We start from the raw sequence: 97781 nt of genomic DNA on the forward strand, positions 1-97781 counted from the left end.
CCTTTCATCCTCTCTGTCATACCATTTGTATATGTGCTTAAAAGTGAACCTGCTAAAGCATTAAAGGAGTAAAAATGATGAGAATAAAAAGTGCGTTCATAGCATTAAAAAAGAGATTTCTATTTTCCGTACTTCTTCTAATACAAATTACATTTGGATTAGCAACTCTAACAAGTTCAATTAATGTATTTTATAATTTACACCATCTAAACGATAAATCCAGCTCGGTATTAAATGTGGATAAAACATATTTAGTTACTTTTGAAATGACGACAGATAGATTACAAAGCAATCAATTCAATAAAGAGGAAATTCAAGCGGTTTATAATACAATTCATCAAAATAAAGATGTGATTTCGTATGGTACATACGAGGAGCGAATTATTGAAATAGAGTCAAGTAATAGACCATTTCAAAACAGTATGATTACTGATTTGAAACATAAAACGTTTCACGATGAAAGACCTACTATTAAAACAATTTTTGTAGATGAAAACTACTATAAAATGTTACGTTTACCTTTAAAACCTGAAGAAGGTTTCTCGCATGATGACTTTCAAAAAAATAGTGAAGAAAAAACAAAAGTTTTAATGGGTTCTTACTTTAAGAAATATTTTCAAGTTGGGGATACAATTAATAATCAATATACAATTACAGGCTTTTTGCCAGAAAATAAATTTATCGTAAATAATAATACGACGAACACATATTTGAAGTTGGATTACGCAATGATACTACCTATGTCATTTGATAGATTTCAAAAATATGAAGCAATGTTTTTAAGACTACATCAAAGTACAGCTTTATATTTACAAAAAGGTGCAGATGTAAAGAAACTAGAAGAATCAATTCAACTTAAAGGAAACGGCGGTACGTTTCATTTAAAAAGTTTAGGTGATGAAATAAATGAAGATGTTACTCTTAACGGCTATTCGGAAATACCTCAACTTATAGTAGGAATCTTATTCATTGTATTCTCGATCGTCGGAATTGTAGTAACGACCATTGTTTCTATCTTGATGAGAAAGCGGGAATTTGGTATAAAAATAGCTTTTGGCGAAAGTAAATTTGGTATGTTTATTCAAATTGTTTTAGAGAACATTATTGTAGCAATAACTGGCTTAGGAATGTCAATAGCTTACTTTTCATGGAGGTATGGGGTTCTATTACAAATGTCGAAGGATTTAAAGGAAGCAACGGTATTAGACTTTAAATTGGATATGCCTATATTGTTTTTAGTATTCCTATTCTTATTATTGATCATTGTTGTCTCGAATGTAATTGTCTTTTTATTTATTAGAAAGCTTGAACCGAAAACATTAATAGGTGGGATGGAATAATGAGTTTAATTGAATTGAAAGACATTAAGAAGGTGTATAGTAACAAGAACCATAACACGTTCGCGTTAAACGGTATAAATTTAACGATAAATAAGGGCGAAATTATAGCGATAATGGGTCGATCAGGCTCGGGGAAAAGTACGCTATTAAATGTTATTGGGTTAATTGATATGCCAAATGAGGGTGAATATACGTTAAATGAAAAAACATTAACTGAAATTAGAGCAAATAAAGTTCATAAAACAAGAAATGAAATGATTGGATTTATATTTCAATATTTTGCATTGTTAAAGGAACATACTGTACTAGATAATGTAGCACTACCACTCACATATAGAAAGCTAAAGCAACGGGAAAGAGAAAATAAGGCGAAGTTCTATTTAGAAAAAGTAGGTTTAAAAGAACATATGCATAAAACTCCGGACGAGCTATCTGGTGGACAACAGCAGCGAGTCGCAATTGCTAGAGCATTAGTAGGTGAACCAGAAATAATTTTGGCTGATGAACCGACAGGGAATTTAGATAGAAAAACAGGAGAAGAAATTATGGATCTACTATTACAACTGAATGAAGAAGGACGAACGATTATTATTGTAACGCATGATATTGAAGTAGCGAATAAGTGTAATAGAATTATTGAGTTAGTTGATGGGGAGATTGTGTAAAGGTAAAGAATGAGCGGTAATAATTACTTATTATTTTAGAAACCATGATGATTAACTTTTCAAAATGGTTTCTTTTTATTTTATAGAACTAAAATTATAGTGAAAATCTGCATTCCACCCGTAACTTTCCGCAGCAAAAAATCGTTTAACAAAAGAAAGGATTTTTAATCACGAATGGGGGAGAACCATGAAGATTTTAATTCTAGGTGGTACACGATTTTTAGGAAGAGCTTTTGTAGAAGAGGCATTAAAAAGAGGGCATGAAGTTACATTATTTAATCGCGGAACAAACAAAGAAATTTTTCCTGAAGTAGAGCAGTTAATCGGTGACAGAAATGATGATGTTTCAAGTTTAGAAAATCGAAAATGGGACGTTGTCGTAGATACGTGTGGATTTTCTCCGCATCAAATTAGAAATGTTGGAGAAGTACTGAAAGATAATATTGAACACTATATATTCATCTCAAGCCTTTCCGTATATAAAGATTGGATTCCGCATGCCATAAAAGAAGATTATATATTACAACCCGAACCTTCGGGTGATCAAATAAAGGCTGTGGAGGATGGTGAAGTTTCTCCTTATGAGTATTACGGTGCGCTGAAAGTATTGTGTGAAAAAGAAGCAGAGAAGTATTGGTCGGGGCGTGTTTTACACGTAAGAGCAGGACTTCTTTCAGGAATATTTGATTATACAGATCGGCTTCCATACTGGATTGGGCGTGTAGCAAAGGGAGGAGAAGTTTTAGTTCCAGGAAGAAAGGAACGTCCAGTGCAGATAGTTGATATAAAAGACGTCGCAAACTGGGGATTAAATATGGCAGAAAACAATAAAACAGGTATATACAATGTGACAGGTCCGAACTATGAATTGACAATGGAAGAGCTATTAAGTACGTGTAAAAAAGTTACAAATAGTGATGCTGCATTCGTTTGGGTAGAGGAATCGTTTATGAATGAACATAAAGTGCAGCCTTGGACAGAGATGCCTTTATGGCTTCCTGAAACTTTTTCATTAGAAGGTGAGACGAAGCCGTGGAAAGGTGGTTTTTCTATTAATATTGAAAGTGCTGTGAAAGAAGGGCTTACTTTTAGAAGGTTAGAACATACAGTTACAGATGTGTATGAGTGGATGAAGAGTGCGGATGAATGGGAATTAAAAGCAGGTATTTCAGGGGGAAGAGAGAAGAGGTTGTTAGAAAAGTGGTATCAATAAATTTAGATGAGCTTTTTGAATATACTTGATTGCACATAAGGAGGAGAAAAGCTATGTGGAAAAACACCATTCGCAGTATTTCACCAAACTTAAGTTTCAAAAATCCAGCTACAGAGGATGAACTCACTGAAGTTCAAAAAAATTTGCAGGTGGAGTTTCCAAATGATTTATATCAATTATTACAGGAAACAAACGGTGTAGAAGGTGAGTATGGGGACTTTATATGGTCTGCTTCCAAAATTAAAACTGAAAATATGAATATGAGAAATATAGTTGATTTCAAGGACTTATATATGCCTTTTGACTGTTTATTATTTATTGCTGATGGCGGAAATGGTGATTTGTTTGGTTATTCCATTTTGAACGGAATCGTTCAAAGGGATGATATATATGTATGGAATCATGAGAATGATAGTAGAACTTGGGTTGCTCCTTCGTTAGAAACGTTTATGAAGTGGTGGGAAAGCGGGAAGATAACTATTTAAACATAGTGTCATGAAAAACGCCTTGTTACGAAAGAAACAAGGCGTTTTTGGCAATTAACTAATCTAACACTCTATCGGTTCTTCCCAATACATTTTCCATAACTTAGGAAACATCTTTTTTAATCCTTCTTCGTCACTAGTCTTCTCTATATACTTCTTGTCCGAAATATAGCGTGAGTTCTTCGATTTCAGGAACATCATCCTCACTCAAATTTTCTAATACAGAAATTAATCGTTCTGGATCATTAATACATGCTTCATACGTTTCTTTTCCTTAATACAGTAACCAACCACTGTGCATTGTGATTGTAACATATGTATATATACCTGTAATGAAAAGATAAGTATAATTACCAGAATGTTCAAAATCTATTGAATGAAATAGAAAAATTTAGTAATCTTATTTGTGCAGCACATACACAATAGTTTTATAGCGATTTTTAAATAAAATATAGGAGGCAATCGGTGTGGATCTAACATTTAAAGTAGAGGAAACATGTTTTAATTATCGCGTCGGAGCAATTTGTAAACAGGATAATAAAATACTCATTCTGCAAGGTGACGGTGAAGATTTTTGGTACGTACCAGGCGGAAGAGTGAAAATGCTAGAAAATAGTGAAGAAGCGTTAAAAAGAGAACTTGCGGAAGAGTTAGCCGTTCCTATTGAGATAAGGCGATTAATATGGTCAGTAGAAAATTTCTTTACACTTTCTGAACGAAAGTTTCATGAAATTAGTTTTTACTATGAAGTAGAGCTGAAACAATTACCTGCAAATGGGGCAGAAGAATATATTTTGGAAGAAGAAGATAGAACGTATTTCTTTAAGTGGGTACCGGTAGAAGAGTTAGATACATATAACTTACAGCCAGCGTTTATTAAAGAGAAAGTAAAGGATGTATTCGTTCACACAGAACATATCGTTTTACAAAAATAAATGTATGCGGAGGGGAAAACGGTGAAGGGGACAAAAAAAGAGATTCATATAGACAGCAAAGTAATTCCATATACACATATTGAAAAAGGTTCTAATACAGTATGCTTTATGTTCTCAGGCTCAGGATACAATTACGATAAACCATTACTTTATTATACGACGATGTTAATGCTCGAAAATAAAATAGATGTAGTACATATTCATTATTCTTATGACGACCAAGTAATGAATAAACCAATGGAAGAAATAACGAAAGTAATGATGGATGATATTCATCCTATAATGAAGGAAGTATTAAAAGATAAGCAATATAATGATACGATGTTTTTAGGGAAATCACTTGGAACAATTCCGATTGCAAATGATTTAATGAAGAGAGAAGAATTTGCACAGTCAAAGGTGATACTACTTACACCTTTACTAACGTTTGATTCCATATTTGATTCGATCCTACATAGTCATCATGAAGGGCTATTAGTAATTGGAGATAAAGATCACCAATATAATGCAGATCAAATTGAGCGGTTACATAAAACGAATTTACAGATTGAAGTTGTCAAAAACGCTAACCATTCTGTAAATATTGGAGAATTTGAAACCAAAAATTCAATTGAAGCGATAGCAAATATAATGAAAAAGCTAGAAGAAACAGTGGGAAGCATTAGAGTCTAGTGGAATTACTATTGTTCAAATACATGAAAAAGAGGTGCATATTGCACCTCTTTTTTGTTGGAATTAACGGAAATCTGTAGGGCGAAATGTTTCTTTCCCTTCTAATAAAGTTAGTAAGATTTTTGTTTTATGAATATCATGTTTTGGGATTTTAAATAAGTTTTTATCTAATACAACGAGATCAGCTTTTTTGCCAACTTTAATAGAACCAGTTTCTTTCTCTAAGAAATTTGCATAGGCTCCATTTATGGTATAGCTCTTGATCATCTCTGCTACGCTCACTTTTTCTTTTGGATTCAAAACGTGTTGTGAAGTTGTATCTTGTAAATTTGTACGAGTCACTCCCATTTGAATACCGGCTAGCGGGGAGAAGTATGGGCCTTGTGTAATCGGATAGTCACTAGAAGAAGCCATTACAACGCCTTTATTCATAAAACTTTTCATAGGGTATTGCTCATTTGCACGCTCTTCTCCTAGTAAATCAACGGCTTGTGAAAAGTATTCACCGTCTTTAAGAAACCAAGATGGCTGCGGAACACCGATGACACCTAAATCTTTAAAACGATTTATATCATTTTCTTTTACTAATTGTAGATGTGTAATTTTATGGCGACTATCTCGTTTTCCATTTTGTTCTTGAGCAAACGCTAATGTATTTAACGTTTCCGTTGTTGCAGCATCACCGATAGAGTGGATATGAACTTGGAATTTCTCTTTGTCTAATGTTTGAACCATTTGTTTAAATGCTGTTTTCTCCCAAACTGGAACGCCATAATAGTCTGGCTTGTTGTTATAAGGCTCATGTAAATAGGCAGTTCCGCCTTCAAGAACACCATCCATAAATAACTTGATCGTATTCATTTTGACAAGTGGACCTTGTAATTTTGCACGTTGCTCTTTTACATAGGGAATACGCTCCAGACCTTCATTTGGTTGTATCGTTAACGCAATGTTATGTCTAATAGATAATGCTTGTTCTTTTTCAAGTGTGGTTAGTGCTTCAATGACAGTATCCTGCTGCGGGACAATGACATCATTTACTTGTGTATATCCATTACTCGCCGCTAGCTGTTGAAATGTTTTTAAGCCTTCTTTAAATTGTTCCGTATTATACTTCGGTAATTTGTCTAATACAAGATTTGTAGCGGTATCACGAAGTGTACCGGACGGTTCACCGTTTTCATTACGTTCAATTACGCCGCTGTTTGGATTGGGAGTATCTTTTGTAATGCCTGCTATTTCAAGTGCTTTAGAATTTACCCAAATGGAATGATAATCCTCTGAAAGTAAAGCAACGGGAATATCTTTTACAACAGCATCTAATAATTCTTTTGTGGGGCCTGTTGATGAGAATAGTGTATTGCTCCAACCAGCTCCGTGAATAACCTTTAAATCGGTATGTTCTTCCCTATATTTTTCTACTGCCTGAATGTATTCATCAACAGTTCTCACGTTTATTAAGTCAACAGAGTAAAGAGAATTTACAGTTTCGGAAGCGTGTAGATGGCTATCAACAAATCCTGGAAGTAACATCTTTCCCTTTAAATCAATGACTTTTGTATTCTTATTTTTATATTTTTTCGCACCTTTTGAATTACCTACATACACAATCTTTCCGTTTTTAATGGCTACCGCTTCTGCCCAAGGTTGTTGTGGTTCTACTGTATAGACATTCCCGTTAATAAAAATAGTGTCGGCTAGTTTTGAGGCATCTTTCTTTGCTTGGTCATCAAATCCTACTAACATAAACAGCATAGTGAGACAAATGAAACTAGAAATGAACTTTTTCAATGTATCAACTCCAATTTTGTATGATTTGTATTTGTTTCTCTACTTCAACTATAGAGGTTCGCTAGTGGGAATTTTAATTCCTATGAAGGAAAGTCCGCTATTTGTAGGAATATTACTTTTCTTTTTCCTATAAAAAGCGGATAACTATTTTTAATAGCAGTTATTACAATTTAAATACGGAAAATTCAGAAAAATATTTAGAAACTTAGAAAGGGGATAATTGGAAGCGTTTACTAATGTTGAAGAAAAAGATAGGGAGAATACCCATATAAGGAGGCTATTAAGATGAAATCGATTAACCCAATGAATGTAATAGACGAGAGTCGTATTCATTCCATGCATATTTGGTTAATATTTTGGTTATTTATCGTAATTGCATTTGATGGATATGATGTTGTTATTTATGGAGCAGCAGTACCATCGCTTATTAAAGAGTGGGGGATATCGGATGTTACAGCAGGGGCAATTGGTAGTTATACAGTTATAGGAACAGCAATTGGTGCTATTTTCTTCGGTTTATTAGCTGATAAAATAGGTCGTAAAAATATTATCCTATTAACTACAATCTTATTTAGTCTATTTACATTTCTATCTGGCTTTGCGAATGATCCTGTCATGTTTACGATTTTCCGTGTTATCGCTGGTGTTGGGCTTGGCGGAGTTATGCCGAATGTAATTGCTATTGCAACAGAATTTTCACCGAAACGAGTTCGGACTGCTATCGTATCTTTTATTTTTTGCGGATATTCAGTTGGGGCAATGGCAGCGGCTCTTACAAGTCGATCACTTTTAATGACAGCAGGATGGAAGCCTGTTTTTTGGTTAGCAGGAATTCCATTATTGTTTATCCCGTTTTTAATGAAAAGCATTCCTGAGTCTGTCGGTTTTCTTATAGCTAGAGGGAAAATAGAAGAAGCTAAAAAAGTAATAGCGAAAGTAAATCCGAAATTAAGTGAAGATGCGGTAATAGAATTTATAAAACCACCGACTAAAGAAGCGGGTTCTCCTGTTGTTAAATTATTTGAAGAAAAGCGTGCAGTAAGTACTGTTATGTTTTGGATTTCATGTTTTAGTGCTTTCGTACTCATTTACTCTATGAATACATGGCTGCCACGTCTGATGATGCAATCAGGATACGATCTTAAATCAAGTCTTTCATTTACAGCCGTTATGCAAATTGGAGCTATTATTGGAACACTCATATTCGGTCCGATAGTAGATAAAATCGGATTTAAAAAGGTACTTGTTCCATTGTTTTTCTGTGGAGCGATTGCGTTATCACTTATCGGATTTGCAAATAGTATGTTTGTTGGATTTTTGTTAATTTCAGTAATCGGTGCTTCTTCAGTTGGACTTCAAAATATGTCCAATGCATTTGTTTCTCAATATTATCCTAATAATATGCGCTCAACAGCAGTAGGAAGCACAATGGCCTTTGGGCGTCTTGGAGGTGTTGTAGCTCCGACATTTGTAGGGGTACTACTTTCTATGCATTTCTTACCACAATATAATTTTGCTGCAATTGCGAGTGCTGCTGTAATTGGTGGTATAGCAATGTTATTTGTGAAAGAGGAACATGGAATGTATTATAAAGAGAAAAAAGAGATTACGAGTGGAGATAACAGCGTAACTACAGCAAAATAGTAAATAATCAATCCCGTAGATACATTTCTTCGGGATTTTTATGTACTTGTTGAATAATTTAAATATTTAGTTTGTTTTATGTGATCCTTCTTATACAATAGATAGAAAAGATGAAATGGGGGATGGGACATGTCTAGTAATAAGAGAGAGCGGTTAATGAAAAGAATCGAATATCATTTGCGAAATACATCACGTCAGCTTATTAAAATCGATACGGAAGAAGAGGCGCTTCAGTATTTAACTCATTCCTTTTGTTCAGAATTACATTGTGATTTCGTGGCCGTCATTTTTAATGAAGGAGGACAGTTTTTGCCAAAAGCATGGAGTGGAAATTTAACTTCGTTAGCGTCAGCGTTTCCGCTTCATTCTGATGAATGTTCTTCTAAGCTACAGTATCAAAGTATAACGGATCAAACGGCAGATTTACGAGAGGTGTGCCTTCTAGCAGAAACATTGACAAGGGCTGGTGTGGAGACTTGGTTTACTGTCCCCTTAAAAGATGATATCCAGCATTTTGGTTTTTGTATTGTTGCCTATTTAAGTCATGTGCCGCTTTTAGATATGGAAATCTCATTTGAAGAGTTCGGAAAAGATATAGCGGTAGCAATAGCAGTAGCAAGACAAAAAGAATTACAGTTGAAAAAGATTGAAGGGTTTGGATGGATTAGCAAAAATTTATCGCTAGATGTGCCGTTAGAAAATCATATGTATGAAGTAACATCTAAAGCGGGAATGGAAACAAATTCAAATTTTGCTTGTGTTTACTTGTATAACGAAACGGAAAACTGTTTTGTTTTTCAACCACCATCGTATGGAGATATGGAAAGACCAACCAAAATTATGGTGGAGGATAAATATGAATTAAAAGAGCACTTTCCGTTTTTTGAAACGACTGGTGGTACACAAATTACTGTTCCAATTGTTATTGATATGAAACCGATTGGTGTTTTACATGTGGAGAAGAAATGCGGAAGTTTATTTACTAAGCCAGATGCAAAATCACTTGAAATGCTTGCGAATCACTTGGCTACTATATTAGATAATGCAAGATTATATAATGGTGAGAAAGAGCATAAGCAACGTCTTCATTTTCTATTAGATTATCAGCAAGCTTTATTAAAAGAAACGGTTGCAGATAATAACTTTGAAGGTATTACAACGATGCTTGGCAGTCTTTTTCAAGATACAGTATTTATTTTTGATAGATTTATGCAACCAATAGCGTTTCATGATGAAAAGGATAGTCGTTTAGCAGAACATTTAGCTGATTTGGCAAGAGAAGAGCGGAAAGACCAGCGAATTACTGATACTTTCCATATTTATGATCCGGATAATAGTAATTATTGTTTTTCGTTTTGGATTATAAATGGAGGCGGCAATTTTTTAGGATATTTAGCAGTGCGAAGATCGAGTGGGGGAATGGATGAATTTGATCAATTAACGGTTGATTTAGCACGAAATATTTGTTCCATCCAGTTTATAAAACAAAAGCTTGTTCTTGATACGAAAGAACAGATGAAAGATAGTTTTGTTAGTAAATTATTAACTGAAAAAATTGAGGACCGAGATAACATTTTGCAATATGCTAACTTGTATCAATGGAATCTTTTCAAAAAACATAGAATCGCTGTATTATCAATATCCCTCGATGAAAAAGAATTAAAAAAAGGGAACTTACTCGAACAACAGGCGAAAAAGTCACTAGTATGGGACTTAATTAAGACACGTCTTCCAGAACTAGGGACAGGCATTTTGGCAGTAACTCATAATGATGAACAACTATTAATTGTCCCAATTGAAAATGAGAAAAAGGCCACTCATCTATTTTGGGAATCGTTGTTTTTTAATATTGAAAAATGGATAAGCTCATCACCTATAGGTTGTCATGTTTTATTAGGTATTGGCGGTGTTACAAAACAATTGGAAGACTATTATATTAGTTATCAGCAAGCTATACAAACTTTAAATGTTTTAGATAACCGCTTTCGCAAGCAAGGGTTTGCACGATTTGAAGATTTAGGGTCATATGCCATATTGCATCACTTAAATCATTCAACAGCTGTAGACTTATTTATTAAAAAACAAATTGGACCGCTAATCGAATATTCAGAGGGGAAGAATATTGATTTATATCAAACATTACATGTGTTTTTACAAAACAATGGAAATGTAAAAAGTGCTGCAGAAGAACTTTTTATTCATCGAAGTTCGCTTTTATACAGACTTGAAAAAATAGAATCGCTCATTTCAGTTGATTTAAATCATGCTGAAGTGAGATTTAATTTAATGATGGCGTTAAAGCTTTATGATATGCATGGTGAAGTTGTACGGTAATAGAATTTTATCTCTTCAGTGATATTCTCTTTTTATTTTTATATAATTGTTTTTCAAAAATTGTTACACTATATAAGTATGTAAAGGAATTATACATTTGAAGGAGATATGCATGAAGAAATATAAAATAGGAGAAGTAGGGAAGGAATTTGGTGTCTCAATAGATGCTTTACGCTTTTATGAAAAGAAAGGGTTTCTAAAACCTCAAAAAGACAAAGATAACGGTTTTAGATTTTATACATATGAGGATTTCGGCGTATTTTTAGCAATTAGAAGCTTTAGACAAATGGGGTTTCATGTTAAAGAGATAGGATCTGTCTTTAACGGTTTAGAATACGATGACATCATAAAAAAATGTAATGATAAAATAGCTGAAAAGAATGAAGCGATAAAACAGTTAGAGATAGAAACAAAACAAATAAATGAATTTATAAACTTATTACAAGAATATAAACAAGAAGATAAACGATGGGTAATAAAGCAAACTGGGACATATTATTTTCTCAAACATGTTCACCTAAATGAAGGGGCATTATGTGAAAATCCACTATTAAAACAATGGTTAAATTATTTGCCAACAGTTTCCACAGCGCTGTGTATTCCACTTGAAGAATATAAAATGAAATATATAGAAAACAGTTATTGGGTAATGGCAATATCTGAATTAAAGATGAAAGAGTGCCAATTACCAATCGATGATTCAGTTTTTCAAATAGAAATGGGAGAGTGCTTGCATTATTTATATGAAAAAGATGTAAACGAACCGTTATCATCGTTAATATTAGATGAAGCATTCCAAATTATGCAGGAACAGGGATACTCACTTAATGGAGATATTTTATGTCGATACGTTTGTGAAACAAAGAGTCAAGACAAAACAGTTGAACATTATATTATTATGATACCTATTATGAAATTAAATGGTATAAAGTGATTTCGTAAATGTGAAGTCGAGAAGGAAATGAAAGAATGCATGTAATTGTTAGACACAGTCTACAGTTACATGCATTTTTTTATGAAACAAAATAAATGAATGAATTAATTAAATTAAGCTATTGACCCTAGTCTTAGACCATAGTTTATATTGAACCTATAAAGAAAGCGTTTGCAGAAATGAAACATATGCAAAGTGCTTAAAACAATTATTGGAGGTTTTTATTATGAGAAACATCGTACTTTTATGTAATGCAGGTATGTCTACAAGTATGTTAATGAATAAAATGAGAGGATATGCAGAGTCAGCGGGTTATAACTGTGAAATTAATGCTTATGCATTAACGGAAGCGAAAAATGTTGGACCGACAGCTGATGTAATCTTATTAGGACCACAAGTTCGATATGCGTTAAATACGGTGAAAAGCCAATTGCCAGAAAAGCATATTGAAGTAATTGATATGGCGGCTTACGGCATGTTAGATGGGAAAAAAGTAATGGAGCGAGTAAAAGATATTTTAGGAGACTGACAAACAACATTTTGACTGATTGAAGTGGCACTTGATGTTCAATCAGTCAAAAAACTTGATACATAATTCATTTAAGAAATGCCCCATAAGGAGATCCTACGATGAATAAAAAAATGGTATCGTTTTGCTTAGTAGCTTCTTTAACAACTTCATTAATTGGATGTTCAGCAAATGAAGACCAAAAAGTGAAAGAGAAAAAAGAAGAAAAGCCGGTTGAGTTTTATTTAGTAAGACATGGAAAAACCATGCTAAATACGACTGATAGAGTACAAGGTTGGGCTGATGCACCGCTTACAAAGGATGGCGTTGCAGTGGCAGAGTACCTTGGAAAAGGTTTGAAAGGTGTTAAGTTTGAAAAAGCATATAGTAGCGATAGTGGACGTGCTGTTGAAACAGCGAAAATTGTATTAGATCAAAGTGGAAATAAAGATAGGAATGTCAAACAAAGTAAAGATTTGCGTGAAGTGTGTTTCGGTGAGTTTGAAGGGGAGTTAAATCATACGTTCCGAGAAAAACTCGCACAAGCAAATAATATGACCTATGAACAATTTATGGATAATTTTGATATTGATATGATGCAAAAAACTGCAGCGAATATCGATCAAAGTAAACAGGCTGAAGATACTGAAACAGTCACAAAGAGAATGAAAAAAGAAGTTAATCAAATTGCAGAAGAAGTAGCAGAAGATGGCGGTGGTAAAGTTCTTGTCGTATCACATGGTATATCTTTAATGGACCTGTTATATTCCATATCACCTGAATCCTTAAATGAAGTGGAAGAAGGATTAGGAAATGCAAGTGTTTCAAAAGTTGTATATAAAGATGGGAAATATAAAGTTGAATCTGTAAATGATATGAGCTACGTAGAAAAAGGAAAAAAGTAAATCTATTAAAAGTCAGAAATATTGGAGGTAATTATGAACTTGTTAGAAGGGACTAAAAACGGACTAGAACGAATCATCACACCACTAACAAATTATCTCGGAAATAGTAAAGTAGTGAATGCTATTACATCAGGGATGATGATGACAATTCCTGTTACGATCGGTGTTACATTGTTTGCTATTTTAGGTAATCTACCATTTAAAGGGTGGAAAGAATTTTTAATTCAAATCGGTTTATATACGCATATGCAAGACATGATTAGTGCGACGCTTAGCTTGTTAGCAGTATATATGGTTGTTATTATCGCTTATTCTTACGTGAAAGAAGAAGGCATGAACGGAATGACAGCTGCTGTTATAGCATTAGGAAGTTTCTTATGCTTAATGCCGATGTCCATTAAGGTTGGAGAAGAACAAATTCCAGCTATTTTGAATCAATACCTAGGTAGTGATGGTATATTCGTTGCCATGTTTGTCGGCGTATTCACCGGTAAATTGTACTGTGCATTAAAAAGAAAAAATATTGGAGTGAAATTACCAGAATCGGTACCACCAATGGTAGCTGATGCGATTAACCCTGTATTTATTTCTATTATCATTTTCACGATCATCTTCTTTATTAGAGTAATATTTGGCTACACTCCTTATGAAAATATTTTTAACTTTGTAAGTCAAGTAATCTCGTTACCTGTAAAAGTAATTGGATCGTCTGTATGGTCAGTAATTGCGATCTTTACATTCATGAATATATGTTGGTTCTTCGGTTTACATCCAGCACCAATTATAAATGTATGGTATAGTGCGACGGCTCCATTATTTACAGCAGCAATTACAGCTTTCGCTTCAGGAACACCTTTTTCAGAAATTCCTTATTTAGCATTTACGTTAATGCATTTTGCAGTCGTTATTGGTGGAACAGGAAATACGTTAGGTTTAGCAATAAACCTGTTATTTGCGAAATCAGAGCAATATAAATCACTTGGGAAAATCGGTATTGTCCCAAATATCTTTAATATTAATGAGCCGATTGTATTTGGATTACCGCTTGTACTGAATCCAATTTACTTTATTCCATTAGTAGCATCTTCAATAGTCGGCGGGTTAATTGGTATCGTATTCCTTAAAATCACGGGGATCTTATCTAGCTTTAATCCACTTATTGAATTACCATGGGTAACACCAGCGCCATTTGCGGCTTATATTTCTGGTGGTTGGTTACTATTCATCATGACTGTTTTAATTATTATCTCTCAAATTATACTATACTATCCGTTCTTTAAAATGGGGGATAAGAAAGCTTATGAGGCAGAACAAGCTGCACAACAGCAATAATAATGTATCCCTCAAAAGTCTGGTTATTGCGGATTAGTAATCAGTGGGAATGAACAAAACTCCACTGATTGTTATTTTGATTTATAAAAATAAAATAATGTTAGGAGAATTGTAATGGAACAAAATGAATTAGTAGTATTTCAAATTATATCAGCGGTAGGTAGTGCACGATCTTCCTATATTGAAGCAATTCAAGAAGCTAAAATGGGTAACTTTGAACAAGCAAGGCAATTAATGAATGAGGGTAGTGAAACTTTCATTGAAGGCCATAGAGCACATGCTGGATTAATTAGTAGAGAAGCAGCGGGTGAAAAAGTGGAAGTAAGTTTATTGTTAGCACATGCAGAAGATCAATTAATGAGTGCAGAAGGATTTAAAATTATCGCGGAAGAGTTAATAAGTGTTTATGAAACATTTTTAGTGAAACAAGCTTAATAGAAACAAACTATAATACTATTTTTGAGAAGGAATGGTAAAAATGCTCAATAGTACATTTAAAAAAGACTTTTTATGGGGAGCTTCCACAAGTGCTTACCAAGTAGAAGGCGCCTATAATGAGGATGGAAAAGGCCTTTCTGTTCAAGATGTGAAAGTTATTCCAGAAGGTACGTCAGATTTTAAAGTTTGCAGTGATCATTATCATCATTTTAAAGAAGATGTGAAACTTTTTTCTGAATTAGGGTTAAAAGTATATCGTTTTTCAATAGCTTGGACTCGTATTCTTCCAAATGGTACAGGAGAAGTAAATGAAAAAGGGATTACATTCTATAGCAATCTTATTGATGAATTGCTGAAGCATGATATCGTACCGTTAGTAACGATGTATCATTTTGATTTACCGTATGAATTAGAGAAAAAGGGTGGATGGAGTAACCGTGCTACCATTAATGCATTTGTTACATATTGTGAAATCCTGTTTGAACGTTTTGGAGATCGAGTAAAGAATTGGTTAACAATTAATGAACAGAACATGATGATACTACATGGACAGGCTGTCGGGACATCGATAGTATCTCAAAAAGAGCTATATCAACAAAATCATCATATGCTTTTAGCAGAGGCAAAGGTAACAAACTTATGTCACGAGATGATATGTGATGCGAAAATTGGCCCAGCACCAAATATTAGTTATGTGTATCCGAAAACATGTAAGCCAAATGATATCATTGCAGCTCAAAATTGTAACGCAATTCGTAACTGGCTATATCTCGATATGGCTGTATATGGTAGATATAACACTATTGCGTGGAATTTCATGAAGAGCAAAAATATCGAGCCAGTCATTTTAGATGGAGATATGGAGATTTTAGCTAGTTCCAAACCAGATTATATTGCGTTTAACTATTATTCTTCTATTACTGTTAGCGAATACGATGAGAACTTTGTAATGGATGAAGCTGCTGATCAACAAATTGAAGTAGGTGAAGAAGGGTTCTTCATGGGTGACGATAACGAACATCTAGAATTAACTGATTTTGGTTGGGAGATTGACCCGATTGGCTTCCGAGTTACATTAAGAGAAGTGAATGATCGTTATAACTTGCCAATTATCGTTACAGAGAATGGGATAGGCGCATACGACAAAGTCAATGAAGATGGATCTGTACAAGATCATTACCGAATTGATTATTTGAAAAAACATATTGAACAGATGGAATTGGCAATTGCAGATGGAGTGGATGTAATTGGTTACTGTCCATGGGCGGCAATTGATTTAATTTCTACGCATCAAGGTTTCAGAAAAAGATATGGTTTTATTTATATAAATCGTGACGAAGACGATTTAAAAGATTTAAAAAGAATAAAAAAACAGAGCTTCTATTGGTATAAAGAAGTTATTTCATCAAATGGAAAAGAACGATAACATATAGATTCAAAATTCACATCATAGAGTGCGTACCTCAAGAAAAATTATTTACTTTGAGGTGCGCACTTTTTCTATGAAGAATAACTGTACCTTACAATAAAGCATTTGGAATCGAAATACATACCCTCAAAAAGTATGAAAGAAATATATGTATTTCCTACACTATGTATATACAAAAACTTTTTGGATATAGATATAATTTATTTACAGAATATTAAAAAAGTTACTTGAGGGGGTAGTAAAATGTCAATTCAAACAATTGGTATTGTCGGTGCAGGATCTATGGGTTCTGGCATTGCAAATTTAGCTGCATTACATGGATTTACAGTTATTTTACATGATATTGAAGAGCGTTATTTAGATCATGCCGTGCAACGTATGAATGGTTTTATGACAAAAAGTGTTACGAGAGGAAAAATGACGGACGAAGAGAAAGAAAAGGCGCTTGGCCGCATTCGACTCACTACATCATTAGAAGATATGAAAGATGCGGATGTAGTTATTGAAGCTGTGTTAGAGAAGTTAGATTTGAAGAGAGAAGTGTTTGCAGCTCTGGATCGAATCGTTCCAGAAGGGGTTATACTGGCAACAAATACTTCATCTATGTCGATAACAGAAATTGCTTCCGCAACGAATCGCCCAGAACGTGTAGCAGGTATGCATTTCTTTAATCCCGCACAACTTATGAAACTTGTAGAAGTTGTTCGTGGTTATCGAACGAGTGATGAAACAGTCGAAGAATTGAAAGCGTTATCTAAAAAACTTTTGAAAGAATCAGTTGAAGTGAAAAAAGATTCACCGGGGTTTATTGTAAATCGAATTATGATTCCGCAATTTATAGAGGCGATTAAATTGTTAGAAGATGGTGTAGCCTCAGCAGAAGATATTGATAAGGCTGTTACACTCGGTCTTAATTATCCGATGGGACCATTTGCACTCCAGGATTTTGCGGGTGTAGACATCGGATATCATGTGATGGAGTACTTCAAAGAAGAGTTAAATAATGATCAATACGCGCCGCCGCTTCTGTTAAAACAGTTAGTTAGAGCAGGTAGATATGGTAAAAAAACAGGCGCAGGTTTTTATGATTATGAATAAAGAATGGGGGATTCAGTTATGAATTATGAGTTTTTAATTTGTGAAATTGAAAATAGAGTTGCGATCGTTACGATTAATCGGCCACCTGTAAATCCGCTAAATACACAAGTGTTTCATGAACTTTCCCGACTGTTTGGTGAACTAGAGGAAAATGAAGACGTACGAGTAATCGTTCTGACAGGAAGCGGAAGGAAAGCATTTGTCGCAGGCGCTGATATTAATGAAATGGCAGCACTTGATCTTGTCGGTGTAAACAAAATGAATAAGACTTCACGAACGGTATTTAGCAAAATTGAAAATATGTCAAAACCAGTTATTGCTGCGATCAATGGATTAGCTCTTGGCGGTGGATTTGAACTCGCGCTAGCTTGTGATTTACGCATTAGTTCGGATCAAGCAAAATTCGCTTTTCCAGAAGTGGGACTTGGAATTATTCCTGGAGGCGGAGGTACACAGCGTCTACAAAAGATTGTCGGCCAAGGTATAGCGAAAGAATTACTCTATTTCGGAGATATGTTTGATGCGCAGCGTGCGTTCGATTTACATATTATCAACAAAGTAGTACCTGCAGAAGAGTTATTTGAATTTGCAAAGGAATGGGCGTATAAATTGGCTCAAAAACCACCAGTTGCACTTCAAATGTTAAAAACGGCGGTCAATGTAGGCAGTAATGCGGACCTTGAAACAGGCTTAATCATTGAAAGTACTTGTTTTGGTAATGCTTTCGCTACAGACGATCGTAAAGAAGGATTACAAGCATTCGTTGAAAAAAGAAAGCCAGTTTATTTAGGAAAGTAATGAGGTGAATGGGATATGAATGAAATTGTTTTATTAGAGGGAGCGCGGACGCCATTTGCTGAAATTTCAGGAGCATTTCGAGGAGTAAATGCAACAGAATTAGGGGCGATCGCCGCAAAGGAAGCGATACGAAAAGCTTCTATATCTGCAGAAGATATTAATCAAGTTGTATTTGGTAACGTTCAGCAGTCTAGTAAAGATGCACATTTATTAGCAAGGCATGTTGGTTTAAAAGCTGGAGCACCTATTCATGTCCCAGCTTTAACAATCAATCGTCTATGCGGAACTGGTGTTGAATCTATTTTAACAGCAGCTCGTTATATTCTTAGCGGGGAAGCAGAAGTTGCACTTGCCGGAGGGACGGAGAATATGAGCCAAGTACCACACGTAATTCCTGGCATGAGATGGGGAAGTCCACTTGGCGGTCCAGTAATAGAAGATTGGTTATGGGATGGTCTGTATGATACATATGGTAAATGTACGATGGGAGAAACGGCTGAAAACTTAGCTGCAAAATATAATGTAACGAGAGAAGAAGTAGATCAGCATGCACTATCGAGTCATGAACGAGCTCTTTTAGCAAGGGAGAAAGGGTATTTCAAAGAAGAGATTGTTCCAGTAACAGTGAAAGGAAGAAAAGGAGAACAGGTCATTGAAGAAGATGAGCATATCCGTCATACGAGCCTAGAAAAACTGGCAAAGTTAAAACCACGTTTTGTGGAAAATGGTGTTGTAACTCCTGGTAGTGCAAGCGGAATGGTGGATGGTGCAGCGGCCGTTGTGTTAGCATCAAGTAATTTTGCAAATGATAGAGGATTAAATCCGATTGCAAAGCTCGTTTCTTGGGCTGTTGTAGGAGTTGAACCGAAGTATATGGGAATTGGTCCAGTTCCAGCAATTCAAAGTGCATTAGAAAAAGCAAATTTAACATTGGCCGACTTAGATTTGATTGAAATTAATGAAGCATTTTCAGCACAATACTTAGCTTGTCAAAAAGAATTAGGGTTCGATCTTAATAAAGCGAATGTAAATGGGGGAGCAATTGCGATTGGGCACCCACTTGCTGCGAGTGGAACGAGAATTTCTCTATCTTTAGTTTACGAATTAAGAAGAAGAAATAAAAAGTATGGAGTATCCGCTGTTTGTATTGGCGGGGGACAAGGAATTGCAGCAATTTGGGAAGCGTTGTACTAGGGAGAGAAACCAGGGAGAGACCTTCCTGGTTTTCCTACATCGTTCATCCGGCTATTCATAAACGATACAAACTCAGGCTAGTTGGTAAAACGATAGAAAGTGAGTGAGAGAATGAAAAAAAATAGGAACATATTAGCGGTGTATGAACTTTTAGAGACTGTAACTTCATCTTACGGTAAAAAAGAAGCAATATACGATTTAACGAGACGAATTACATACAAACAATTGAAAAGTGAAGTAGATTGTTTGGCTACTGCATTTCAAAAGTTAGGAGTAAGTAAAGGAGACCGTATCGCTGTATCTCTTCCAAACTGGTCCGAAACAGTAGTAATCTATTTTGCAGCAGCAAAACTAGGTGCAATACTCGTTCCTTTTAATCCAAAATATAAGTCATTTGAAATTGAGTATATATTGAAAGGGGCAGCTCCAACATTATTAATAGCTTCAGGAGAATTTGATAAAAATTTTGGTTTTGAAGAAGCACTTCATATGGTGCAAAAAGTAATTACAGTGAGGTTTGCGAGAGAGAATGTTAGTACGTATGAGGTGTTAATGCGTACAGAAATAATGGATATGGAACCAGTAAATATAAATGTAAATGAAGATTTGTTTTGCATATTATACACGTCAGGAACGACGGGAACCCCAAAAGGTGTTATGGTTACGCATCGCGCTGTTGTACAATCTGCACAAACGATAGGAACAGAGCTGCATTGTACAGAAGAGGATGTATTTATTATTTCAGCACCACTGTTTCATATTTTCGGTATGGCAATTAATATGCTTTGTGCAGTAGCGATGGGGGGACGGATCATATTACAAGAAAAATTCCATCCGCGAGAAACTTTACAATTAATTGAACAAGAAAAGGTAACCATCCAAAAAGGCGTACCAACCATGTTTATAAAAGAACTTGAATTAGGGGACTTCGATCAATATGATTTATCTTCACTGCGCGCCGGATTAGTTGGTGCCGCACCTATTCCAGCAAAAACAGTGACGGAAATACGAGAACGGATGGGCATTAACCTTTGCCAATCATTTGGGATAACTGAAACGGTTTCTATTACGATGACCTCGTATGATGATACAAAGCAAAACATAACAGAAACTCTAGGAAAGGCGATTCCAGGAGTAACATTAAAAATTGTAGATGAAAATAGAGTAGCACTACCGCCCGGAGAAGTAGGAGAAATTGCGATTAAGGGATTTGGCGTAATGAAAGGTTATTATAATATGCCTGAACAGACAAAGCAGGTTTTGGATAATGAAAATTGGTATTATTCAGGGGATTTAGGCACCCTTGATTCCGAAGGGTATTTAAGGTTCGTAGGACGAAAGAAAGAGATGATCATAAGAGGTGGACTTAACGTTTATCCTCAGGAAATTGAAGCAGTCATTATGAAACATCCGAAAGTAATCGAAGCAGCAGTTATTGGCCTTCCAGATAAGGTGCTAGGGGAAGTTGCTTGTGCGGTCATCCGGTTAAAGAATGGTGAAGTAAGTACAGAAGAAGAAATAAAAATCTATCTGAAAGAGAAAATGGCAATTTATAAACTACCAGAGAAAGTGATATTTACTAATGAATTTCCTGTGACAGCAAGCGGGAAAATTCAAAAGTTGAAACTGAAAGAACAAGTATCTTCTAATATTAGTCCAACAGTTTAATAGATAGGAGGAAAGGGAAAATGGAAGAGTATTCTTTTCAAGTAAGATGGGGAGATACAGATGCGGCGGGCATTGTATATTATCCTAATTTTTATAAATGGATGGATGAAGCAACACATGAATATTTTAAAAAAATTGGTTTTCCCTCGTTCGAACTTTATGAAGAACAACAAATTGGTTTGCCATTACTAGAAGCAAAATGCCAATTTAAGTCACCTCTTCGTTTTGAAGATCAAGTAGTTGTGAAAAGCAAAGTGAACGAATTGCATAATAAAGTTTTTACAATTCAGCATGTTTTTGTAAAAGGGGAACGGGTTGTGGCAGAAGGATATGAAACTCGTGCATGGACTTCTTTTAAAGAAAAAGTAAAAGCGCAACCAATACCTGAATATATTCGGCAGAAGATGATGCCAGAGATAAAAACTGTAGAGAGTTAAAAGAGAATAACATGAAATTGTTAATAAAGGGGAGATATTTATGGGAAATGAAAAAAATTATGATGCCATTGTTGTTGGTGCTGGCCCGGTCGGACTTGTAGCAGGACTTGCATTACAAAAGAAGGGAATATCTACGTTAGTAATAGAGGCAGATCCATTCGGAAGACCACGTCCTGGAAGTAGAGCGATCTATTTGCACAGTGCATCGTTAAAACTACTGGAGGAGACATCAGAAGGTCTCGGTTTCTCGCTTGCACATAACGGAATTATTTGGCCTGTAAAACGAACGTTTTATAAAGGAAAAGAAGTGTATGTAAGAAATTATGGTAAAGATGAAAATCTTAAGTATAATCGATTACCTCATTTCACAGCGCTTCATCAAGATGAAATCGAAAAACATATGTATGAGGCGTGTATAAAAGCAGGCGTTGAATTCCAGTGGGATGCTCCAGTTAAAAAGTTACACATTACAGACTCCGGAGTAGAAATAACAATTACAAATGACGAAATTTTAAAGGCACAGTATGTAATTGGATGTGATGGAGCACGTTCAATTGTAAGAGAGCAAGCTGGATTAACGTTTGAAGGTCCACGTACAGCAGATACTTTTATCGTAGTAGATGCGAAAGAAGATGAAACAGATCCGTTACCTTTAGAAAGAATATTCCATTATCAGCATCCAGCTATGGAAGGAAGAAATGTAATGTTTGTTCCGTTTAAAGGCGGATGGCGTATCGATTTACAACTACTTGAGTCAGATAATCCAGATGATTATACAAATATTGAAAGTGTTAAGAAATGGTTGCCAAAAGTAATGGATGCTAAGTACGCTGAGAGAATTACGTGGGTGTCTTCCTATCGTTTCCATCAAGTAGTAGCAAATTCTTTTACTGATGAAAAACGTCGTGTTCTTCTAGCTGGAGAAGCAGCACACTTATTCGCTCCGTTCGGGGCTCGTGGATTAAATTCTGGAATTCCAGATGCTATTCTTGCCGCGAGAGGTATTGAGAAGGCACTACAATCACGTACTGAAGAAGAGCGAGTGGAATCAATTGAATCTGCTGCAAAAGAACGCCGAATTGCAGCGCAGTGGAACAGGGATGCTTCAACTACAGCACTTCATCATCTTCAGGGGAACTCTCCTGAAATGAACATGAAACGAGACGTTGCTGCTTCATTAGTATCTATCGTACCAAGACTAGGAAGATGGCTTGATGAAGGACCGTACGGACCGAAATTTGGACCTCCTGAACTGACAACAAAATATTAAAATGATAAAAAAACTAGATAAGTAATGTGAAAGGAGCGATAAAAAATGGCTTTGTCTCAATTCATAAATGAAGAAAAGTATGGTTCTCATACCCGTTCTACAAATGGAATGATTGAGCGGTTCATGAAGATGAACTGGTATAGCAACATTGGACAGCAAAATGTAGAGGCTGAGAAGAAAATAAATCAATTTATGAGTTCTCTAAACATTAGTGAATATGAAATCAAATGGATTTCAAGAAATCAATTATATGAGGTAATTGAACGAATTTCCTTTGAAGATAATGCTTTATGGGGGGCACTTGCAGAAGTGCCTGATAGATTGAAAGAAAAAATTGTGAGCGTCGGTAACGAAAACCTTCTAACAGATATTGTAGATAAAGTACCAGAAGCAATTTTTCATGGTGTTTATAAAGAAGCGTTCAAACATTTCGAAGAGGAAAAAGTAGTGAAATTTCTCGTTGGGCATGCAATGTACATAAGTGTTATTGCATGTGCTGCTGAATTAGCTGAAGAAAACAATCTGTTTTTACAATTAGTGGAGTTAATAGAATTGGGACATATACCAATTGGCCCAGAGGGAAATACCGTTTATCTTTTATAACAAAAATTAGGGATGAAAAGTTATGCGCTACAATCGATCAGGATAGAATTTTCATTCAATGAAAGGGAGATTACTATGAAACTTGTTACTTTTACACATAATGGAGAAACGAGAATTGCTGCTTTAGAAAACGGGACTTTGGTTGATTTGCATGCAGCTTATAAAGCGAAACTGACAAGCCAAGGAAACCTTCGGGCCACTCAAATTGCAGAGGCGTATATTCCAAAGGATATGAATGGGTTTCTACAAGGTGGAACAGAAAGTATGAATTTAGCAAAAGAGGCTATCGGTTATGCGCGTATGAAAAAACATAAAGATAAATTGGTATTTGAAGAAGGAGAAGTGAAAATAGAAGCCCCAGTACCGGCTCCAGGGAAAATAATATGTGTAGGCCACAATTATCGAGAACATATTTTGGAAATGAAACGAGAATTACCTGCATTTCCGGTGATATTTGCGAAGTTTGCGAATACAGTAGTGGGTCCACAAGATGATATTCCATATTATCCGATTTCTGAACAACTAGATTATGAAGCTGAATTTGCTTTTGTAATCGGAAAGCGTGCCCGAAATATTTCAGAAGAAGATGCCCTCCAATATGTAGCAGGTTACACAATTGTGAATGATATTACGTATCGCGATATTCAGCGCCGTACGATTCAATGGCTTCAAGGTAAGACAGTTGAAGGAAGTGCCCCAATGGGACCGTGGTTAATTACTTCAGATGAATTAACGAACCCATCGGGCTTAGACATCGTCTTAACAGTAAATGGAGAGAAACGTCAACAATCTAATACTGCTAATTTAGTATTCTCGGTACAATATCTCGTTTCGTTTTTATCCGGTCTAATGACGCTAGAGCCAGGGGATATCATTTTAACAGGCACGCCAGGTGGGGTAGGAGTTGCGCGTAATCCGCAAGTATTTCTGAAAGATGGCGATATCGTACGCATTGAGGTTGATGGAGTAGGTGTACTTGAAAATAGAGTAAGTCAAACAGTAGAGGTGCCCGTACTATGATGAAAAACTTACAAATCCATGCAGCCGAGTCTGTTAATGAATCGATCAATAAGATTAAGACGATTGTTAAATCGTTACCAGAGGAAATCATCTACTGGAAGCCTTCAGAAGATGAATGGTCAATTATGCAAATTATTACACATGTAGCAGAAGCTATTCCGTATTGGGCAAAAGAAATTAGCAATATTAAAGTAAATCATGAAAACTTATGGGGCCGCGGTTTAACAGATGAAGTGCGTCTACAAGCAGTTTCAGAAGAAAATATAAATGGAAAATCTGTAGAAGAAGTCATAGAGCAGCTCTCTACTATCCCAATTACTATAGAAAATGTACTGAACACATTAACTGACGAAGAGCTACAAATTCAAGCTCCAAGTCGCAATCCTCGTTTTAGTAATAAGTCGATTGATTTTATCGTGAATCACCTCATCGTAGAACATACAGAAAAGCATTATAACCAAATTGAACGGAATGTACTTAAATTTAATGGGCAATAAAGGAGGCGAATAAAATGGCGGAAAAAAATGCTTTTTTTGAAAGTGCACTCGTACAAGATTTCAATCGTGATATAGAACAATATCATCTCGGACCACTTTGGAACGCAATTCCAGATTTAATGAAACATACACCTGATCCTCATGCACAGGCATATCTGTGGAAATCGGAATTGCTCCAAAAAAAATTAACAGAAGCGACGCAAATCTTTACACCAGATCGCGGAGGAGAGCGCCGTGCCATATACTTACAAAATCCTGGACTTAATTATAGAAAACCTTGGGGATGGGCATCGACTACACAAACGTTATATGCAGCGGTTCAATTGATACAACCTGGAGAAACTGCTCCGTCACATCGTCACGTTCAAAATGCATTACGTTTTGTAATGGAAGGAGAAGGGGCTTACTCAATTGTGCAAGGAGAGCGTATTTTCATGGAACGTGGAGACTTCTTAACAACTCCAAACGGACTGTGGCATGGACATGGTCACACTGGTGACGAGCCCATGGTTTGGATGGATTGTCTTGATATTCCGACCATTTATTATCTTGGCGGTACGTTCTTTGAGCCATATCCAGAAAAAATTGAACAGCCAAATGTGCCGGACAATTATACTGCTCAGCGTTATGAAGGCGGAATGGTTCGACCAATTTCGGACCGATATACAAAGAAAGCGCCACTTAGTTCCTACAAATGGGCAGGGACGGAAGCAGCGCTTAACGGATTAAGTCGTTTTGAACCCGATGCATTTGATGGTTATGCGGTTGAATATATAAATCCATCGAATGGTGAAACAGCGTGTCCAACGATTGCGGCATGGATGCAAAAACTGCCGAAAGGTTTCAAAGGAAAAGCGCATCGTCATACACACGCATCGATCTATCATGTGCATGAAGGGTCAGGATATACGATAATAAATGGTGTTCGCTTCGACTGGTCTAAAGGGGACTTCTTTGTTATACCAAACTGGGCATGGCATGAACATGTTGCGCTAGAAAATAGTTATGTATTTTCAACAAATGACCTTCCGATTTTAGAGAAATTTGGATTAGAGCGGAAACAGGAATATGAGAGCAATAATGGATATCAAACGATTACTGGGGAGTTTGAACCCGCATTACCTTAATATGGTTTATAAAAAAAGCGCCCACATTTCATACTAGTGGACGCTTTTTGGTATTTTTATGATTTAATAAGCCCTCAACACATGAAGTAAATAATCCTTCCAATTCAGTGGATTATAATCAACGCGTTTTCTAATAGGAAAGGGACCCGTCAGTTTAATAAAACCAGCTGGCTTCGTTGTAAATATACCTTCTCCTTCAGTGAATGAATGTAGCATGCGTTTAAAATTCTCTGTTTTCGCAACAGGTAATGAACCTGTTAATTGATAAGAATCATTATTGAATATAGGCTCTGCAAAAGTTGCTGAAATGGCAGCGAGCTTATACATTGCAGTACTAATTGCATGCTCAGGTACAGTTAATTCAAACTTATTTACTGGTTCATATACATATGTTTCAGCTTGCTTTAAAGCATCCATTAAAACGAGCGGCGTTAAGTTTCTAAAGTCACTCGCTGTTGTAACAGGGCTAGCATAACCTGTATGTGTTAACGTGACAGAAATGTCCGTAACTTCCCATCCATATAAACCTTGTTTTAACGTTTGAAATACGGTATCTTCAATTGCTTTATGAAATGCTAATGGAAGTGATCCAAGCTCGACACCTAAAGTATATGTTATGCCAGAATTCAGTTCACCACGTTCGATTTTAAAACCAATTGTTGCGTAAAACGGATTCGCTTTTTCGCCCATTACTTCAACGCTATTACCTATGCCAATTGGTTTCTCAATACATACAACCCGCGTATTTGAAAACGTAACCTGCAAATTATATTTATCATAAAGTGTTGTTTCAATTACTTCTTTTTGTACTTCACCGAAAAGGCGAATATATAGTTCATTATGAACATCGTCTTTCCATACTTGAATGAGTGGATCTTCTTCACATAGTTCCATAAGTGCAGCGTATAAATCATGAATTCGTTCTTTAGGTACTGCATCAATGGCTGCTTCCATTTGTGGTTCGGCAAAGTGAATGTCTTTTATATAATCAGTTCGTTCACCGATAATATCACCAATTTTAATATCATTTAGTCCCCACACTTTGCAAAATTCTCCACTAGGAACGGTAGAAATTTGAATGGCATCTCCATTATGAAATATGCAGATTTTTTTAATCTTTTCCTTATGTGGTAGAGACTCATTTCGCTGTATATCCACATATTTTCTAATGTGTAAACTACCTGAAAAAAGTCTTACATATGCAATCTTTTCCCCAGAAGGTTCACGTTCAATTTTAAATACAATACCGGATAATATTTCATTTTCTGCCGACTTATTAGTTGGAAATAAGGACGGAATATTTTCGAGCAGTTCAGTTACACCTATACCCGTCATTGCTGAACCGAAAAAGATTGGGTACACATTTGCTTGCTGTATTTGTTTTTCTAGTTCGTTTCTTAATAGTGCGTTTGGTATTATTTCGTTATTTATATATGATGCAAGCAGTGATTCCTTATATGGTGCTAACAGTTCCACGTAATCGTCATATGATTTGTATTCAAGAATACGAGCTTCTTTCGTTCCTTCGTTTTGGGCAGAGTAGAAGGGGAATGCTTCATTTGAAAGCATCTCTTTTATTTGCTTTACAACTTTTTCACTATTTGCGCCACTACGGTCTATTTTATTAACAAATAGCATAGTCGGTATGTTTAGTTTCTGTAATGTCCGCATTAAAATCTTCGTTTGTGCTTGCACGCCCTCAACGGCAGAAATAACTAAAATCGCACCGTCCAAAACGCGGAATGATCGCTCCACTTCAGCGATAAAATCAGCGTGTCCAGGTGTATCAATGACATTTACTTTTACATCTTCAATAAAGAAAGAAACGACAGATGCTTTAATCGTAATGCCGCGTTGTCTTTCTAATTCCATTGAGTCAGTTTGCGTACTTCCGCTATCAACTCGGCCAACTTCTTTAATCACATTCGTTTCATAAAGAATACGCTCAGTCAAACTCGTCTTGCCAGCGTCTACGTGCGCGACAATCCCTATATTTATTGTTGTCATATATCAATATCCTCATTTCATTTTCCATTTTCATATCCTCATTTCTATTTGTGTATTGCCGCATCACAATCACTCTCCAGTCAATTAAATTATTACTATTATAATGCGATTTACATTTTTTGTAACGCTACAAAGCGCCTTAATTTGGAAAAAATAAAATAAAAACAAAAAGCTTGCATTCTAAATCGATATAGATTATATTAATTGACATATCAACTATTGATACATCAAATGTTTTTATTTTGATTGTAAAGGAGGGTTAATGTGACAAGTTCATGCTCAAAAGAAGCGATTATTTTATATAAATTACACTTTCTAAATAAAGAAGTAAGTTCGAAATTTGAAGGGTGTACGGGTATGAGCCAGTCTAGATTAGAGCTTATACTTCAGTTATTTGAAGTAGGTGAAATTAGTCAAAAAGCACTTCAGCAAGAAGTGAACATTGATAATGCTGCGATAACGAGGCATTTAAAACAGCTAGAAGCAAACGGAATGATTGTAAGACGTAAAAATCCAGACGATAACAGAATTACGTTAGTTTCTCTTACTGAAGAGGGACGAAATAAAATTCAGGCGTTTCAAGAGGAAAAAGAACGTTTTGCAGCATCGGCATTTAAAGGATTAAGTGAAGAAGAACGCGACAATCTTTTAAATATGTTAATTCATATTCAAGAAAACATAAAAGAACTTTAAAAAAGGGAGAATACAACTATGACTAACTCAGTAAAAACAAATAATTTTAACGAAATTTTAACAGGACGTCGTTCAATTCGTAAATACGACTCATCAGTGAAAATTAGCAAAGAAGAAATGACAGAAATTCTTACAGAAGCAACACTTGCACCATCTTCAGTAAACATGCAACCATGGAGATTTTTAGTAATTGAAAGTGACGAAGCGAAAGCAACACTTGCGCCACTTGCGAAATTCAATCAATCTCAAGTAGAAACATCTTCAGCGATGATCGCTTTATTTGGTGATTTAAACAACTTTGATAACGCAGAAGAAATTTACGGTACAGCAGTAGAGCGCGGTTTCATGCCAGCTGAAGTAAAAGAAGACCAAATGAAAAAACTTTCAGCTTACTTCTCAATGGTTACACCAGAAGTCATGAAAGATACAGTACTAATTGACGGTGGTCTTGTGGCAATGCAATTTATGCTAGCAGCGCGTGCTCACGGTTATGATACTTGTCCAATTGGTGGATTTGAAAAAGACCAAATCGCTGAAGCGTTCGGATTAGATAAAGAACGTTACGTACCAGTTATGTTAATTTCAATCGGAAAAGCTGCTGACAGTGGTTACCAATCAGTACGTCTTCCAATTGAAAAAGTTGCAGAGTGGAAGTAATTTCAAAGAAATAAGTGGAATATGAGAGGGGAAACACCATGATTATTATTCACGCAATATTTCAAGTAGATCCAGCAAAACAACAATCATTTTTAGAAGAAATTCAACCACTCATTCATGGTTCAAGAGAAGAAAGTGGAAATGTATCTTATGATCTTTATAAAGATACGGAAAAAGAAAATGTATATACGATGGTAGAAGTATGGAAAGATGAAGCAACAGTTGCGAGTCATAATACGAGTGAACACTTCACATCTTTCGTTAGTAAAGCATCACAGTTTTTAACTGCTCCTCTTAATATAAAAGCTTATAATGGAGAGTTAGTAAAATAATATGGTTGGAAAAGATGACTTTAGCGTATTGCTGTAGTCATCTTTTTTATATCAATGATTCGTGATACAGATCAAAGAAAAAATAAAGTTATTTCAAATGAGCAAAATGGTTATACCAGATTGTAGTGTAAGAATTGAAGGCACTAGAAAAGGAGTGCGAAAGGTGTCTAAATTCACATAATGCAGGTGTATCCAAGGAGAATGGAAGAAAGAATTTTCGCAACTATTTAACTGTTACATGACTTGATGGGAATTTTATTTTGTATAGTTTCCATCGTTTCGGATTCTTTTTATAACGTTTTAAAATTAGTATTGAAAATTGTAAGTTCTAGAAGTATCATATACATATTCAAACATTTGAAGATGTATATGATACTTTTTTAAGTTTTAGTTAAAATAAAAACTAGAGGTGTTTAAATGGGAACTGAAATGCAACAATTTAAAGCTGATTTTTTTAAAGCCTTATCGCATCCTTTACGAATAGGTATTTTAGAAGTGTTATCAGAAGGTGAAAAAAGTGTAAATGAAATTCAAAGTATTCTTAATAAGGAAGGTTCAGCTGTCTCTCAACAGTTAAGTGTGCTACGTGCTAAAAATATTGTTGTTGGCACCAAAGATGGAAAACGAGTTTTATATTCTCTTCGGGACCCTATGATAATAAATTTACTGGTAGTTGCACGGAAAATTTTTAACAACCATTTAATCGATACGATTTCAATGTTAGAAGAGCTAGATGAAACAGAAGGCGAAACGATAGTTACGGAGGTGTAGGTTGAGCATTGAAGTTCAGAAAGAAGATATTATCCAACATGGGATTGATATATTTCGCTCAATAGGAGCTTATCACGTTTGTAATGTATGTATTAACAGTGGGAATTCTTGTTGTTTTTCATGCCAGCACCTACAAGATGGCGTTGGATGTCAAAAAAGAAATACTGCTTGTACAGCTTGGTTATGTGGAATCCAAGGTTTTTTATTTGATCAAATAGGATTATTGGATGAATGGAATCATTTTTGGATTGAAATTCCAGGTAAAATGTTTCGTAGAGATACTACTCCAGATCAGATAAGGATTACATCGTTTATAGACACAAAGAAGCTAGATAGTCGAGCTGGGGAACTTCTAGCGGTAAGATTGGAATCCTATGTACAACAAGGTGGAGATATCGGTGAATTAGAGCGTCATTTAAGCAAAACGTATAGTAAATATTAGGATGGCGTTTTTTTGTGAAAATCTCTTGTATAAGGGAACGAGAAATACATTTGTAATCTAGATTTATTAAGAATAGAAAAGAAGGGTTTATAATGAGAGGGTTATTTACAGGAAGGTTTGAAGGATATTCATTGGGGCATTTGCAAAAGGATCTTCTTGCAGGAGTGATTGTTGGAGTTGTTGCGATTCCACTTGCTATGTCTTTTGCAATAGCCTCTGGTGTTAAGCCAGAGTATGGAATTTATACAACATGTATTGCAGGGATACTCATTTCTCTATTTGGTGGTTCAAAGTATCAAATTGGAGGACCTACAGGTGCTTTTGTTCCAATTCTTTTAGGAATTGTCATTACCTATGGATACGAAGATTTACTACTTGCTGGTTTATTAGCTGGGATTATTTTATGTCTTATGGGAATTTTTAAACTAGGGTCTTTAATAAAGTTTATTCCGCGTCCTGTAACAATTGGCTTTACGTCAGGAATCGCTGTCATTATCTTTACAGGACAAATTGCTAGTTTTTTAGGTCTTACAGGTATAAAAAAACATGAGGAATTTATAGCAAATCTGCAAGAAATCTTTACGCATATCAATACTACGAATTTTTACAGTGTAATAACTGCTTTGATTTGTTTTCTTGTCATACTCATAACACCAAAGATTTTGCCAAAAGTACCAGGTTCATTAGTGGGTATTATGGTTTCCACTATAATTGCAACTGTATTTTTCTCAGATCATGTACCTACTATTGGTACAGCATATGGTACGATTCCTAGTACACTTCCTCAGTTTGGTATACCAGAAATAACGGTAGAGCGTATAAAACAGTTAATTGGCCCTGCATTTGTTATTGCGATGCTTGGTGGTATTGAATCTCTTTTATCCGCCGTCGTAGCAGACGGTATGACGAATAGTAAACACAACAGTAATAAAGAACTTATCGGTCAAGGAATTGCTAATATTGTTACACCATTATTTGGAGGAATTCCGGCAACTGGAGCAATTGCCCGCACAGCAACCAATATTAGGAGTGGAGCTGTATCCCCGATGTCTGGTGTTATTCATGGGGGATTTGTATTATTCACGCTTTTATTGTTAGCCCCATATGCTTCACATATTCCGCTTGCTAGTATGTCTCCAATATTAATGGTGGTAGCATGGAATATGAGTGAACGAAAACATTTTATTCACATACTTAAAATGAAGACAGGGGATTCACTTGTATTACTTGTAACATTTCTACTGACTGTATTTACAAGTTTGACAACAGCTGTGGAAATCGGACTTATTTTAGCTGTTATTTTATTTACAAAACGTATGAGCAACATGCTTGTTATATCTAAAGTGCTTCCAGATCACACAAGAAAGAACGAGAAATTGTTGCCACATGTGGTAAATAAAGCTCACGATTGTCCACAAATCAGCATTTACACAATAGAAGGACCATTGTTCTTTGGAGCTGCTCAAACGTTTGAACAAAACATTCTAGCGACCATTCATTATAAACCAAAAGTTTTAATTTTGCGTATGGGAAAAGTTCCTTTTATTGATACAACAGGAGAATCCTATTTTAGGAATATTGTTCAGCATTTTAAAAAGCAAGGTGGCGTAATTCTCGTTTCAGGAATTCAATCAGAGCTAAAAACAACTCTAGATAAGAATGGATTATATACGGAGATTGGCGAAGAAAACTTTTTTGATCATACAGGGGAAGCAATCAACTGTGCTTTAAGACAGTTGAATACAAACAAATGTATAGGATGTAAGCACTTTGCTTTTCATGAATGCACGGAACTGGCTCAGCAATCTCAGGATATGAATGCAATAAAGAATAAAGCAAATGCATTAGATTAGTGAACTACTCGCCACTTAGCAAATCTTGAAGTGGAAGCTTCTCAGTTTCACGACGAAAGTAACCTTTCATTTCCCTGAGCGTTACTTCGGGCATTCTACCCCTAGTTGTTCAACGTTTGAAGCTCTCTTTATACGGTTGATATTTTACGTAGGAACCGAATGGCTTGGTTTTCGCACTTTATTTTCTTCCTGCAACCTTCTATATCAAGTTATCAAAGAACTTTATATAGTTAGATTATCAAAAGTTTTTGGCTATGCTGAACCGAAAGAATTCGTTAAATTTTAACTATAAAATTACTATTCTTATGAAATTATAAAAAGAAATTTTAAAAAACTATATAATGAATAATAAATGGAGGAATTTAAAATATGTCTAATTTACCTAATTGTCCAAAATGTAATTCAGAGTACACTTACGAAGATGGGAATTTTTTTGTTTGCCCAGAATGTGCCTATGAGTGGACTTTAGAATTAGAAACTGAAAATAGTGAAGATACAAAGATGATTAAAGATGCAAATGGAAATATCTTGAACGATGGTGATTCTGTAACAGTTATCAAAGATCTTAAAGTAAAAGGAACTTCATCAGTTGTAAAAATCGGTACAAAAGTGAAAAACATCCGTTTAGTTGAGGGTGACCATGATATTGATTGTAAAATTGATGGTTTTGGAGCTATGAAATTAAAATCTGAATTTGTTAAAAAGGTTTAAATGTAAGATTCGTGTCGTGTAACAGAAGTAATTTGATCTAATTGTTTAAAGTCAATGGATGTGCAATACTTTTAAGATAGTAGAAGTTAACCATTTTTATAATAGAAAGACCTCATTCAAAGATACTTATCAAGAATGAGGTCTTTTTATTTTTGGAACTTAACTTGAACATACTCGTATATTTAAAAAATGATGCGAAATAAGCTGGGAGCATAAAAATGGGAATTTCTAAACGTAAGAAAATCAGCTTTTCATTTGAGAATAATGTTTTAGCATGGGTTTTATATTATTTGGATGTTGGGATCTCAACTATAATCCTACATAAGGATGTGAATTTCCATCAGTATTCCACATCAAAACTGATGCGCAAGAAGTTCTAATACAATTATATAAAGTGGAACCTAATAGCATTATAAAATAAAAAATGTTATAATTTGGAATGAATTTATATCTGAAAATTAAGAATATTATTAAAGGGTAATATAATCTACTTTATGTTGTAAACTGGTGTCATTTACAGTCATAGGTACATAATAGGCCCTTTCGCCTCAATACCTGGGGGGGATTTAGTGAAGTAAAATATAGGATAATAGATAGGGGGAGATGTATGGGCACGTTGAAAAAGATTATTAACAACATTTCAAAGGTAATCATAGGCAAAGATGAATCGATTGAGTTGGCTGCAATAGCTCTAATAGCGAAAGGGCATATTTTATTAGAAGATGTACCGGGGACAGGAAAAACAACACTTGCGAAAACTTTGGCTAAAAGCGTGGACGCAAAATTTCAAAGAATACAATTTACAGCGGATACTTTGCCCGGAGATGTTATTGGTCTTGAATATTTTAATGTGAAGGAATCGGATTTTAAAACGAGGTTAGGTCCTATTTTTGCAAATATAGTATTAGTGGATGAAATTAATCGGGCTGTACCGAGAACGCAATCTTCATTATTGGAAGTTATGGAAGAGCGTACTGTTACGATTGCGAAACAGACGCATTCATTACCAGAACCTTTTTTAGTAATTGCAACGCAAAATCCTCTTGAATCTGCTGGTACATTTCCTTTACCTGATGCTCAATTAGACCGATTTTTACTTACGATTCGCCAAGGTTATCCTACGAGAGAAGCTGAAAAGGAAATGATGAATCGGTTTCAAATGAATGATCCGTTAGAAACATTACACTCTATTATTTCAAGTGAAGAAATTATTATGATGCAAAAGCGTGCAAGAGAAGTGTTAGTAGGAAATGATGTGCAAGATTATCTTCTTGAAATTATTGAGGCAACGCGTAAGCATGAGCTAATTGAAATTGGTGTAAGTCCGCGGGGGACGTTGGCTTTTATGAGAGCGATTCAAGCACGGGCTATATTAAATGAAAGAGATTACTGTACGCCAGATGATATAAAGATACTTGCTGCATCTATATGCGCTCATCGTTTAACGTTGACAATTGAAGGGGAGATGAAAACAACAAAAGAACAAATCATGAAAGAAATTCTTCATACGATTAATGTGCCGGTGGAGAATGTACGATGAATCAACAACTTGTGTATACACCTTTAGCGGAGCCTTTCGTAATAGGAGTTATGTCAGTTGTAGCCGTTATTTTAAGTGTATTTTCAAGTAATCTACTCATATTATCTCTCGTATTTTTATATGTAATTTTAATAGGTGCAATGCATGTTTATATACGTAAAGTATCTCGTGTTAACTGGGAATACGATCAAGGAAATTCGAATGTTTTTATCGGTGAAACGAACAGGTGCAAAATAAAAATTTCAAACAAATCAATTTTCCCTATTTTTAATGTTGTATTCCGATTTAAATGTGAAAATAAGATAACTTGGAATCATGATGAAATAAATAAAAATAATAGTACAGGTTCAAATTATTATATGAATTTTAATGTAAAAGGAAGAGAGTCAGTTTCATTTGATTTACAAGCTGTAGCGTTAAAAAGAGGCATTGCGAAATGGGAAGAGGTTGAAATTGTTATTACTGATCTCTTTGGATTTATAACGAACCATATCACATATAAACAAGTTGATACGCCCTCCTATTTAGTCTTACCAGCAGTTCCGAAAATACAAGTTCCTGAATTACAAGAATGGTCACGAGGATTTCGAAAAGCGATGTCATCACCCTTATATGATGAAACGAAAGTAATGGGAGTAAAGTCTTATGAAAATGAAGATTTTCGTTCCATCCACTGGAGTGCAACAGCGAAAACAGGGACGATAACTGCGAAAAAGTACGAGCGAACGCAATCAGATAAATACGCGATTTACCTCAACTTGCAAAATAAAAGCGGTATTTCTTTGCGAAATGATACAGAGGAACTAATTGAATTAACAGCAGGCATATGCAAACAACTTCTTATGCAAAACTGTTCATTTGAAGTATGGATCAATAGTGTAAAAGATAACGGGTTATTGCATATAAAAAATGGTGATAATCGGAAACATTTGCAAAATGTATTAAAAGTACTTGCCTCAATATCGGATCAAGATACACCTATAACTTCTTCTTATTTTTACACAGCTGGATTTCGGCGAAAAGAACTGGATGCGGTTCCTGTAATTATTGGTACTTCACCAAAGAAATACAGTAGAACGAATAAATGGATTGTAATGAAAGAATAAGAAGGAGCTTATGTCATGGTGAATAAAGCGCGGCATATGAAAGTGAAGTTGTGGAGTGTAAGAGCTTTAATCATACTTTTCTTCGCGACTAGTGCAATAACGTTTTCACAAGGTGTTTTGTATGTGCAAGACATAGTAAAAGAACGTTTTTTTAGTGAAAAGAAATCTGAAAAAAATTATAAGGAAACTATAAACTACGGTGATACTGAAGAGTATGGAACACCTATAGAAGAGAAAAAAGTAGGAGATAATGGGGAGAGAACGACAACGGGTAAAAAATTTAAAGGTTTTAAAAAGGAAAGTTCATGGGGACACATATTTTCTGTTCTTTCAAATTCATGGATTAGTATAGTTTTTTATGTAATGATTGCAGGGATAATTATATATTTTCTTTATAAATCCGTTAGGAAAAAGGTAACGGAATCCGAAATAGAACAGGATAAACAATCGATAAAAAATGAAAATACGGACAGAATCGAAAAGAATAAGAAAGTGAAGCATCAGTTAGAACAGCCGTTACCACCAAATACGATAAGAAAAACGTTAGTTGAATGGGAAAGAACTTTACCATTTCATGAACAGAGAAGGTCTTATGAAACGATTCAACAGTGGTTAAAAAGAATTTGTAGAACAAGGGATATTATCCCGTTATATGAGTCTGTTCGTTATGGGGAAAAGACGTATACGGATTTAGAGGTGGAAGAAATAATGAAGTGGGTAGAGGGAGATGGGAAGGTGGATATGTAAATATCCACCTTTACTTTTTGTAGAGAAATTTGATTATCATGAATCATTTCCCTATATGAAACCGTCTTCAAATAAGAAAACGAAATTAACTATAAATTAACTTTATTTACTTATACTTCATTACATGTTAACCTATACTTAATTTTTATAAATTATAATTAATTTTTAAGTTTTTTAAGGGTGTGAAAATGTAATGAAATCAGTATTAAAAAGCATACTTATTTCCTTTGTTTTTTCTGCAGTAGGTATGTGTTGGTTGCTGTTCTTATTATTCAAAGGGGACGGAGACTGGTTATTGTCTTGGATAGGCGTATTAATGGCATATTTATCTTTATTCACTTTAATAGATTTATATTGTAAAACTACATACGACAAAAAAATAAATAAATGGCTTATAAAAACATCGGTGACTAGCTTTAGTTTTGCTGTGTTAGGAATTTCATTTTGTATCATACACGAGCTATTAACACCATGGAGTCTCAGTTTAATGGTGTGGTATTGGTTGGTAATGTTAGTGTTATTTTTAACGACTATACTATCATTAGTCAGTCTCGTATTTGTTAATCGTAAAAATCATAATTTCACCGGTGGATATAGAATACTTATACTTCTTAATCTACTTCTTACGTTAGGACCGGTATTATGGCCACTATTACTTTCTATTATCGGAAATGGTATGAACGCTAGTGCAGGATGGTAAAGGTGAATATAGATTAGTTGCTTAAATAAAAAAGAACGTGTTTGCATAAAAAATGAAAACACGTTCTTTTTTTATTCATTCTAATACGAACATAATGAATCATCTTAAAATAATTAAGGTAAGGTGAAATAAAAACGGGGGAAGTTAAGGGACTTTCTTTCTTTTTTTATGCCCTTTTTATTTTCATACATAATTCTTTCTCAGCAGATCGTATCAAACTTTGAACGTAAGTATTTCGTAAGGAATGGATAAGAAAAAAGAGAGTTTTATCATATAGGATAAAAGTATAGCTTGAATCAATACGATATGAATAGGGGAGAGAAAACCTTATGAAAAAATGTAATTCAATGAAGTTAGCGAGTTTGACAGTTTTATTAGCGGGTACTACTCTATTTACACCTGGTTTTACTGTGAAAGCAGAGTCTACTCAAAATATTTCTAATTCGTCACAAGAACCTAATCAAAAGAATCGGAATGGATGGAAACAAGTAATGCAGGAAACAATACAAATTGGGGCACCAGGGGTATTAGCTAAGACCTCTAATAAAGGGAAAGTTAATAGTTATACTGCTGGTGTGGCGGATTTAATTACAAAGAAACCGGTGAAATCGGATTTTCGCTTTCGGATTGGTAGTGTGACGAAAACTTTTACTGCTACGACTGTTCTTCAATTAGTAGGAGAAAATCGCGTACAACTTGACGATCCAATTGAAAAGTGGCTGCCGGGTCTCGTGCAAGGAAATGGGTATGATGGAAATCAAATTACGATACGTCAACTTTTAAACCATACAAGTGGTATAGCTGAATATTTAAAGTCAAAAGACGCTGACATTATGAATTCGAAAAAAACGTATACAGCGGAAGAAATAGTGAAAATAGGGCTTGCTCTACCTCCAGATTTTTCGCCAGGTAAAGGTTGGTCGTATTCAAACACAGGATACGTAATACTAGGAATGCTTATTGAAAAAATAACTGGTAATAGTTATGCGGAAGAAATTGAAAAGCGAATTATTGAACCTTTGGACTTGTCAAATACGTTTTTACCAGGTAATTCACCAGTCATCCCAGGAAAGAATCATGCTCGAGGGTATATGAAAATTGACGAAACAAGTGAATTGAAAGACATGACGTATTATAATCCGAGTTTAGCTAATTCAGCGGGAGATATGATTTCAGATGCGGACGATTTAAATAAGTTCTTTTCATCTTTGCTCGGTGGTAAGTTATTGAAAGAACGCGAGCTAAAAGAAATGCTTACTACAGTTCCTGTAGAAGGAAAAGGGGTTGGTGACGGATATGGTCTTGGAATCTATGAGACTAAACTTCCAAATGGTGTCTCAGTATGGGGTCACGGAGGATCGATTCCTGGGTTTATGACTTTTGCAGGCGGAGTAATGGGAGGCAAGCATACATTTGTTGTCAATGCTAATTCTTTAGGTCCGGTTGAAATTCTTACACAGTTTGATAAAATGATGCAAGTTGAATTTAATAAATAGATGAAGAAAAAGCGAATAGGTTTCTGCAACAGTTGTAAATAAAAGAGATGCTTTTTAAATTTCACAAATAAGGACAGTATTAACATTCATGATATGGTATTAAGTATATGTAGAACATAAATATGATACAAGTGTATTTCAAAGTGCAATTCAATCTTATAGTTTAGTATAAAAAGGATGTCAGTTGCATGACATCCTTTTTGTTGTGGGACAAAGAGGTGTTGTTTGTTTTGAAAATTGTTATTTTTGGGAGTATTCCATATAATTAGAGGTATAGGGGCTATACAGGGGAGTTATGAATGGAAAATAGTTTAGTTGATTAATTATTTTTTATCTTAATTAATATAGAATTGGAGTTGAATACAGTGGAACAAAAGTATTTCAGATGGAGTAACAAGCAATTACGAGAACATGTTGAAATAATAGACGGTACAAGAAGTCCTCATAAATTATTAAAGAACGCAACATACTTAAATTCCTATATACGTGAATGGATGCAAGCAAATATTTGGATTTATGATGACCGTATTATATATGTAGGGGAAAAGTTGCCAGAGCAACTATATGAATGTGAAGTCATTGATTGTGATGGAAAGTATGTCGTTCCTAGTTACATAGAACCGCATGCACATCCATATCAATTATATAATCCAGAGACGTTAGCGAATCATGCGATGCAATTTGGAACAACAACTTTTATTAATGATAATTTAACGCTATTTTTCACATTAAAGCGTGAAGAATCATTTCATTTATTAGATGAATTTAAAAAGCTTCCAGCTAGTATGTATTGGTGGTGCCGTTTTGATGGACAAACTGAATTGCAAAATGGGGAATCTTTATTTAATAGTGAAGAAATAATAGAGTGGCTACAGCATGAAGCAGTTCTTCAAGGAGGAGAGTTAACAGCATGGCCAAAATTATTACATGGCGATGATGAAATGCTAACTTGGGTGCAGGAAACAAAGCGATTACAGAAAAAAGTAGAAGGACATTTCCCAGGAGCATCTGAAGCAACGTTAGTAAAATTAAAACTGTTAGGTACAGACTGTGATCATGAAGCAATGACGGGTCAAGAAGCGTTAACTCGTCTTATGCAAGGTTACACTGTTTCTCTTAGAAACTCTTCCATCCGACCAGATTTAGAAGTTTTATTAAAAGAATTACTGGAATTAGGTGTGAAGCAATTTGATAGATTCTTTTTCACAACAGATGGTTCTCATCCGTCCTTTTATGAAAACGGAATGACGAATGTAATGATTACTACTGCTATAAAGCAAGGTGTTCCAGTAATAGATGCGTATCATATGGCAAGTTATAATATTGCTCGTTATTATAATATGGAGCATATACATGGTTCAATCGCGACAGGTAGAATTGCTAATATCAATATTTTAGAAAGTAAAGAAAACCCAGTACCAGCGAGCGTTATTGCAAAGGGGAAATGGGTGAAGCGTGACGGTGTAAATACGTATGAAGGATTACATATAGACTGGGGTAAATGTAAAGTAACTCCATTATCATTAGATTGGTCCATAGAAAAAGAGGATATGATTTTCTCTAATAAAACGGGTATACACTTATTAAATAACGTTATTACAAAACCATATATTAGTGAAATCAACATAGACTGTGATGAATTGTCCACAGATCATGATGAATGTTTCCTTATGATGATTGCTCGTAATGGCAGTTGGCGAGTAAATACAGTTGTGAAAGGTTTTGCGAAAGAACTAGGTGGGCTTGCTAGCTCTTATTCTGGTACGGGTGACATCATTCTTATTGGAAAGAGTAAAGGAGATATGCTTACAGCTTTTCATAGGATAAAAGAGCTTGGCGGGGGAATGGTAATAGCTGAAAAGAATGAAGTATTACACGAAATAGCATTGCCATTACTCGGGATTATGTCTAATTTAAAAATGAGTGAATTAATACAGGAAGAGAAACAGATGGTGAAATTACTACAAGAGCGTGGCTACGCGTATGATGATCCAGCATTTACAATTTTATTCTTTTCTGCGACGCACTTGCCATTTATACGGGTAACACCTATAGGGCTATATGACGTAAAAAGTGGAAAGATAATTGCTTCACCGGTAAATTTGATAAAGCAATATTAGACGGAAAGATCCTATAAAAGATATATTTTATAGGATCTTTCTCATTTCCAGCATAAGAATATTGTAAGCCTCAAATGATACAGTATATAAATCATTTGAGGTGATATGTAAATATGAAAAAAACATTATACATTTTAAGCGTATTTATGTTATGTGTATCAATACAACACGTTGTACATTCCAAATCAGATGCACCAAGGTTATCTTCGGATTGTCTTGAAGAAAGGAAAATTCGAGATGAAAAGTATGTGAAGAATATAATACAGGACATTAAATCCACATTTAATTTAAATATTGATGAGCATAGTTTTTGGGAAGTAAGTAAAAGAGATCTGGAGGCTGCCCATTTGATGTATGGTGGAAAGGAAAATGATTCTTATTATAATTCGCTAACTAAAATTTATGATAGTGGTGGATTTAGCGAGGAGCCTAGCTTATTTGTGAGAGCGCAAGAAGCATTTTTACTTTATAAAGAAAAAGATAATATTAATGTAATGAAACGCCTAAAACTAGACGTTGAAAAAGGGGAATGGCTCGTTATAAAAACGAAAAAGAAGAAAGGGAAAAAAGTGAAATTTAAGCCGTTACAATGTGAAAAAGATTATTTGAAAAAGAGAAATGAGTACCATAATCTAAAATGAAATAACGGGAATTTTGAAGGAGAAAAATTTCGTTAATACTTGTAATTTCGCCATAAAAAAACGTCATTTTAATGATTAAAAATGACGTTTTTTTATATTCTCAAAGCTTTTGCATCGCACTTTCAATCTTTTTCACCAAATCAGCAGACACGTTATGAAAATACCCTAAAACGACCTTTCTAATATCATCGGATATAACTTTCAAATCACTAGCTAAGTTTTCAGCAAGATGTTCTTTTTCTATCGGTTTTAACTTCGCATAAAATTCACCAGCCTGTGTAAAGTCATCTTGTTTCGGTATAGAAGTTCTCTCAAGTTTACCTTCAACGTACCTTCCGTCACCGCTCGTTATTTGATTAGCAGGTGTCCAATCTTGCTGTTGGTTAATTGCTAATTTACGAAATTCAGGACCAATTCTTCTTCTTTGAGAATCACTATAAATGTTTGCACGTCCCTGCAACATTTTATCATCTGATAATTCTGCGCCGTCTAGTAAATTAGAAGGGGAGAAAGCGACTTTTTCTACTTGTTCCATATAATTTTCAGGGTTTTTATTTAATACCATTTTGCCTACTGGTATAAGAGGATACACCTTTTCATCCCATACTTTTGTATCATCTAGAGGATCATAAGAAAGATGCGCTTCATCTTTCGGGTCCATGAGCTGGACATATAAACCATATTCCACTGGTTTACCGTTTACAATTGCATCATATAAATCTTTACCGCTATAATCTGGGTTTTCGGCAGCCAGTTTATTTGCTTCCTCGCTAGTAATGAATTGTACACCTTCAAATGGGTACCAATGATACTTTACATACTTTCGATTGCCTTCTGCATTTCTCCAAACATATGTATTTACACTATGTCCTGGGATGTGGCGAAGGCTTTTGGCCGTACCATTATCAGAGTACAAACGGACAACGAAATGTATGGATTCAGGTGCTCTAGCGACAAAGCTCCAAAATCTATTAGGGTCTATTAAGTTATTTTTAGGTGAAGGTGACAACGCTTGAATGGTTTCAGGGAAACGCATCGGATCGCGTACAGAAAAGACAGGAATGTGATTACATAATAGATCGAAAATACCTTCTTTAGTATAAAATTTTGTAGAAAAACCGCGTACATTTCTAGAAGTATCAGGTGTTCCTTTCGTGCTAACAGCTAATGAAAATCTCACCATAACGAGAACTTTCTCATTAGCATTTTGTAGGAAATTTAGTTTCGTATGTTCGGGCATTGGATAGATTGTTTGAAAATAACCGAACGCACCAAATCCTTTTACATGAACAGGTCTTTCTAAAATTTTTTCGTGAATAAATTGTTGTAACGCCTCGTGAAGCACACTATCTTGCTCTAGAACAGGTCCACGTGAACCAACTGTTTGAGAGTGAAGTATAGCTTGTTCATTACGTTCTCCATTATCATTAAAGTCTTTCCTTAGTAAAGATTGTCTCTGTTTATCATAGTGTTCATTCATCAATATAGCCTCCAAATCTTTTTCGTCCATTGTTACTAAATATGATTTTATTGCCTTGATTATGTATAACACGCAAAGCTCAAAATAGTAACAGACCGCTAGATGAGAAAAACGCGTATGTAGTGGACCTGTTGAAATAGAAGAAATTATGGAAAAATGAATATCGGGAAGAACATTACTATTAAAATTTCAATCTTAAAAATGAATTTATACATGACTTTATAGAAAATGAACATAAATAAAACAGGGAAAATAACTAGGAGGAATGTAACATGTCAGATTGGTTTCAATTAGATAAAGAGTATATGATGTCAACGTACTGTCGTACAAAGCTTGCGATAGAAAGAGGAGAAGGGTGTAAGCTGTATGATGTGGATGGTAAAGAGTATATAGATTTATTTTCTGGTGTCGGAGTAAATGTATTAGGATACAATCACCCGAAAATCGTACAAACAACAATGGATCAAGTTACGAAATCGTTGCATCTACCGTTTCATTTTTTAAATCCAGTTGCGATTGAATATGCAAAGAAATTAGTTGATTGCTCTTTAAAAAATGGAAAGGTCTTTTTTACAAACTCAGGTACAGAAGCGACAGAAACAACGTTGAAATTAATTGATAAATATAGAGCTATTATGCATGAAGAACGTGAAGGAATTGTAGTGTTGAAGAATAGTTTCCACGGGCGTACGTTGGGGGCACTTCATTTTACAAGACAAGAAAGTGTATATCAAAATTTCCCGAAAACATCGATCCCAGTATATGAAGTTGAGCGCGAGAATATAGAGCAATTAGAAGAGACAATAATTCATGAAAATCCAATTGCAATTCTGTTAGAACCTGTATTAGGAAGCGGGGGAATTTATCCATTATCGGGTGAATATTTACATGGTGTTCAAAACTTATGTGAGAAATATAATGTACTACTTATCGTTGATGAAGTGCAAAGTGGTATGGGGAGAACAGGGAAACTATTTGCCTATCAAAATTGCAATATTACACCAGATATTATTCAAATTGGTAAAGGAGCAGGAGGCGGGATACCACTTGGCGGAATTATTGTAGGTGAAAGGTTATGTGATGTATTTGCGCCAGGAGATCACGGCACAACATTTGCTCATTCATCAATGGGGACGGCTTTAGGATTAACTGTATTAAATACATTACTTGATGATGGGTTAATGCAAGAAGCTTATGAAACGTCACTATATTTGAATGAAAAACTGCAAGACATTCAGAAAGAAAATTCGTATTATATTCAGGAAGTGCGTCATGCGGGGATGATGTTTGGGATAAGTGTGAATGACACGAATGAAAATGTGAAGAAATTACAGATTGAGTTAATGAATAAAGGAATGTTAGTCGATGTAACACAAGGGAATATTATTCGATTACTTCCGCCGTATATAATTACAAAAGAAGAAATTGATGCATTTATTACTCAATTTATTTCTTGTATGGATAAAGTTGCTGCTGTAGTAAGTGCTTAAAAGTTAAAAGCTAAATTTTATATAAAGTGCACTCTAATTGTTAAAAATAGTTTTGCAATTGGGGTGCATTTTTTATAGTAGAATTTTGTGAAATACAGTCGTTATTAAATGATAATGAAAAAATAGAAAAAATTTTATTAGATTTGATACATTATATATTGATATTTAGTTGGTGAGGAAAAGAGAAAGTAAATGTGTAAAGATAGTAGATAAAACGAGTGGTACTAACAACTAATGATAGAACGTTTTAAAAATAATAGCATACGAATATATAAATAATAAGAATGAGGTGATATATTGGAAAATAATGATATTCAATTTACTTCTTTACAAATGAGAACGGATAAATATGGTTGGGCTAGTATTCAATATACAAATAAAAAGCAAGCCATCTTATATACTCGAAACGGAGGAGTAGAATGGGATGTTGTTAATCCTCTAAATTCAATTGTGTTATTTGCATATCCAATAAACGCTCGAAGCTCTTGGGCATATGGTTTAACAAAAACGAATGACGATTTATTGCCAGCTATATTTTATACAGTTAATAGAGGGGAAAGATGGAGTGAGTTTATTTTACCGGTTGAAGAAGAATGGGAGAAATCGACTGATGTTCAAGTACAATTGCATGCCACGAATATGGATCGTATATGGATTGTACTATCTAGAAAGCTTGCATCAAATAAATTTGAACATAATTTATACTATTTGAAAACGAAAGGGAAAGTATGGAAAGTAATAAAAAATATAAGTATTCGTGATAGTATTTCAGGGATAACATTTATAAATGATCTAATTGGGTTTATTTCATTACAAAAACAATATGAAACATCGGTGGTATTTAAAACAATAAATGGTGGGGAAAGTTGGCATCCTATAAAAGATATTCCAAGTCTTGAAGGAATGAACAATGGGACTACTATGGCTTATAAAGCAATCTATAAAAATAATTTGTTAGTAATACCAACTAAAATGAATGATGATGTATTTTTAATGAATTATTCATTTGATAAAGGGAATTCATGGCATATTTCAAATAAAACAATAAATACGAGTAAAGTGGCTGTTTCATTTTTTAGTTCCTATTATGGCTGGGTGATAAATAGTGAAAATGGAGGTGTATATCAAATAATAAAAAAAGGAGCAAAATGGATTAAAGTATCAAGTAATCCATTATTAAAAAATGTATTTTGTTTACATTTTTTTAATCGGCGTAAAGGTTGGGCGTGTAATAAAAAAGAAATATTTACTACAAAAGATCGCGGTATAACATGGAAAAAGGTAGTATATAAAATTAATAATATTAATAAATTTATTTAAAAGAGGGCTGTCCCAAAAGGTGCTTTTTATCCAAAAATAAATAGAAAGTAAAAGGAAGAAACGTTGATTTCATAACGTTTCTTCCTTTTTGATTTCATGTGATTTTACTTCTAAAGAGACTTATGAGACAGCCTCTTTTTTGTACTTTTTATGGTGAGAGTTGTAAGAAACAATGATAAGAGGAAGGAGGTAAGTTCAGAACTTATATTTTCAAAAATAGACGATTGTTTTTACACAGTATAATTCACTTTTGAATATGTTAATAAAGTAGCAAATTCATAGGAAATGGTAATACTTAATATTTTATCCCGCTTTAATGGGCAGTAAGACCCCCACCTCAAAATTCAGCGAAAGCAAAGAATTTAGGGGGAGCGGGCTGCCCATTAAAGTCCGATTGGCGAGGGTTAATAATCAGTGGGGGACGAAGAAAACCCCACTGATTAAAGTTTCACTTTATGTCACATGATGTGTAAAGGGGGCGTGTAATGAAATCGTTAACGGTTATTATTTTGTATAGTGAAAGAGAGCAGATATTAGAAGAGTCAATTCAATCTATATGGAAGCTAAATCCTCTTGAAATTATAATTTTAGTTCCTAACGATAGAAGTAATTTGTATGAAATAGCAAAAAAAAATAAATGCCATATTGTTTTGATAGATAAATATAGTACGTATTATGAGGGGTATGAAGCTTCTGTAAAGGAAGCAAAAGGAGATGTTTTGTTATTTGTAGATAGTAATTTTTCAATATCTACAAATGAGATGAAGAAATTTATTGAACCAGTTGTTACAAATCAGGCTGATGTAGCATTAAACAAAATAGATAAATTTATAGAAGTTGGTAAATGTCCAAATATGGATATTGTATGGAGAAAAATGTTAAATGAAATTTTAAGTCGACCAGATTTAAAAAGTAATTCAATACTTTCATTACCATATGCACTTACGAAGGAAGTAGTAGTAAATATCGGCTTTGATTATATGAAAAATATCGTTCTAGCTCATATGAATATAGTGAATCAAGGCTGGCGGATTAACGATCGATATGCAATAAAAACGTTATCTAGAGATGAGACATTACAAGAAGAAGGGTATTTAGTTAAAAAAGAATTGTTAGAAAATGAAAAAGAGAAAGTGGAAAAATATTTAATCGGTATTTCTAAATGGATAGAGAAAAAGGGAAGAAGAGTAGGGTTTACTGATGCAGGAAAAAGAAGAGATATTATTCAAAGATTAGGTGAAAGCAAGCAATATCCTTTTTATCATCGAGGCTGGGGAATGCATTCTTCAATTTATGACGGGAAGCAACTTTCTGTCATTATACCAGTGCAAAATGAAGAAGAAACTATAGAACAAGTAATACTTGAGACAAGAAAAATAGAACCGCTAGAAATAATTGTCGTTGTAAATGGTTCGACAGATCAAACGGCCAGTATCGCTAAAAGACTTGGTGCTACTATTATTGAATATAACGAACGACTTGGTCATAATGTTGGACGTGCTATTGGAGCGCTTGAAGCTACAGGAGATATTCTTTTATTTATTGATGGTGATTTTAGTGTTTCAGGAAGTAATTTGCATCATTTTACAAAAGCAGTTTCAGCTGGTGTAGACATAGCATTAAATGATTTGAATCCGATGTTACATCCTCCGTTTTATGTTGTAGACGTCGTAAAGTATATGCTTAATTTAGCATATGCTCGTCCAGAATTAAGTAATGGCTCATTAGTAGCCATTCCACATGCTATGAGTAGATCATGCTTAGATGCAATAGGCTGGGAAAGTTTACTATGCCCTAGTCTTGCACAAGTAAAAGCTATATTACAAGGGTATAGAGTAGAATGTGTGCATTACGTTGATGTTGTAAAACCGAATAGAATTCGTTTAATGGAGAATGTAAGTCACAATGGACATCCTCCGGCAGTATTAAGAATAATTGGTGATCACGTTGAAGCTCTCTCTTACTTAATAAAACATCTTAAAATGGATGGAAAGGGTGATTAAACTGTTAGACCAGTACAAAAAAATTAACATTTCATATGAAGAATTATGGCAATTAGATTTTCAAACTACGGAACCATTTATACTCAAGGTTGATTGGGATAAAGTAACGTATGAATTTTTAATTCGTATTAAGCCTAATGCTTCCAACACTATTGTTTTTGGATCTGGAGCAGGTGGATTTCAAGAACAGCCAATTGGTCCGCCTATTTTTCATCGACATTCATGGATGGATGAATTTGAAGATACTGTTATATATTATAATGATCCTACATTATATCTCGGAAAATTATCTTTAGGTTGGGGACAGGGGGAGTTAGATAGATTTTACTTGCAAGATATAGCAAATATTTTAGAAATAGTATTTACAAAGTTAAAAATTGATTCGAAAAATGTGTTGTTTTATGGCAGTTCCGGGGGAGGGTTTATGTCTTTAATTTTAGCTGGATTCGTTAAGGGCTCCACAGCTTTCATTAATAATCCTCAAACAAATTTATTAAAATGGATACCTGTACCAATAAATCTAGTTTTCGATTTGTCTTATCCAGGTTTATCAAGAGAAGAAGTTGAGGAGAAATTTGGGGAAAGAATTAATGTTGTGAAATTTTTTAATCACATTAAATATGTACCGAATATTTATTTTTTGCAAAATTTCGCATGTGAATTTGATGTGCAAAATCATTTACTACCATTCATTTCTGAGTTAGAACAACTGGATAAAGATACGGAAATAAATCAAATTGTAATAGATTTATATTTCGATAAAAAAGCAGGGCATGCAGCTGTAGGAAAGTATGAAACAATTGAATATATAAAAAAAGTAAGGCCTAATCCGACTATGAAAGAAGAACAAGAAGAAGTGGATTTGTCAGTCGTTATAGTTTTAGGAGAAGAAAAATCGAAATTGAATCAAATTTTAAGCAAAGTGCAGCATATAAAACCACTAGAAATTATAATTGTAGCTGATGATAGAATGAGTGCAATACAAGCTATACCTACATTTGTTGAGAGTAATGTTGTTGTTATTGAAGAGAAAAATAAATGGAAAGCACCGGTTCATGGGGCGAAAATTGCCAGTGGAGATATAGTTTTATTTTTAGATGGAGAAGATATTATCTTTTCGGTAGAATTAGAACGATTTATAGAACCACTACTAAAAAAGGAACAGGATGTAATTTTGAATAACATAGACTCTGTCTGTTTTGAAAAGATGAGTGTAGAATGGCCAAGTATTGCTATGGTGTATAGAAAAATAGTAAACGATGTATTGGGGCGTATGGATTTAAAATATGATTCGATGTTATCTATGCCATATGCTATTACTAAAAAAGCAATTGAAGACATTGGATATGACACTTTGCAAAATCCCGTTCTATCTCAAATAACTCTTATTGAGAAAGGGTGGCGACTACATTCCTCATCAGCTATAACTAAAACCTCTTTAAATGATATACCCGCAAACAAAACCTCTTTCTATAAAAATGAATTAACTAAATTAGAAGTATGTGAAATTAAAGAGAATATAAAAGCATTGGAACGTTGGTTACACCGAAAAGATGACAGAGGTAACTATACAGATGGAGGAAGAAAAAGAGAAATTATAGAGCAATTAAAAAAACAAAAAAAATATTCGCGTTTCTATAAAGGTTGGGGGATGAACTCATCAATTTATAATGGAAAGCAGTTATCAATTATTATACCAGCACAAAATGAAGAATCAACGATTAAAGAAGTTATTCTTGAGGCAAGAAAAGTTGAACCGAAAGAAATAATTGTTGTCATTAATGGGTCAACAGATCAGACAGAAGTAATCGCTAAGCAATTAGGGGCAACAGTAATTGTTTATCAAGAAAGATTAGGGCATGATGTAGGACGGGCAATTGGTGCACAAGAAGCCACAGGGGATATACTTCTCTTTATTGATGCTGATTTTGCTATTCCAGCAAAAGACCTTCATCCGTTAACGCAGGCTGTTGCGGATGGTGTTGATATGGTTTTAAATGATTTAAATTTAAATCTTAGATTTCCTCTATATATTGTAAGTTTATATAAATATATGTTGAATATTGCTTGTAACCGTAAAGATTTAGGTGTGGGATCCACAATTGCTGTTCCCCACGCTATTAGTAGAAAATGTTTAGAGGGAATCGGGTGGGACACTCTTCACACAGCATGTGTTGCGCAAGTAAAGGCAATATTAGAAGGATATAAAGTCGAATGTGTCCATTTTGTAGATGTAATGAAACCAAATCGTATTCGTCCAAATGAGCACTTTGCAACAGTAGGACATCCACCAGCTGTATTGAGAATTACCGGCGATCATGTAGAAGGGCTTTCTTATTTACTAAAGAATAGGGATTTTAAAGATTTATTTTAATTTGGAAGATACTTTACTAATAAGCGTAGAATAGCAACGGATAGAGTATAAGTTGAGTATTGGAATGAAACAAAATTTTAAAAAAGTTACTCTTTTGGTTCAGGTATAAGTGAAAACTTCTTCAAATACATGAAGAGGTTTTTACTTTTTTTATATTTCAGTAAAAGATGACTTGAGTTTCTTAGTTGCTTTAGGTAGTTTAATCAAACGTTAATTTCCTATTAAAGGAATAGTAAAATAACATTTAATTTATAAAATTTAGTACGAGAGTCGTGTCCGAATTTAATTAATTGCATATATTGTTAAAAGAAAGGAGGGAGAGTTATGGCATGTATTACGAATAATGTTTGTTTAGATGTATGTCTTAAAATTACAATTACCCCTGGTAGTGGAATTGATGCAGAAGTAGATTGTGGGGACACATGTGGGACAAGTCCTACAATTGTAATTAATCCTAGTGGATCCATTGTTATTACTTTACCATTAGTTGCATGTTTCTCAATTGCACTAAATGATGATTTAAGTGTTGAATCTTCATTAACAAGCCTCTCTTTTCAAACTTCTTAAGAAATGAAAAGCCTACCTTCTACTTTTCTTTTGAGTTGATGTAAAAATAAAAAAGATGGTTACAAACCATCTTTTTTATTCTGTCATATATTAAAAATGAGATAACATATTACTTAGTAGGCAGGATGTAGAATTAAAAGTATTCTTTTTGTTCGATCAGGTAAGAAATTGCTTCTATATGATCACCAATGATTTGTTGTGTTGCTAATGAAAGGCAACCTTCCTTAGAGAAGTGTTTTTCAGGTCGAACACGATTCAATTTATCAACGTCGACAGAATGGACATTTTGTACATGAAAGCCTGCTAAAATTGTTTTCACTTGACTTAAAGTTGGTGAAAGAAGGGAATCAAATCCAATTGTATCAATGCATTTTCGACTAAAAGCATGAGGGACAGCAGTTGTGGATCCCATACCTAAATCTTTTCGATTACATGCTAAATTAACAGCATACTTACATGCGGTGACGATAGTATAAGGAAGGCGATACATGTAGTAGTGCTCTAGTTTATTTAAAGCTAAATCGGCTCCGTTTTGAATAGATTGTACAAATGGTAATAAATCAGAACTAGGAATTAAGAAATCACCATCGATAAATAATAATATATCACCTTTTGCAAAATATGCACCAACGGCACGTCCGGTATCAATGCCGAGTGCTTCTTCGTAACTTATAACTGTTGCACCGCAACCCTTCGCCAATTCTTCTGTTTTATCTGTTGATCCATTAACAATAACGATAATTTCAAAAGGTTTTAATTTTTGCACCTCAAAAATGATAGATTCTATCGTTTTTTCTTCATTTTGAACAGGGATAATGATGGATAATTGTTTATTTCCATAAGTATTCGAATAAAACTCTTTACCTGTAATTATTTTGGGTATAGCTCTTTGTTCGCCGTTTTGAAGTTCCAAAATAATATCCCGTCTTCGATTATTATCGGTATAGTTTCCTCGTGGATTTTGCTCTATATTGATCCAATTTGCAATAGCTTCAAGATGATAATGAATGAGTTGAGTTGAAGGAAAAGAGGGAACTTGAGGGATAGAAATGTTGAATTGATCGCAAATCCGAAATTTATGTTCAATAATTTTCATTTGAGCCAATATTGGATTTGATAAACTATTTGGAGTAATTACGTCAAGCACTTCTTTTGTCATTGCATAGGGAGGAAATAATAAGGAGTTAACATGTAAATCTGGGCGATGAAAAAAATGATTCGTAACTTGTTGCCAAATCATTGCTATATTTGGCTGTTGTTTTTGATAAAAAAAATCGTCTAAATTATTTAATACGACGTCAGTAGATCCATTTTGTAATGGTTGAAGAAATTGTATAAGTAAGGGGGGAGAAACCATGTAATTTTCATCTAAAAATAAGAGATACTGCCCCTTTGCTTTTTTTGCACCAATTACATAAAGATTAGTAGAATCTATCGGTTCTTTTAGTGTAATGATTTCAAAATTGTAGGGATCTGCACTCTCAATTGAATCCTGGATATCTCCGTTAATAGTAAGGATAATTTCTAAAGGTTGTAGTTGTTCACATGCTTCCAAAATTCTAGGTAAATTTTTTATTTTATGTCGTATAGGGATAATAATAGAAATTGAATTTTTACACATAAGCAGTCTCCTTTTTAATCAGAGGTAGTTGTTAATAAGATTAGATAAAATAGGAGATAAATTTTCTTCTTGTTATAAACATAACAATCATTTATTTTTATCAGACTCACAATTTTCATTACTTGAATTAGAACTTTTATTTATTCCAGAAGCGAGTAAATTATTGAGAACGCTAAGGTCTAATTGCATAGGGATTGAGTTTTCGGATGTAGTTTTCTCATTTTCTTTTTTTGTAGTTAATATAGTCTTTATATTTTTAATTTCTTTATATTGTTTTAAGGTAATGAAAAATCCAGAAATAATTAAGAGAAAAGAAACAGTAGCAAATAAAAGTATTATTTCCAACATAAAATAGCCTCCTTTAAACCTATAATAATATTATAGTTGAATGTCATAAGACAAAATTCGAGCTAATGAGTTCACTTTTTAAATATATGCAAATCTTTAGTAAAAGTTACTGATTTCTAGGTTAAAGGAAGCAATTATAGAAACGCTATAAATATAAATAAATTAAAGTTTTATTTGTAGTGTAAAGGTATGTATTATATAAGCTAAACGTCATTTTATAACAAGTTCAATAGGGTGTAAATTTATATAAAAAGAGCATTTAATTGGACAAATAATTAATTATATGAAATAATAATAACAGAAAAGGAGACGTTGTTTTTCCTTAAGTGCTTCGAATTAATTTTATTCAATAAGAGAAGGTGTGCTTAAAGAAGTTAAATTAAATAAGGAGCTGTTTTATTATATGCAACAAAATAATGATTTAAATTTTGAACCTCAAGACGTTAATATTGTTAATCCTAAACAAGCCAGGAAAGCAGTAGTTGCTACTGGTATTGGGAACGCAATGGAGTGGTTTGACTTCGGATTATACGCGTATTTAGCGGTAATTTTAAGTCAATTATTCTTCTCAGGTGTTGATAATAGTGGCTTGCAACTTGTACTTACATTCGGTACATTTGCAGCGGCCTTCCTCGTTCGACCAATCGGAGGTGTATTCTTTGGTAGAATAGGAGATAAGTACGGCCGAAAAATTGTGTTAAGTACTACTATTATTTTAATGGCACTTTCTACATTATTCATCGCATTACTACCAACCTATGAACAAATTGGTGTATGGGCACCAATACTACTTTTAGTTGCCCGAATGATTCAAGGCTTCTCTACAGGCGGCGAATATTCAGGAGCAATGGTTTATATCGCAGAATCTTCTCCAGATAAAAAGCGTGGTATACTCGGTAGTGGTCTTGAAATTGGAACACTCTCAGGTTACATTGCTGCATCGGTAATTGTTACCATTTTGACGTTATTGTTAACAGATGAACAAATGCTCAGCTGGGGCTGGCGTATTCCTTTCTTAATTGCTGCACCAATTGGTTTGGTCGGTTTATACTTACGCCGTCATTTAGATGAATCTCCCATCTTTGAAGAGATGGAAAAAGCACAAGAGGAATCTGAAGACAATGAACAATTTTCATTCATGGATATTATTAAGTATCACAAAAAAGACTTCTTATTAAGCACAGTAATTGTCGCCTTCTTTAATATTACAAATTATATGATTCTTTCGTATATTCCTTCTTATCTAACTCAAGTACTTAAAGTCGAAGAAACAACAGGCTTACTAATTATTTCTATTACGATGGCACTTATGATTCCACTAGCACTATATTTCGGTAAATTAAGTGATAAAATTGGTAATAAACGCGTCGTGCAAATTGGTTTACTTGGTTTAACTGTATTTGCAATTCCAGCATTTTTACTAATAGGTAACGGGCATATTGCAGCTATATTTGCAGGTATTTTCGTATTAGGTTTCTTCCTAAGTGTATATGAAGGAACATTACCTTCATTATTACCATCACTCTTTTTCACTGATGTACGTTATCGAGCACTTTCAATCTCATTTAATATTTCTGTATCGATATTTGGTGGTACAACACCACTTGTATGTTCATACTTAGTTCATGCAACCGGTAACCCGCTTGCACCGGCATTTTATTTAACAGGTGTAAGTATTATTGGATTAGTTGTATTTAGTGTACTATTCGTTACAACATCAGGACGTGCGCTAAAAGGTTCATATCCTACAGTAGAAACGAAGAAAGAAGCACACCAAATCGCTAAAGAAGACCCTGAAGAAACACTTTGGTGGCATGAAGAGTCATTAGAGATTGAAGCAGGAAAAAACGCCTCAATTTAAAAAGTAACGTAGAAGTATAAAAAGACTCCTATGAAAATAGGAGTCTTTTTGTTTTGTTATTTCTTCCTTTTCTTTAAACTCTTCTGATACATATAAAGCTTATGAATCTCTTCCTTAAATTCATACAAAAGTACGGTGTTTTCCTCATTAGAATAACGCACTGTATTATAAGCATTTATAATAATATGACTCTCAATATTTACATTTTCTTCACTATTTATTCTTCCTAACCATGCTTCAACAGTTTCTCCTCGTTTTCTATTTAAAGGAGGAATTAACTTACTTTCAAGTTTGAAAATTTCTTTTCGAATTTCGTTATGTGGCGGTTTGTTTCGTTTCAAACGTTTTTGGCGCATTCCTTCTTTATCAGTAATGATAGTAGATTCGAAGACAGGCATATTTGGTAAACTGAATTGTTTTCGTTTTTTTACTATTTTCCAAACGACGTAAATAGCGATAGCTGCACAGGCTATTATGGTTATGCTATTTATAAGGATTGGATCAAAATCAGGAGGTGTTTTCCCATCTGTAATTTGTGGTTTTAAGAGATGCCCTTTACTTGCCCAAACTCCTTCAGTATCTTTCAATTCAGCTGCTATGAGAAATGGATTTATAATATAACCGACTCCTAATGCGACTACTTCTGTGATAAAACTAAAAATGACTCGAATAAAAGGAAACACTTGAACAATTAATATACTCATTACACCAATCGTAATGATAGAAGTGAAACGTAATAACTGTTGATTCCGATTTGCCCCGGTTAACCAAAATGTAATCATAATGTGTATAACTAATAGTAACAGTTTCTCGAGCGTTGGAAAGGGAGCATAAAATATAGCCGAAACACCAAACCAAACAATGCCGCCTAACGATTTTTGAACTGGATATCCAGGCCCGACTACATGCACGATAAAGAAGAAAAGTGGTAACATAATTGTGCCAAATAAAGAGAAAGGAAGAAAGATAGAACAACCGATTATTTGAGTCATTAACAGTATGACAAATCCTATCGTTCTTTGCTTCATGAATTTATGAATTAAAAATACTCCAAAATAGCCTGTTACTAAAAATAAAGCAACAGCAACAAGTTCGTCCCTTTCTGTTAATAACGAAAGGAGGAGCAGCAGAATAAAGTCATTAACGTGATAGAGCCAAGTTTTCAAGCTTTTCCACCATCCCTTCGTTATTTATGAGAAACGTAGGTTGCGATAGAAGGGAGAGGTCATTCTTCTGCAAGCCAATGTAAATCATTGTAGACGATCGCTCTCCTTTTCTATTTGTATAATGGAGAAATCCTTGTTTCGGAATTAATGTGCTATCGTCTGAAATACGTGCCAATTCCTCTAAAGCTTTTGCGTAATGTGTTTGTCCTTCATTTAATGGTAAGTGCAGAGGACCACCTTCAGCTAATACACTAATAAATAGTTCAAACGGAATTTGATGCTTCGTTGCGTATTGACAAATGTATGTTGCAAATGAAATGAGATCTTCTATATTATCTTTCCAACCAAACCCGCGATTAGCAGCTAATGAAAGACAAATTGTCCAACTATAATTTTTAACAGGTTCATATTGCTTTGCCTGTAATTCCTGCATTTTAGCGGATGCTTTCCAATGAATGGAGCGGAAAGATTCACGTTCGTACCGTTTCACACCGATAATAGATGTTTCATCATTGTAAAAAGAAAAATTCGTTCGATAAGATCCATTTAAAAGTTGCTGTAGTTCTTGCAAACCTGCTACGTCTTTAGGCGAAGGGTACACAATAATTTCAGTCCGTAATTTATCAAAAATGGGTAAATGTACAGTTAAAAGATGAAAAGGATCTTTTAAGACACATTCAAACTGTTCAATTTGGTATACACCACGCTGTGTTGCGGTTAATGTTAAATCCCATTTTTGCGCTGAATATGCAGGTTGTGAAAACGGGAAAGAGAATAACGTTTTCGATATTCGATCAATTCCTTGATCTTTATGCGGCAGTAGGGACGGGTCTAAATGAAAATAACAAACACCATTAACGAGAGGTATATTTGCTCCGTTTTTTAAATGAATAAAAAACTTTCCAGATTCATTAGGGAATAACCGAGTTGTTTGTTTCTCATTTATCACTTGAAATTTTTTCTCTATGTAAGCGACATATTTATAAATGAAAATCGCAAATAAATAGTAGAAGAAAAAGAAAAACATAATGATTCGTTGTGGCATAAAAAACGTAAATAGTATAGCGCCTGGAACAGATAGTTGAATAATATGAAGTTGGAAAAATAAAGGTACAGTTACAACACGCTGTCCATTCATGCCTGCTCAATCTCCACTGGTACATCCACTTCTTTTAAAATCTTTTGCATCATTTCATTTTTTGTCGTACGTAATGCGCCTTCCATTGATAAGACGATACGGTGATTCCAAACAGAAGGAACTAACAATTGTATATCTTCTGGTGTGCAATATTCTCTCCTGCGTAAAAAGGCTAGGGCTTGAACTGCACGCACTAAAGCAAGTGTGGCACGCGGACTTACACCGTTAGCGATATAATCATGATTTCTTGTAGCGTGAGCAAGTTTAATAATGTAATGTTCTAACGGTTCTGATACGAAAATTTCTTTTACTCGTTTCTGTGCTTTTAAAATCTCTTCTAAAGAAATAACAGAAGTGACACTTTCTAGTGGTACATCGCTACGAAAACGTCGCATCATTTGTAGTTCATCCTCTGGAGACGGATAGCCAATTGAAATTGTCATTAAAAAACGATCAAGCTGTGCATCTGGTAGAGGAAACGTTCCTTGTGATTCAATTGGATTTTGCGTCGCAATAACAAAGAACGGTTTCGGAAGAGGAGTAGATTGCTTTTCAAGCGTTACTTGTCGTTCTTCCATCGCTTCTAATAAACTAGACTGTGTTCTCGGCATTGCACGGTTAATTTCATCTGCCAGTAAAATGTTTGCCACGACTGGTCCGAGTCTTAACTCAAATTCGCTCGTTTTCGGATTGAAATATTCAATACCTGTCACATCACTCGGAAGTACATCCGGTGTAAATTGAATGCGAGAAAAATTACCACTAATACTTTTTGAAAGTGTTTTCGCAAGTAACGTTTTCCCTGTACCAGGCACATCCTCAAGAAGCACATGTCCATCAGCAAGCAAGGAAACGATTAATAGATCGATAACATTTTCTTTACCTACAAAAACTGATCCTATATTTTCCTTCAATTTATTTATCATATATATCATTCCTTTCAAAATATAAACGGATATTTCTATATTTTAACAAATTATTCAGAAAATTTATATGGTTTTTCAATTCAAAGAAACAAATATTCAATTATTAAATTATACTCTTGCATATTTTGGAATACGAATATATAATATCGGTATACGATGTATCGCGAGACGATATATCATGAAGCGATGTATCGGAGGTGGTTATATTGAATACGAAAGCGAGAAAATATATTCCGTTAACTGAGGCGACATATTACATACTGTTATCACTAGTGAAACCAATGCACGGATATGGAATTATGCAAATGGTAGAAGAGATGACAAATAGAGAAGTAAAGCTCGGTCCTGGAACTTTATACGGGAATACGACGAAGTTATTAAAAGAGAAATTAATTGTTGAAGTTGCCTCAACAGATAGAAAGAAGTGTTATGAGTTAACGCCACTTGGTAAAGAAGTGTTAGAGCTAGAGTATAGTAGGTTGCAACGATCTGTAAGGAATGGGAATAGTATATTAGGAGAGTGAATGGAAGATGGAGACAAAAAGGGTATTCAAATTTTTCGCGGGATGGAGTTTAGAAAAAGAAGAAGCTTTTTTACGGAAAATGCACCAACAAGGCTGGGCATTACAAAAATATAATATAATGTATACGTTTAAGAAAACCGAGCCGAAAGATGTAATTTATAAAGCTGATTTTAGATTGGTTTATAGAGATTCAAAAGAAAAACAACAAGAGTATTTCGAAATATACGAAATGTCTGGTTGGAAACGCGTAACGAGTTTTACAGGATGGAATTATTTTTGTAAAGAAGTAAAAGAGGGCAATGAGTTACCTGATATATATTCAGACAAGGAAACGAGGGTACAAAAATTTACTGAGTTGTTACAAGTCATTGCAATTATGTTTGCAACATTAATTCCAGCGCTTTACTTATGTTTTCTTGGAGTATCAGAATCTGGCTTATATAAAGGTATGGTAGGATTTTTTGTTTGTTTATATTTATATATATTTATTAATTTATTTTGGAAAATTAAAAAGCTAAAAAAAGAAATTTTGTAACAAAGAGTAGGTTTATAAAGTAGTTGTGTTGTGATGGTAATCAACTACTTTAATTTCCATATTCCTTTATTTTGTTCGCTCTTTTTTACATAATAATAACTGTATATTTAAGTTGTAAAACAGTGAGAGAAGTAAAGATATCGACAGAGTTATAAATAGAGTTTCTATCTAAAGGAGGAAAATCCCCTACAAAAAATCGGTAGGGGCTAATAAAAATGTTTAAGAAAAAGACTGATTTTGCGCAGGTTTAATAAATTGTTCAGGATTTTCAACAAGTCCGCATACAGCACATTGGACACGGTAAGTAGGTCCTTGATAGGCCATATGAAAAGCATTCATCGTTTCATTTGTGTATTCTTTTTCTACTTGACCAGTTTGTGGATTTAATTTGACTGGTTTTACTTGTTGCTCAAGAATATTAAATCGAGTGCGGTTCGTTTTACAACTTGGACATAGCATTGGTTCCATATGTATACACCTCCATTTGTAGCATTTCTTAAACTCATTAATTTTATGCAAGCAAAAAACTTTCTCAATATAAATAGGTGTTTAATGTATTTAAAATTCAGAAAAAATAAAATATAATAAGAGTACGAACTGGTTATGTCCAAACCAAATCTCCTGTTTTATGCCAATAAGCTGGGAGGCCGAGAAATCGGCCTCATTTTTTTGTGCTCGTTACTATAGGAAACAAGGTTTTTATAAGGCTTTTGTCGAAATTTTAGGGATGGATATAAAGGGGGATTAATAATGGATTTGAAGATGAAGTACATCATTTTATACGTAGAAAAGTTTGAGGAATGTTTAAAATTCTATAAAGATATTTTACAGTTACCTATAAAAGCAGAGCACGGTACATATATTGAATTTAATACTGGTTCTACAATTTTAGCGATGAATACGCGGCAAGACGTGAAAGAATTAACGGGACTATCACTTACAGAAGGCAAGTTACAATCTTCCCATTTTGAATTAGGATTCGTTGTTGAAAATGTACAAGAAACGATTGAGCAATTTAGAGAACAAGGTATTACGGTTTTAGTTGAACCAATTGTAAAGCCGTGGGGACAAACAATTGCATACATTGCCGATCCTGATGGAAATTATATTGAAATTTGCAGTTCATTAGAATAAAAGGAGAAAAAGTGATGGGGTTTCCGAAACTAGAAACAGAACGTTTACAATTAAGAGAATTAACGCTGTTAGATGCAGAAACGATGTTCCGTTATTTTTCAAAAGAATCGGTTATACGTTATTTCGGAATGGATTCTTTCGAAAATATTGAGCAAGCGAAAACGACGATTCAAACGTTTAAAAATCGTTATGAAGAGGGAAGTGTATTTCGCTGGGGAATAGAGAAAAAGGGGACGGGCCAATTAATCGGAACGTGCGGTTTTCATTTAATTAACCATCATCATAAGCGAGCTGAAATTGGTTATGAATTGGATGATACATATTGGGGACAAGGATACGCCTCGGAAGCGTTACAGGCGATTTTAACTTACGGATTTGAAATGCTGCAACTTATAAGAATTGCTGCTGTTGTATATGTAGAAAATAAAGCTTCTCAAAAATTATTAAGTAAAGCAGGATTTCAAGAAGAAGGATTACTTCGAAAACATATGATTCAAAATGGAGTTGCGCATGATACCATTTTATATTCTTTATTAAAAGAAGAGTGGAAGAAGTAATGAGTACAAACGAACTTATAACTATTATGAAGAAGCATAGGGAAAATAAATTTATTTTAGGTATAGATGGTTTAAGTCGTTCGGGAAAAACAACATTCGTTGCAAATTTAAAGGAAAATATGAAACAGGAAAGCATTCCGTTTCATATTTTTCATATTGATGATCATATAGTGGAGCGTAATAAACGCTATGATACCGGATTTGAAGAATGGTATGAGTATTATTATTTGCAATGGGATATTGAGTGGCTTCGGCAGAAATTTTTTCGAAAGTTACAAAATGAAACAAAACTAAAATTACCGTTCTATAATGATAAGACAGACTCATGCGAAATGAAAAAAGTACAGATCCCCATAGTAGGTGTAATTGTAATTGAAGGCGTTTTTCTACAGCGAAAAGAATGGAGAGATTTCTTTCATTATATGGTGTACTTGGATTGTTCAAGAGAGACAAGATTTCTACGCGAGAGTAAGAAAACACAGAAAAACCTTTCAAAGTTTGAGAATAGGTATTGGAAAGCAGAGGATTATTACTTAGAAATGGAATCGCCGAAGGATAGGGCGGATTTAGTTATAAATTGATTTGAAGAAAACCTCAACTTTTTGTTTGAAAAGTTGAGGTTTCTCTATGTAATAGCAGATTAATTATTTCAATTAATGAGAAGGAGAATATTATTATAATTTGAATTATATATTTATAGATAAATTTATAGATGAAAAGATTTCAATAAAGCGAGTGATCACATGAGTATTTTTATTTTAGAAGATGATGTCATACAGGCACAGCAAATGAAGCGGCTAGTTGAAGAGATTTGTGAGAAGTATAGGTTGCCTTTTGATTTTATTGAGGTGACTAGTAAAAGTGAAAACATTATTACTAATATTCCAAAGGCGAAGTATGTCCCAATCTATTTTTTAGATATAGAGATAAAAAGAGAAGAGCGAAAAGGGTTACACGTGGCGCAAGAAATACGAAAGTATGATACGCAAGGAATTATTGTGTTTGTAACGACACATTCTGAATTTGCACCTATTTCATATCAATATATGGTATCAGCATTAACTTTTATTGATAAAGGGTTGTCATATGAGGAGAGATATAAAGTTTTTGAACAATGTTTACTTCAATATGAAGCAAGAAATAAGCATATTATTCCGTCCGATGACTTTATCGTTGAAAATAGTAATGCCACTGTGCGGGTTCCTTTTTATGAAGTTGAATATGTTATGACTGATGAACCGCACCGGTTAGCATTAGTGACATTAGATCGAATCGTTTATTTTTATGGAACCTTAAAGGAAATTGAAATAATCGATGAACGTTTATTTCGGTGTCATCAATCATATATCGTGAATACGAAGCAAATGTCTTCTTACGATGCGAAACAAAAAATGATAGTTTTAAAAAGCGGGAAACGCATTCCAGTGTCACGGCGTTTAGTGAGTAAAGTACGTAACATGTTAAAGGGTGAGATGTAATGTATATTTATGATTTATTTGCAATACTGCTTACTAGTATGTGTCACACGTTTTTATACATACAATTAATCCGATACAACAGATTGTCAGTTAGAATGTTAATAGCTTTAAGTACGGTATTCATTATTTTACTTGCTATTGTTGTAACAGTAACGAGATATCCAGAATTGAATAGTACGATTGTGTTATTTTTAATAAGTTTAGGATTAATGCAAAATGAATTGAAATTTAAGCATAATGTATATTTTGCACTGGTGAGTATGGTGATTATAACGTTAGTGAAAATGTTGCTATTAGATTTAGGGATGAAAATCTTTATGTTAACGCCATTCAATTTATATTTATGGACAGGTAGTATGATTCATCTTATCGTATCAATCCTTACTTTTATCGGTATTTTAGTAGCGCGTAAAAGAATTCAAAAAATCGCTCAATATATAGTAAGTAGTCCGTTATACTATGTAACTTATATATTATTAATGATCGGGTTTATTATTGAACTAATTTTAACTCAGCCGTCAACTGAGTTTTTAGCAAAAATAAATCAACAATACAGTGAAGTAAGTTATAATTCAGCGATTATTATTTTTTTATTATTACTAATCATCGTACTAATAAGCTCACATTTATCGAAAGAAAAGTTACGAGAAGAGCATGAAAAACGTTTAGATAAAGAGTTATTAGATTATGTGGAAAAATTAGAGGATATGCATGATGAGCTTGCTAGTTTTCGTCATGATTATATGAATGTATTACTATCGTTAGAAGAAGGAATACGTACAAAAAATGTGAAAGAAATTGAGCAAGTGTACTACGATGTTATTGCTCCCACATTAAAAACAATAAATGATCATGAACTTGATATCGCAAAATTATCTCGCATACAAATTCCTGAAGTAAGGAGTGTATTAAGAGCGAAAGTCGGTACTGCCCAGCAGCAACAAATAAAAGTAATGCTTGATATACCAGAGAACATTGAAAGTGTTTCGATGACGATTATTTCATTTATTCGTATCATTTCAGTTTTAGTAGATAATGCAATTGAGGAAGCAGTATGTAGTGAGGAAAAGATATTACAAATCGCATTCTTTGAAATGGATTCACGACAATATTTTATCGTGCGTAATAGTTCAAAGGGTGAAGCGATTGATTTACAAAAAATTTATGAGAAAAACCATTCAAGTAAAGAAGGTGCTAGAGGGTACGGGCTATTTTCGTTAAAACGAATCATAAATAAAACAAATAATGCGACGTTAGAAACAACTTATGTAAGTCCTTATTTCACACAAACATTTATATTAAATGAGATGAAATGACCATCTATGATGAAAAGGAAACCGAATAAGAAATAACTACATACTTTCTTCACTCAATTTTATACACTTTAAGTAAGAGGTGAAGCGAGATGAATGGTCTTATTTTTACAACAATGATTAGCTTTGGTTTACCGCTTATAGCACTTTTATATGCTTTTTGGAAGAAACGCTATATTCCATATATGTTAGGTATATTGGCTTTTGTTGTATCACAAATATTGATTCGCATACCAATGCTAAATTATTTAAATGGAACTAGCACAGATTTTCAAATGTTTTCTGTTATGCAGCCTATACTATTTGCAGTTTTGCTTAGTATATCAGCTGGAATTTTTGAAGAGATAGCTCGTTTTATCGCAATGCGTTATTTTATGAAGCAACGAGATTGGCAGTCTGGTTTTTTATTTGGAGCAGGGCATGGTGGTATTGAGGCGGTGTTGATAGTCGGTATCCCAGTAATATCCCTATTATTATCACAAACAGTCATTCAAAATGGTGACAGTTATTATCTCGGTGGTATTGAGCGCATCTTTGCGATGGTATTACATGTTGGGCTTTCTTTCATTGTATTGCAAGCTGTTGTCCAAAAGAAATTTCGTTATGTTGTATATGCAATTCTCATCCATGGGACTGTAAATGCATTAGCTGGCATTATATCGCTATATGTGCCAGGGAAAAGCGGGATTATTATGTCAGAAGTTTCAATAGCAATTTTTGCGTTACTCACTTTTAGTTATAGTTTTATTTTAAAAAGAAAGGGTGTATTAAAATGAGAAGAATGTTACTTATTATTATAAGTGCTATCGCGGCGTTCGCGCTCGCAGCATGTACCGGTAATAAAGTAGATGAAAATACGTCTAAAAAATTTATTTCAAAAGCGGAAGAAATTGTATCATTATTAAATGAGGCAAAGTATAAAGACGTGCGTGAAAAATTTGATAGTAAAATGAAAGCTGCATTGTCAGAAGAAAAGATGAAAGATCTTACACCTATAATTGAGAAAGCTGGTACATTTGAAAAAATTGAAAAACAATCGATTGAAGAAAAAGATGACTTATATACTGTTATTCTTGTAGCAAAATATAGTAAAGAACAACGGACATTCATTATAACTTATAATGATAAAGAAGAAATAGCAGGTTTAGTTATTAAATAAAAAACAGATACAGTGGAAGTTTCCGCTGTATCTGTTTTTTGATTTAACTAAATTATGGTTATTTGTGCTAATATGAACTTATAGCTATATAGAAGGGGTGAGTTAGTATGAAAACTGAACTAGTTCCTAAAAAGAAGTACAGTATAATAAGCTACATATGTTTACTCATCGGTATTTTATGTTTTCTGTTCGTTTTTATAACGCCAACAAGGATAGCGAATGCAGGTAATATAGTGGGAGATTATATTACAGTTGCCCTGACAGTTGCAGGTATCATACTTTCTATCATTACAATGACGAAAAAAACAGAGAAGAAGGGGATTGCTATTCTTTCATTCATACTGTCCTCATCATTCTTTATATTTTGGATCATCGCGATTATTTTAGTTTTGACTGGTCGAGTTAGTTTTGCTCCGTAATACCAAATAAAAAGAGCCCTTCTCGTGTGAAGGACTCTTTTTATTCGGTATCTTCAGGTTGATATTCTAAAATATCCCCAGGTTGGCATTCTAATGCTTTACAAATGGCTTCTAAAGTTGAAAACCGAACTGCTTTTGCTTTTCCGTTTTTCAAAATAGAAAGGTTAGCCATTGTAATTCCAACCTTCTCCGAAAGCTCTGTTACACTCATTTTTCTTTTCGCTAACATTACATCAATATTAATAATAATTGCCATATTATTCACCTCAGACCGTTAAATCATTTTCTGATTTTATATCTATCGCATCTTTTAATAGTCTTTGGAGAACGGCAGCAAAGACTGCGATTACCATTGAAGCAAAAATCATAATCATTCCAATAATAATAATGCCAGGGGCGTCATCTCTCTCTGCCACAAGATAGAAAAGTGGCATACCGAATACATATAATACACTAATGGCTAGTGCGCTGTACTTAATATTTTTTAAAGCTTTAACAGACAGCTCAGAGAATGCGTTGTTTTTATCAATATAGTTTAAAAGTTTGAATGTTTGATACAGCGCAAAATAATAAGGTATTGCTGTTGCGTATAAGTTGATAAATACAAGATATTTAATATATGCAATATCAGGATAAAGTTCTGCGGCGAAGTTTCCTATTTTAGGAACTAAAAAAATGCACATAGCAAGAACAGGGATACCCATTAGAATCACAGCTGTCTTTAGGAAGAGTGTTGATCCTTGTTTCATAAAAAGCACCTCATTTATTTAATATCTTATTAATTTACCACGAAATTTATTGTTAAACAATAAATTTTTATTTAATTCAATTGGGGATTTATTGTTTAACAAGTTAATAATGAAAAATCTTCTTTATAAGATAGATGAACTATACCGAGATGTAATGAATAAGAAAGTTACTATTGTTAGCTTTAGAAAAACTGGGAACTAATAAAACATATGTAGGCAGTCAGAATTTTGTATGTAAATGAATGTGAAACTAATGGAGGCGCAATCATGTTTGTATTGGGTTTAAAGATGAAGAAGTTACTGTTAGTAGGAACGATCACACTAAGTATGTTATGTACTGAAAGTATGATGAATGATTATACGGTGGAAGCGAAAGTGAAAAAAGTAGAACATCAACCGAAAAATGTAATCATAATGGTTATGGACGGAACGAGTTCTTCAGCAACTACATTAGCTCGCTTGTATAAAGGGAAACCACTTGCATTAGATGAAATTGTAACAGGAGGAGTTCGTACATATTCGGCGGAATCAGCTATAACAGACTCAGCTCCAGCAGCTACAGCTTTAGCGACGGGGAATAAATCGAATTCAGGATATGTAGGGGTATTACCTACTATTGTGAGTTCACCTGGCTTAAAATCAATAAAAGAAGAGGACAAGTTACGTCCAGTTGCCAACGTTTTAGAAGGTGCGAAACGTACTGGTCGCGCAACTGGAATTGTTGCTACAGCTGAAATTCAGCATGCTACTCCTGCTGGGTTCTCTGCTCACCATGTAAACCGCAAGCATTTTGACGTAATTGCAGAGCAACAAGTGTATCAAAATATAGATGTCGTATTAGGCGGGGGAAAAGCAGCACTTTTACCTGAGAGAGATAGTGGGATTCGAAAAGATGGTGAAGATTTAGTAAAAGTGATTCAAAATAAAGGCTACGACTTTATTGAAACGAAAGAGGCATTATTGAAATCCAAAGCTAATAAAATTTGGGGCTCTTTCTCACATAATGCTTTATCGTTCGATATGGATCGTGAAGCAACAACTCCAGAGCAACCAACACTCTCTCAAATGACGGAAAAAGCAATTCAAACGTTATCAAAAGATAAAGATGGCTTCTTTTTATTTGTGGAAGGAAGTAAACCAGACTGGGCAGCCCATGTGAATGATCCAATTGGGATGATTAGTGATGTGTTAGCATTTGATAATGCAGTTGCAGAAGTATTAAGATTTGCAAAAAAAGATGGTAATACGATGCTGATAGCCGTAGCGGACCATGGTAACAGCGGTATTTCTATTGGCAATATGAATACGACAAAAGGTTATAATACTACGCCAGTCTCTACATATATTGATCCATTGAAAAAAGCGAAAATGACACTTGAAGGGACTATAAATAATTTGAAATCTGATTTATCAAATGTAGAAGATGTAGCTAAGTTATACGGCTTGGATCATTTAACTTATGGTGAAAAAGAGAGGTTACAAGCGGCTAAAAAGAAAATAGATGTAGGTCCAATTTTCACTACATTATTGGCTAACCGTGCGAACATAGGCTTTACAACAGGAGGTCATACTGGTGAGGATGTATTTTTATATTCATACGGTCCTCAAAAGCCAGTTGGTTTGATTCAAAACACGGACGTTGCAAAGACAATAGCGAAAGCGATGGGCTTTAATTTAGAAGAAGTAACAAACAAATTATTTGTAGAGAGTGAATTAGCCTTTAAGCAGAATGGTGCAACTGTAACAATAGATAAAACTGATGTAGCGAATCCTGTACTCATAGTAAAACATAATAATGTAACAGCTCAATTATTTGTTAACAAAAATATAATTCGTATTAAGAATAAAGATTATGAACTAGGAAGTGTTGTTGTAGAAAGCAATGGTAAGTTCTATGTACCAGAAGAAGCAAGGCGTTTATTCATAAAGCATTCTCGTTAAAAAAATGCCAATTCCTTAGCTACTACTTAGGAATTGGCATTTTTTGTATAGATGAGATTTCATTCGAAAAAACGAGGAAAGAGAACCACAAATTCTAGAGTGAACTTCCTGTAAATTTACCTATTTTATGTTTTTCATCTTAGAAACAATATTTCTCAACATTTTAGCACTTTAAAAAGATTGAATATTCGTATTATAACGAATATTATATTGCTATCGGCAAAAATCGATAATTTGCAGACACTGGGGAGGAAATACATTGAGAAAGAAAAAGAAATTAAAACCTTTAGCGGTATTAACAACAGCAGCAGTGCTAAGTAGTACGTTTGCTTTTGGAAGTTATGCAGCGTATGCTGATACGCCACCATCTCTACCAATTGATGAGCATTTAATACCAGAGGAACGCTTGGCAGAAGCGTTGAAGCAACGGGGAGTAATCGATCAATCTGCATCACAAGCTGAGACATCAAAGGCTGTCGAAAAATATGTTGAGAAAAAGAAAGGGGAAAACCCTGGAAAAGAAATCTTGACAGGAGAAAATCTTACGCAAGAAGCTTCAGATTTTATGAAAAAAGTAAAAGATGCAAAAATGAAGGAAAATGAACAGGCGCAGCAATCCGAAGTAGGACCAGTAGCTGGGCAAAGTGCAGGATTGAACCCAGGAAAATTAAATGGAAAAGTACCGACTACACCAGCGAAGCAAGCTGAGTACAATGGGGCTGTTCGAAAAGATAAAGTACTTGTATTACTCGTAGAATTTAGCGATTTTAAGCATAATAATATCGATCAAGAACCGGGGTATATGTATTCTAAGGACTTTAATCGTGAACATTATCAAAAAATGTTATTTGGTGATGAGCCATTTACGTTATTTGATGGATCGAAGATTAATACATTTAAACAATATTATGAAGAACAATCTGGCGGAAGCTACACAGTTGATGGAACTGTAACAGAATGGCTTACTGTTCCAGGAAAAGCGTCAGATTATGGTGCTGATGCGGGAACTGGTCATGACAACAAAGGTCCTTTAGGCCCAAAAGATTTTGTGAAAGAAGCATTGAAAGCAGCAGTAGCCAAAGGTATCAATTTAGCAGATTATGACCAATTTGATCAATACGATCAAGATGGTGATGGAAATAAAAATGAGCCAGATGGAATCATCGATCATTTAATGGTAGTACATGCAGGCGTGGGTCAAGAAGCTGGCGGTGGTAAATTGAAAGACGATGCGATTTGGTCTCATCGCTCAAAACTAGGATCGAAGCCATATGCGATTGATGGTACAAAATCTTCTGTTTCGAACTGGGGCGGAAAGATGGCTGCATACGATTATACAATCGAGCCTGAAGACGGAGCGGTTGGTGTATTTGCACATGAGTATGGTCATGATTTAGGCTTGCCAGATGAATACGATACAAAGTATTCAGGACAAGGTGAACCAGTTGAATCATGGTCTCTAATGAGTGGCGGTAGCTGGGCTGGAAAAATTGCAGGTACAGAGCCAACAAGTTTCTCACCGCAAAATAAAGAGTTTTTCCAAAAAAATATGAAGGGGAACTGGGCGAATATTGTTGAGGTAGATTATGATAAACTTCGCACGGGAATCGGTACTGCAACGTATTTAGATCAAAGTGTGACAAAATCAAAACGACCAGGAATCATTCGTGTTAACTTGCCAGACAAAGATATAAAAAATATTGAGTCAGCATTTGGTAAGAAGTTTTATTACAGCACGAAAGGAAATGACATTCATACAACACTTGAGACACCAGTATTTGACTTAACGACTGCAATGGATGCTAAGTTCGATTATAAGGCATTTTACGAACTGGAAGCGAAGTATGATTTCCTTGACGTATATGCGATTGCAGAAGATGGAACGAAGACACGCATTGATCGAATGGGCGAAAAAGATGTAAAAGGCGGTATAGATACAACGGATGGTAAGTGGATTGATAAATCATATGATTTAAATCAATTCAAAGGAAAGAAAGTAAAACTGCAATTTGAGTATGTAACAGATATTGCAGTAGCATATAAAGGGTTTGCGTTAGACAATGCAGCATTAACTGTAGATGGAAAAGTTGTTTTCTCTGATGACGCAGAAGGCCAGCCAGCAATGACATTAAAAGGATTTACTGTGTCTAACGGATTTGAACAGAAGAAACATAACTACTATATCGAGTGGCGTAATTACGCTGGGTCTGATACTGCATTACAATATGCACGTGGTCCAGTATTTAATACAGGAATGGTTGTATGGTATGCGGATCAAAGCTTTACAGATAACTGGGTAGGCGTGCATCCAGGTGAAGGGTTCCTTGGAGTAGTAGATTCTCATCCAGAGGCAATCGTAGGAACATTAAACGGACAACCTACTGTGAAGAGCAGTACACGTTATCAAATTGCCGATGCGGCATTCTCATTTGATCAAACGCCAGCATGGAAAGTAAATTCACCAACTCGCGGTATCTTTGACTATAAAGGATTACCAGGAGTTGCAAAATTTGATGATTCTAAGCAATACATCAACAGCGTTATTCCAGATGCGGGACGTAAGTTACCTAAACTAGGATTGAAGTTTGAAGTAGTAGGTCAAGCTGAAGACAAGTCTGCAGGTGCAGTTTGGATCCATCGATAAAATAAAATGAAGAGGAGCTGCCATAAGCCGGTGAAACTGACTTATGGCAGCTCTTTTCTGCTTGTGAAAAAGTTTGTAGAAGTTCATTTTATAAATAAAACGCTCCATTTGTCCAATTATAGCGCTATTTGGGGAGTAAGTAATTTGTAAGTATTGAGTAAGAAAAAAGAGATTTTTATAGTATATAATATTTATTACATCTACTTTTAACACCTGATACTAATAGTATGCTATAATATGAATTAGCAACAAAAAGGAAAGGAATTAGTAAAATGACATTAGAAAATACTAAAAATTTAAAAAAACAAGTTGCTCCATATGAAAAATCAACAATTAAAAAAAGTGTGTGGCAACTTATTAACACAGTCGTGCCATTTGTTGTTTTATGGTATCTCGCTTATAAAAGTTTGTCTGTTTCTTATCTGTTAGCATTAGTTCCATCTTTGTTAGCTGCTGGTTTTATGACGCGAATTTTCATAATTTTTCATGATTGTACCCATTATTCATTCTTTAAAAGTCGACGTGCAAATAGAATAGTAGGTACATGTATGGGTGTGTTAACGTTATTCCCATTTGATCAATGGGGGCATGAGCATGCGATTCATCACGCTACAAGTGGTAATTTAGATAAGCGAGGTACAGGAGATATTTGGACGCTTACAGTCGATGAATATGTAGCTGCACCATTTAGACTTCGTTTAGCATATCGTTTATATCGCAATCCATTCGTTATGTTTGGATTAGGTCCGATTTATGTTTTCTTGCTTAAAAATAGATTTAACCGAAAAGGTGCAAGACAGAAAGAACGTATGAATACGTATTTGACGAATATTATTATCGTTGCTGTAGTAGCAATACTTTGCTGGGCAATAGGGTGGCAATCGTTTCTGTTCGTACACGGTACGATATTCTTAATAGCAGGTTCAGTAGGGATTTGGCTGTTTTATGTACAGCACACTTTTGAGGATTCTTATTTTGAAGAGGATAAAGATTGGGAATATGTAAAAGCGGCAGTAGAAGGAAGTTCATTTTATAAACTTCCAAAAATCTTGCAATTCTTAACTGGTAATATTGGATTCCATCATGTTCACCATTTAAGCCCAAGAGTACCTAATTATAAGCTAGAAGAGGCACACAATAATACGCTTCCGTTAAAAAATGTACCAACAATTACACTTGCTACAAGCTTACAATCACTACGTTTCCGTCTTTGGGATGAGAAAAGTAACAATTTTGTTAGCTTTAAAGATGTAAAAAATATAATTAAAAATAATGTTTCTGTTCGGGTGAAATCGGAATTATAATTTCATCGGCTATTAAACTCCCCTTAATCATTTTCGATTTAAGGGGAGTTTTTGTTATATATAACGGATATTGAGGACGTGGAATACTCATATGTAGGTATAAATTCAAGGATACGATAATCATATTATGTAAATAAGATAAAACATCATTATTTTTTATTATTTTGAAGGATATCATACATATATAATGGAAAGCAAAAGGTGGATGAGAGTAATGATGAGAACAGAAACAACGTAATAAAATAATTCTTTCAAAAGGAAGGGGAAATGAAAGATGTTGAAATTACAAGGAAAATACAATGAAGCGAAAGTATTTACGAATAACGTTGATGAGACTGCGACAGGGCAGATTATTGATCTTTGTAACCAAGAATTTGTAAAGGATAGTCAAATTCGTATTATGCCAGATACACATGCGGGAGCAGGGTGTACGATTGGGACAACAATGACAATACAAGATAAAATCGTTCCTAATCTTGTAGGGGTAGACATTGGTTGTGGTATGGAAGTTGTTGTAATTGATAAGAAAAAAGAAGAAATTAATTTCGATTATTTAGACGAAATAATTCGTAAATTCGTTCCAAGTGGTTTTCGTATACGAGATAAAGAACATCGATTCTCAAAAATGATTGATTTTGATAGGGTGAGAGCACCATTTACATTACAACGCGCTCAAAAAAGTATAGGTACTCTTGGAGGAGGGAATCATTTCATCGAACTAAATGAAGACGATAAAGGGAATGTATATATTGTCATTCATAGTGGTTCTCGTAATTTAGGTAAACAAATAGCAGAGTATTACCAAAACTTCGCATATGAACAACTCATTGATGTTACATCAATGAAAGATGAGATTATTAAGAGATTAACTGAAGAGGGTAGAGCAAAAGAAATACAAGAAACTTTACGTGGAATTCAGAAGCCAAAGATTCGTAAAGAACTAGCTTATTTAGAAGGACAGGGATTCAAAGATTATATGAATGACATGAATATTGCTCAAAAGTATGCTGGGTTAAATCGTAAAGCAATGATTGATGAAATTGTTACGAAAATGGACTGGAAAGTAACCGATCAATTTACTACAATACATAACTATATAGACATAGAAAATATGATTCTACGAAAAGGTGCTATTTCAGCTCAGAAAGATGAACGAGTCATTATTCCAATTAACATGAGAGATGGTTCAATTATTGCATTTGGTAAAGGTAATCCAGACTGGAATTTTTCTGGTCCGCATGGGGCAGGACGTATCATGAGTCGTAAGAAGGCTAAAGAATTATTGAGTCTAGAGGACTTCCAAAATACGATGACAGAAGTTTGGACTACATCGGTAGCAGAGAGCACAATTGATGAGGCGCCAATGGTATACAAGCCAATGAATGAAATTATCGAAAATACGAAAGAGACAATAGATATAAAGCATATTATTAAGCCATTATATAATTTTAAAGCGAATTAAAATTATAAAAGACCGCACATGAAGTGAAAGCCATGTGCGGTCTTTTATATAAGCAGGGTATTACATCGTCTCGCTAATTTTAGTTTCACTATTAGTGTTAGTAGAAATTCTTTTCTTAACTTTTAAGTGATAATAAGTGTAGCAAAAGATAATAAATGGTACAGTACAATAGATTCCAAGTCGTTGTTCAGGGATAAAGATAAGACTAATTAATATAATGCCATACAATCCAAAGCCAAGAATTGGTACAAGTGGATAAAGTGGCGTTTTGAACTTTAAGTCTTCTAATTTTCCGCCGTCTGCTACATAATGTTTACGGAAAAAGAACTGAGAAACACAAATTGACATCCAAACAATGATTGTGATAACTCCAGAAATGGAAATGAGCCATAAGTAAACAGTTTCAGCAGCTACTACGCTTGTCAAAAGAGAAAAAGCAGAAATAGCAATCGTCATAATTAAAGCGTTTAGAGGTATTCCTCGTGATGATAATTTTTTTAAAAAGGCTGGAGCCATTTCATTTTTGGATAATGACCAAAGCATGCGAGTTGCCGCGTAAAGTCCTGAGTTTGCGACAGAAAGAACAGCTGTAAGAATAACAAAGTTCATAATATCAGCTGCATATGGAATACCGATATTATCAAATACAGCAACGAACGGGCTTTTTGTTAATCCTGCTTCTTCCCAAGGAATTAAAGCAACAAGAACAAAGATTGCTAAGACGAAGAAAAACATCGTACGCCATATAATATTTCTAATAGAACGAGGTAAAGTTTTTGCTGGATCTTCACTTTCACCTGCTGCGATTCCGACAAGTTCTGTACCTTGGAAGGAGTAATTGACTGTAACCATTGTTAAAAGAATAGCGGCAAGTCCATTTGGGAATAAACCACCATGATTTACGAAATTTGAAAATAGCGGAGCTGGTTCGTCGCCTTTTAAATCAATAAAACCGAACATAGCGGCGCCGCCAAGAATAATAAAAGCGATAATGGCAGATACTTTTATACTTGAAAACCAAAATTCTGTTTCTGCATAACTACGAGCAGATAATGCGTTAATTGTGAAGATTGTAACGCCAAATATTAAACACCAAACCCAAACAGGAATATCAGGAAACCAGCGCTGCATTGTAATGCCGGCAGTTGTAAATTCAAGGCCGGTTGTATTCGCCCAGCTTAACCAATACAACCATCCGATTGTAAAGCCAGTTGCAGGATTAATAAACTTAGTGGCATATTCCTGGAAAGAGCCTGAAACAGGCATGGCTACAGCGAGCTCACCAAGACATAGCATAACGAAATACATTAATAATCCACCAGCAATAAAGGCAAGTACGGATCCACCAGGTCCAGCTTGACTTATAATAAAGCCAGATCCGTTAAATAACCCCGTTCCAATCACGCCACCGAGTGCAATCATGAATAAGTGTCTACTTTTCATCGTACGTTTTAATTCATTGTTTGTATTATTTACTTGCGCCATTGTTTTCCTCACTTTCGTAGTTGATAGAATAAAGTTTGATGTTTTTCCGTATTGTGGAATATATTCCGTGATGTGAAATCTTGTTATAATTTTCAGATAATTAAAAAGAAAAGTCAATATTTTTTTGTTTGCGCTTTCAAATTATCGTTCGCAGCATATTTTTATTTTTAGAAAATTGAATAAATAGATTGATTTCATTTCGAATTTTTGTTAAATTGATAGGTAATTGAGCGTACTAACATATTACAAGTCAAGTAGAGGTGAGTTATGGTACAGTCCATTGATCGAGCGATAAGTATTATAAAGTTATTAAATTCTACTAATGAAAAAGAGTATTGGGCCATTTCTGATATAGCGGACAGAACACATCTCCCAGTTAGTACAGTACATAGATTACTTAACTCTCTAATCGAGCATGGGCTAGTTACACAAATTTCAGAGACGAAACAGTACAAAATTGGACCAATGTGGATGGAAATAGGATTACGACAATTGGAGAAAGTAGACTACAGATCTGTGGCAAGAGAAGTAATGAAGCGATTAGCCTATGAAGTGGAAGAAAGTGTATATTTGAACATTCCAAATGGAACACATTCTATTATCATTGAAAGAATGGATAGCCCTTTAAAAATTCGAGTGATTGATAACTTAGGGGAACAGATTCCTCTTTCGATTGGTGCTGCAAATAAAACGATGCTTGCCAATATGAAACAGAATGAAATGGAATATATTGTTGAGCAACTACTTTCTGCTTTACCAGAACAAAAGCAAATTCTTCTTGATCAAATAAAGCAAATAAGAAACGAAGGATATGCTGTCAGTTATGGAGAAAAAACAGAAGGGACAGCTTCAGTAGCTGCACCTATTATCGGATTTAATCATAAAGTAGTAGGAGCATTAAGTGTTGGGTTAATTAGTCATCGCATTAATGATGATCGACTTTCTTTTCTTATTAGTAAGGTAAAACAAGCAGCACATGAAATATCAATAAAAATCGGCAGTACATCAGAACTATAATTTTGATAACTGTCGTCATTTTTTATTCATATACTGGAATTCATTTTCATAATGCGGAAAAATAGGGGGATTTATATGTCAAAGTGGCAATCAAAAGAACAATTGATTCAATTATTAAGCAGTCTTGTTGAAATTCCTAGTATTACAGGTACAGAAGCTGAAGTGATATTGCCAGACTTCGTTGTGGAACAATTATCTGATTTACAGTACTTCAAAGAAAATCCGCACCATTTGCAAAAAAATCCGACGGGCGATGGACGACATTTTGTTACAGCACTAGTAAAGAAAAGCGATCGTACAAAAAATACCGTAATTTTAGTAAGTCACTTTGATGTTGTAGATGTACAAGATTATGGAGTGTGGAAAGAAGATGCATTCAATCCTAAAAAGTTAACGTCTATGTTTTATTCTCATAAAGATGAATTACCAGACCATGTACGTGAAGATATAGAACATGGAGATTGGCTGTTTGGTAGAGGAACAATGGATATGAAATGCGGCCTCACGTTACAAATGGCGATGGTTGAGCAGGCTTGTGAAGGAAGGTTTGATGGGAATGTTCTTTTATTGGCTGTACCAGATGAAGAAGTAAACTCTGTAGGGATGAGAGCTGCTGTTCCAAGATTACTAGAGTTAGCAAGAGAACATGATTTAGAGTATAAAACGGTACTAAATTCAGAGCCTATGTTTTCAAGGCATCCTGGTGACCAAAAGAAATATATTTACACTGGTTCTATTGGTAAAGTGTTACCTGGTTTTCTTTGCTACGGAAAAGAGACACATGTAGGTGAACCTTTTGCGGGCCTAAATGGGAGTTATATGGCTTCATTAATAACAGCAGAATTAGAGTTGAATACAGACCTTTGTGATATTGTAGAAGGGGAAGCGAGTCCTCCGCCAACTAATTTACTTCAAAGGGACTTAAAGGAGGATTACTCTGTACAAATTCCGCATCGTGCAGTCACATTATTTAATTTGTTTTTACTAGAAAAATCAATGACAGATGTCGTTTCATTGTTACGTCAAAAAGTAACGAAAGTAGCAGAGAAAATAGAAGAATCATATGAGAAGCAAGCTTATCGTTTTTCTAAATATAATCCATTTATACCACCTAACCTCAAAGTAAATGTATTAACGTATGAAGAGCTTATCGCTTATGCAATTGAACAACATGGGCAAGAGAAAATAGATGATATTCAATCTAGTGTTATTAAAAATAGAGAAGATAAAGATGATCGTGCGGTAACGATTGATTTAGTAGATAAATTAGCCATCTTATGTAAAGAAAAAGCACCGATGATTGTACTTTTCTTTGCTCCGCCATATTATCCAGCTGTAAGTTCACGCAACAACCAATTAATTAAAGCGGTAGTTGGAGAGATGGAAAAGTATGCAAACTTCAATCATAATATTTCATTTGAAAACCAAAACTATTTTGGAGGAATTTCAGATTTGAGTTATGTGGGCTTACAAAATCCATTACATTCAATGAGTTCACTTGTAGACAATATGCCATTATGGGATAAAGGTTACTCAATTCCACTTCAGGAACTAGAAGAATTTGATGTTCCAGTTTTAAATATGGGACCGGTAGGAAAAGATGCACATCAATGGACAGAACGTCTAGATGTAAATTACGCATTTGAAACGCTATTAGACATGTTACCGATTTGCATTGAAAAATTACTTGTTTCTAATAAAATTACACAAGTATAGTAGGGAAGGGAAAAGTGAAATTATTTTAATATAATTAACAACTAAAACGGCTAAACTCAAGTAAATTCGAGTTTGGCCGTTTATTATGTAGTGCATTTCTAATGAAATTCATAACTAACGTGATCTCTTTTATAGTTTTACTTTTTCGTTTGACCAGATAGTTCGACAGACTTTTGTGTACAACGTTGCATAGCTGAAATGATGGCTGTTCGTAAGCCTTTTTCCTCTAAAGTTGCTACAGCTTCTATCGTTGTTCCGCCAGGGGAACAAACCATATCTTTCAATTCACCTGGATGTATTCCTGTTTCTAGTACCATCTTTGCAGATCCTAATACAGCTTGAGCTGCGAATTTATATGCTTGATTTCTTGGCATACCATCTAGTACAGCAGCATCTGCCATCGCTTCTATTATCATATATACGTATGCTGGTGAAGAGCCACTTACAGATGTTACAACATCCATTAATTTTTCACTTACAATCTCTGATTGACCAAAACTATTGAAAATGTTTAGCACATCTTCTAAATCTTTTTCTGTCACCATTTCATTCGGGCATAATGCTGACATTCCTTCTCCAACAAGAGCAGGAGTATTAGGCATTACTCTTACAACTTTTAAGTTTTTATTAAAGGCATTTTCAGTACTTTCAATACTTTTACCAGCAGCGATCGTAACGACGATAGCATCGTTTTTTATCACTTCTTTAATTTCGTTAATTACTAACGGGTATAAGTCTGGTTTAATTGATAAAATTAAAATATCAGCATTTTTAGCGACTTCATTGTTGTCAGTAGTTATAGTTATTCCGTACTTTTCACTAGCATTTTCTAAATTCGTCGTGTTTAAATCTGAACAAATGATATGATTTGAAGACACTATCTTTTTGTTTAGCATCCCGCCAATTATAGCCATCCCCATATTTCCGCATCCGATGAATCCAATTTGTTTATCCATAATAATTCAATCTTGCTCCTTTTTTAATAAATTATATCATTTCGAAATTGTTATCTTAGTATAACAATAACATCTCTGTGCAATATAAAGAAACATTCTAAGAGAATATATTCCTTTTTGCAACATGAAAAGATAAAAAATAATTATATTCGACATTATGTAAATATATACACTATAATGTAAGGTTTATGTTTATAAATATGAGTTGAACTTTTATCAATTTGTATTTTCATTCAGTAGAGCAATAACTTCATACAAGTAACTCGCAGCTCTATTTATTTTTAAAAATACCTCTTGACACCAAATCGAACTATATCGCATAATATAAAAAAATTAAACCGAAAATCGTTGAAGGGAAATAGTACATATGTCTTCTTGCGAAAGAGAGTGGAATTCACCGGCTGAAAGATTCCTCGTATAGAATATATCGAACCTATCCCTGAGTCTTAAATGAAAGTTTAGGCGTTCGCCTGCGTTATAGGCACCAAGTGGATATCTATGTATATCAATTAAGGTGGTACCGCGGAACAATGACCGTTTCGTCCTTTTTATTTTATTAAGGGCGAAGCGGTCATTTTTATTTTGCTCTTAAATAGGCTACGTGCAGCACTCATAAGAATAGAAATCGCTGCAAGCTGTATGAATAGAAGTGTAATTTAGACTTGGGGGATAAAAAAGTGAAGAAACAGCGAATAGTTGTAAAGATTGGGAGCAGTTCTTTGGCGGATAGTCTTGGAGGCATTTCTAAAGAACAACTTTCAGATCATGTTGCCGCATTAGCTCGATTGAAAGAGGAAGGGCATGAAGTTTTGTTAATTACATCTGGGGCTGTCGCTGCAGGTTTTTCTGCTCTAGGATATCCTAGCAGACCTGTAACAATTAAAGGAAAACAGGCTGCTGCGGCTGTCGGACAAAGTTTGTTAATGCAGGCGTACACGGAGGAATTTCATAAATACGGTATCGTTACTGCACAACTATTGCTGACGAGAAGTGATTTTTCTAGAAAAGAACAATATAGTAACGCTTACGCGACGTTAGGAGAGTTACTAAACCGTTCTGCTCTTCCAATCATTAATGAAAATGATTCCATCTCTTTAGAGGAGTTAACGTTCGGTGATAATGATATGCTGTCAGCTTTAGTAAGCGGACTTGTTTCGGCAGATATGCTTATGATTTTTACAGATGTGAACGGTTTATATGATAAAAATCCTCAAAAAAATGAGGATGCGAAAAAATATTATTTCCTTCCTGAAGTTACAGAAGAAATCGCTTCTCTTGCTGGAGATGCTGGTTCAAAACTTGGGACTGGTGGTATGAAGTCAAAAATCGACGCTGCAAAGACAGCGCTCTCTCTTGGAGTAAGTGTATTTATCGGAACAGGACGTGGACAAGAGAAATTTGTTGATGTTTTAAAGGGGAAAGGTGACGGGACGTATGTCGGAAATGCCCCTCAAAAAGAAATGAAGATGAACAAGCAATGGATTGCCTTGCATTCGCTTGTTAGCGGTCAAATTGAAATAGACGCTGGAGCAACTACAGCTATCATTCAGCATGGTAAAAGTCTTCTTCCTGCGGGTGTTACAAATGTGTCAGGATTTTTCAAAGTTGGCGATGTTGTAGAAGTCATGACGCAACAAGGGCGCGTAATTGGAAAAGGACAATGCACATATAGCGCAGAGGAATTAAGAGAGATAAAAGGTATGCAAAGCCAACATATTCAAGCAAGAGGCGAAAGGCATAATTATGAAGTCATCCATAGGGATCATTGGGTTTCACTTTAAGAATAGTGATGTTAAAAAGGAGGAAATAAAAATGAATGAAGTGTTAGCAAAGGGGAAAAGAGCGAAAGAGGTTGCTAGGGAACTGGTACTAAAATCTACACATCAAAAAAACGAAGCACTTGATGCAATTGCAAATCAATTAATAAGTGAAACAGCTTATATTTTAGAGGAAAACAAACGAGATATCGAAGAAGGTAAGGCAAAAGGATTTTCTAATTCACTCCTTGATCGACTAATGCTAACTGAACAACGCATTGTTGATATGACAGAGGGGATTAAGCAGCTAATTGAATTACGTGATCCTGTAGGAGAATGTGTAAGTGCATGGGAAAGACCAAATGGATTATCTATTCAGGAGATGCGTGTACCACTTGGTGTTGTTGGCATGATTTATGAGGCAAGACCGAATGTGACGGTGGATGCTGCTACAATTTGTTTAAAAACTGGAAACGCAGTCATATTACGTGGTAGTTCTTCTGCTATTCATTCTAATAAGGCGATTGTTGCCGTTATTCACAGGGCGCTCAAACAAACAAGCTTACCTCAAGAAAGCGTACAGCTTATAGAAGATACAACGCGAGTTAGCGCAAAGCAGTTGTTTACAATGAATGATTATTTAGACGTTCTTATTCCAAGAGGTGGCAAACAATTAATCGATACTGTTGTGAGAGAAGCGTCTGTTCCAGTACTTGAAACAGGTGCGGGAAATTGTCATATTTTTATTGATGAAACAGCGAATACGCAAATGGCAATTGATATTATTATAAATGCAAAAACGCAGAGACCATCTGTATGTAATGCGATTGAAACGATTGTACTTCATGAGAAGTGGGCACAGCAATATGGTAGCGAGTTGTTTTCTTCTTTGAAGGAAAGAGGCGTGGAGCTACGTGGTGATCAAAAAGCATTGGCATTGGATTCTTCAATTGTACTTGCTTCAGAAGAAGATTGGGGGACAGAATTTTTATCTCTCACGCTGGCAGTTAAAGTAGTTTCTTCTATAGAAGAAGCGATTCATCACATAAATACGTATGGATCTATGCATTCTGAAGCGATTATATCAGAAAACGAGGAAAACGTTAGCAAATTTTTCGTATCTGTTGATGCTGCTGCGCTGTATCACAATGCATCAACCCGTTTTACTGATGGATCTGAATTCGGATTCGGAGCTGAGATTGGCATCAGTACACAAAAGCTACACGTAAGGGGACCAATGGGGCTTCCTGCATTAACTTCTACAAAATACGTCATTCGTGGAAATGGACAAATTCGAAAATAAAAATAAAAGACACTCCATTTGTTTGGGTGTCTTTTATTTTAAAAATTATTTACCATACAAAAAGCCCAACAAGCATAGCGCTTAATAAGGAAACAGCCATTCCGCTCACAAGAAGCTTCCAAACATTTTTCCCGATGACTGATGATTTTTCGCCGCCAAATAATGAATTGTAAGTTCCATAAATCATACCTACTGTACTAAAGTTAGCAAAAGAAGCTAGAAATGTTGTGGCAACCGCAACCGTATGCGGTTGTAAAGACTTTAAGTTTGATTTTAAATCCATCATTGCAACAAATTCATTCGTCGTTATTTTGATCCCCATTAGTTCAGCTACATACATAGCATCACTGCCCGATAAACCGAGTAAAAAAGCGAAAGGACTAAAGATAATGGAGAAGATTTTTTGTATTGTTAACCCCGTTACAAAAAATCCTAAAATCCCATTTAAACATGCAGTTAAAGCTACATAACCAATTACCATAGCTAAAATAACGATAACCATATTCATCCCGACTAACATACTGTTTGAAATAGTAGAAAAGAAATCCTTTTTTTCATGTTTAGAAGGTGTGTAAACAACATCTTCTTCTTTCGAAACTTCCACAGGATTTAATACATTGGCTAAAATTAATGCGTTAATACAGTTTAATGGGATTGCGCTGAAAATATAAGTTGCTGGAACCATTGATAAATAAGCGCCAAGAATGGATCCGCTAACGCTACTCATACTCATAATCCCAAAAGTTAATAATCGATTTTCTTTTAAAACAGATAATTGATCACGAACAACCGCAAGTGCTTCGGTGTTTCCTAAAAACATCATTTGAATCGAAAAGAAACTTTCTAACTTTGGTAAACGAGAAATCTTTGAAATAACTGCACCTACTTTATCAATAATCCAAGTTAAGATTCCAAAATAAGAAAGAATATCAAAGAACGTGATAACAAAAATGATAGGAAGTAATGCGCTAAAGAAGAAATCAATTGTTTGATTTTCCATAGCGGAAGGAAATGCAAATCGAATTCCTTCATTTGCACATGCCAGTAGCCAACTGAAAAATGAAGCAATTTTATTAATGATAATACTGCCTAGCTTTGTGCCTAACATAAACCACGTAATAAAAAGCTCCAATATGATGAGAATTACAATTGGTCTCCATTTTATATGTTTTTTATTAGGCGAACATAAGTAAACAATTAATATGACAACGAAAATCCCTAACATATTCAATATGAAATACATGTCAACAACTCCTTGAGGCTTATTATTTGTATATAAAAAAGCCTCTATTCTTCCAAATTTGGATTATGATTAGAAGTTATGAAGAAGGTTAATGATGTTTGGGATTCCTGTATTTTAATTTGCTTTATTTTGAGCAATCGCAGTATTTACAAAACAAGTAGCTATTTTCAATTATTTGGTTGCATGTTAAACGTAAGCAAATGTAAACATCGCTTATAAATAAGAACGGTGAGTTGGCCATGAACCTTGGAGTTTTCGAAGTTGTATAATTTGTCCTGTATGATAAGCATCGTGCAAAAGGATATTCATATATTGTTGCCAAATTGGTAGAGAAGGCTTTGGTTGGTCTAGTTCTGCTTCTTGAAAGGATGTTAATGAAGATAGTAAGGCATCATGTACTTGAAGCGTTCGTTTCACTGTTTGCTGCCAAGCATCATCATCATTAGGTCCACCTTGGCTAAACGTATCATCATTATTTTGTGGAGCAACAAATGTATCATCTTCATGAATGCGGGAAAGTAAGCGCTCTTTAAAGACTAATAAATGGTTCACATTTTCCCAAATCGTATTACTGGCAGCACCTTCTGGTTGCCAACATGCTTGTTCAGCGGTAAGATTCTTTAACGCTTCTGATATTGGTGGGTACCATTCTTCTTCGTAAAAAACTTGTTGGACTCCATTTTGCAACATTTCTTTTCTTCCCATCCGTATAGCCTCCTGTTCATTTTCTTCATAAAATACATTCTCTTTTCGTTTCAATATACCTTCTCTATAGCTGAGCAAGAGAAGGAAATGCAACGTATAACAGGGCCGTTAATAATCAAGATTTTCATTGAGTCAGAATGAAAAAGAGTATAAACCTTTCTCTATTTGCTCATTGATTAGAGTTTTTTTGAATTCGTAAAATAATTCTAAAAATATAGAAGGTTAAATTCGATAAAAATAGAATTTAATATATAGCAAACAAGGAGGGATAAAAATGGAGGTCTATCACATAACGAGTAGAAAGAGGGAAACTTATAACGTTCAAGTGAAATATTCGATACTTTTCGAATGTGCGCTTGGCATTGCTGCGATTACTCATAAGCGGTTAATTGATACTCTTGAAAAGAGCCAAAATGAATGGGAAGAAATTAAGAAATCATTAACAGAAGAAATGAGAGAGCACTTACAATTTGTCGAAGAACATAATACGTGGAAAGCATTGCTTCAGTTGTTGTATGAAGAAGATTTTCACGATGTATCGCAGTTTCATACTACAATCGATTCACTTTCAGAAGTAGATTTGAAGTATATATGTTTACCGTTTTTAGGGGAGAAGTATGAAGAGAAAAGACGTTTAGCCGCAAGTAAAGATGTAAATGCAATACATGAACTAATGGAACTGACAAAAGATCATCAGTTTTTCTCTACTTATATTCGTTTTATATGCGATGTTGATGTACAAGTGCTGAAAGCCCATTTAATTGCTGTTATGACAGGATGGTATGAGAGCGTTATTCAAAAAAAGGAAGAAGAAATACGTTCTATATTAAAACGAGATTATGAAGCAAAGGTTGAAATGAATAAAAAGATGAAACCAGAAGAGTTTGTCGAGTGGGCTACAGGTGGCGTTCATTATATGCCAGAACCAAGTGTTCATTACGTGCTTCTTATCCCGCAAATGACGTACAGGCCTTGGAATATTGAAGCGGATATTGAAGATACGAAAGTATTTCATTACCCAGTTGCAAACGAAAGTATCCATCCTGAAGATCCATATGAACCCAATTATTTTTTAGTTCAAAAGCATAAAGTTCTTGGAGATGAAGCGAGGTTACGAATTGTAAAAATGTTGTTCGAAAAAGAACGAACATTGCAGGAAATTACAGAAAGACTGCAACTTGGTAAATCTACTGTACACCATCATTTGAAATTGTTACGTGCGGCGAAGTTAGTGGATATACATGACGGAAAATATGTATTAAGAAAGAAAGCAGTACAGTCTTTAGCGAAAGAATTAGATATGTTTTTGAATAGATAATTAACAACGAGAATGTACATAAAGGGAGGAATATAAAAGAAAAGTTGGTGTGTGAAATTGAAAAATATATTGAAAAATCGTTCGTTCTTTTTTATGTGGATTGGTAGTGCAATCTCTGAATTAGGAGGGGCTTTCGGAACGTTGTGTAATTCAATTCTAGTATATGAGTTAACAGGGTCAGAAATGGCTTTAAGTAGTATGTGGTTATTATATTTCATCCCATCACTCATATTGCAATTAATAAGTGGCCCATTTATTGATAAATGGAGCCGGAAGTGGATTATGATATTTTCGCAATGGGTGCGAGCTTCCGTTTTCTTACTACCGTTAGTCATGTTACTTACTAGTAGTATAGAAGTTTGGCATGTGTATATCGTACAAATTATAATCGGGCTTATTACGCCGCTGTATACACCTGCAAGTCAAGCAATTACACCGAGCATTGTAAATGAAGAACAACTTCAAGACGCAAATGCATATATTGATGGGATGTCTCGACTTATGATGTTTCTTGGACCAATATTAGGCGGAGTGGCCATTCATTTGATTGGAGTAGAACTTACACTATCTTTCGTATGTATTTGTCTATTTGTTAGTGGCGCTTTTTTACTTTATATAAAAGAAAAGCGAACAACACAATCCATTCGGAAAACGTGGCTAGAACAGTTTCTTCACGGTTTTACATATTTTTTCACAAAACCAGTTATCGTTTGGCTCAGTGTCTTTCTTACTTTCGTGCAATTTGGAGTTGGGGTTACGCTAGTTACAAACCTTCCTTATATAAAAGATGAGCTGTCAGCAGGGTATGCGGAGTTTGGTTATTTTATGGCTGGTTTCCCGTTTGGCTATGTAATTGGATCAATACTAGTCGGAAAAGTAACATATAAAAGCCGGCGTATTCTCATGCTTGGTGGATTGTTTATAGGAGGACTAACATACATTGCTCTAGGGTTCAATCATAGCATTATCATTGCAATAATAGTTGAAGTAATAGCAGGGATTTGTATTTCATTTTTCAATGTTCATAACACAACAATATGCCAACAAACAGTACCAAACAATATGATAGGACAAATATTTTCAGTGCGTTTATTTTTCATACGATCCGCTATGCCGTTAGGTGTGTTATTAGGAGGCATACTAAGTGAAATGTGGGGAGTAAGATCACTTTACTTTATCATCGGTGCGATTATATGTGTTACTTCTTTAATAGGAATATTCCTTCCATATTTCAAATTTTTAGATGAAGCTGTTGAAGAGAAAATAGCATAATTCAAACAATTAAAACTTTTTAATTGAAAATAATTATCATAATCAACTATAATAGAAGAATACTAGTATTCGTATTAAAAAGAGGGAGTGGAATATATGTTTATCGAAACGAAAACATTTACAGTCAAAGAAGGTACATCAAATATAGTTGTAGAACGTTTCACTGGCGAAGGTATTATTGAAAAATTTGAAGGCTTCATCGACTTGAGTGTTCTTGTGAAAAAAGTAAGACGCGGCGACGAAGAAGTTGTCGTTATGATTCGCTGGGAATCTGAAGAAGCATGGAAAAACTGGGAAACAAGCGAAGAACATTTAGCAGGGCATAGAGCGAGTCGTGGGAAACCAAAACCAGATCATATCATTAACGTTGATCACGCAGTTTATTATGTAAAATCATCGAAAGCGGCTTATCAACAGTCGTAATATATATGTATGTAAAGGTAGAGGATATTTGTTTAGGAATAAACAAATATCCTCTTTTTTGATTTATAGTAAAATATGGATGTGATATATGTTTTATTGTTTCGTTAAATGGAGGTAAATGAAGTGAAAAAAATGTTTGGAGGTTACAAATGTTAGAAGCACAGACATCTATTAAACATGAACAACATAAAAAATTAGTGCAAACAATAGTAGCTGAAATCTTATCAATAGATAAGGTAACTGGATGTATGCTTATCGGTTCTGTCGCAAGAGGTGATGCATATCCTGATTCGGATTTAGACTTATATATTCTTTTAGAAGACGGACAAAAGAAGAAGTTTCATTCTGAAACGAGAGAAGAAATTTTAGTTGAATATAAGTATGCGGGTGTTAATCAAATACTAGTAAACTTTCAAAACAATCCGATGGAACTATACTCATTTTTAGAAGGGGAAATTTTGTTTGATAAAAGCGGTGAGCTAAAAAAGTTAAAGGAAATAGCTGCATATGAATTTGAAAACTATCGTGTTTCTAGCGACAAAGTGAAAAGTATTTCTCATTGGTTACATAGTTCGCTCATTAAAATTCAGTCTGCTTTGAAAGCAAATGATGAGTTAAAAGCTTCATACATCGTTCATACTTCAACTTGGACATTGTTAGAAGGGATATGGGCTATTAATAATAAACCTACACCGCCAGCGGGATCTGTTTTAAGGTATATTCAAACGCTGCCGAATAAGCCAATTCATTTGAAAGCATTCCTTCATAAATTATTTTTAGGGGATACGAAAGAACGTATTGAATCGGCAATCGTGTTAATGGAGTGGGTGTTACATAAATAATAGTGTCTAATGTTGTTGGTAAATCGATATCTCGTTTCTAAGAGCCTATATATTGGGAAAATCGTTGATATAAATTTCATATACTACATAACTAGCAACTAAAAGAGCGTAATCTAGTCTAATTTCCAGCTAGATTACGCTCTTTTTAATCCAATTGAATCTCAAATTCAAGCACAGCTTGATCTTTCCTAAACGGCATATTGAGTTCTTTAAATCGTAAGCTTATTCCAGACGAATTCTCAGGAAGGGCAGGAGATATAACGAAATGATGACTAAAATGTCCATCAGTGCCGCCACCACCTTCTGGCCAGCAGTCATATGTATTATCTATTGATAATTGGAAGAAACTATGAGGCTTATTTTCATTGAAAACTTCATCAGTGGAATCCCAATCGCTATATAAATAAACTACACTAGCATTTGCGTATTGCCGAATAAAAGTTACCGTATACATGATACCATTATGTTCATATGTTTTAAAAACCGGTATATGTTTTTGGAATGCAGTTGGTTCAACGCGAGGTTTAAATTCCCCTTCGTCCATCATGGATGAGAAAAGTGAATTTAGATAATCTGGATAAAATCCGTATTGCTTTGCCCATTTATAAATAGCTTCATCATGTGGAAAACCTGGATCACCACCTGAAAGTTCTTTCCGTTCTTTTAATAGGGCACAAATTTTTTCATCGATAGTATATAATCTTTCATCGTAATAATCAGTAGGGCGTTCAAAATTCATTCGTTGCATAATCATTCCTCCTTTTCTTTATTTTAACAAAAAAAGAAAGGGCAATACATTTTTAAATATAAGTATTAAGTGTTAATTTAAAATCATTTATAAATCAAATATTGTAGACTTAAAATGAAGTTTGAAAACAAGTTCTATTTTGCAAAGAAATTGCTTATGCATAAAATAATAATAATGTATGAATCAAGCAGGTATCCCATATGGTAAAGTACGAAACTATTAGTAGTACAGTGAAATTAATAGGAGGTTACCGCTATGACAGCTGTTTTTAAAGATATGGCATTCCAGCTAAAAACGGAACGACTCGACCTGAATATGTGGGAGGAATCAGATGCAGTCTGGCTGAGACAATTAATTGGTGAACGTGGTGTGGACATGCCAACCATTGAATCTGTTCGTAGCTCTCTTATCGAAATGCGCAAGAAAGCAACTGAAAATGGCATTTCTCTTCTTACTATACGTAGGCGAGAAGAAGGGGATTTCATCGGATACTGTGGCTTAATTATCGGTCGAGCCACGCTTGAAGAGCCGGAGATTGCATACGAGTTGTTCCGTAGTGCTCATCGCATGGGTTATGCGACAGAGGCAGCATCAGCGGTATTGGAGGCTGCGATTGCTACGGGGCGCAAAAGACTATGGTCTACTGTAGGCGCTTGGAATACTGCGTCTTTTCGGGTGTTAGAGAAGTTAGGATTTAAGCGGCATCATAGTACGTTTGGCGAACGCGGTGAGATTGTTTGGAATGTGCGCGATCTGTAGAGACCTGGCCAAATTTGAAATAATAAGAAATGTCAAAGAAAGCCCATATGTTAGGTATGGGCTTTTCCTTATAGTAAATCTTGATTTTTTATTTATTTAAGTGTAATAGTCTATCTCTCACCTTAATTTTTCACATCATTATATAATTCCAATGCCTCTTTCACATTCAATCCATTTTTCACGATACCATGAATCGCTTGAATCATCGCAGCAGGATGTTCAGATTGCCATATGTTTCTGCCCATATCGACGCCAATTGCGCCTTCTTGCAGTGCATTGTACGTAATGTTTAATGCGTCTTCAATTGAATCTAGTTTTGGACCGCCAGCGATTACGACTGGGGCAGGGCAAGTGCTGGTGATTTTTTCGAATCCTTCGCAGTAATACGTTTTAATAATGTCAGCACCCATTTCAACGCATACACGGGAAGCGAGTGCTAGAAAGCGTGCTTCACGTTTTTGCAGTTCTTTTGCAACTGCGGTAATGCCGAGTACTGGCAGACCATAATCGTGTGCTTCTGAAACTACATTTGCGAGATTTGATACGGTTTGTGTTTCATAGTCTGATCCGATGAAAACAGAAACACCGACGCCAATTGCGTTTTGTTTTACTGCTTCTTTTACAGGTGTAACAATTGTTTCATTTGCTAAATCTTTACCGACGACAGTAGCTCCGCCTGATACACGCATAACCATCGGTGTGCTGCAGTTTTCAGGAATACAGGAGCTAAGTACGCCTCGAGTTAAAAAGAGGGAATCTGTGTAAGGAAGTAAGTTTTTAACTGTTTCAAGTGGTTGTTCAAGCCCGTGAATTGGTCCTAAAAAGTAGCCGTGATCTATCGCTAACATAACCGCTCTGCCATCAGGTAAAATTGTATTTAATCGATTTTTAAATCCCCAAGTCATTCAAAATCACTCCTTCGTTAATGTTGGATTTTCCGTTTGAACAGTATCTTTATTTGGTAAATGTGGTGACTTTATAAAAACCGCTTTAAAAGGTTTGTCAGAATGGTTAATAAGATAGTGAGATTCATGAGGACGAACTTGCAGGACATCACCTTGTTTCATTGGAACTCTTTCGTTATTTACATAGAAATCTATTTCACCTTCTAATGCATAAAAGACCTCTTCGCACGTCGTATGATAATGGTTTTGAAACTCTTGCCCAGGCTGAATGACAACAAGGCCAAGATCAATATTCGGACCTTGTATTAAATATTTCGGCCCGTTATCACCGAAGCGATAGGAGAAGTCATTTTCATTCGCTTTTAACATACATTCCACTCCTTTATGTAATGTGTTACAGTGCACCAGGCGCAATCCACATATGTGAAGTGAGCCCTTTATCAGCTAAAGCGAGCTGACTGTCATATACAGTTTTCCATGTTTCATAGAACTCTTTATATAGTTCGTGATTTTCAGTAACTGGTTCGAATGTTTGCTCCCACTGTACAAACTGTTCGGCAGTCTCTTCCATAGATGCATATATGCCAGCACCAACTCCTGCAGCAATCGCAGTTCCTAAAGCAGCTGCTTCTTTCACAACAGGTACTTTTACAGGAATACCAAGGACGTCTGATAAAATTTGTGGCCATAGTTTTCCTTTAGCGGCACCACCAGCAAAAATAACTTCAGAAGGGAATAGACCAGTTAGATTTTCTATTAATTGTAAGTTTCCAAGTGTTACGAAGGCGGCATTTTCTTCAATAGCACGTAATAGCTCTTTTTTTCCACATTTGTCAGCGTCTAAACTTAAATTTAAAAAAGAAGGTGCGGCATGACGCCAAGAAATGTAGTTCATAACGTTTGAAAAAGTAGGGATAATGCCATGTGAGCCGACAGGTACGTCTTTCGCTTGTTCTTCTAATAATTCATAAGCATCTACACCGAGTTTGTCAGCAAGTTTCTTTTCCTCTTGGCAAAAAGCGTCTCGAAACCAGCGCATAACGAGGCCTGGGAAAAAGGCAATCGTTTCGTATTGCCATAGGTTACGTACGACGTGACAATTTATACGAATCGCAGCTTGTGGATCTGGTATTGGCTCAGTAACATTCACTTCTTGTTGCCAAAAACTACCTCCGCATATTAATGTTTGATTCGGTTTTACGACTCCAGTTCCGAGTGATGCCATTTGAGCATCTCCGCCCCCGGCTACGACAGGAATTCCTTCACGTAATCCAGTTAATGCTGCACATTCTTTTGTAACATTACCAATCACAGTGCCAGCTTCATTTACTTTTGGCGAAAATAGTAAAGTTATACCACACTCTTTAGCTACATCGTTATCCCAATTTCTATTTTGTAAATCAAAGATTCCAGACGTACAACCGTTTGAAGGATCAATTTGCAGCACGCCGCTTAGTTTATATAAAATCCAATCGTTTAACATTGTAAAAGAGTGAATAGAATTATAGACGTCGGGTTCATGTTTTTTTATCCAAAGTAGGCGAGGTAAAGCACCTAATGAAAAAGTTTGCCCAGACTTTGTATATAAATCTTTTTCAAGATGTGACCGAATTTCTTTTAGTTCACTAACCTCCGCGGATGCACGCCCATCAACATTTGCACACGCCCATATTTCTTGCCCATTTTTATCATATAAAACAAAACCTTCTCGCATACTAGTAGCGCTAATAGCTTGAATGGAAGAGGGCGAGATATTACTTCTTTGTAAAACTTCTTTCGTGCATTGTTGTACAAGCTTCCAATTTTCTATTACATCAAAGTTCATAGAGCCTGAATAACGAGGGTCAGATTTGTGAATCCATTCTTTTTGACTTACTGCAATTTGATTACCCTGTAAATCAAAAAGAACTGCTCGTATGCTTCCCGTACCAGCATCGAAAGCTAATAAATTGGACATTAACAATCACCATCCTTTCGTAATAAGGAGAGGGCAGTTTCCTCATCGGTAATTAATGTATGAATAAACTTTCCTTTTAAGGCACCATAAATTGCATCTATCTTTTCAGTACCTCCAGCAACACCGACGACATGCTTCATATTGCGCAAAACAGAGAGGGACGTGCCAATTAGACGATTGTGATGCGAGAGCTCTAATAAATCGCCATTTGTATCATAAAACTGTCCTAAAATATCGCCAGCACCGTTTTGACTACGAATATATGTCATCTCACGTAAAGTTAATTTTTCTTTTTTTACAATCGTAGCGTCTTGAGATAGCCCACCAATCCCAACAACAGCCGTATGAGCAAGTGAAGCGACATGAAGCATATCTTTTACGCTCGGTTCTGATAGAATACTTTGCGCCATTTCGGTTGTAGACGCTAGAAACGGCGTAGGGATAATGTGAAGATCGCCTTGCATGTAATGTAAATAGTTTTGTTTTCTCGGGAGATAGTGATTTACTCCGCCTGTTAACGTTACGATTGAGAGATTAATAGAACTTTCGAAATGAATGTTTTCTAGCATTTTGCTAATTGTTTCTCCCCAGCCAATACCGAGTAAATCTCCTTGCTGGAGCTGGGTTTCTAAATATTGTGCAGCAGCTTTTCCGAGAGAATCGTGATAATTGTTTACTGGGGTCGGGATAATAAAAGCATCTTTTAAGTGGAATTTTTTCATTAAGTCACGCTCAATACTTAAACAGTGCAAACCAGTCCCTTTTACGTGAAATGTAACGATACCTTCACTCCGCGCCTTCTCTAATAACCGAACAACTTTATTTCTTGAAATGTGAAGAAGTGAAGCAATCTCTTGTTGTGTTAATTGGTCTTTGTAATAGTACCAAGCTACTTTCGTTAATAAATTTTCTTCAAAGTTCAGCTGTGTCATACTCTTCATCCCTTTCAACAATTGACCACAGCTTAAACATATGTACCATATATTTTGTTTATTCCAGTTGAAGCGATTAATAGTACGTAGAAAAAAGTGTTCTAGATATAAAAAAAGGAATATACAATGCTACAAAACAAGTAGAACAAATAATCATTTTCTCAAAAAATGTTCTGTATAAAGGCAGGTGACATCATGTGGAGAACGCACCTTTATTACAAGTAAAAAAAATGAGTAAGGCATTTTTAAATCAACTTGTATTGAAAGAAGTGAACATTCAAGTAGAGCGCGGAGATATATACGCTTTAGTTGGAGGGAATGGTGCCGGGAAATCAACATTAATGAAAATATTAACGGGGTTATATTCGTATGATGATGGAGAAATGTATGTAAAAGGAACGAAGCAACAGTTTTCAAATCCGTCAGAAGCACACCGAAAAGGTATGTATTTAATACCGCAAGAACCACTCATTTTTCCGCATATGACTATTGAAGAAAATATATGTATCGGGTTAAAAGAAAAGAAAAAGAAATTAAGAGTACAGATTCAGCAATTGATTAGCAGCCTAGGATGGGATATTGACCTTAATGAACTAGGAGGATCATTATCGATTGCGCAACAACAGTTAGTAGAAATTGTTAGAGGATTAATACGAGAAGCTGAGATTCTTATTCTAGATGAGCCAACATCGACATTAACAACTCACGAAATTAAGAGTCTTTTTGTGTTGATGAAAAGTTTACAAGAAAAAGGAATTGGGATGATTTATATTACGCATCGTTTTCCAGAAATCTTTGAAATTGCCAACAAAGTAGCAATATTACGAGATGGAATGATTGTAAGTCAAGGAGATGTATGTGACTATACATATGACATGCTGATGGAGGGACTATTGCCAAAAGGGTATAAACAGAAAGAGAAAATAGAAGTAGTTCAAGAGACCACAAGGATGAAAGAAATATTAGAAGTGATTGATATAAATGGTCACGCATTCGAAAATATTTCATTCACTGTACATGCTGGTGAGATTGTAGGTATTGCTGGCATTGTTGGATCGGGCAGAACGGAATTAGCAGAAGCGATATTTGGATTGAAAACTGTAAAAACAGGGTCTATTTTATTAGATGGGAAATCAATTGATACATGTTCTTTGCATAAAAGGCTAGACGAAGGACTAGTTTATGTGCCGGAGGATAGGGCGAGGAATGGAATTTTCTCAATGGCTTCTGTTAAAGAAAATATTGCAGCAGCAAGTTTACAGCAAAATAATCGCTTTTTTATAAATCAAGAAAAAGAAAGCGCTTTAGTTAATTCGTTTATAGAACAGTTCCGAATTGTTGTACAGGATATGAATGAAGAACTGGCATCTTTATCAGGAGGTAATCAGCAGAAAGTCGTGCTTGCAAAGTATCTCGCATGTAATCCTAAAATTATTATTCTTGATGAACCGACACGCGGAATTGATGCGAAAGCAAGGATTGAAGTGTATGAGACGATAGAAAAAATGAAAAGAGAAGGACTCGCAATTTTATTAATCTCTTCAGATGTTGAAGAAATTGTTCAATTAGTAAACCGTGTATATATAATGCGAAATGGACAATTTGTTTCTCATTTAGAGAAACAAAATATGAATGTAGATGAAGTTACACGTCTTGCATACGGAGGTGTGATGGAATGAAGCGCATGTTAAAAATGCACGAAACGTCTATCATAACGTTACTACTAATTTATATAGCTATTGTAGGAATGATAAATCCTAGTTTTATTCAATTTAACTCGTTATCTTTAATGGTGAAATCAAGCGTTATTTTAGTCGTGCTAGCAATCGGCCAATCGTTCGTCTTATTTACGAAAAATATAGATGTATCAGTTGGTTCAAGCATGGGGTTAAGTGCAGCAGTTTGCGGAATGTTGCTAACGAATGAATATAGTGCATCCTTGTCGATATTTGCTGCTATTACACTTGGCGCTATTATCGGTTTCGTAAACGGAGTTGGCGTTGCGAAGTTTCGGGTACCAGCCATTATTATGACATTAGGCATGTTAGGAATTATTAGAGGTGCCATGTTAATTTTCACAGGCGGGAAGTGGATTGAAGATATTCCAAACGATTTTAAGCAGCTGTCATCTATCGTCATTCTTGGTTTACCTATAACTGTATGGTTCGTTCTTATTATTTTACTACTACTATACTTCTTTTTAAGGAAAGTGCCATTTGGAAGATACTTTTATGCAGTAGGTGATAATGAAGATGGTGCGAGACTTATTGGTATACCTGTTAATAAAGTGAAGATATGTGCGTTTATAATTTCAGGCATAAGTGCTGCACTCGCTGGTTGCATATTTGTTATGAATATCGGGTTCATTCCAAATCAAACGGGTACAGGATTAGAATTACAAGTAATCGCAGCCGCTGTACTAGGAGGCATTCATTTAAAAGGAGGAACAGGATCTTTATTTGGAGCTGCATTAGGAGCATTATTTTTAGAAACAATAAGCAGTTCACTCGTCTTTCTAAAAATACCAGCATTTTGGAATAATGCTATTTCAGGTTTTTTATTATTACTTATCGTCATACTGGATAGTGTTATGAAAAAGTGGAAGGCCGAAAGGAGGATGAATCTATGAAGTATGTATACAGATGGGAAGGTGTTCTAATTGTATTGCTTCTTATAGAATTCATTCTCTTTAGTTTAATCAATAGTGATTTCTTAAATATTAGTAATCTCCTTTTTAGTACAAATGATTTCCTATTTATCGCAATTGCGGCGATACCAATGACTTTCGTTATAGTAACAGGAGGAATTGATGTATCGGTTGGTTCAATAATGGGGCTTACTTCAATTTTGATCGGTGTACTTTGGCTGAACGAAATACCTATTTTGTTTGCTGTCATAATCGCCCTAATAATTAGTTGCCTATCAGGCGCTTTAAACGGACTCATTATAAAAATGACAGATGTCGAACCACTCGTCGTTACACTCGGAACGATGTTTTTATACGGAGGAATTGCACTCGTCATTTCAGGAGGAGCAGGTGCTTCTGGGTATGAAGGGATAAGTGGTTTACCTGACGTATTTGTACAACTGGCAAATGGTAGTTTTATAGGAATACCGAATTTATTATGGCTACTGATCGTATTAACAGTTTTATGTGCTGTATTATTTCACCGAACTATATACGGACGCCATATAAAATTAACAGGTGCGAACGAAAATGCAGCAAAATACACCGGGATTAAGACGAAGAAAGTAGTCATCATTGCTTACATGCTTTCCGGGTTAGGAGGTGGATTAGGGGGGACTTTCTTAACTGCCTATTTCGGTTCGGCACGTGCTGATATGGGAAGTGAAACAATTTTACCAATCATTACGGCAGTCGTATTAGGCGGGACACTTATTACAGGGGGAAAAGGAAGCATTATCGGTACTGTACTGGCGAGTATTTTCATTGGACTCATGCAGTATGGCTTGCAAATGACGGGTTTAACAAATGAACAATCCAACGTAGTAATTGGTATTATCCTTATTCTTTCAGTTATTATGAGACATTTCAAATTACATCAATTCACACTGGGGAAAAGAAAGAATTTGCATAAGGGGGAAATGTCATGAAGAGAAAACTAGGGATTGTATTCATTGTATGTATTTGTTTAATCGGTTTAATCGCCTGTTCTAGTCAAACCGCAGATAAGAAAAAAGCGGATGATGTGAAATTTGCATTTATCCCGAAATTAACAGGAGTTGGATTCTTTACATCAGGTGGTGAAGGAGCAAAAGAAATGGGGGATAAACTAGGTGTACAAGTGAAATATGATGGCCCCTCTGAAGCAAGTGTTTCTGGGCAAGTAAAATATATAAACAATTTCATTAATCAAAACTATGATGCACTTATGGTTTCTTCAACGTCAGTTGATGGTTTATCGCAATCACTGCAACGTGCTAAGAAAAAAGGTATGACTGTGTTAACTTGGGATTCTGATGTAAATCCGAAAGATCGTTCCTTTTATATAAGCCAAGGAACACCAGACCAACTTGCTAACTTATTAATTGAAATGACTTCCAAGCAAATTGGAGATAAAGGGAAAGTAGCATTTTTTTATTCTAGCCCAACAGTAACAGATCAAAACCAATGGGTAACGAAAGCGAAAGAAATTATTAAAGAGAAATATCCGAACTGGGAAATTGTAACGACGCAGTACGGTGAAAATAATGCGCAAAAGTCTCTGTCAGTAGGGGAGAATATTTTAAAAACGTATCCTGATATTAATGCAGTCATTTGTCCAGATGCAACGGCACTTCCGGCAATGGCACAAGCAGCTGAAAATTTAAAAATGGATAAAAAGGTTGTCGTAACTGGCTTCTCTACACCAAACGTTATGCGTGATTACGTAAAACGAGGAACTGTACAACAATTCGGGTTATGGGACGTAAAACAACAAGGTGCACTCGCAACGTATGTAGCAAATGAAATTGTTGTAAAAGGGAAGAAGTTAAAAGTAGGGGATAGCTTTGAAGTAAAAGGAATTGGAAAAGTGAAAGTAGAGCCAAACTCCATTCAAGGATATGATTATGAGGCAGAGGGAAACGGAATTATCGTACTACCAGAACGAGTCGTATTTACAAAGGATAATATTGATAAATATAATTTTTAGTAACAAAAAACGAGGTTGTCCCAAAAGTAGCTGAATAGCTACTTTTGGGCAACCTCTTTCTTTACAGAAAATATAAAAAAGAATCGTCCATCTTTGATATAATTAAGTCACCACAACCAAAT

The 97781-nt window shown here is 34.8% G+C and carries 92 protein-coding genes, 1 pseudogene and 1 other annotated feature (1 of these 94 cut by a window edge); of the genes and pseudogenes, 72 read left to right on the forward strand and 21 right to left on the reverse strand.

From position 1 onward, the window contains the following. From ACTFSI_RS14670 to ACTFSI_RS14690, 5 genes are all read left to right on the forward strand, one after another. Positions 1-72: the 3' end of an FtsX-like permease family protein gene (locus ACTFSI_RS14670; protein ID WP_139895268.1), read on the forward strand. Its footprint begins 1014 nt before the window's first position; the window shows 72 of its 1086 coding nt (coding positions 1015-1086); its start codon lies beyond the left edge, outside the window; the stop codon is at positions 70-72. A 2-nt stretch (positions 73-74) separates the two neighbouring features. Beyond that, positions 75-1340 (forward strand): ABC transporter permease, encoded by a 1266-nt coding sequence (locus tag ACTFSI_RS14675; protein ID WP_180358368.1) that lies wholly within the window; start codon positions 75-77, stop codon positions 1338-1340. Next, positions 1340-2005, forward strand: a complete 666-nt coding sequence (locus ACTFSI_RS14680; RefSeq protein ID WP_270363822.1) for an ABC transporter ATP-binding protein — start codon at positions 1340-1342, stop codon at positions 2003-2005. The genes ACTFSI_RS14675 and ACTFSI_RS14680 overlap by 1 nt, the downstream gene beginning before the upstream one ends. 187 nt (positions 2006-2192) lie before the next feature. Then, the gene (locus tag ACTFSI_RS14685; protein ID WP_440045446.1) at positions 2193-3218 is read left to right on the forward strand and encodes an SDR family oxidoreductase; all 1026 of its coding nucleotides are present in this window, start codon (positions 2193-2195) and stop codon (positions 3216-3218) included. Between the two features lie 53 nt (positions 3219-3271). Beyond that, positions 3272-3703, forward strand: coding sequence for an SMI1/KNR4 family protein (locus ACTFSI_RS14690; protein WP_044792948.1), 432 nt, complete (start codon positions 3272-3274; stop codon positions 3701-3703). 63 nt (positions 3704-3766) lie between these two features. On the opposite strand, the pseudogene ACTFSI_RS14695 reads toward ACTFSI_RS14690, so the two are convergent. Further along, positions 3767-4013 (reverse strand): annotated as a pseudogene (locus ACTFSI_RS14695) (DUF4240 domain-containing protein); the annotation flags it as partial. 157 nt (positions 4014-4170) lie between these two features. On the opposite strand from ACTFSI_RS14695, the gene ACTFSI_RS14700 reads away from it, so the two are divergent. Beyond that, positions 4171-4638 (forward strand): NUDIX hydrolase, encoded by a 468-nt coding sequence (locus ACTFSI_RS14700; RefSeq protein WP_044792947.1) that lies wholly within the window; start codon positions 4171-4173, stop codon positions 4636-4638. After that, positions 4639-5310 carry an alpha/beta hydrolase gene (locus tag ACTFSI_RS14705; protein WP_440045447.1) on the forward strand — a complete coding sequence of 224 codons (672 nt, stop codon included), beginning with the start codon at positions 4639-4641 and terminating at the stop codon, positions 5308-5310. A 63-nt stretch (positions 5311-5373) separates the two neighbouring features. Here the strand turns inward: ACTFSI_RS14705 and ACTFSI_RS14710 are convergent, their stop codons facing one another. Beyond that, positions 5374-7065, reverse strand: a complete 1692-nt coding sequence (locus ACTFSI_RS14710) for an amidohydrolase (RefSeq protein ID WP_440045456.1) — start codon at positions 7063-7065, stop codon at positions 5374-5376. Between the two features lie 321 nt (positions 7066-7386). Between ACTFSI_RS14710 and ACTFSI_RS14715 the strand changes: the two genes are divergently transcribed. From ACTFSI_RS14715 to ACTFSI_RS14800, 18 genes are all read left to right on the forward strand, one after another. Next, positions 7387-8745: an MFS transporter gene (locus tag ACTFSI_RS14715; protein WP_440045448.1), complete on the forward strand. Its 1359-nt coding sequence runs from the start codon at positions 7387-7389 to the stop codon at positions 8743-8745. 129 nt (positions 8746-8874) lie between these two features. Next, positions 8875-11079, forward strand: a complete 2205-nt coding sequence (locus ACTFSI_RS14720) for a helix-turn-helix domain-containing protein (protein WP_440045449.1) — start codon at positions 8875-8877, stop codon at positions 11077-11079. 112 nt (positions 11080-11191) lie between these two features. Continuing rightward, on the forward strand, positions 11192-12013 hold the full coding sequence (locus ACTFSI_RS14725) for a MerR family transcriptional regulator (protein ID WP_044792940.1): 822 nt from the start codon (positions 11192-11194) through the stop codon (positions 12011-12013). 226 nt (positions 12014-12239) lie between these two features. Continuing rightward, the gene (locus tag ACTFSI_RS14730; RefSeq protein ID WP_044792939.1) at positions 12240-12542 is read left to right on the forward strand and encodes a PTS sugar transporter subunit IIB; all 303 of its coding nucleotides are present in this window, start codon (positions 12240-12242) and stop codon (positions 12540-12542) included. A gap of 101 nt (positions 12543-12643) precedes the next feature. Beyond that, complete coding sequence (locus ACTFSI_RS14735) at positions 12644-13426, forward strand: histidine phosphatase family protein (RefSeq protein ID WP_044792938.1); 783 nt, start codon at positions 12644-12646, stop codon at positions 13424-13426. Positions 13427-13459: 33 nt separating this feature from the next. After that, positions 13460-14758 carry a PTS sugar transporter subunit IIC gene (locus tag ACTFSI_RS14740; protein ID WP_044792936.1) on the forward strand — a complete coding sequence of 433 codons (1299 nt, stop codon included), beginning with the start codon at positions 13460-13462 and terminating at the stop codon, positions 14756-14758. 114 nt (positions 14759-14872) lie between these two features. Continuing rightward, a complete protein-coding gene (locus tag ACTFSI_RS14745; protein WP_000437094.1) occupies positions 14873-15193 on the forward strand; it encodes a PTS lactose/cellobiose transporter subunit IIA in 321 nt (106 codons plus the stop codon). Positions 15194-15236: 43 nt separating this feature from the next. Continuing rightward, on the forward strand, positions 15237-16622 hold the full coding sequence (locus ACTFSI_RS14750) for a glycoside hydrolase family 1 protein (protein ID WP_139895271.1): 1386 nt from the start codon (positions 15237-15239) through the stop codon (positions 16620-16622). A gap of 246 nt (positions 16623-16868) precedes the next feature. Next, on the forward strand, positions 16869-17723 hold the full coding sequence (locus ACTFSI_RS14755) for a 3-hydroxyacyl-CoA dehydrogenase family protein (protein ID WP_044792932.1): 855 nt from the start codon (positions 16869-16871) through the stop codon (positions 17721-17723). Between the two features lie 18 nt (positions 17724-17741). Then, positions 17742-18521: an enoyl-CoA hydratase/isomerase family protein gene (locus ACTFSI_RS14760; protein WP_044792930.1), complete on the forward strand. Its 780-nt coding sequence runs from the start codon at positions 17742-17744 to the stop codon at positions 18519-18521. A gap of 15 nt (positions 18522-18536) precedes the next feature. Next, positions 18537-19715, forward strand: coding sequence for an acetyl-CoA C-acetyltransferase (locus tag ACTFSI_RS14765; protein WP_139895272.1), 1179 nt, complete (start codon positions 18537-18539; stop codon positions 19713-19715). A gap of 111 nt (positions 19716-19826) precedes the next feature. Next, positions 19827-21383: a class I adenylate-forming enzyme family protein gene (locus ACTFSI_RS14770; protein WP_440045450.1), complete on the forward strand. Its 1557-nt coding sequence runs from the start codon at positions 19827-19829 to the stop codon at positions 21381-21383. Positions 21384-21403: 20 nt separating this feature from the next. Then, entirely contained in the window at positions 21404-21820 is a 417-nt protein-coding gene (locus tag ACTFSI_RS14775) for an acyl-CoA thioesterase (protein ID WP_044792926.1), read from the forward strand. Positions 21821-21860: 40 nt separating this feature from the next. Beyond that, complete coding sequence (locus tag ACTFSI_RS14780) at positions 21861-23090, forward strand: FAD-dependent oxidoreductase (RefSeq protein WP_440045451.1); 1230 nt, start codon at positions 21861-21863, stop codon at positions 23088-23090. A gap of 45 nt (positions 23091-23135) precedes the next feature. Beyond that, complete coding sequence (locus ACTFSI_RS14785) at positions 23136-23693, forward strand: hypothetical protein (RefSeq protein ID WP_440045452.1); 558 nt, start codon at positions 23136-23138, stop codon at positions 23691-23693. A gap of 75 nt (positions 23694-23768) precedes the next feature. Then, complete coding sequence (locus ACTFSI_RS14790) at positions 23769-24713, forward strand: fumarylacetoacetate hydrolase family protein (RefSeq protein WP_044792920.1); 945 nt, start codon at positions 23769-23771, stop codon at positions 24711-24713. Next, complete coding sequence (locus tag ACTFSI_RS14795; RefSeq protein ID WP_044792918.1) at positions 24710-25210, forward strand: DinB family protein; 501 nt, start codon at positions 24710-24712, stop codon at positions 25208-25210. The genes ACTFSI_RS14790 and ACTFSI_RS14795 overlap by 4 nt, the downstream gene beginning before the upstream one ends. A 14-nt stretch (positions 25211-25224) precedes the next feature. Continuing rightward, positions 25225-26337 carry a cupin domain-containing protein gene (locus ACTFSI_RS14800; RefSeq protein WP_044792916.1) on the forward strand — a complete coding sequence of 371 codons (1113 nt, stop codon included), beginning with the start codon at positions 25225-25227 and terminating at the stop codon, positions 26335-26337. 63 nt (positions 26338-26400) lie between these two features. On the opposite strand, the gene ACTFSI_RS14805 is transcribed toward ACTFSI_RS14800, so the two are convergent. Further along, positions 26401-28344 carry an elongation factor G gene (locus tag ACTFSI_RS14805; RefSeq protein WP_044792915.1) on the reverse strand — a complete coding sequence of 648 codons (1944 nt, stop codon included), beginning with the start codon at positions 28342-28344 and terminating at the stop codon, positions 26401-26403. A 264-nt stretch (positions 28345-28608) separates the two neighbouring features. Here ACTFSI_RS14805 and ACTFSI_RS14810 point away from each other — a divergent pair, with 264 nt between their 5' ends. The 14 genes from ACTFSI_RS14810 to ACTFSI_RS14875 all read left to right on the forward strand — a co-directional run bounded on the left by ACTFSI_RS14810 (position 28609) and on the right by ACTFSI_RS14875 (position 42153). Next, the gene (locus tag ACTFSI_RS14810) at positions 28609-29037 is read left to right on the forward strand and encodes a MarR family winged helix-turn-helix transcriptional regulator (protein WP_000204165.1); all 429 of its coding nucleotides are present in this window, start codon (positions 28609-28611) and stop codon (positions 29035-29037) included. 18 nt (positions 29038-29055) lie between these two features. Then, positions 29056-29694, forward strand: coding sequence for a nitroreductase family protein (locus tag ACTFSI_RS14815; protein WP_000185408.1), 639 nt, complete (start codon positions 29056-29058; stop codon positions 29692-29694). 38 nt (positions 29695-29732) lie between these two features. Continuing rightward, the gene (locus ACTFSI_RS14820) at positions 29733-30026 is read left to right on the forward strand and encodes a putative quinol monooxygenase (RefSeq protein ID WP_048555099.1); all 294 of its coding nucleotides are present in this window, start codon (positions 29733-29735) and stop codon (positions 30024-30026) included. 417 nt (positions 30027-30443) lie between these two features. Beyond that, the gene (locus ACTFSI_RS14825) at positions 30444-30797 is read left to right on the forward strand and encodes an ArsR/SmtB family transcription factor (RefSeq protein WP_001977380.1); all 354 of its coding nucleotides are present in this window, start codon (positions 30444-30446) and stop codon (positions 30795-30797) included. Between the two features lies 1 nt (position 30798). Next, on the forward strand, positions 30799-31239 hold the full coding sequence (locus tag ACTFSI_RS14830; protein WP_000021479.1) for a hypothetical protein: 441 nt from the start codon (positions 30799-30801) through the stop codon (positions 31237-31239). A gap of 92 nt (positions 31240-31331) precedes the next feature. Beyond that, complete coding sequence (locus ACTFSI_RS14835; RefSeq protein WP_044792908.1) at positions 31332-33092, forward strand: SulP family inorganic anion transporter; 1761 nt, start codon at positions 31332-31334, stop codon at positions 33090-33092. Between the two features lie 369 nt (positions 33093-33461). Beyond that, complete coding sequence (locus ACTFSI_RS14840) at positions 33462-33803, forward strand: zinc ribbon domain-containing protein YjdM (protein ID WP_000067656.1); 342 nt, start codon at positions 33462-33464, stop codon at positions 33801-33803. A gap of 607 nt (positions 33804-34410) precedes the next feature. Beyond that, a complete protein-coding gene (locus tag ACTFSI_RS14845; RefSeq protein WP_074602040.1) occupies positions 34411-35343 on the forward strand; it encodes an AAA family ATPase in 933 nt (310 codons plus the stop codon). Beyond that, positions 35340-36449, forward strand: a complete 1110-nt coding sequence (locus ACTFSI_RS14850; protein ID WP_044792903.1) for a DUF58 domain-containing protein — start codon at positions 35340-35342, stop codon at positions 36447-36449. The genes ACTFSI_RS14845 and ACTFSI_RS14850 overlap by 4 nt, the downstream gene beginning before the upstream one ends. Before the next feature lie 15 nt (positions 36450-36464). Next, positions 36465-37196 (forward strand): hypothetical protein, encoded by a 732-nt coding sequence (locus ACTFSI_RS14855; RefSeq protein WP_044792902.1) that lies wholly within the window; start codon positions 36465-36467, stop codon positions 37194-37196. A gap of 193 nt (positions 37197-37389) precedes the next feature. After that, entirely contained in the window at positions 37390-37896 is a 507-nt protein-coding gene (locus ACTFSI_RS14860; RefSeq protein WP_000843827.1) for a DUF3902 family protein, read from the forward strand. Positions 37897-38225: 329 nt separating this feature from the next. Further along, the gene (locus ACTFSI_RS14865) at positions 38226-39392 is read left to right on the forward strand and encodes a serine hydrolase domain-containing protein (RefSeq protein ID WP_044792901.1); all 1167 of its coding nucleotides are present in this window, start codon (positions 38226-38228) and stop codon (positions 39390-39392) included. A 365-nt stretch (positions 39393-39757) separates the two neighbouring features. Beyond that, on the forward strand, positions 39758-41512 hold the full coding sequence (locus tag ACTFSI_RS14870; protein ID WP_044792900.1) for an adenine deaminase C-terminal domain-containing protein: 1755 nt from the start codon (positions 39758-39760) through the stop codon (positions 41510-41512). 113 nt (positions 41513-41625) lie between these two features. Beyond that, positions 41626-42153 carry a hypothetical protein gene (locus ACTFSI_RS14875; RefSeq protein ID WP_000753369.1) on the forward strand — a complete coding sequence of 176 codons (528 nt, stop codon included), beginning with the start codon at positions 41626-41628 and terminating at the stop codon, positions 42151-42153. 100 nt (positions 42154-42253) lie between these two features. On the opposite strand, the gene ACTFSI_RS14880 is transcribed toward ACTFSI_RS14875, so the two are convergent. Then, positions 42254-43633, reverse strand: coding sequence for a catalase (locus ACTFSI_RS14880; RefSeq protein WP_044792899.1), 1380 nt, complete (start codon positions 43631-43633; stop codon positions 42254-42256). 272 nt (positions 43634-43905) lie between these two features. Between ACTFSI_RS14880 and ACTFSI_RS14885 the strand changes: the two genes are divergently transcribed. The 5 genes from ACTFSI_RS14885 (at position 43906) to ACTFSI_RS14905 (ending at position 51387) form a co-directional block, all read left to right on the forward strand. Further along, positions 43906-45123, forward strand: a complete 1218-nt coding sequence (locus tag ACTFSI_RS14885; protein WP_001286493.1) for an aspartate aminotransferase family protein — start codon at positions 43906-43908, stop codon at positions 45121-45123. 297 nt (positions 45124-45420) lie between these two features. After that, positions 45421-46443 carry a hypothetical protein gene (locus tag ACTFSI_RS14890; protein ID WP_000429618.1) on the forward strand — a complete coding sequence of 341 codons (1023 nt, stop codon included), beginning with the start codon at positions 45421-45423 and terminating at the stop codon, positions 46441-46443. Positions 46444-46928: 485 nt separating this feature from the next. Next, positions 46929-48446 (forward strand): glycosyltransferase family 2 protein, encoded by a 1518-nt coding sequence (locus tag ACTFSI_RS14895; RefSeq protein ID WP_440045453.1) that lies wholly within the window; start codon positions 46929-46931, stop codon positions 48444-48446. Further along, positions 48430-50820: a glycosyltransferase gene (locus ACTFSI_RS14900; protein WP_080776529.1), complete on the forward strand. Its 2391-nt coding sequence runs from the start codon at positions 48430-48432 to the stop codon at positions 50818-50820. Before ACTFSI_RS14895 ends, ACTFSI_RS14900 begins: the two co-directional genes overlap by 17 nt. A gap of 324 nt (positions 50821-51144) precedes the next feature. Then, complete coding sequence (locus ACTFSI_RS14905; protein ID WP_000752185.1) at positions 51145-51387, forward strand: hypothetical protein; 243 nt, start codon at positions 51145-51147, stop codon at positions 51385-51387. A 133-nt stretch (positions 51388-51520) separates the two neighbouring features. Here the strand turns inward: ACTFSI_RS14905 and ACTFSI_RS14910 are convergent, their stop codons facing one another. Together ACTFSI_RS14910 and ACTFSI_RS14915 are read right to left on the reverse strand one after the other, a co-directional pair. Continuing rightward, on the reverse strand, positions 51521-53008 hold the full coding sequence (locus ACTFSI_RS14910; RefSeq protein ID WP_044792897.1) for a glycosyltransferase: 1488 nt from the start codon (positions 53006-53008) through the stop codon (positions 51521-51523). Between the two features lie 87 nt (positions 53009-53095). After that, positions 53096-53356 carry a hypothetical protein gene (locus ACTFSI_RS14915; protein ID WP_000889732.1) on the reverse strand — a complete coding sequence of 87 codons (261 nt, stop codon included), beginning with the start codon at positions 53354-53356 and terminating at the stop codon, positions 53096-53098. Between the two features lie 403 nt (positions 53357-53759). On the opposite strand from ACTFSI_RS14915, the gene ACTFSI_RS14920 reads away from it, so the two are divergent. After that, positions 53760-55217: an MFS transporter gene (locus ACTFSI_RS14920; protein ID WP_044792895.1), complete on the forward strand. Its 1458-nt coding sequence runs from the start codon at positions 53760-53762 to the stop codon at positions 55215-55217. Positions 55218-55273: 56 nt separating this feature from the next. Here the strand turns inward: ACTFSI_RS14920 and ACTFSI_RS14925 are convergent, their stop codons facing one another. Genes ACTFSI_RS14925 through ACTFSI_RS14935 form a run of 3 tightly spaced genes read right to left on the reverse strand, consistent with a single transcriptional unit; the run spans position 55274 to position 58447 of the window. Then, entirely contained in the window at positions 55274-56383 is a 1110-nt protein-coding gene (locus ACTFSI_RS14925; RefSeq protein WP_440045454.1) for a DUF4018 domain-containing protein, read from the reverse strand. After that, a complete protein-coding gene (locus ACTFSI_RS14930; RefSeq protein WP_044792892.1) occupies positions 56358-57521 on the reverse strand; it encodes a DUF58 domain-containing protein in 1164 nt (387 codons plus the stop codon). The genes ACTFSI_RS14925 and ACTFSI_RS14930 overlap by 26 nt, the downstream gene beginning before the upstream one ends. Beyond that, positions 57518-58447, reverse strand: coding sequence for an AAA family ATPase (locus tag ACTFSI_RS14935; protein WP_044792890.1), 930 nt, complete (start codon positions 58445-58447; stop codon positions 57518-57520). The genes ACTFSI_RS14930 and ACTFSI_RS14935 overlap by 4 nt, the downstream gene beginning before the upstream one ends. A 206-nt stretch (positions 58448-58653) precedes the next feature. Here ACTFSI_RS14935 and ACTFSI_RS14940 point away from each other — a divergent pair, with 206 nt between their 5' ends. Continuing rightward, the gene (locus ACTFSI_RS14940; RefSeq protein ID WP_440045455.1) at positions 58654-58971 is read left to right on the forward strand and encodes a PadR family transcriptional regulator; all 318 of its coding nucleotides are present in this window, start codon (positions 58654-58656) and stop codon (positions 58969-58971) included. 7 nt (positions 58972-58978) lie between these two features. Further along, positions 58979-59506 carry a DUF2812 domain-containing protein gene (locus ACTFSI_RS14945; protein ID WP_044792888.1) on the forward strand — a complete coding sequence of 176 codons (528 nt, stop codon included), beginning with the start codon at positions 58979-58981 and terminating at the stop codon, positions 59504-59506. A gap of 219 nt (positions 59507-59725) precedes the next feature. Here the strand turns inward: ACTFSI_RS14945 and ACTFSI_RS14950 are convergent, their stop codons facing one another. Continuing rightward, positions 59726-59974 (reverse strand): DNA alkylation repair protein, encoded by a 249-nt coding sequence (locus ACTFSI_RS14950; protein ID WP_098789473.1) that lies wholly within the window; start codon positions 59972-59974, stop codon positions 59726-59728. A 282-nt stretch (positions 59975-60256) separates the two neighbouring features. On the opposite strand from ACTFSI_RS14950, the gene ACTFSI_RS14955 reads away from it, so the two are divergent. The 8 genes from ACTFSI_RS14955 to ACTFSI_RS14990 all read left to right on the forward strand — a co-directional run bounded on the left by ACTFSI_RS14955 (position 60257) and on the right by ACTFSI_RS14990 (position 65566). Then, on the forward strand, positions 60257-60640 hold the full coding sequence (locus ACTFSI_RS14955) for a VOC family protein (RefSeq protein WP_044792886.1): 384 nt from the start codon (positions 60257-60259) through the stop codon (positions 60638-60640). 14 nt (positions 60641-60654) lie between these two features. Further along, positions 60655-61197 carry a GNAT family N-acetyltransferase gene (locus ACTFSI_RS14960; RefSeq protein ID WP_000506669.1) on the forward strand — a complete coding sequence of 181 codons (543 nt, stop codon included), beginning with the start codon at positions 60655-60657 and terminating at the stop codon, positions 61195-61197. After that, positions 61197-61778 (forward strand): kinase, encoded by a 582-nt coding sequence (locus ACTFSI_RS14965; RefSeq protein WP_138321790.1) that lies wholly within the window; start codon positions 61197-61199, stop codon positions 61776-61778. The genes ACTFSI_RS14960 and ACTFSI_RS14965 overlap by 1 nt, the downstream gene beginning before the upstream one ends. Before the next feature lie 162 nt (positions 61779-61940). After that, positions 61941-62675 (forward strand): LytR/AlgR family response regulator transcription factor, encoded by a 735-nt coding sequence (locus tag ACTFSI_RS14970; RefSeq protein ID WP_000021637.1) that lies wholly within the window; start codon positions 61941-61943, stop codon positions 62673-62675. After that, the gene (locus tag ACTFSI_RS14975) at positions 62675-63991 is read left to right on the forward strand and encodes a GHKL domain-containing protein (RefSeq protein ID WP_044792883.1); all 1317 of its coding nucleotides are present in this window, start codon (positions 62675-62677) and stop codon (positions 63989-63991) included. The genes ACTFSI_RS14970 and ACTFSI_RS14975 overlap by 1 nt, the downstream gene beginning before the upstream one ends. Before the next feature lie 89 nt (positions 63992-64080). Continuing rightward, positions 64081-64764: a YhfC family intramembrane metalloprotease gene (locus tag ACTFSI_RS14980; protein WP_001013700.1), complete on the forward strand. Its 684-nt coding sequence runs from the start codon at positions 64081-64083 to the stop codon at positions 64762-64764. Beyond that, positions 64761-65147 carry a DUF3887 domain-containing protein gene (locus ACTFSI_RS14985; protein WP_001253788.1) on the forward strand — a complete coding sequence of 129 codons (387 nt, stop codon included), beginning with the start codon at positions 64761-64763 and terminating at the stop codon, positions 65145-65147. Before ACTFSI_RS14980 ends, ACTFSI_RS14985 begins: the two co-directional genes overlap by 4 nt. 107 nt (positions 65148-65254) lie before the next feature. Next, positions 65255-65566 carry a hypothetical protein gene (locus tag ACTFSI_RS14990; RefSeq protein WP_000845972.1) on the forward strand — a complete coding sequence of 104 codons (312 nt, stop codon included), beginning with the start codon at positions 65255-65257 and terminating at the stop codon, positions 65564-65566. 40 nt (positions 65567-65606) lie between these two features. Here ACTFSI_RS14990 and ACTFSI_RS14995 read toward each other — a convergent pair whose 3' ends face one another. Together ACTFSI_RS14995 and ACTFSI_RS15000 are read right to left on the reverse strand one after the other, a co-directional pair. Beyond that, positions 65607-65822, reverse strand: coding sequence for a helix-turn-helix domain-containing protein (locus tag ACTFSI_RS14995; protein ID WP_000974619.1), 216 nt, complete (start codon positions 65820-65822; stop codon positions 65607-65609). Between the two features lie 10 nt (positions 65823-65832). Beyond that, positions 65833-66315 (reverse strand): DUF2975 domain-containing protein, encoded by a 483-nt coding sequence (locus ACTFSI_RS15000; RefSeq protein WP_044792882.1) that lies wholly within the window; start codon positions 66313-66315, stop codon positions 65833-65835. A 267-nt stretch (positions 66316-66582) separates the two neighbouring features. On the opposite strand from ACTFSI_RS15000, the gene ACTFSI_RS15005 reads away from it, so the two are divergent. The 4 genes from ACTFSI_RS15005 (at position 66583) to ACTFSI_RS15020 (ending at position 73666) form a co-directional block, all read left to right on the forward strand. Next, positions 66583-68256 carry an alkaline phosphatase gene (locus ACTFSI_RS15005; RefSeq protein WP_044792881.1) on the forward strand — a complete coding sequence of 558 codons (1674 nt, stop codon included), beginning with the start codon at positions 66583-66585 and terminating at the stop codon, positions 68254-68256. Between the two features lie 259 nt (positions 68257-68515). Next, complete coding sequence (locus ACTFSI_RS15010; protein WP_138321792.1) at positions 68516-70900, forward strand: immune inhibitor A domain-containing protein; 2385 nt, start codon at positions 68516-68518, stop codon at positions 70898-70900. 272 nt (positions 70901-71172) lie between these two features. Beyond that, positions 71173-72204 carry a fatty acid desaturase gene (locus ACTFSI_RS15015; RefSeq protein WP_000171515.1) on the forward strand — a complete coding sequence of 344 codons (1032 nt, stop codon included), beginning with the start codon at positions 71173-71175 and terminating at the stop codon, positions 72202-72204. 274 nt (positions 72205-72478) lie between these two features. After that, positions 72479-73666: an RtcB family protein gene (locus tag ACTFSI_RS15020; protein ID WP_000916220.1), complete on the forward strand. Its 1188-nt coding sequence runs from the start codon at positions 72479-72481 to the stop codon at positions 73664-73666. Between the two features lie 60 nt (positions 73667-73726). Here ACTFSI_RS15020 and ACTFSI_RS15025 read toward each other — a convergent pair whose 3' ends face one another. Then, positions 73727-75151 (reverse strand): amino acid permease, encoded by a 1425-nt coding sequence (locus ACTFSI_RS15025; RefSeq protein ID WP_138321794.1) that lies wholly within the window; start codon positions 75149-75151, stop codon positions 73727-73729. A 267-nt stretch (positions 75152-75418) separates the two neighbouring features. On the opposite strand from ACTFSI_RS15025, the gene ACTFSI_RS15030 reads away from it, so the two are divergent. Next, entirely contained in the window at positions 75419-76168 is a 750-nt protein-coding gene (locus tag ACTFSI_RS15030) for an IclR family transcriptional regulator (RefSeq protein ID WP_000250772.1), read from the forward strand. Positions 76169-76243: 75 nt separating this feature from the next. Beyond that, positions 76244-77884 carry a M20/M25/M40 family metallo-hydrolase gene (locus ACTFSI_RS15035; protein WP_000049548.1) on the forward strand — a complete coding sequence of 547 codons (1641 nt, stop codon included), beginning with the start codon at positions 76244-76246 and terminating at the stop codon, positions 77882-77884. A gap of 137 nt (positions 77885-78021) precedes the next feature. Here the strand turns inward: ACTFSI_RS15035 and proC are convergent, their stop codons facing one another. Beyond that, positions 78022-78840, reverse strand: coding sequence for a pyrroline-5-carboxylate reductase (gene proC, locus ACTFSI_RS15040; RefSeq protein WP_138321796.1), 819 nt, complete (start codon positions 78838-78840; stop codon positions 78022-78024). 339 nt (positions 78841-79179) lie between these two features. Continuing rightward, positions 79180-79390, forward strand: a binding site (T-box leader). 127 nt (positions 79391-79517) lie between these two features. On the opposite strand from proC, the gene proB reads away from it, so the two are divergent. Both proB and proA read left to right on the forward strand, forming a co-directional pair. Then, the gene (gene proB, locus ACTFSI_RS15045) at positions 79518-80621 is read left to right on the forward strand and encodes a glutamate 5-kinase (RefSeq protein ID WP_000744742.1); all 1104 of its coding nucleotides are present in this window, start codon (positions 79518-79520) and stop codon (positions 80619-80621) included. 31 nt (positions 80622-80652) lie between these two features. Then, on the forward strand, positions 80653-81900 hold the full coding sequence (gene proA, locus ACTFSI_RS15050) for a gamma-glutamyl phosphate reductase (protein ID WP_001006658.1): 1248 nt from the start codon (positions 80653-80655) through the stop codon (positions 81898-81900). Positions 81901-81949: 49 nt separating this feature from the next. Here proA and ACTFSI_RS15055 read toward each other — a convergent pair whose 3' ends face one another. Next, complete coding sequence (locus tag ACTFSI_RS15055; protein WP_000273612.1) at positions 81950-83143, reverse strand: NupC/NupG family nucleoside CNT transporter; 1194 nt, start codon at positions 83141-83143, stop codon at positions 81950-81952. 213 nt (positions 83144-83356) lie between these two features. Then, on the reverse strand, positions 83357-83848 hold the full coding sequence (locus tag ACTFSI_RS15060; protein WP_044792870.1) for a DinB family protein: 492 nt from the start codon (positions 83846-83848) through the stop codon (positions 83357-83359). A 274-nt stretch (positions 83849-84122) separates the two neighbouring features. Between ACTFSI_RS15060 and ACTFSI_RS15065 the strand changes: the two genes are divergently transcribed. The 4 genes from ACTFSI_RS15065 (at position 84123) to ACTFSI_RS15080 (ending at position 87703) form a co-directional block, all read left to right on the forward strand. Beyond that, positions 84123-85166: an ArsR/SmtB family transcription factor gene (locus ACTFSI_RS15065; protein WP_138321798.1), complete on the forward strand. Its 1044-nt coding sequence runs from the start codon at positions 84123-84125 to the stop codon at positions 85164-85166. Positions 85167-85223: 57 nt separating this feature from the next. Continuing rightward, the gene (locus ACTFSI_RS15070) at positions 85224-86438 is read left to right on the forward strand and encodes an MFS transporter (RefSeq protein ID WP_197225547.1); all 1215 of its coding nucleotides are present in this window, start codon (positions 85224-85226) and stop codon (positions 86436-86438) included. Positions 86439-86534: 96 nt separating this feature from the next. Further along, the gene (hmoA, locus tag ACTFSI_RS15075; RefSeq protein ID WP_000469503.1) at positions 86535-86861 is read left to right on the forward strand and encodes a heme-degrading monooxygenase HmoA; all 327 of its coding nucleotides are present in this window, start codon (positions 86535-86537) and stop codon (positions 86859-86861) included. Positions 86862-87010: 149 nt separating this feature from the next. Next, complete coding sequence (locus ACTFSI_RS15080; RefSeq protein WP_139895296.1) at positions 87011-87703, forward strand: nucleotidyltransferase domain-containing protein; 693 nt, start codon at positions 87011-87013, stop codon at positions 87701-87703. Between the two features lie 145 nt (positions 87704-87848). Here ACTFSI_RS15080 and ACTFSI_RS15085 read toward each other — a convergent pair whose 3' ends face one another. After that, positions 87849-88451: a hypothetical protein gene (locus tag ACTFSI_RS15085; protein WP_044792865.1), complete on the reverse strand. Its 603-nt coding sequence runs from the start codon at positions 88449-88451 to the stop codon at positions 87849-87851. 255 nt (positions 88452-88706) lie between these two features. On the opposite strand from ACTFSI_RS15085, the gene ACTFSI_RS15090 reads away from it, so the two are divergent. Beyond that, complete coding sequence (locus ACTFSI_RS15090) at positions 88707-89210, forward strand: GNAT family N-acetyltransferase (protein WP_044792864.1); 504 nt, start codon at positions 88707-88709, stop codon at positions 89208-89210. A gap of 122 nt (positions 89211-89332) precedes the next feature. On the opposite strand, the gene lsrF is transcribed toward ACTFSI_RS15090, so the two are convergent. Genes lsrF through ACTFSI_RS15110 form a run of 4 tightly spaced genes read right to left on the reverse strand, consistent with a single transcriptional unit; the run spans position 89333 to position 93004 of the window. Beyond that, positions 89333-90115, reverse strand: coding sequence for a 3-hydroxy-5-phosphonooxypentane-2,4-dione thiolase (lsrF, locus tag ACTFSI_RS15095; RefSeq protein ID WP_138321804.1), 783 nt, complete (start codon positions 90113-90115; stop codon positions 89333-89335). Positions 90116-90121: 6 nt separating this feature from the next. Next, positions 90122-90484, reverse strand: coding sequence for a cupin domain-containing protein (locus ACTFSI_RS15100; RefSeq protein WP_000909989.1), 363 nt, complete (start codon positions 90482-90484; stop codon positions 90122-90124). Positions 90485-90509: 25 nt separating this feature from the next. Next, positions 90510-92072, reverse strand: coding sequence for an autoinducer-2 kinase (gene lsrK / locus ACTFSI_RS15105; RefSeq protein ID WP_138321806.1), 1563 nt, complete (start codon positions 92070-92072; stop codon positions 90510-90512). Then, a complete protein-coding gene (locus ACTFSI_RS15110) occupies positions 92072-93004 on the reverse strand; it encodes a sugar-binding transcriptional regulator (protein WP_000192724.1) in 933 nt (310 codons plus the stop codon). The genes lsrK and ACTFSI_RS15110 overlap by 1 nt, the downstream gene beginning before the upstream one ends. 197 nt (positions 93005-93201) lie before the next feature. Here ACTFSI_RS15110 and ACTFSI_RS15115 point away from each other — a divergent pair, with 197 nt between their 5' ends. The 4 genes from ACTFSI_RS15115 to lsrB are packed head-to-tail and all read left to right on the forward strand — an operon-like array spanning position 93202 to position 97659. Beyond that, positions 93202-94683 (forward strand): sugar ABC transporter ATP-binding protein, encoded by a 1482-nt coding sequence (locus tag ACTFSI_RS15115; protein ID WP_138321808.1) that lies wholly within the window; start codon positions 93202-93204, stop codon positions 94681-94683. Beyond that, on the forward strand, positions 94680-95633 hold the full coding sequence (locus tag ACTFSI_RS15120; RefSeq protein WP_138321810.1) for an ABC transporter permease subunit: 954 nt from the start codon (positions 94680-94682) through the stop codon (positions 95631-95633). The genes ACTFSI_RS15115 and ACTFSI_RS15120 overlap by 4 nt, the downstream gene beginning before the upstream one ends. After that, positions 95630-96619 carry an ABC transporter permease gene (locus ACTFSI_RS15125; RefSeq protein ID WP_138321812.1) on the forward strand — a complete coding sequence of 330 codons (990 nt, stop codon included), beginning with the start codon at positions 95630-95632 and terminating at the stop codon, positions 96617-96619. Before ACTFSI_RS15120 ends, ACTFSI_RS15125 begins: the two co-directional genes overlap by 4 nt. Further along, positions 96616-97659 carry an autoinducer 2 ABC transporter substrate-binding protein LsrB gene (lsrB, locus tag ACTFSI_RS15130; protein WP_000823631.1) on the forward strand — a complete coding sequence of 348 codons (1044 nt, stop codon included), beginning with the start codon at positions 96616-96618 and terminating at the stop codon, positions 97657-97659. Before ACTFSI_RS15125 ends, lsrB begins: the two co-directional genes overlap by 4 nt. Positions 97660-97781 lie beyond the last annotated feature (122 nt).

The organism is Bacillus cereus group sp. MYBK101-2 (assembly GCF_051918845.1).
Classification (GTDB): Bacteria; Bacillota; Bacilli; order Bacillales; family Bacillaceae_G; genus Bacillus_A; species Bacillus_A paranthracis.

Bases quoted from the DNA above. Each gene is read 5' to 3' on its own strand.
- ACTFSI_RS14675 (WP_180358368.1), top strand. From the start codon at position 75: ATGATGAGAATAAAAAGTGCGTTCATAGCATTAAAAAAGAGATTTCTA.
- ACTFSI_RS14680 (WP_270363822.1), top strand. From the start codon at position 1,340: ATGAGTTTAATTGAATTGAAAGACATTAAGAAGGTGTATAGTAACAAG.
- ACTFSI_RS14685 (WP_440045446.1), top strand. From the start codon at position 2,193: ATGAAGATTTTAATTCTAGGTGGTACACGATTTTTAGGAAGAGCTTTT.
- ACTFSI_RS14690 (WP_044792948.1), top strand. From the start codon at position 3,272: ATGTGGAAAAACACCATTCGCAGTATTTCACCAAACTTAAGTTTCAAA.
- ACTFSI_RS14705 (WP_440045447.1), top strand. From the start codon at position 4,639: ATGTATGCGGAGGGGAAAACGGTGAAGGGGACAAAAAAAGAGATTCAT.
- ACTFSI_RS14710 (WP_440045456.1), bottom strand. From the start codon at position 7,065: ATGCTGTTTATGTTAGTAGGATTTGATGACCAAGCAAAGAAAGATGCC.
- ACTFSI_RS14715 (WP_440045448.1), top strand. From the start codon at position 7,387: ATGAAATCGATTAACCCAATGAATGTAATAGACGAGAGTCGTATTCAT.
- ACTFSI_RS14720 (WP_440045449.1), top strand. From the start codon at position 8,875: ATGTCTAGTAATAAGAGAGAGCGGTTAATGAAAAGAATCGAATATCAT.
- ACTFSI_RS14725 (WP_044792940.1), top strand. From the start codon at position 11,192: ATGAAGAAATATAAAATAGGAGAAGTAGGGAAGGAATTTGGTGTCTCA.
- ACTFSI_RS14730 (WP_044792939.1), top strand. From the start codon at position 12,240: ATGAGAAACATCGTACTTTTATGTAATGCAGGTATGTCTACAAGTATG.
- ACTFSI_RS14735 (WP_044792938.1), top strand. From the start codon at position 12,644: ATGAATAAAAAAATGGTATCGTTTTGCTTAGTAGCTTCTTTAACAACT.
- ACTFSI_RS14740 (WP_044792936.1), top strand. From the start codon at position 13,460: ATGAACTTGTTAGAAGGGACTAAAAACGGACTAGAACGAATCATCACA.
- ACTFSI_RS14745 (WP_000437094.1), top strand. From the start codon at position 14,873: ATGGAACAAAATGAATTAGTAGTATTTCAAATTATATCAGCGGTAGGT.
- ACTFSI_RS14750 (WP_139895271.1), top strand. From the start codon at position 15,237: ATGCTCAATAGTACATTTAAAAAAGACTTTTTATGGGGAGCTTCCACA.
- ACTFSI_RS14755 (WP_044792932.1), top strand. From the start codon at position 16,869: ATGTCAATTCAAACAATTGGTATTGTCGGTGCAGGATCTATGGGTTCT.
- ACTFSI_RS14760 (WP_044792930.1), top strand. From the start codon at position 17,742: ATGAATTATGAGTTTTTAATTTGTGAAATTGAAAATAGAGTTGCGATC.
- ACTFSI_RS14765 (WP_139895272.1), top strand. From the start codon at position 18,537: ATGAATGAAATTGTTTTATTAGAGGGAGCGCGGACGCCATTTGCTGAA.
- ACTFSI_RS14770 (WP_440045450.1), top strand. From the start codon at position 19,827: ATGAAAAAAAATAGGAACATATTAGCGGTGTATGAACTTTTAGAGACT.
- ACTFSI_RS14775 (WP_044792926.1), top strand. From the start codon at position 21,404: ATGGAAGAGTATTCTTTTCAAGTAAGATGGGGAGATACAGATGCGGCG.
- ACTFSI_RS14780 (WP_440045451.1), top strand. From the start codon at position 21,861: ATGGGAAATGAAAAAAATTATGATGCCATTGTTGTTGGTGCTGGCCCG.
- ACTFSI_RS14785 (WP_440045452.1), top strand. From the start codon at position 23,136: ATGGCTTTGTCTCAATTCATAAATGAAGAAAAGTATGGTTCTCATACC.
- ACTFSI_RS14790 (WP_044792920.1), top strand. From the start codon at position 23,769: ATGAAACTTGTTACTTTTACACATAATGGAGAAACGAGAATTGCTGCT.
- ACTFSI_RS14795 (WP_044792918.1), top strand. From the start codon at position 24,710: ATGATGAAAAACTTACAAATCCATGCAGCCGAGTCTGTTAATGAATCG.
- ACTFSI_RS14800 (WP_044792916.1), top strand. From the start codon at position 25,225: ATGGCGGAAAAAAATGCTTTTTTTGAAAGTGCACTCGTACAAGATTTC.
- ACTFSI_RS14805 (WP_044792915.1), bottom strand. From the start codon at position 28,344: ATGACAACAATAAATATAGGGATTGTCGCGCACGTAGACGCTGGCAAG.
- ACTFSI_RS14815 (WP_000185408.1), top strand. From the start codon at position 29,056: ATGACTAACTCAGTAAAAACAAATAATTTTAACGAAATTTTAACAGGA.
- ACTFSI_RS14820 (WP_048555099.1), top strand. From the start codon at position 29,733: ATGATTATTATTCACGCAATATTTCAAGTAGATCCAGCAAAACAACAA.
- ACTFSI_RS14825 (WP_001977380.1), top strand. From the start codon at position 30,444: ATGGGAACTGAAATGCAACAATTTAAAGCTGATTTTTTTAAAGCCTTA.
- ACTFSI_RS14835 (WP_044792908.1), top strand. From the start codon at position 31,332: ATGAGAGGGTTATTTACAGGAAGGTTTGAAGGATATTCATTGGGGCAT.
- ACTFSI_RS14840 (WP_000067656.1), top strand. From the start codon at position 33,462: ATGTCTAATTTACCTAATTGTCCAAAATGTAATTCAGAGTACACTTAC.
- ACTFSI_RS14845 (WP_074602040.1), top strand. From the start codon at position 34,411: ATGGGCACGTTGAAAAAGATTATTAACAACATTTCAAAGGTAATCATA.
- ACTFSI_RS14850 (WP_044792903.1), top strand. From the start codon at position 35,340: ATGAATCAACAACTTGTGTATACACCTTTAGCGGAGCCTTTCGTAATA.
- ACTFSI_RS14855 (WP_044792902.1), top strand. From the start codon at position 36,465: ATGGTGAATAAAGCGCGGCATATGAAAGTGAAGTTGTGGAGTGTAAGA.
- ACTFSI_RS14860 (WP_000843827.1), top strand. From the start codon at position 37,390: ATGAAATCAGTATTAAAAAGCATACTTATTTCCTTTGTTTTTTCTGCA.
- ACTFSI_RS14865 (WP_044792901.1), top strand. From the start codon at position 38,226: ATGAAAAAATGTAATTCAATGAAGTTAGCGAGTTTGACAGTTTTATTA.
- ACTFSI_RS14875 (WP_000753369.1), top strand. From the start codon at position 41,626: ATGAAAAAAACATTATACATTTTAAGCGTATTTATGTTATGTGTATCA.
- ACTFSI_RS14880 (WP_044792899.1), bottom strand. From the start codon at position 43,633: ATGAATGAACACTATGATAAACAGAGACAATCTTTACTAAGGAAAGAC.
- ACTFSI_RS14885 (WP_001286493.1), top strand. From the start codon at position 43,906: ATGTCAGATTGGTTTCAATTAGATAAAGAGTATATGATGTCAACGTAC.
- ACTFSI_RS14895 (WP_440045453.1), top strand. From the start codon at position 46,929: ATGAAATCGTTAACGGTTATTATTTTGTATAGTGAAAGAGAGCAGATA.
- ACTFSI_RS14900 (WP_080776529.1), top strand. From the start codon at position 48,430: ATGGAAAGGGTGATTAAACTGTTAGACCAGTACAAAAAAATTAACATT.
- ACTFSI_RS14905 (WP_000752185.1), top strand. From the start codon at position 51,145: ATGGCATGTATTACGAATAATGTTTGTTTAGATGTATGTCTTAAAATT.
- ACTFSI_RS14910 (WP_044792897.1), bottom strand. From the start codon at position 53,008: ATGTGTAAAAATTCAATTTCTATTATTATCCCTATACGACATAAAATA.
- ACTFSI_RS14915 (WP_000889732.1), bottom strand. From the start codon at position 53,356: ATGTTGGAAATAATACTTTTATTTGCTACTGTTTCTTTTCTCTTAATT.
- ACTFSI_RS14920 (WP_044792895.1), top strand. From the start codon at position 53,760: ATGCAACAAAATAATGATTTAAATTTTGAACCTCAAGACGTTAATATT.
- ACTFSI_RS14930 (WP_044792892.1), bottom strand. From the start codon at position 57,521: ATGAATGGACAGCGTGTTGTAACTGTACCTTTATTTTTCCAACTTCAT.
- ACTFSI_RS14935 (WP_044792890.1), bottom strand. From the start codon at position 58,447: ATGATAAATAAATTGAAGGAAAATATAGGATCAGTTTTTGTAGGTAAA.
- ACTFSI_RS14945 (WP_044792888.1), top strand. From the start codon at position 58,979: ATGGAGACAAAAAGGGTATTCAAATTTTTCGCGGGATGGAGTTTAGAA.
- ACTFSI_RS14950 (WP_098789473.1), bottom strand. From the start codon at position 59,974: ATGGAACCAATGCTATGTCCAAGTTGTAAAACGAACCGCACTCGATTT.
- ACTFSI_RS14955 (WP_044792886.1), top strand. From the start codon at position 60,257: ATGGATTTGAAGATGAAGTACATCATTTTATACGTAGAAAAGTTTGAG.
- ACTFSI_RS14960 (WP_000506669.1), top strand. From the start codon at position 60,655: ATGGGGTTTCCGAAACTAGAAACAGAACGTTTACAATTAAGAGAATTA.
- ACTFSI_RS14965 (WP_138321790.1), top strand. From the start codon at position 61,197: ATGAGTACAAACGAACTTATAACTATTATGAAGAAGCATAGGGAAAAT.
- ACTFSI_RS14970 (WP_000021637.1), top strand. From the start codon at position 61,941: ATGAGTATTTTTATTTTAGAAGATGATGTCATACAGGCACAGCAAATG.
- ACTFSI_RS14975 (WP_044792883.1), top strand. From the start codon at position 62,675: ATGTATATTTATGATTTATTTGCAATACTGCTTACTAGTATGTGTCAC.
- ACTFSI_RS14980 (WP_001013700.1), top strand. From the start codon at position 64,081: ATGAATGGTCTTATTTTTACAACAATGATTAGCTTTGGTTTACCGCTT.
- ACTFSI_RS14985 (WP_001253788.1), top strand. From the start codon at position 64,761: ATGAGAAGAATGTTACTTATTATTATAAGTGCTATCGCGGCGTTCGCG.
- ACTFSI_RS14990 (WP_000845972.1), top strand. From the start codon at position 65,255: ATGAAAACTGAACTAGTTCCTAAAAAGAAGTACAGTATAATAAGCTAC.
- ACTFSI_RS14995 (WP_000974619.1), bottom strand. From the start codon at position 65,822: ATGGCAATTATTATTAATATTGATGTAATGTTAGCGAAAAGAAAAATG.
- ACTFSI_RS15000 (WP_044792882.1), bottom strand. From the start codon at position 66,315: ATGAAACAAGGATCAACACTCTTCCTAAAGACAGCTGTGATTCTAATG.
- ACTFSI_RS15005 (WP_044792881.1), top strand. From the start codon at position 66,583: ATGTTTGTATTGGGTTTAAAGATGAAGAAGTTACTGTTAGTAGGAACG.
- ACTFSI_RS15015 (WP_000171515.1), top strand. From the start codon at position 71,173: ATGACATTAGAAAATACTAAAAATTTAAAAAAACAAGTTGCTCCATAT.
- ACTFSI_RS15020 (WP_000916220.1), top strand. From the start codon at position 72,479: ATGTTGAAATTACAAGGAAAATACAATGAAGCGAAAGTATTTACGAAT.
- ACTFSI_RS15025 (WP_138321794.1), bottom strand. From the start codon at position 75,151: ATGGCGCAAGTAAATAATACAAACAATGAATTAAAACGTACGATGAAA.
- ACTFSI_RS15030 (WP_000250772.1), top strand. From the start codon at position 75,419: ATGGTACAGTCCATTGATCGAGCGATAAGTATTATAAAGTTATTAAAT.
- ACTFSI_RS15035 (WP_000049548.1), top strand. From the start codon at position 76,244: ATGTCAAAGTGGCAATCAAAAGAACAATTGATTCAATTATTAAGCAGT.
- proC (WP_138321796.1), bottom strand. From the start codon at position 78,840: ATGGATAAACAAATTGGATTCATCGGATGCGGAAATATGGGGATGGCT.
- proA (WP_001006658.1), top strand. From the start codon at position 80,653: ATGAATGAAGTGTTAGCAAAGGGGAAAAGAGCGAAAGAGGTTGCTAGG.
- ACTFSI_RS15055 (WP_000273612.1), bottom strand. From the start codon at position 83,143: ATGTATTTCATATTGAATATGTTAGGGATTTTCGTTGTCATATTAATT.
- ACTFSI_RS15060 (WP_044792870.1), bottom strand. From the start codon at position 83,848: ATGGGAAGAAAAGAAATGTTGCAAAATGGAGTCCAACAAGTTTTTTAC.
- ACTFSI_RS15065 (WP_138321798.1), top strand. From the start codon at position 84,123: ATGGAGGTCTATCACATAACGAGTAGAAAGAGGGAAACTTATAACGTT.
- hmoA (WP_000469503.1), top strand. From the start codon at position 86,535: ATGTTTATCGAAACGAAAACATTTACAGTCAAAGAAGGTACATCAAAT.
- ACTFSI_RS15080 (WP_139895296.1), top strand. From the start codon at position 87,011: ATGTTAGAAGCACAGACATCTATTAAACATGAACAACATAAAAAATTA.
- ACTFSI_RS15085 (WP_044792865.1), bottom strand. From the start codon at position 88,451: ATGCAACGAATGAATTTTGAACGCCCTACTGATTATTACGATGAAAGA.
- ACTFSI_RS15090 (WP_044792864.1), top strand. From the start codon at position 88,707: ATGACAGCTGTTTTTAAAGATATGGCATTCCAGCTAAAAACGGAACGA.
- lsrF (WP_138321804.1), bottom strand. From the start codon at position 90,115: ATGACTTGGGGATTTAAAAATCGATTAAATACAATTTTACCTGATGGC.
- ACTFSI_RS15100 (WP_000909989.1), bottom strand. From the start codon at position 90,484: ATGTTAAAAGCGAATGAAAATGACTTCTCCTATCGCTTCGGTGATAAC.
- lsrK (WP_138321806.1), bottom strand. From the start codon at position 92,072: ATGTCCAATTTATTAGCTTTCGATGCTGGTACGGGAAGCATACGAGCA.
- ACTFSI_RS15110 (WP_000192724.1), bottom strand. From the start codon at position 93,004: ATGACACAGCTGAACTTTGAAGAAAATTTATTAACGAAAGTAGCTTGG.
- ACTFSI_RS15120 (WP_138321810.1), top strand. From the start codon at position 94,680: ATGAAGCGCATGTTAAAAATGCACGAAACGTCTATCATAACGTTACTA.
- ACTFSI_RS15125 (WP_138321812.1), top strand. From the start codon at position 95,630: ATGAAGTATGTATACAGATGGGAAGGTGTTCTAATTGTATTGCTTCTT.
- lsrB (WP_000823631.1), top strand. From the start codon at position 96,616: ATGAAGAGAAAACTAGGGATTGTATTCATTGTATGTATTTGTTTAATC.